The sequence below is a fragment of the Rhizobium sp. BK176 genome (assembly GCF_024808055.1).
Genome location: NZ_JANUBV010000002.1, coordinates 1 through 111,159, shown reverse-complemented (window position 1 = coordinate 111,159; position 111,159 = coordinate 1). Strand labels below are relative to the sequence as shown.

General features: G+C 60.0%; 114 protein-coding genes, 1 tRNA gene and 1 pseudogene (1 of these 116 only partly in view). 48 read left to right on the top strand and 68 right to left on the bottom strand.

Going from position 1 to position 111,159, the window contains the following annotated elements; genetic code table 11:
* From FHT76_RS09835 to FHT76_RS09805, 7 genes are all read right to left on the bottom strand, one after another.
* Positions 1-30 carry the 5' portion of a helix-turn-helix transcriptional regulator gene (locus tag FHT76_RS09835; protein WP_183859488.1) on the bottom strand. 804 nt of this gene lie to the left of the window's left edge, so the window shows 30 of its 834 coding nt (coding positions 1-30); its start codon is at positions 28-30; its stop codon lies beyond the left edge, outside the window.
* A gap of 53 nt (positions 31-83) precedes the next feature.
* A complete protein-coding gene (locus FHT76_RS09830; protein ID WP_183859486.1) occupies positions 84-302 on the bottom strand; it encodes a DUF1127 domain-containing protein in 219 nt (72 codons plus the stop codon).
* Positions 303-392: 90 nt separating this feature from the next.
* Complete coding sequence (gene iolB / locus FHT76_RS09825; protein WP_183859484.1) at positions 393-1,187, bottom strand: 5-deoxy-glucuronate isomerase; 795 nt, start codon at positions 1,185-1,187, stop codon at positions 393-395.
* 76 nt (positions 1,188-1,263) lie between these two features.
* On the bottom strand, positions 1,264-2,181 hold the full coding sequence (gene iolE / locus FHT76_RS09820; protein WP_183859482.1) for a myo-inosose-2 dehydratase: 918 nt from the start codon (positions 2,179-2,181) through the stop codon (positions 1,264-1,266).
* 66 nt (positions 2,182-2,247) lie between these two features.
* Positions 2,248-4,098 (bottom strand): 3D-(3,5/4)-trihydroxycyclohexane-1,2-dione acylhydrolase (decyclizing), encoded by a 1,851-nt coding sequence (gene iolD, locus FHT76_RS09815; RefSeq protein ID WP_183859480.1) that lies wholly within the window; start codon positions 4,096-4,098, stop codon positions 2,248-2,250.
* Between the two features lie 23 nt (positions 4,099-4,121).
* The gene (gene iolC, locus FHT76_RS09810) at positions 4,122-6,056 is read right to left on the bottom strand and encodes a 5-dehydro-2-deoxygluconokinase (RefSeq protein ID WP_183859478.1); all 1,935 of its coding nucleotides are present in this window, start codon (positions 6,054-6,056) and stop codon (positions 4,122-4,124) included.
* Positions 6,057-6,148: 92 nt separating this feature from the next.
* Positions 6,149-7,024, bottom strand: coding sequence for a MurR/RpiR family transcriptional regulator (locus FHT76_RS09805; protein ID WP_183751671.1), 876 nt, complete (start codon positions 7,022-7,024; stop codon positions 6,149-6,151).
* A 205-nt stretch (positions 7,025-7,229) separates the two neighbouring features.
* On the opposite strand from FHT76_RS09805, the gene FHT76_RS09800 reads away from it, so the two are divergent.
* From FHT76_RS09800 to FHT76_RS09785, 4 genes are all read left to right on the top strand, one after another.
* Positions 7,230-8,345, top strand: a complete 1,116-nt coding sequence (locus tag FHT76_RS09800; protein ID WP_183859476.1) for a Gfo/Idh/MocA family protein — start codon at positions 7,230-7,232, stop codon at positions 8,343-8,345.
* Positions 8,346-8,428: 83 nt separating this feature from the next.
* Entirely contained in the window at positions 8,429-9,646 is a 1,218-nt protein-coding gene (locus FHT76_RS09795) for an NAD(P)/FAD-dependent oxidoreductase (RefSeq protein WP_183859474.1), read from the top strand.
* Between the two features lie 81 nt (positions 9,647-9,727).
* Positions 9,728-9,817: transfer RNA gene (locus FHT76_RS09790), tRNA-Ser, on the top strand.
* Positions 9,818-10,378: 561 nt separating this feature from the next.
* A complete protein-coding gene (locus tag FHT76_RS09785) occupies positions 10,379-11,419 on the top strand; it encodes a porin (RefSeq protein ID WP_183859472.1) in 1,041 nt (346 codons plus the stop codon).
* A gap of 91 nt (positions 11,420-11,510) precedes the next feature.
* Here the strand turns inward: FHT76_RS09785 and FHT76_RS09780 are convergent, their stop codons facing one another.
* Positions 11,511-12,401: an alpha/beta fold hydrolase gene (locus FHT76_RS09780; protein ID WP_183859471.1), complete on the bottom strand. Its 891-nt coding sequence runs from the start codon at positions 12,399-12,401 to the stop codon at positions 11,511-11,513.
* A 56-nt stretch (positions 12,402-12,457) separates the two neighbouring features.
* Positions 12,458-14,524, bottom strand: a complete 2,067-nt coding sequence (locus tag FHT76_RS09775; RefSeq protein WP_183859469.1) for a lytic transglycosylase domain-containing protein — start codon at positions 14,522-14,524, stop codon at positions 12,458-12,460.
* Between the two features lie 213 nt (positions 14,525-14,737).
* On the opposite strand from FHT76_RS09775, the gene dapA reads away from it, so the two are divergent.
* The gene (gene dapA / locus FHT76_RS09770) at positions 14,738-15,622 is read left to right on the top strand and encodes a 4-hydroxy-tetrahydrodipicolinate synthase (protein WP_183859467.1); all 885 of its coding nucleotides are present in this window, start codon (positions 14,738-14,740) and stop codon (positions 15,620-15,622) included.
* Between the two features lie 103 nt (positions 15,623-15,725).
* A complete protein-coding gene (gene smpB / locus FHT76_RS09765; protein ID WP_259185574.1) occupies positions 15,726-16,205 on the top strand; it encodes an SsrA-binding protein SmpB in 480 nt (159 codons plus the stop codon).
* Positions 16,206-16,251: 46 nt separating this feature from the next.
* Here smpB and FHT76_RS09760 read toward each other — a convergent pair whose 3' ends face one another.
* The gene (locus FHT76_RS09760; RefSeq protein ID WP_016553375.1) at positions 16,252-16,836 is read right to left on the bottom strand and encodes an NYN domain-containing protein; all 585 of its coding nucleotides are present in this window, start codon (positions 16,834-16,836) and stop codon (positions 16,252-16,254) included.
* Positions 16,837-17,122: 286 nt separating this feature from the next.
* Here FHT76_RS09760 and rpoZ point away from each other — a divergent pair, with 286 nt between their 5' ends.
* From rpoZ to FHT76_RS09700, 12 genes are all read left to right on the top strand, one after another.
* Complete coding sequence (gene rpoZ / locus FHT76_RS09755) at positions 17,123-17,527, top strand: DNA-directed RNA polymerase subunit omega (protein ID WP_016553376.1); 405 nt, start codon at positions 17,123-17,125, stop codon at positions 17,525-17,527.
* A 100-nt stretch (positions 17,528-17,627) separates the two neighbouring features.
* Positions 17,628-19,871, top strand: a complete 2,244-nt coding sequence (locus FHT76_RS09750) for a bifunctional (p)ppGpp synthetase/guanosine-3',5'-bis(diphosphate) 3'-pyrophosphohydrolase (RefSeq protein WP_183859465.1) — start codon at positions 17,628-17,630, stop codon at positions 19,869-19,871.
* A 164-nt stretch (positions 19,872-20,035) separates the two neighbouring features.
* The gene (locus FHT76_RS09745) at positions 20,036-20,185 is read left to right on the top strand and encodes a DUF3563 family protein (RefSeq protein WP_065814341.1); all 150 of its coding nucleotides are present in this window, start codon (positions 20,036-20,038) and stop codon (positions 20,183-20,185) included.
* A 141-nt stretch (positions 20,186-20,326) separates the two neighbouring features.
* Positions 20,327-20,911 (top strand): DUF2062 domain-containing protein, encoded by a 585-nt coding sequence (locus FHT76_RS09740; RefSeq protein ID WP_183751656.1) that lies wholly within the window; start codon positions 20,327-20,329, stop codon positions 20,909-20,911.
* Complete coding sequence (acpS, locus tag FHT76_RS09735; protein ID WP_183859463.1) at positions 20,908-21,312, top strand: holo-ACP synthase; 405 nt, start codon at positions 20,908-20,910, stop codon at positions 21,310-21,312. Before FHT76_RS09740 ends, acpS begins: the two co-directional genes overlap by 4 nt.
* Before the next feature lie 115 nt (positions 21,313-21,427).
* Positions 21,428-22,171, top strand: a complete 744-nt coding sequence (lepB, locus tag FHT76_RS09730; RefSeq protein WP_183751654.1) for a signal peptidase I — start codon at positions 21,428-21,430, stop codon at positions 22,169-22,171.
* Entirely contained in the window at positions 22,168-22,887 is a 720-nt protein-coding gene (rnc, locus tag FHT76_RS09725; RefSeq protein WP_016553382.1) for a ribonuclease III, read from the top strand. Before lepB ends, rnc begins: the two co-directional genes overlap by 4 nt.
* An 8-nt stretch (positions 22,888-22,895) precedes the next feature.
* Positions 22,896-23,834: a GTPase Era gene (gene era, locus FHT76_RS09720; RefSeq protein ID WP_019279736.1), complete on the top strand. Its 939-nt coding sequence runs from the start codon at positions 22,896-22,898 to the stop codon at positions 23,832-23,834.
* A gap of 133 nt (positions 23,835-23,967) precedes the next feature.
* A complete protein-coding gene (locus FHT76_RS09715) occupies positions 23,968-24,720 on the top strand; it encodes a Crp/Fnr family transcriptional regulator (protein WP_183751652.1) in 753 nt (250 codons plus the stop codon).
* 143 nt (positions 24,721-24,863) lie between these two features.
* On the top strand, positions 24,864-25,307 hold the full coding sequence (locus FHT76_RS09710; RefSeq protein WP_405049287.1) for a response regulator: 444 nt from the start codon (positions 24,864-24,866) through the stop codon (positions 25,305-25,307).
* Between the two features lie 68 nt (positions 25,308-25,375).
* Complete coding sequence (gene recO, locus FHT76_RS09705; RefSeq protein WP_183859461.1) at positions 25,376-26,134, top strand: DNA repair protein RecO; 759 nt, start codon at positions 25,376-25,378, stop codon at positions 26,132-26,134.
* A 108-nt stretch (positions 26,135-26,242) separates the two neighbouring features.
* The gene (locus FHT76_RS09700; protein ID WP_183859459.1) at positions 26,243-27,244 is read left to right on the top strand and encodes an aldo/keto reductase; all 1,002 of its coding nucleotides are present in this window, start codon (positions 26,243-26,245) and stop codon (positions 27,242-27,244) included.
* On the opposite strand, the gene FHT76_RS09695 is transcribed toward FHT76_RS09700, so the two are convergent.
* From FHT76_RS09695 to FHT76_RS09685, 3 genes are all read right to left on the bottom strand, one after another.
* Positions 27,241-28,095: an MOSC domain-containing protein gene (locus FHT76_RS09695; protein WP_183859457.1), complete on the bottom strand. Its 855-nt coding sequence runs from the start codon at positions 28,093-28,095 to the stop codon at positions 27,241-27,243. The two genes, FHT76_RS09700 and FHT76_RS09695, sit on opposite strands and share 4 nt — an antisense overlap.
* Before the next feature lie 9 nt (positions 28,096-28,104).
* Entirely contained in the window at positions 28,105-28,749 is a 645-nt protein-coding gene (locus tag FHT76_RS09690; RefSeq protein ID WP_183859456.1) for an HD domain-containing protein, read from the bottom strand.
* A 70-nt stretch (positions 28,750-28,819) separates the two neighbouring features.
* On the bottom strand, positions 28,820-30,697 hold the full coding sequence (locus FHT76_RS09685) for a bifunctional diguanylate cyclase/phosphodiesterase (protein ID WP_183859454.1): 1,878 nt from the start codon (positions 30,695-30,697) through the stop codon (positions 28,820-28,822).
* Between the two features lie 457 nt (positions 30,698-31,154).
* Here FHT76_RS09685 and FHT76_RS09680 point away from each other — a divergent pair, with 457 nt between their 5' ends.
* Together FHT76_RS09680 and FHT76_RS09675 are read left to right on the top strand one after the other, a co-directional pair.
* Complete coding sequence (locus tag FHT76_RS09680; protein WP_183751638.1) at positions 31,155-31,463, top strand: hypothetical protein; 309 nt, start codon at positions 31,155-31,157, stop codon at positions 31,461-31,463.
* Between the two features lie 123 nt (positions 31,464-31,586).
* Positions 31,587-32,102 (top strand): superoxide dismutase family protein, encoded by a 516-nt coding sequence (locus FHT76_RS09675; RefSeq protein ID WP_183859452.1) that lies wholly within the window; start codon positions 31,587-31,589, stop codon positions 32,100-32,102.
* Between the two features lie 11 nt (positions 32,103-32,113).
* On the opposite strand, the gene FHT76_RS09670 is transcribed toward FHT76_RS09675, so the two are convergent.
* The 8 genes from FHT76_RS09670 to FHT76_RS09635 form a co-directional block, all read right to left on the bottom strand.
* On the bottom strand, positions 32,114-32,689 hold the full coding sequence (locus FHT76_RS09670; RefSeq protein WP_183859450.1) for a hypothetical protein: 576 nt from the start codon (positions 32,687-32,689) through the stop codon (positions 32,114-32,116).
* Positions 32,690-32,725: 36 nt separating this feature from the next.
* Positions 32,726-33,262, bottom strand: a complete 537-nt coding sequence (locus FHT76_RS09665; protein ID WP_183859448.1) for a tyrosine phosphatase family protein — start codon at positions 33,260-33,262, stop codon at positions 32,726-32,728.
* Positions 33,259-33,864 (bottom strand): YfbR-like 5'-deoxynucleotidase, encoded by a 606-nt coding sequence (locus tag FHT76_RS09660; RefSeq protein ID WP_183859447.1) that lies wholly within the window; start codon positions 33,862-33,864, stop codon positions 33,259-33,261. Before FHT76_RS09660 ends, FHT76_RS09665 begins: the two co-directional genes overlap by 4 nt.
* On the bottom strand, positions 33,861-34,694 hold the full coding sequence (locus FHT76_RS09655) for a folate-binding protein YgfZ (RefSeq protein ID WP_183859445.1): 834 nt from the start codon (positions 34,692-34,694) through the stop codon (positions 33,861-33,863). The genes FHT76_RS09660 and FHT76_RS09655 overlap by 4 nt, the downstream gene beginning before the upstream one ends.
* Before the next feature lie 62 nt (positions 34,695-34,756).
* Positions 34,757-35,503 carry a hypothetical protein gene (locus FHT76_RS09650; RefSeq protein ID WP_183859443.1) on the bottom strand — a complete coding sequence of 249 codons (747 nt, stop codon included), beginning with the start codon at positions 35,501-35,503 and terminating at the stop codon, positions 34,757-34,759.
* A 17-nt stretch (positions 35,504-35,520) separates the two neighbouring features.
* Positions 35,521-35,778: a hypothetical protein gene (locus FHT76_RS09645; protein ID WP_114712503.1), complete on the bottom strand. Its 258-nt coding sequence runs from the start codon at positions 35,776-35,778 to the stop codon at positions 35,521-35,523.
* Between the two features lie 100 nt (positions 35,779-35,878).
* Entirely contained in the window at positions 35,879-36,310 is a 432-nt protein-coding gene (locus FHT76_RS09640) for a TIGR02301 family protein (RefSeq protein ID WP_183860717.1), read from the bottom strand.
* 60 nt (positions 36,311-36,370) lie between these two features.
* The gene (locus FHT76_RS09635; protein ID WP_183859441.1) at positions 36,371-36,790 is read right to left on the bottom strand and encodes an NUDIX domain-containing protein; all 420 of its coding nucleotides are present in this window, start codon (positions 36,788-36,790) and stop codon (positions 36,371-36,373) included.
* Between the two features lie 88 nt (positions 36,791-36,878).
* On the opposite strand from FHT76_RS09635, the gene FHT76_RS09630 reads away from it, so the two are divergent.
* The 3 genes from FHT76_RS09630 to FHT76_RS09620 are packed head-to-tail and all read left to right on the top strand — an operon-like array spanning position 36,879 to position 38,668.
* A complete protein-coding gene (locus FHT76_RS09630) occupies positions 36,879-37,199 on the top strand; it encodes a YnfA family protein (RefSeq protein ID WP_183859439.1) in 321 nt (106 codons plus the stop codon).
* Positions 37,200-37,241: 42 nt separating this feature from the next.
* The gene (locus FHT76_RS09625; RefSeq protein ID WP_183859437.1) at positions 37,242-38,006 is read left to right on the top strand and encodes an SOS response-associated peptidase; all 765 of its coding nucleotides are present in this window, start codon (positions 37,242-37,244) and stop codon (positions 38,004-38,006) included.
* 38 nt (positions 38,007-38,044) lie between these two features.
* Entirely contained in the window at positions 38,045-38,668 is a 624-nt protein-coding gene (locus FHT76_RS09620; RefSeq protein ID WP_183859435.1) for a LysE/ArgO family amino acid transporter, read from the top strand.
* Positions 38,669-38,799: 131 nt separating this feature from the next.
* Here FHT76_RS09620 and FHT76_RS09615 read toward each other — a convergent pair whose 3' ends face one another.
* The 5 genes from FHT76_RS09615 to FHT76_RS09595 form a co-directional block, all read right to left on the bottom strand.
* Positions 38,800-38,940: a hypothetical protein gene (locus tag FHT76_RS09615; RefSeq protein ID WP_183751616.1), complete on the bottom strand. Its 141-nt coding sequence runs from the start codon at positions 38,938-38,940 to the stop codon at positions 38,800-38,802.
* Positions 38,941-39,099: 159 nt separating this feature from the next.
* A complete protein-coding gene (pssA, locus tag FHT76_RS09610; RefSeq protein WP_114712176.1) occupies positions 39,100-39,948 on the bottom strand; it encodes a CDP-diacylglycerol--serine O-phosphatidyltransferase in 849 nt (282 codons plus the stop codon).
* 17 nt (positions 39,949-39,965) lie between these two features.
* Positions 39,966-40,664 (bottom strand): phosphatidylserine decarboxylase, encoded by a 699-nt coding sequence (locus tag FHT76_RS09605; RefSeq protein WP_016553405.1) that lies wholly within the window; start codon positions 40,662-40,664, stop codon positions 39,966-39,968.
* Between the two features lie 128 nt (positions 40,665-40,792).
* Positions 40,793-42,670, bottom strand: coding sequence for an ABC transporter ATP-binding protein/permease (locus tag FHT76_RS09600; RefSeq protein WP_183859433.1), 1,878 nt, complete (start codon positions 42,668-42,670; stop codon positions 40,793-40,795).
* 203 nt (positions 42,671-42,873) lie between these two features.
* Positions 42,874-44,871 (bottom strand): LysM peptidoglycan-binding domain-containing protein, encoded by a 1,998-nt coding sequence (locus tag FHT76_RS09595; RefSeq protein WP_183859431.1) that lies wholly within the window; start codon positions 44,869-44,871, stop codon positions 42,874-42,876.
* 155 nt (positions 44,872-45,026) lie between these two features.
* Here FHT76_RS09595 and FHT76_RS09590 point away from each other — a divergent pair, with 155 nt between their 5' ends.
* Positions 45,027-45,653 (top strand): TIGR00730 family Rossman fold protein, encoded by a 627-nt coding sequence (locus FHT76_RS09590; RefSeq protein WP_183751610.1) that lies wholly within the window; start codon positions 45,027-45,029, stop codon positions 45,651-45,653.
* Between the two features lie 84 nt (positions 45,654-45,737).
* Here FHT76_RS09590 and rarD read toward each other — a convergent pair whose 3' ends face one another.
* Entirely contained in the window at positions 45,738-46,652 is a 915-nt protein-coding gene (rarD, locus tag FHT76_RS09585) for an EamA family transporter RarD (protein ID WP_259185573.1), read from the bottom strand.
* A 105-nt stretch (positions 46,653-46,757) separates the two neighbouring features.
* On the opposite strand from rarD, the gene FHT76_RS09580 reads away from it, so the two are divergent.
* Complete coding sequence (locus FHT76_RS09580; RefSeq protein ID WP_183859429.1) at positions 46,758-47,624, top strand: protein-L-isoaspartate O-methyltransferase; 867 nt, start codon at positions 46,758-46,760, stop codon at positions 47,622-47,624.
* Between the two features lie 3 nt (positions 47,625-47,627).
* Here FHT76_RS09580 and cimA read toward each other — a convergent pair whose 3' ends face one another.
* From cimA to cysS, 6 genes are read right to left on the bottom strand one after another with little or no spacing between them, the layout of a single operon-like run.
* Positions 47,628-49,244 carry a citramalate synthase gene (gene cimA / locus FHT76_RS09575; RefSeq protein WP_259185572.1) on the bottom strand — a complete coding sequence of 539 codons (1,617 nt, stop codon included), beginning with the start codon at positions 49,242-49,244 and terminating at the stop codon, positions 47,628-47,630.
* Between the two features lie 29 nt (positions 49,245-49,273).
* Positions 49,274-50,233: a prolyl aminopeptidase gene (gene pip / locus FHT76_RS09570; RefSeq protein WP_183751602.1), complete on the bottom strand. Its 960-nt coding sequence runs from the start codon at positions 50,231-50,233 to the stop codon at positions 49,274-49,276.
* A complete protein-coding gene (locus FHT76_RS09565; RefSeq protein WP_183751600.1) occupies positions 50,230-50,706 on the bottom strand; it encodes a GFA family protein in 477 nt (158 codons plus the stop codon). Before FHT76_RS09565 ends, pip begins: the two co-directional genes overlap by 4 nt.
* Positions 50,703-51,191, bottom strand: a complete 489-nt coding sequence (locus tag FHT76_RS09560) for a GFA family protein (RefSeq protein WP_183859425.1) — start codon at positions 51,189-51,191, stop codon at positions 50,703-50,705. The genes FHT76_RS09565 and FHT76_RS09560 overlap by 4 nt, the downstream gene beginning before the upstream one ends.
* Positions 51,188-51,664, bottom strand: a complete 477-nt coding sequence (locus tag FHT76_RS09555; RefSeq protein ID WP_183859423.1) for a GFA family protein — start codon at positions 51,662-51,664, stop codon at positions 51,188-51,190. The genes FHT76_RS09560 and FHT76_RS09555 overlap by 4 nt, the downstream gene beginning before the upstream one ends.
* The gene (gene cysS, locus FHT76_RS09550) at positions 51,661-53,052 is read right to left on the bottom strand and encodes a cysteine--tRNA ligase (protein WP_183859421.1); all 1,392 of its coding nucleotides are present in this window, start codon (positions 53,050-53,052) and stop codon (positions 51,661-51,663) included. The genes FHT76_RS09555 and cysS overlap by 4 nt, the downstream gene beginning before the upstream one ends.
* A gap of 353 nt (positions 53,053-53,405) precedes the next feature.
* Here cysS and FHT76_RS09545 point away from each other — a divergent pair, with 353 nt between their 5' ends.
* Positions 53,406-54,152, top strand: a complete 747-nt coding sequence (locus tag FHT76_RS09545) for a GH25 family lysozyme (RefSeq protein WP_405049285.1) — start codon at positions 53,406-53,408, stop codon at positions 54,150-54,152.
* A 7-nt stretch (positions 54,153-54,159) separates the two neighbouring features.
* Here FHT76_RS09545 and FHT76_RS09540 read toward each other — a convergent pair whose 3' ends face one another.
* From FHT76_RS09540 to radA, 4 genes are all read right to left on the bottom strand, one after another.
* Entirely contained in the window at positions 54,160-54,900 is a 741-nt protein-coding gene (locus FHT76_RS09540) for an SDR family NAD(P)-dependent oxidoreductase (protein WP_183859419.1), read from the bottom strand.
* A 79-nt stretch (positions 54,901-54,979) separates the two neighbouring features.
* The gene (gene purF / locus FHT76_RS09535; RefSeq protein WP_183859417.1) at positions 54,980-56,470 is read right to left on the bottom strand and encodes an amidophosphoribosyltransferase; all 1,491 of its coding nucleotides are present in this window, start codon (positions 56,468-56,470) and stop codon (positions 54,980-54,982) included.
* A gap of 171 nt (positions 56,471-56,641) precedes the next feature.
* Positions 56,642-57,265 carry a CvpA family protein gene (locus FHT76_RS09530; protein WP_183859415.1) on the bottom strand — a complete coding sequence of 208 codons (624 nt, stop codon included), beginning with the start codon at positions 57,263-57,265 and terminating at the stop codon, positions 56,642-56,644.
* Between the two features lie 93 nt (positions 57,266-57,358).
* Positions 57,359-58,762 carry a DNA repair protein RadA gene (gene radA, locus FHT76_RS09525; RefSeq protein ID WP_183859414.1) on the bottom strand — a complete coding sequence of 468 codons (1,404 nt, stop codon included), beginning with the start codon at positions 58,760-58,762 and terminating at the stop codon, positions 57,359-57,361.
* 152 nt (positions 58,763-58,914) lie between these two features.
* Here radA and FHT76_RS09520 point away from each other — a divergent pair, with 152 nt between their 5' ends.
* Entirely contained in the window at positions 58,915-59,550 is a 636-nt protein-coding gene (locus FHT76_RS09520; RefSeq protein ID WP_183751584.1) for a LysE family translocator, read from the top strand.
* A gap of 5 nt (positions 59,551-59,555) precedes the next feature.
* Here FHT76_RS09520 and alr read toward each other — a convergent pair whose 3' ends face one another.
* Positions 59,556-60,722 (bottom strand): alanine racemase, encoded by a 1,167-nt coding sequence (gene alr, locus FHT76_RS09515; RefSeq protein WP_183859412.1) that lies wholly within the window; start codon positions 60,720-60,722, stop codon positions 59,556-59,558.
* A gap of 179 nt (positions 60,723-60,901) precedes the next feature.
* Between alr and FHT76_RS09510 the strand changes: the two genes are divergently transcribed.
* The 3 genes from FHT76_RS09510 to FHT76_RS09500 all read left to right on the top strand — a co-directional run bounded on the left by FHT76_RS09510 (position 60,902) and on the right by FHT76_RS09500 (position 62,798).
* Positions 60,902-61,723, top strand: a complete 822-nt coding sequence (locus FHT76_RS09510) for an AraC family transcriptional regulator (protein WP_183860713.1) — start codon at positions 60,902-60,904, stop codon at positions 61,721-61,723.
* A gap of 71 nt (positions 61,724-61,794) precedes the next feature.
* Complete coding sequence (locus tag FHT76_RS09505; protein WP_183751580.1) at positions 61,795-62,499, top strand: AzlC family ABC transporter permease; 705 nt, start codon at positions 61,795-61,797, stop codon at positions 62,497-62,499.
* A complete protein-coding gene (locus FHT76_RS09500) occupies positions 62,496-62,798 on the top strand; it encodes an AzlD family protein (RefSeq protein ID WP_183751578.1) in 303 nt (100 codons plus the stop codon). Before FHT76_RS09505 ends, FHT76_RS09500 begins: the two co-directional genes overlap by 4 nt.
* A 32-nt stretch (positions 62,799-62,830) precedes the next feature.
* Here the strand turns inward: FHT76_RS09500 and FHT76_RS09495 are convergent, their stop codons facing one another.
* A complete protein-coding gene (locus tag FHT76_RS09495) occupies positions 62,831-64,324 on the bottom strand; it encodes a replicative DNA helicase (protein ID WP_183751576.1) in 1,494 nt (497 codons plus the stop codon).
* Positions 64,325-64,665: 341 nt separating this feature from the next.
* Between FHT76_RS09495 and FHT76_RS09490 the strand changes: the two genes are divergently transcribed.
* Genes FHT76_RS09490 through FHT76_RS09480 form a run of 3 tightly spaced genes read left to right on the top strand, consistent with a single transcriptional unit; the run spans position 64,666 to position 67,873 of the window.
* Positions 64,666-65,109, top strand: a complete 444-nt coding sequence (locus tag FHT76_RS09490; RefSeq protein ID WP_016553428.1) for a MarR family winged helix-turn-helix transcriptional regulator — start codon at positions 64,666-64,668, stop codon at positions 65,107-65,109.
* 10 nt (positions 65,110-65,119) lie between these two features.
* Positions 65,120-66,793 carry an MFS transporter gene (locus FHT76_RS09485; RefSeq protein WP_183859410.1) on the top strand — a complete coding sequence of 558 codons (1,674 nt, stop codon included), beginning with the start codon at positions 65,120-65,122 and terminating at the stop codon, positions 66,791-66,793.
* A gap of 15 nt (positions 66,794-66,808) precedes the next feature.
* Complete coding sequence (locus FHT76_RS09480) at positions 66,809-67,873, top strand: HlyD family secretion protein (RefSeq protein WP_183859408.1); 1,065 nt, start codon at positions 66,809-66,811, stop codon at positions 67,871-67,873.
* Between the two features lie 59 nt (positions 67,874-67,932).
* On the opposite strand, the gene rplI is transcribed toward FHT76_RS09480, so the two are convergent.
* From rplI to FHT76_RS09450, 6 genes are all read right to left on the bottom strand, one after another.
* The gene (gene rplI, locus FHT76_RS09475; RefSeq protein ID WP_016553431.1) at positions 67,933-68,508 is read right to left on the bottom strand and encodes a 50S ribosomal protein L9; all 576 of its coding nucleotides are present in this window, start codon (positions 68,506-68,508) and stop codon (positions 67,933-67,935) included.
* 21 nt (positions 68,509-68,529) lie between these two features.
* A complete protein-coding gene (locus FHT76_RS09470) occupies positions 68,530-69,513 on the bottom strand; it encodes a DUF2232 domain-containing protein (RefSeq protein ID WP_259129222.1) in 984 nt (327 codons plus the stop codon).
* Positions 69,514-69,669: 156 nt separating this feature from the next.
* On the bottom strand, positions 69,670-69,918 hold the full coding sequence (gene rpsR / locus FHT76_RS09465; RefSeq protein WP_007531286.1) for a 30S ribosomal protein S18: 249 nt from the start codon (positions 69,916-69,918) through the stop codon (positions 69,670-69,672).
* Positions 69,919-69,930: 12 nt separating this feature from the next.
* Positions 69,931-70,389, bottom strand: coding sequence for a 30S ribosomal protein S6 (gene rpsF / locus FHT76_RS09460; protein WP_183751568.1), 459 nt, complete (start codon positions 70,387-70,389; stop codon positions 69,931-69,933).
* Positions 70,390-70,640: 251 nt separating this feature from the next.
* Positions 70,641-72,416, bottom strand: coding sequence for an adenylate/guanylate cyclase domain-containing protein (locus FHT76_RS09455; protein ID WP_183751566.1), 1,776 nt, complete (start codon positions 72,414-72,416; stop codon positions 70,641-70,643).
* Between the two features lie 168 nt (positions 72,417-72,584).
* Positions 72,585-73,628, bottom strand: coding sequence for an aldo/keto reductase (locus FHT76_RS09450; protein ID WP_183859404.1), 1,044 nt, complete (start codon positions 73,626-73,628; stop codon positions 72,585-72,587).
* Between the two features lie 206 nt (positions 73,629-73,834).
* On the opposite strand from FHT76_RS09450, the gene fabD reads away from it, so the two are divergent.
* From fabD to gmk, 7 genes are all read left to right on the top strand, one after another.
* Positions 73,835-74,779, top strand: a complete 945-nt coding sequence (fabD, locus tag FHT76_RS09445; RefSeq protein WP_183859402.1) for an ACP S-malonyltransferase — start codon at positions 73,835-73,837, stop codon at positions 74,777-74,779.
* Positions 74,780-74,808: 29 nt separating this feature from the next.
* Positions 74,809-75,546, top strand: coding sequence for a 3-oxoacyl-[acyl-carrier-protein] reductase (fabG, locus tag FHT76_RS09440; protein WP_183751558.1), 738 nt, complete (start codon positions 74,809-74,811; stop codon positions 75,544-75,546).
* Between the two features lie 290 nt (positions 75,547-75,836).
* Positions 75,837-76,073, top strand: a complete 237-nt coding sequence (locus tag FHT76_RS09435; RefSeq protein ID WP_003547058.1) for an acyl carrier protein — start codon at positions 75,837-75,839, stop codon at positions 76,071-76,073.
* A 93-nt stretch (positions 76,074-76,166) separates the two neighbouring features.
* Positions 76,167-77,429, top strand: coding sequence for a beta-ketoacyl-ACP synthase II (gene fabF, locus FHT76_RS09430; RefSeq protein ID WP_183751556.1), 1,263 nt, complete (start codon positions 76,167-76,169; stop codon positions 77,427-77,429).
* Between the two features lie 111 nt (positions 77,430-77,540).
* Positions 77,541-78,782, top strand: a complete 1,242-nt coding sequence (gene mltG, locus FHT76_RS09425) for an endolytic transglycosylase MltG (RefSeq protein ID WP_210296582.1) — start codon at positions 77,541-77,543, stop codon at positions 78,780-78,782.
* 14 nt (positions 78,783-78,796) lie between these two features.
* The gene (locus tag FHT76_RS09420; protein ID WP_183859400.1) at positions 78,797-79,684 is read left to right on the top strand and encodes a YicC/YloC family endoribonuclease; all 888 of its coding nucleotides are present in this window, start codon (positions 78,797-78,799) and stop codon (positions 79,682-79,684) included.
* A 3-nt stretch (positions 79,685-79,687) separates the two neighbouring features.
* Positions 79,688-80,353, top strand: a complete 666-nt coding sequence (gene gmk / locus FHT76_RS09415; RefSeq protein WP_259185571.1) for a guanylate kinase — start codon at positions 79,688-79,690, stop codon at positions 80,351-80,353.
* A 101-nt stretch (positions 80,354-80,454) separates the two neighbouring features.
* Here the strand turns inward: gmk and rsmA are convergent, their stop codons facing one another.
* From rsmA to FHT76_RS09380, 7 genes are all read right to left on the bottom strand, one after another.
* A complete protein-coding gene (rsmA, locus tag FHT76_RS09410) occupies positions 80,455-81,282 on the bottom strand; it encodes a 16S rRNA (adenine(1518)-N(6)/adenine(1519)-N(6))-dimethyltransferase RsmA (protein ID WP_183859398.1) in 828 nt (275 codons plus the stop codon).
* Positions 81,282-82,307, bottom strand: coding sequence for a 4-hydroxythreonine-4-phosphate dehydrogenase PdxA (pdxA, locus tag FHT76_RS09405; protein ID WP_183859396.1), 1,026 nt, complete (start codon positions 82,305-82,307; stop codon positions 81,282-81,284). The genes rsmA and pdxA overlap by 1 nt, the downstream gene beginning before the upstream one ends.
* A 5-nt stretch (positions 82,308-82,312) precedes the next feature.
* Complete coding sequence (locus FHT76_RS09400; protein WP_259129323.1) at positions 82,313-83,263, bottom strand: peptidylprolyl isomerase; 951 nt, start codon at positions 83,261-83,263, stop codon at positions 82,313-82,315.
* A 185-nt stretch (positions 83,264-83,448) separates the two neighbouring features.
* The gene (locus FHT76_RS09395; RefSeq protein WP_183859392.1) at positions 83,449-85,806 is read right to left on the bottom strand and encodes an LPS-assembly protein LptD; all 2,358 of its coding nucleotides are present in this window, start codon (positions 85,804-85,806) and stop codon (positions 83,449-83,451) included.
* Entirely contained in the window at positions 85,806-86,894 is a 1,089-nt protein-coding gene (lptG, locus tag FHT76_RS09390) for an LPS export ABC transporter permease LptG (RefSeq protein WP_016553446.1), read from the bottom strand. The genes FHT76_RS09395 and lptG overlap by 1 nt, the downstream gene beginning before the upstream one ends.
* Positions 86,891-88,060: an LPS export ABC transporter permease LptF gene (gene lptF, locus FHT76_RS09385; RefSeq protein ID WP_183859390.1), complete on the bottom strand. Its 1,170-nt coding sequence runs from the start codon at positions 88,058-88,060 to the stop codon at positions 86,891-86,893. The genes lptG and lptF overlap by 4 nt, the downstream gene beginning before the upstream one ends.
* Positions 88,061-88,161: 101 nt before the next feature.
* Positions 88,162-88,899 (bottom strand): phosphatase PAP2 family protein, encoded by a 738-nt coding sequence (locus FHT76_RS09380; RefSeq protein WP_183860710.1) that lies wholly within the window; start codon positions 88,897-88,899, stop codon positions 88,162-88,164.
* 219 nt (positions 88,900-89,118) lie between these two features.
* Here FHT76_RS09380 and FHT76_RS09375 point away from each other — a divergent pair, with 219 nt between their 5' ends.
* Both FHT76_RS09375 and FHT76_RS09370 read left to right on the top strand, forming a co-directional pair.
* The gene (locus FHT76_RS09375; RefSeq protein ID WP_259129333.1) at positions 89,119-90,612 is read left to right on the top strand and encodes a leucyl aminopeptidase; all 1,494 of its coding nucleotides are present in this window, start codon (positions 89,119-89,121) and stop codon (positions 90,610-90,612) included.
* Positions 90,609-91,058 carry a DNA polymerase III subunit chi gene (locus tag FHT76_RS09370; RefSeq protein WP_183751541.1) on the top strand — a complete coding sequence of 150 codons (450 nt, stop codon included), beginning with the start codon at positions 90,609-90,611 and terminating at the stop codon, positions 91,056-91,058. Before FHT76_RS09375 ends, FHT76_RS09370 begins: the two co-directional genes overlap by 4 nt.
* Before the next feature lies 1 nt (position 91,059).
* Here the strand turns inward: FHT76_RS09370 and FHT76_RS09365 are convergent, their stop codons facing one another.
* From FHT76_RS09365 to FHT76_RS09345, 5 genes are all read right to left on the bottom strand, one after another.
* Positions 91,060-91,605, bottom strand: coding sequence for a GrpB family protein (locus FHT76_RS09365; RefSeq protein WP_183859386.1), 546 nt, complete (start codon positions 91,603-91,605; stop codon positions 91,060-91,062).
* Positions 91,606-91,664: 59 nt separating this feature from the next.
* Positions 91,665-92,591 carry a Gfo/Idh/MocA family protein gene (locus tag FHT76_RS09360; RefSeq protein WP_183859384.1) on the bottom strand — a complete coding sequence of 309 codons (927 nt, stop codon included), beginning with the start codon at positions 92,589-92,591 and terminating at the stop codon, positions 91,665-91,667.
* A gap of 95 nt (positions 92,592-92,686) precedes the next feature.
* Positions 92,687-93,514, bottom strand: coding sequence for a polysaccharide deacetylase family protein (locus FHT76_RS09355; protein ID WP_183859382.1), 828 nt, complete (start codon positions 93,512-93,514; stop codon positions 92,687-92,689).
* A gap of 128 nt (positions 93,515-93,642) precedes the next feature.
* Positions 93,643-95,526 carry an ABC-F family ATP-binding cassette domain-containing protein gene (locus tag FHT76_RS09350; protein ID WP_183859380.1) on the bottom strand — a complete coding sequence of 628 codons (1,884 nt, stop codon included), beginning with the start codon at positions 95,524-95,526 and terminating at the stop codon, positions 93,643-93,645.
* A gap of 47 nt (positions 95,527-95,573) precedes the next feature.
* A complete protein-coding gene (locus tag FHT76_RS09345; RefSeq protein WP_183859378.1) occupies positions 95,574-96,626 on the bottom strand; it encodes a diguanylate cyclase in 1,053 nt (350 codons plus the stop codon).
* Positions 96,627-96,963: 337 nt separating this feature from the next.
* Between FHT76_RS09345 and ndk the strand changes: the two genes are divergently transcribed.
* Positions 96,964-97,386 (top strand): nucleoside-diphosphate kinase, encoded by a 423-nt coding sequence (gene ndk, locus FHT76_RS09340; RefSeq protein ID WP_016553456.1) that lies wholly within the window; start codon positions 96,964-96,966, stop codon positions 97,384-97,386.
* Between the two features lie 70 nt (positions 97,387-97,456).
* Here the strand turns inward: ndk and FHT76_RS09335 are convergent, their stop codons facing one another.
* Together FHT76_RS09335 and FHT76_RS09330 are read right to left on the bottom strand one after the other, a co-directional pair.
* The gene (locus FHT76_RS09335; RefSeq protein WP_183859376.1) at positions 97,457-97,960 is read right to left on the bottom strand and encodes a hypothetical protein; all 504 of its coding nucleotides are present in this window, start codon (positions 97,958-97,960) and stop codon (positions 97,457-97,459) included.
* Positions 97,957-98,508 carry a CGNR zinc finger domain-containing protein gene (locus FHT76_RS09330; protein ID WP_183751530.1) on the bottom strand — a complete coding sequence of 184 codons (552 nt, stop codon included), beginning with the start codon at positions 98,506-98,508 and terminating at the stop codon, positions 97,957-97,959. The genes FHT76_RS09335 and FHT76_RS09330 overlap by 4 nt, the downstream gene beginning before the upstream one ends.
* A 63-nt stretch (positions 98,509-98,571) precedes the next feature.
* Between FHT76_RS09330 and FHT76_RS09325 the strand changes: the two genes are divergently transcribed.
* A complete protein-coding gene (locus FHT76_RS09325; RefSeq protein WP_183859374.1) occupies positions 98,572-99,468 on the top strand; it encodes a branched-chain amino acid ABC transporter permease in 897 nt (298 codons plus the stop codon).
* Here FHT76_RS09325 and FHT76_RS09320 read toward each other — a convergent pair whose 3' ends face one another.
* The 5 genes from FHT76_RS09320 to FHT76_RS09300 all read right to left on the bottom strand — a co-directional run bounded on the left by FHT76_RS09320 (position 99,469) and on the right by FHT76_RS09300 (position 103,690).
* Positions 99,469-99,936 (bottom strand): molybdenum cofactor biosynthesis protein MoaE, encoded by a 468-nt coding sequence (locus tag FHT76_RS09320; RefSeq protein WP_183859372.1) that lies wholly within the window; start codon positions 99,934-99,936, stop codon positions 99,469-99,471. It abuts the gene before it with no gap.
* Between the two features lies 1 nt (position 99,937).
* A complete protein-coding gene (moaD, locus tag FHT76_RS09315; RefSeq protein WP_183751526.1) occupies positions 99,938-100,192 on the bottom strand; it encodes a molybdopterin converting factor subunit 1 in 255 nt (84 codons plus the stop codon).
* The gene (gene pgsA / locus FHT76_RS09310; RefSeq protein ID WP_183751525.1) at positions 100,189-100,779 is read right to left on the bottom strand and encodes a CDP-diacylglycerol--glycerol-3-phosphate 3-phosphatidyltransferase; all 591 of its coding nucleotides are present in this window, start codon (positions 100,777-100,779) and stop codon (positions 100,189-100,191) included. The genes moaD and pgsA overlap by 4 nt, the downstream gene beginning before the upstream one ends.
* 110 nt (positions 100,780-100,889) lie before the next feature.
* Positions 100,890-102,926: an excinuclease ABC subunit UvrC gene (gene uvrC / locus FHT76_RS09305; protein ID WP_183859370.1), complete on the bottom strand. Its 2,037-nt coding sequence runs from the start codon at positions 102,924-102,926 to the stop codon at positions 100,890-100,892.
* Complete coding sequence (locus FHT76_RS09300; protein WP_259185613.1) at positions 102,923-103,690, bottom strand: SDR family oxidoreductase; 768 nt, start codon at positions 103,688-103,690, stop codon at positions 102,923-102,925. The genes uvrC and FHT76_RS09300 overlap by 4 nt, the downstream gene beginning before the upstream one ends.
* 361 nt (positions 103,691-104,051) lie before the next feature.
* On the opposite strand from FHT76_RS09300, the gene FHT76_RS09295 reads away from it, so the two are divergent.
* Positions 104,052-104,684 (top strand): outer membrane protein, encoded by a 633-nt coding sequence (locus tag FHT76_RS09295; protein WP_183751523.1) that lies wholly within the window; start codon positions 104,052-104,054, stop codon positions 104,682-104,684.
* Between the two features lie 64 nt (positions 104,685-104,748).
* Here FHT76_RS09295 and FHT76_RS09290 read toward each other — a convergent pair whose 3' ends face one another.
* A complete protein-coding gene (locus tag FHT76_RS09290) occupies positions 104,749-105,582 on the bottom strand; it encodes an oxidoreductase (RefSeq protein WP_183859368.1) in 834 nt (277 codons plus the stop codon).
* A gap of 113 nt (positions 105,583-105,695) precedes the next feature.
* Between FHT76_RS09290 and FHT76_RS09285 the strand changes: the two genes are divergently transcribed.
* Positions 105,696-106,601, top strand: coding sequence for a LysR family transcriptional regulator (locus tag FHT76_RS09285; protein WP_183751521.1), 906 nt, complete (start codon positions 105,696-105,698; stop codon positions 106,599-106,601).
* On the opposite strand, the gene FHT76_RS09280 is transcribed toward FHT76_RS09285, so the two are convergent.
* Positions 106,592-107,188, bottom strand: coding sequence for a glutathione S-transferase (locus FHT76_RS09280; RefSeq protein ID WP_183859364.1), 597 nt, complete (start codon positions 107,186-107,188; stop codon positions 106,592-106,594). The genes FHT76_RS09285 and FHT76_RS09280 overlap by 10 nt on opposite strands.
* A 58-nt stretch (positions 107,189-107,246) precedes the next feature.
* The gene (locus tag FHT76_RS09275; RefSeq protein WP_259185570.1) at positions 107,247-108,116 is read right to left on the bottom strand and encodes a 23S rRNA (adenine(2030)-N(6))-methyltransferase RlmJ; all 870 of its coding nucleotides are present in this window, start codon (positions 108,114-108,116) and stop codon (positions 107,247-107,249) included.
* A gap of 83 nt (positions 108,117-108,199) precedes the next feature.
* Here FHT76_RS09275 and FHT76_RS09270 point away from each other — a divergent pair, with 83 nt between their 5' ends.
* Entirely contained in the window at positions 108,200-110,338 is a 2,139-nt protein-coding gene (locus FHT76_RS09270) for a molybdopterin-dependent oxidoreductase (protein WP_183859360.1), read from the top strand.
* On the top strand, positions 110,335-110,928 hold the full coding sequence (locus FHT76_RS09265) for an NUDIX domain-containing protein (RefSeq protein ID WP_183859358.1): 594 nt from the start codon (positions 110,335-110,337) through the stop codon (positions 110,926-110,928). Before FHT76_RS09270 ends, FHT76_RS09265 begins: the two co-directional genes overlap by 4 nt.
* A gap of 9 nt (positions 110,929-110,937) precedes the next feature.
* Here the strand turns inward: FHT76_RS09265 and FHT76_RS09260 are convergent.
* Positions 110,938-111,159, bottom strand: a pseudogene (locus FHT76_RS09260) (IS5/IS1182 family transposase); the annotation flags it as partial.

The following is a 111,159-nucleotide window of genomic DNA, read 5'->3' as shown; positions in this document are numbered from 1 at the left end:
CAGCAGCAGCTCGGTCGAGAATTGCGTCATGACGGTTCCGGAAGTTGCATGCATGAAGCCTGCTATCGGCATCCTAGCACAGTTCAGTCCCGGCAATAGACGTGCACATCGCTTTCGGTCTGATAGCGCGACAGGCCGATATCTTTCAGCTGCTCGTCGGAAAGCTCCATGACAGCGTTCAGGTCGCGCCGCTGTCTCAATTTGTGAGCCGTCCAGTGATAAAAGGAGAGAAGCGCGGTTGGGAGCCGCGATGGCTTGGCCGAACGGCTGCCGGCCGCAAGAATGGTGGTTGAGCCGTGCATGGTAGTCCTCCATCGGTTGATTTCGATGGAGGCAGTGAACCATCCGCACGGCTCGCCCGCTGTCAGATTATTTAGCGATTCTACGTCGTCTTATTTCAGCAGCCACTCGTGCTCCGGCGCATTGTGGAACTTCCACACACGCTTCGGCCCGGCCATGACGTTGAGATAGTAGAGGTCGTAGCCGTGAATGGTGGCGCAGGGGTGATAGCCCTTCGGCACCAGCGTCACATCGCCATTTTCCACCGCCATCGCCTCATCGAGCGAGCGATCGTCGGTGTAGATACGCTGGAACGCAAAGCCCTGCGGCGGGTTCATGCGGTGATAATAGGTTTCTTCCAGCAGGCTCTCATTCGGAAGATTGTCCTGATCGTGCTTGTGCGACGGATAGGACGAGGTGTTTCCGCTCGGCGTGATGACCTCGACAACCAGCAGCGAATGGGCGGAATTGTCGTCTTCGGGCATGATGTTGGTCACGAGACGCACATTCGAGCCCTTGCCGCGCTGGAACTGCGGGTGCACGCCGGGCGAAATCAGCTTTGCTTTATAGTCACCACCGCCAGGCGCAGAGCAGACGGCGAGCTCGAGGTCCGTTTCGGCCGTTACCGACCAGCTGGAGCCGGCCGGTACATAGAGCGAGTGTGGCGCACCCTCGAACGGGCTCATACGCCCGCCGACGGAGCCGAAATCCTCGCCTGCGGCATTTGCCTTGCCCTTGCCTGACACCCAGACAAGGCAGACTTCGCGGTCGCTTGCCTCGCCTGAGACGGTTTCATCAGGCTTGAGCCGATGCATATCGAAGCCAACGTAAGTCCAGCCCGCGCTTTCAGGCGTCACATGAGTGACGCGGCCATGCGTGCTGGATGGTTTCACTTTCAGGTTTGGCATCGGTACTCTCCATTGCCTGCAAATTTCCCCATAGGGGGAGAAGTTGGTGCCCCGTCCTCAGACGGAGCACCTCTCGTCACCCCTTCGGGAAACCTTCTGTCTCGACCGTATAGCCAGCCGCCGTCATCACCCGCATCAGCTCGGCATGACCGATCTCAGCCATCTTCTGCGGCGGCGCCTTGCGCGGATCCTGTTCGGCCTCGACGACAAACCAGCCTTCGTATCCGTAACCGGCAAACCGCTTGACGATGGCGCCGAAATCGAGCGAACCGTCGCCCGGTACGGTAAACGCGCCGAGCGCCACCGCGTCGAGGAAGGATTGCTTGCTACGGTCCAATCCATCGACGACCGACTTGCGGATGTCCTTGACGTGAACGTGGTTGATACGGGCGTGGTGATTGTCGACGGCGCGCAAAACGTCGCCGCCGGCAAAAGCCAGGTGCCCAGCGTCGAGCAGGAGCGGAATGCCTTCGCCCGAATTGCGCATGAAGGCGTCGAGTTCCGGCTCGGTCTCGACGACGGCGGCCATATGGTGGTGATAGGAAAGCGGCATGCCCTGCTCGGCGCACCATTCGCCGAACTGCGTGACCTTGCGCGCATAGGCCTTCATCTCGTCATCCGAGAGGCGCGGCTTGGTGGCGAGTGGCATGGAGCGGTCGCCCTGGATGGAGCGGCCAACTTCGCCATAGACGATGCAGGGCGCGTTGACAGCCTTGAACAGCTCGATCATCGGCGCGATGCGATCCTTGTTGGCCGCGAGCTCCTCGTCGACGAGCGTGCCAGAGAACCAGCCGCCGCAAAGCGTCACGTCGGCGGCGCGCAGGATCGGCAACATCTCGGCCGGATTGTTCGGAAAGCGGCGGCCCTGTTCCATGCCGGTAAAGCCGGCGCCGCGCGACTGGCGCAGGCATTCTTCCAGGGATACGTCGTCGCTGAGCTCGGGAAGATCGTCGTTCCACCAGGCGATCGGCGACATGCCAAGTTTGGCCTTCATCAATAGTCTCCTCAAAAGCATTGTCGGAAGAGCGTCGCCGCTCTTCCAGAAGATGAAATCAGTCGATCAGCCGATGCGCTGGGCGGCGCGCGCCTTGACGTAAGCCGCGTGCGCCTTGTTGACCTGCTCGCGCGGGCTGACTTCGGGAACGGCAACGTCCCACCAGTAGCCACCTGCATCCGTGGTGATCAGCGGATCGGTGTCGATCACGAAGACCGAGGTGCGATCGTTCTTCTTCGAGTCGGCAATTGCCTTCTCCAGCTCGGCGATCGACGCAACCTTGACCGCGATGGCGCCCATGCTCTCGGCATGTGCGCGGAAGTCGATCTCGGGCATGACTTCGTAGTGCGCGTCCTTCAGCAGATTGTTGAAGTTCGCACCACCGGTCGCCATCTGCAGCCGGTTGATGCAGCCATAACCACGGTTGTCGAGCAGGACGATGTTGAGCTTCAGCCCGAGCATGACCGACGTCGCGAGCTCGGAATTCAGCATCATGTAGGACCCGTCGCCGACAAGGACGAAGACTTCCTTCTCAGGATGCGCCATCTTGGCGCCAAGGCCGCCGGCAATCTCGTAGCCCATGCAGGAGAAGCCATATTCCATGTGGTAGCTGCCGGGCGCGGTCGCCGGCCAGAGCTTGTGCATCTCGCCCGGCAGACCGCCGGCAGCACATAGGCCGATGGCCTTTTCGAGATCGATCGAACGGGTAACAGCGCCGATCACCTGGGCGTCGGAGGGTAGGGCGGCATTGGTGCTCGCCATCGCCTTGGCGGCGGCGTCCATCCAGACCTTCTTTTCCCGTTCGGCCTTCTCGGTGAGCCCAGCGGGTGCCTTCCAGCCGGCAAGCCCGCTCGAAACGGCCTTCAATCCTTCGCGGGCATCGGCCACCAGCGTCTGGCCGTCATGCTTGGCTGCGTCGTAGGCGGCAATGTTGAGGCCGAGGATCTTGAGCTTGTCGTTCTGGAAAAGCGCCCAAGAGCCCGTCGTGAAGTCCTGGCAACGTGTGCCGACCGCGATGATAAGGTCCGTTTCCGTTGCAATGGCATTGGCGGCCGATGTCCCGGTCACACCGACGGAGCCAAGCGCCAGCGGATGCCGCTCGTCGATCGCCGACTTACCGGCCTGCGTGACGACGACGGGGATCCGGTGTTCCTCGGCAAACGCCGTGAGCTCCTTGGTGGCCTGCGAATAGAGCACGCCGCCGCCGGCAATGATGACCGGCTTTTCTGATTTCTTGATGAGCGCGATGGCGCTTGCCAACTCATCGGCATCCGGGCGAGGGCGGCGCGTGGTCCAGACACGCTCCTCGAAGAAGCTCTCGGGATAATCGAAGGCTTCGGCCTGCACGTCCTGGCACAATGACAGCGTCACCGGGCCGCAATCATAGGGATCGGTCAGCACCTGCATGGCGCGCTTCAGCGCCGAGATGATTTGCTCCGGCCGTGTGATGCGGTCGAAATACCGGGAAACAGAACGGAAAGCATCGTTCGCCGAAACCGTGCCGTCGCCGAAATCCTCGATCTGCTGCAACACCGGATCGGGCGCGCGATTGGCGAAGACGTCGCCGGGCAGGTAGAGAACCGGGATGCGGTTGACGTGGGCAACACCGGCTGCCGTCACCATGTTGAGTGCGCCTGGACCGATCGACGTCGTGCACGCCATGAAACGCTGGCGAAAATTCGCCTTGGCATAGGCAATTGCTGCATGCGCCATGCCTTGCTCGTTATGGGCGCGATAAGTCGGCAGTTCGCCACGCACCTGATAGAGCGCCTCGCCGATGCCGGCGACATTGCCGTGCCCGAAGATTGCCCAGACGCCGCCGAAGATCGGCACCTTCTTGCCGTCGACCACGGTCATCTGCTTCTTGAGGAAATGCGTGACGGCCTGAGCCATCGTCAATCGTACAGTCTTGCCCATGGGGCACCTCCCAAATGCTTTAACTAATTCAGGCCGCGGGTTTTCAACCAGGCGTCGGTCAATTGGCGGAAGCGTCCGGCCATGTCTGATATCGCTTCCTCATCGTTCAGCTTGCCGGAAAGCCAGCCGCGGGCCGCTTCGGTAAAGATCGTGCGACCGACCGCAAAGCCCTTGACGGACGGAGCAGCGAGCGTCGCCTCGAAGCCCTTCACCAGTTCGTCCGCCGGAGCCTCGAGACCGAGGAGCACGATACCGCGGCACCATGGATCGTTCTTGGCAATCACGGCCTCGATCTTTTTCCAGGCGGCCGTCGAAGCCTGAGGTTCGAGCTTCCACCAGTCGGGCTTGATGCCGAGCGCATAGAGTTCTTCCATTGCCGTCGAAATGGTGCCGTCGGTCAGCGGCCCGTTTTTGCTGGCGATGATTTCGATCAGCAGTTCGCGGCCAACCTTGCGTGCGGCTTCGAAGAGCGTACGCAACTTCTCCTGCTGTTCGCTCTTCAGCGCTGCCGGGTCGTCCGGGTGATAGAAGCACAGGCACTTGATGCAATGATCGAGCGGCCACTCGACGAGCTGCGAACCGATGTCCTGGCTGAACTCGAAGCGCAGCGGCTTGGACCCTGGCAGTTCCACCGGGCGGCCGATCCAAGCAAAATTCTTGCTTGCCGCATCGAAGAAGGCGTCGCGTCCGAAGCGCTCGTCGATCAGCATGCCGTAGCCGCTGCGGCCATCGGCAACGCGGGCAGCAGCTTCCACAGCAAGGCGCTTGAAGGCCACAATCTTCTTGTAGTCGACGCCAAGCTCATCGCAGACACTGGTGAGCTGCGAACGGTGGTCGATCGCAAGCGCCATGAGAAGCGGAATATCGCCCTTGCGCGTCGAAGCCCAGTGGATGTGATTGATCGCCTCGTCCTTTCGCAGCGCACGATGCTGGCTTCCGTGCTTCAGGAAGAAATCGAGCTCGGCCCAGGTCGGATACTCAGGCGAGCAGAGGAGGCGGGAGACGGCGAAGGCGCCGCAGGCATTCGCCCAGGTGGCACAGGTCTTCAACGGCTCGTCCTTCAGCCAGCCGCGCAGCAGGCCCGACATGAAGGCATCGCCGGCGCCGAGCACGTTGAACACCTCGATGGGGAAGCCTTCGCCGACAATGCCGTCTTCCAGATTGTCGCTGATCGGACCATCGTAGACGATGCAGCCCATGGCACCACGCTTGAGAACGATGGTCGCCGGCGACAGGCGACGGATTTCCTTGAGAGCACCGAGCACGTCATCGGCACCTGAGGCAATGAGGATTTCTTCTTCGGTTCCGACGATCAGGTCGCAATCGGGAAGCGTCTCCTTCATCTTGGAGGAGACGCGATCGGACTTCACATAGCGCTCGAAACCTTCCGCGTGGCCGGCAAGGCCCCAGAGATTCGGCCGATAGTCGATGTCGAAGATAACCTTGCGGCCGTTGGCCTTGGCGATGCGGATCGCCTTGCGCTGTGCGGCTTCCGTATTCGGCCGGGAGAAATGCGTGCCCGACACCAGCACGGCGCGCGATGATTTTATGAAGCTCTCATCGATGTCGCCCTCGTCGAGCGCCATGTCGGCGCAATCCGAACGATAGAAGATCATCGGCGAGACGCCTTCGGCCTCGACGGCGAGCAGCACCAGTGCCGTAAGACGTTCCTTGTCGGTCTTGATGCCCTTCGTCTCGACGCCTTCACGCGCCGACTGCTCGATGATGAAGCGGCCCATCTGTTCGTCGCCGACCCGGGTGATCAGGCCTGACTTGAGGCCTAGACGCGCCGTTCCGATTGCGATGTTGGCAGGGCAGCCGCCGACGGACTTCGCAAAGGAGCCGATGTCCTCAAGCCGCGAGCCGATCTGCTGGCCGTAGAGATCGACCGAGGATCGGCCGATCGTGATCACGTCAAGCGACGGTTCCGGCTGCGAGCCCGGGTTCGGTTGTGCCATGATGTCCTCCCGCTAGATTTTAGCTACGGCTTGGCGCCTGCTGATTGCGAGTAATGAAACATCGGTTCCGTATTGTTGTCAATTCGGAATGTTTATTCCATTTTTGATTTTGTCGATTTTACCTGGGTTCGCTTCCGCCGCCGCTCGGCGATCGCAACCGGGAGCGCCATCGTCAGGGCCATCGACGCTGAGAGCGAGCGGAAACCGGCAAAGTCCGCCTCCGCCACTTCGAACCAGCAGGTGGCGCGGGCGGCGAGCGGCGAGAAGGCCGAATCGGTAATAGCAACAACGGGCACCCCTCGATCTGCGAGCGCTTCCGCCTGGCTCAGGCTGTCGGCGGCATAAGGCGAGAAGCTCGCCGCGATTGCCGCATCTTTGTGAGTCGCGAATTGCACCATTTCCGGATCGACGCCATTTGGCGACGCGACGATCTGGTGCCGGATGTTCAGCTTCGAGAAGGCATAGGTCATGTGTGCTGTCAGCGGATAGGAGCGGCGCTTGGCGATCAGGTAGATCGTCTCGGCAGCCGCGAGAATATCGACCGCCTTGGTGAAGGTATCGGTCTGCACAGTGGCAGCCAGTCGGTTGACCGACTGGCTTGCAGCCGAAATGAAGCCGGAAAGCAGGTTGGCATCCTCGTCATCGCCGCTGGCCTGCTCCAGCGTGACCAGGCGCTCTTCATAGCTCAGCGTCCGATCGCGCAGGCGCTCGCGAAAGATGCTCTGCAGATCGGAGAACCCCTCGTAGCCTAAATGATGCGCGAGACGCACCAGCGTCGACGGCTGCACGTCAGAGGCCGCAGCGATGCTCGCCGTTGTGCCGAACGCGATCTCGTCGGGGTTGCCGAGGGCGAAAGCGGCGACCTGTGCCAGCCGCTTCGGCATGTTTGCTTTGCGCTCGATAATCGTGCTGCGTAGACTCTCGAAGTCGCGCGGCACGCGTATGGGCGTCTTGGTGTCACTATCCATAGGCACGATCCGGTGAATGAAATAAACATTCCATAATTCGGACCATAAATGATTTCCATCCGCGTGCCTAACTGTTTTTATTTCGCTGGAATTTAAGGGGTTTGGTCAAAAAAACCAAGCGTGCGGCGAAAAGTGGCCATCAACGGCGCTTGTCAAAATGATCTAAATATTCCAAAAAATCGGCGAGGAACGCGGAGGAGACAAGATGAAGCCACTCGGAATTGGCCTGATCGGCACCGGCTATATGGGCAAATGCCACGCATTGGCATGGAACGCAGTGAAGACGGTGTTCGGGGACGTCGAGCGTCCACGCCTGATTCATTTGGCCGAGGCCAATGCAGACCTTGCGGCCAAGCGCGCCTCCGAATTCGGCTTCGAAAAGGCAACCGCCGATTGGCACAAGCTGATCGCTGATCCTGAGGTCGACGTCGTGTCGGTCACCACGCCGAACCAGTTCCACGCGGAGATGGCAATTGCTGCGCTCGAAGCGGGCAAGCATGTCTGGTGTGAGAAGCCGATGGCGCCGGCATATGCCGATGCCGAGCGCATGCTGAAGACAGCAAAGGCTGCGGGCAAGGTCGCAGTTCTCGGCTACAACTACATCCAGAATCCGGTCATGCGCCACATCAAGACGTTGATCGAGGAAGGTGCGATCGGCGCCGTCAACCACATCCGCGTCGAAATGGACGAGGACTTCATGGCCGATCCCGACGCCTTCTTCTATTGGAAGAGCGAGTTTTCCTCCGGCTACGGCGCCCTGGATGATTTCGCCGTGCATCCGCTGTCGCTGCTCTGGTACCTGTTCGGTCACGTCGAGGCGGTCACTACCGATATGGTGAAGCCTTATGCCGATCGTCCGGTGAAGGAAGGCGGGCGTCGCGACGTCGAGAATCACGACGCCGCCAACGTCCTGATGCGACTTGGTGGCGGGATCTCCGCTGTCCTGATGGCGAACCGCGCCGCCTGGGGGCGCAAGGGTCGAATCGCGCTGCAGATCTTTGGCTCGAAGGGTTCGATCGCCTATGATCAGGAACGCATGAACGAGTTCGAGATCTATCAGGCGGCGGGCCGCGGCTCAGAACAGGGCTTCCGCAAGATACTGGCCGGCCCGGCGCATCGCCCATACGACCGCTTCATTCCGGCGCCTGGTCATGGTCTTGGCTTCAACGATCTGAAGATCATCGAATGCCGCGAACTGATCCGTGCAATTTCCGGCGAGCCGTCGTCGATCGTGACATTCGAAGACGGTCTTAGGATAGAGAAGTCTGTTCACGCCATGGCACAGTCATTCCACGAGCGCCGCTGGATCGAGATCGATTGAGGTCGACCCCTTCCGGTTGACGGCGCTGGGGGCAGGGGGTAGGCCTTTGCTGGAACGCGCGGCTGCGGGCTGGGAGTGAGAACGTGACGGACAGACTGGTGATCATCGGCGCGGGGCAGGCCGGCTTTGCATTGGCCGCGAAACTGCGTGCGCTCAAGGATACGCGCCCAATCACCATCATCGGTGCCGAAGATGCGCTGCCTTACCAGCGTCCGCCGCTTACGAAGAAATATCTGCTCGGCGAGATGACGTTCGATCGTCTGCTGTTCCGGCCGGAGCATTGGTACCCTGACAATAATGTCGAAATCCGGCTTTCCACCTGGGCAGAGCAGATTGTGCGCGACAAGAAACAGGTGCTCCTGCAGGACGGTTCGGTGCTCGACTACGGTACACTGGCACTGACGACCGGATCCACGCCGCGAGCGCTGCCGGCTGCGATCGGCGGAGATCTCGAAGGCGTCTACGTGGCCCGCGATAAGCGCGATGCCGATCTGTTGGCCGAGGAGATGCGCCCGGGGCGTCGCGTGCTCATCATTGGCGGGGGGTATATCGGCCTTGAAGCGGCGGCCGTCGCCCGCCATCGCGGTCTCGAAGTCACCGTGATCGAGATGGCCGACCGAATCCTGCAGCGCGTCGCTGCCAAGGAGACCGCCGATATCATGCGCGTGATTCACGAGACGCATGACGTTGTCATCCGGGAAAAGACCGGGCTCAAGCACCTTGTAGGTCACGAGGGCAGGGTCGTCGCGGCGGAGCTCTCCGACGGATCCACGATCGACGTGGATTTCGTCATCGTCGGCATCGGTGTCGTTCCAAACGACCAACTCGCCAAAGAGGCGGGGCTCGAGGTCGCCAATGGAATCATCGTGGACGAATTTGCCCGCACATCCGATCCGTCGATTTTTGCCGCCGGCGATTGTGCGGTTCTCCCGTGGCAGGGTGGGCGGATTCGTCTCGAATCGGTGCAGAACGCCGTTGATCAGGCAGAGGCGGTCGCCGCCATCATCGCGGGCGGTAACGAAGCATATGACCCCAAGCCCTGGTTCTGGTCGGACCAGTATGACGTCAAGTTGCAGATCGCCGGCTTCAATATGGGATACGACGATACGGTCCTGCGCCCGGGCGCCCGCGAGGGCGCGCACTCGATCTGGTATTTCAAGAACGGCTCATTCATTGCCGTCGATGCGATCAATGATGCCAAGGCCTATGTCAGCGGCAAGAAGATGCTGGAATCCGGCATCAATCCCGACAGGGCGATCATCGCCGACGCGTCTGCCGATCTTAAGCAACTGCTGAGCTGAGGCCGACGGCCCCGGCATCAGGTGAAAAAGCCGAAAAAGCGCTTGCGTCACCTGTCGAATGACTCTATCAGGGCTCCCACCGGAGAGGTGGCCGAGTGGTCGAAGGCGCTCCCCTGCTAAGGGAGTATACCCGAGAGGGTATCGTGGGTTCGAATCCCATCTTCTCCGCCATCACAACTTTCCTACCATCTGTTTCGACCATCATCACCCGCAGCGCGCTGTCGTAGTGACCGCTGCCACCTGCGCGCTTAGCCCGCCGAATCTCGCGTCAACAGAATCGAACCGAGAATCATCCTTCGTCAGGGAAACTGATTCTTCGTCAATTGCGCCCATGGCCTGAGGCGGGCGTCGATGCTTGGCCTTCTCCTTCTTCAACAAAAGACGCGAATCCGGCGAGAAACTGGTTCCAATGTGGCACAATCCACAGCCCGGCACCGCGGCACATTGCAGCCAAACTCCCGCAGAATCAGGGGTTTCTTAATAAAGTATAAAGAAACGGCAGGGGCGGATGCCGCATTTGTGACCTTTCCGCAACAGCGCATAGGGAAGGCTGTCGCAAACACCCCAAACGGGCAAGTTGGTGATTGCGTGACAGTCCCGGTCTTGTATTTTCAACCTCGGAAGCGAGGGCGGTTGATCGTCCGACTTCTTGAAACATGGGGATGGGGCAGGGAACGCTGCTCTAACGGCGAAAAACCCAGACCCGATCGAAACTTTGAATTGGAGGTCAATATGAACATCAAGAGCCTTCTTCTCGGCTCCGCTGCTGCTCTCGCAGTAGTTTCCGGTGCTCAGGCTGCTGACGCTATCGTTGCTGCTGAGCCGGAACCGGTTGAATACGTTCGCGTCTGCGACGCTTACGGCACTGGCTACTTCTACATCCCGGGCACGGAAACCTGCCTGAAGATCGAAGGTTACATCCGTTTCCAGGTTGACGTTTCCCGCGATCGTTCCGACGACACCATCCTCGGTGGTACGTCTGACTGGGATGCGTTCACCCGCGGTCAGGTTCAGTTCACGGCCAAGAGCGATACCGAGTATGGTCCGCTCACCGGCGTGATCGTTCTGCAGCACAATGGCGACTCTGCTCGCTTCCAGAACGCGATCCTCGACTCGGCTTACATCGACATCGCTGGCTTCCGCGCTGGTCTGTTCTACAGCTGGTGGGATGACGGCCTCTCGGGCGAAACCGACGTTCTCGCAAGCCACGAAACGCTGCACAACTCCATCCGTTATCAGTATGAGTCTGGCGACTTCTACGCTGGTATCTCGGTTGACGAACTGGAAGACGGCCACTATCCGGACGACGGTTCTGAGCAGCCGAACAACGTTGGTGTTGCTCTCGGCCTCGGCGGCAAGGCTGGCGCCTTCACCTACCAGGTTATCGGTGGCTATGACACCGACAACGAAGAAGGTGCGATCCGTGCAATGGGTACGGTTGCAGTTGGTCCGGGCACGCTCGGCCTCGCAGCTGTCTGGGCATCTGGCCAGAACTCCTACTACGACGCCTCTGAGTGGGCGATCGCAGCTGAGTACGCCATCCAGGCGACTGACAAGCTGAAGATCACTCCCGGTGCTGAATACTTCTTCAACTACAACGAAGACGACGGCGCCTCGAACGACTTCTCCAGCGACGACGCTTGGAAGGTTGGTCTGACGGTTGATTACCAGATCACCGACAACTTCTACGCCAAGGCTTCGGTCCAGTACCTCGACGGCGACAACATCGACGATCAGACGTCTGGTTACTTCCGTCTGCAGCGTGCATTCTAATCTGGTCTGACTTCGGTCAATCAGGAGAGCCCGGCTTTCGAGCCGGGCTTTTTTGTGTTTCTGGATGCCGCTCAAGTGAACTGGCTCAGAACTAAGGCACATCCGAGATGAAAAGCCTTGTCCGCGGAAACACTGATTCAAGATGCAGCAATGGCGCGTGGCCTTGGCCGAGTGCCTCCAGCGTCGAAAGAGACGAACACCGGGCTTTCATCTCATCGACCGTTTTGTCAGCAATGAGATCCGAGTGTTCTCCTTTGACGACGAGTATCGGCACCGCGGCCAGTTCATCGAAATACGGCCAGAGATCCGGCAGTGGCTGAGCGAAATCGATGGCCAGCAACTGTGTGGCGATGGCTGGATCGAAGTCCGCCACCGGCTTCCCGTTGATATCCCGATAGATTGCTGTGGCCATCCCGCGCCAGTCCTCCTCCTGCAGGGTAGGGAAGTATCTGCTATGGCAGGCCTTGAGGAAGGCGACCGCCTCGGCCCAGGAGTGCGGTGGTGTGGCGGAATTGAGATAATCGCGGATGCGCTTGAGGCCGTTGGCTTCAATTTTCGGTCCGATATCGTTGAGGATGACCGCTGCAATGAGCTCTGGCTTCATTTGCGCCAGCAGATGGAGAATCAGCCCGCCGCGCGAGGTCCCGATGAAGATTCCGCGCTCGATCTTGAGATGCTGGCAGGCCGAGATGACATCGCGCGCTTCGACGCCGAGATTATAGTTCGCCTTGTTGGCGTCCCAATCGGAGTGGCCTCGCCCACGATAGTCGATCGCAATGACCCGTCTCGGAGTCTCGGCGTCGGTCGACAGCAACAGCGCTAGGCTGTGAAAATCACGCGAATTCCTTGTCAGTCCGGGCAGGCAGATCACCGGCAGCCGGTCCGCTATCTCTGGGCCACCATAATCTCGGGCGTACAGCGTCAGCCCGTCATCACTCTTGTAGGTTATCGCTCGAAAGCCATCGTTTGCTGCTGGTTCCACGCTCGCTACTCCTGCTGTCTCAGGCTCAGCTTAGCGAGGCCGACGATATCCGCCAATCAGGAGGAACGGCCGTAGGTCAGGTCGCGGACGATGTCGCTCGGCTGACCCAACCGCACCTTGTAAACTTCGTAATTCTCAATCACCCGCTGTACATAGTTGCGGGTTTCGGGGAAGGGGATCCGCTCGATCCAATCGACAATGGTGTCGATCGATTGGCCGCGTGGGTCGCCGTAGCGGCCGATCCATTCAGGCACACGCTTGGGACCGGCGTTATAGGCTATGAACGTCATGATATAGGAACCGCCAAAGGCGTCGATCTGCTCGCCGAGATAATGTGCCCCGAGCGTCGCATTGTAGCCGGCGTCGGCTGTCAGTCGGTCCTTGGAATAGGCGATGCTGTGGCGCTTAGCGACGGCCTTCGCGGTTCCCGGCAATATCTGCAAAAGCCCGCGAGCGTCCGCGGCCGAAACCGCGGCCGGGTCGAAAGCGCTCTCCTGCCGGGCGATCGCGTACGCGAGTGCTTTGCCGGAACCGGAAATGTTGGCGTTCGTCGGAATGACACCGAGAGGGAAGGCAAGCGCTGCGACATCGACGCCGCGCGAATAGGCGATCTTGCCGACCTGCAGCGACAGATGGTGGTCGCCTGAACGTTCCGCCTGCGCACTCAAAACCGAAAGTTCGCCGGGGCTCTGCAGTTGCTCGGCGAGCGCGAGATAAAGGCTCTTCGCCCGCCACCCATGGCCGGCCGCGTCAAGGCGGGCGATGGCCTGTACCGCTTCGCGTTCAAGATAGCGTTGCCGGTCGGCCTGGGTGGGTGATGGGTAGGTCACATTCAGTGTCTTGCGGCCGAGCTTGTCGCTGGCCAGTTGCCCATAAAAGGTCGTCGGATAGCTGGCGGCCTTGGCATAGAATTCGGATGCCTTTCCAGGTCCGCCGGCCTCGGCGGACCGTCCCATCCAGTACCAGGCGCGAGACACCGAAATCGGTCCATTGGAAAAATCGAGGATCTGGCGGAAATGCGCCTGTGCTGCCGCCGCGTCCTGTAGGCCCCGCAGAGCGTACCAGCCCGCATGGAACTCCGCCTCAACGATGTCGGTCGGTGTTGTTGCAGTGTAGTTGGCAACAATCCCGTAAGCGGCCTTGAATTCCCCTTGATCGACGAGGCCGCGGCTGACGATCCGTTGTTCGTTCCACCACTCGCCGGCATTGACCAGTTCGTCCCGATTGCGGGGGGCCTTTTGCAATAGCTTGGCGGCTTCCGCATATTTGTCCTGTTTTCGCAGGTATTCGATGCGTGCGAAAAGGTAGCCGGCGTCGCCTTTCCACTGGCCGTCGACAGCGGTGAGAAGTGCACCGGCGTTGGGCGCCTTGTTCATGACAGCCGCCCAAGCTTTGTAGAGCGACTGAGCCTGCCCCATATCACCAAAGCGCTTGGCCTGCGCCGCGCGATTGCGATACATCAGGTAGTCCATTCGCGCCTTATGATCGGCTGGTGTCAGCAGGCTGGCGAATTCTGCGAGAATCTTGTCTTCAGTCGGCTTGTCGAGTGTCTCGCCGCGCCAGACCTTCCGGATGTACTTTGCTGCCTGGCTCTGCTTGCCGGTGGCGACGAGTGCCCGAGACAGGATCATCGCGCCGGACGTCGTCTCGGGCGCAGTCTGCCCGAAAGCAGCCAAAACGGAGCCAGGGGCAGGGTTTTCGTCGTAGATGGCACGCTCGGAATAGGCCCGTAGCTTCGCAAGCCCCGGCCATCCTTGCAACTCCTGGGCGGCGGCGGCAATTTCCGAGGAGGGAATACCCTTCTGCCCCGAGACCGCGATTGCCCAAGTCAGAATGTGCCGGTCAAGCGTCCCGCTTCCCATGCGGTCACGAATGGAAATCGCCTGCGCGGGATTGTTATCCGAAAGCGCGTCCAGCCCGGATTTCAGGTCGCTGTTGATCGGTGCCTGGCTGCGCGGAATCGAGCCGGTGATGATTGATTCCGGTACCGACGTCTGCGGAACGAAACCTATCGGCTTTACATCGGGAACGGGCACGGCCTCATTCGGAAGCGAAGACGCCAGGCTGCTCCACGCGGCGGCGGTAAAGCCGAGGGCGGACAGGATCAGGACTGCTCTCTTCATGGGACTCTCGCAATGAAAACACGCCCAACCATTTGGCGGGAGCCATCTTAACGAAAGCTTACTGAAGCCAGTAAACTTCGTTCACATTTGCTATCGGAATTTGCCCTAAACCGATCCCTGCGCGCTTGTCGCGACGATTTCACCGCACTATGGTGCCCCACCAATATTCAAGGAATGCGGCCGAAGCGTGAAGTCGGCCATGAGGAGTTCTGCATGTTCCAGGGATCCATTCCCGCTCTCGTCACTCCCTTCACTGATGCTGGCCAGGTGGATGAGGCCTCGTTCGCGAGCCACGTCGACTGGCAGATCAAAGAAGGCAGCAGCGGTCTCGTTCCGGTCGGCACGACCGGCGAATCTCCGACGTTGTCGCATGCCGAGCACAAGCGGGTGGTGGAACTTTGCATCGAGGCTGCGGCCAAGCGCGTGCCTGTGATGGCCGGCGCTGGTTCGAACAATACGCGCGAAGCAATGGAACTTGCCCAGCATGCCGAGAAGGCGGGCGCGGATGCGATCCTCGTGGTTACGCCTTACTACAACAAGCCTACGCAGAAGGGTCTGATCGCACATTTTTCGGCAATCGCCGAGGCGGTGAAGCTGCCGATCTATATCTACAATATCCCCGGCCGTTCCGTGATCGATATGACGCCGGAAACGATGGGCGCACTTGCCAAGGCGCACTCCAATATCGTTGGAGTCAAGGACGCCACCGGCAAGATCGAGCGCGTGTCCGAGCAGCGCCTTAGCTGCGGCAAGGAATTCAGACAATTGTCGGGTGAGGATGCGACGGCGCTTGGCTTCAATGCCCACGGTGGCGTCGGTTGCATCTCGGTGACGGCCAACGTCGCGCCGCGCCTTTGCGCCGAGTTTCAGGCCGCGACGCTTGCCGGCAGCTATGCCAAGGCGTTGGAATACCAGGATCGTCTGATGCCTTTGCACAAGGCGATTTTCCTGGAACCCGGTCTCTGCGGGGCGAAATATGGCCTCGCAAAGTTGGGAAGAATGAGCCGCAACGTGCGTTCGCCGCTGATTTCGACGCTGGAACCCGCCACCGAAGCAGCGATCGATGCCGCCATGCGCCATGCCGGCTTGCTGAACTGAGGCAAGCTGCTCGGCCTGCCTTCACAGGCAGCCGATGTTCCCCTACATAAAGGCAAGAGAGAAGGGCGCGGTCGTCGCGCCCTCGAGCATTTTGGAATGTGTTATGGCGCCCAAAGGCAGCGAGCGCGTGGTCAAGAAGATCGTGGCGGAAAACCGCAAGGCGCGCTTCAACTACGAGATCATCGACACTTACGAAGCCGGCCTCGTGCTCAAGGGCACCGAGGTCAAGTCGTTGCGCGAGGGGAAGGCCAATATCGCCGAATCCTATGCTTCCGACGAAGATGGCGAGATCTGGCTGATCAATTCCTACCTACCTGAATATCTGCAGGCAAACCGCTTCAATCACGAGCCGCGTCGGCGCCGCAAACTGCTGCTCTCCGGCCGCGAGATCAACCGGCTGCGCGCCGGCATCAACCGCGAGGGCATGACCTTGATTCCGTTGAAGATCTATTTCAACGACCGCGGCCGCGCGAAAATGGAAGTGGCGCTCGCCAAGGGCAAGAAGCTCCACGACAAGCGCGAGTCCGAGAAAGAGCGCGATTGGAACAGGCAGAAGAGCCGTCTTCTCAAGGACAACGGCTAATCGGAATCCGAGCATCTGCCTTGAAGACGACACTGAACGCTCGAATTTAGGCGTCCAGGTCGGTTGGTGCCGCAGGTTCGGTCGTAGGCCGCGGTGGCCGCTCCGAAGGATCGCGTCCGATTTCGTTCTTCAACGACAGAAGATCGATGAAGTGATCGGCCTGCCTGCGCAGGTCATCGGCAATCATCGGCGGTTGCGTTGCCATCGTCGAGATGACCGAGACCTTGCGGCCCTTGCGCTGAAGTGCCTCGACAAGCGTCGTGAAGTCGCCGTCGCCGGAGAAGATGACGAGATGATCGACGGTTTCCGATTGCTCCATGGCATCGATCGCCAGCTCGATATCCATGTTGCCCTTGATCTTTCGGCGTCCCATCGAATCCGTGAACTCTTTGGCCGGCTTGGTGACGACCTTATAGCCGTTGTAGTCGAGCCAATCGATCAGCGGGCGAATGGAGGAGTATTCCTGATCTTCGATCAGAGCCGTATAGTAGTAGGCGCGCAGGAGATAGCCGCGTTTCTGAAATGCCTTCAACAGCTTGCGGTAGTCGATATCGAAACCCAGACTTTTGGACGCAGCGTAGAGATTGGCGCCATCGATAAAAAGAGCAATTTTTTCGCGTGGATCAAACATCGCGTACCAATCCAATGTGAGCAATCTTAATGCTTTCGTCAGAAACCCAAAAAAACAACGGGTTATGCGATCGCTTGGAACAATTCTTACTTTATGAACTATTCATATAAGAAAGATTTAGGGCACGATTCGCGATATTCCAAGCAACTTTTGGTGGAAACCCGCTTTGCATCCAAAATTCGTTGGCGTTGTGAGTTGGGGCTTTGCGCAATGAAAACTTGAATTTGCCCGGTTTTAATTGTATCGGGCGTGTTAATCCCGAGATCACGACCGCAAAGGACAGGCAATGGCCCGTGTCACCGTTGAAGATTGCATCGATAAAGTTGAGAACCGCTTCGAGTTGGTTCTGCTTGCCAGCCACCGTGCCCGGCTGATTTCCCAGGGCGCTTCGATCACAATCGATCGTGACAACGACAAGAACCCGGTTGTGGCGCTTCGCGAAATTGCTGACGAGACGCTGTCTCCGGATGATCTGAAGGAAGATCTGATCCATTCGCTGCAGAAGCACGTCGAAATCGACGAGCCAGAGCCCGATCCGGCGAGCCTCATCGCAGCCGGCGGCGTTGCCGCGGCAGACAGCGAAGAGCAGGAAGACCTGCCGGAAACGATTACCTTCGACCAAATGTCGGAAGAAGAGCTTCTGGCTGGTATCGAAGGCCTGGTGCCGCCGGAAAAGAGCGACGATTACTAATCGTCAACCTTGCACCATTATAGCTTCGGCATATTATTGCATATCATGTGCGCCAATCCGTGATTGGCGCGCTTTTCTTTTTTAATGGAGCGGTTTCGGGATGATGCGGCAGTACGAGCTCGTGGAGCGGGTTCAGAAATACAAGCCCGATGCCAACGAAGCACTGCTGAACAAGGCCTACGTCTATGCAATGCAAAAGCATGGACAACAGAAGCGTGCGAGCGGCGATCCCTATATTTCGCATCCGCTGGAAGTTGCCGCCATCCTGACAGACATGCACCTTGACGAGTCGACCATCGCGGTTGCGCTGCTTCACGACACCATTGAGGATACGACGGCAACCCGCGCCGAGATCGATGAGCTCTTCGGGGAGGACATCGGGCGACTGGTCGAGGGACTGACGAAGATCAAGAAGCTCGATCTCGTCACCAAGAAGGCCAAGCAGGCTGAAAACCTGCGCAAGCTGTTGCTGGCCATTTCCGACGATGTGCGTGTGCTTCTCGTTAAGCTCGCCGACCGCCTGCACAATATGCGCACACTGGATCACATGTCGCCGGAAAAGCGCGCCCGCATTTCCGAGGAGACGATGGATATCTATGCGCCGCTGGCCGGACGCATGGGTATGCAGGACATGCGCGAGGAACTGGAAGACCTCTCATTCCGCCATATCAACCCGGAAGCCTACGAGACTGTCACCGGGCGGCTGGAGGAACTCTCGAAGCGCAACGAAGGTCTGGTCAAGAAGATCGAGACCGAACTGGGCGATCTGCTCGTTGCCAACGGGATGACCGGCGCGATCGTCAAGGGGCGTCAGAAGAAGCCGTACTCCGTGTTTCGCAAAATGCAGTCGAAGTCGCTGTCCTTCGAGCAGCTTTCGGATGTCTACGGTTTCCGCATCATCGTTGACGATATTCCTGCCTGCTATCGGGGGCTGGGTATCGTTCACACCCGCTGGCGCGTGGTCCCCGGCCGCTTCAAGGACTACATCTCGACACCGAAGCAGAACGACTACCGTTCGCTGCACACGACGATCGTTGGTCCGTCCAGCCAGCGCATCGAGCTGCAGATCCGCACCAGGCGCATGCATGAGATTGCAGAGTTCGGTATTGCTGCCCACACGCTCTACAAGGACGCCGCCTCGACCTCAGACAACGATATCCTTTCGCGTGAATCCAATGCCTATTCCTGGCTGCGCCATACGATCGAGGCACTCGCAGAAGGGGATAGTCCTGAAGAGTTTCTTGAGCATACCAAGCTTGAGTTGTTCCAGGATCAGGTCTTCTGCTTCACCCCAAAGGGCAAGCTGATCGCGCTTCCGCGTGGCGCGACGCCGATCGACTTCGCCTATGCGGTTCACACCAATATTGGCGACACGACCGTCGGCGCTAAGATCAATGGTCGCATCATGCCGCTCGTGACCCGTTTGGCGAACGGCGACGAGGTCGAGATCATTCGTTCCGGCGTCCAGGTGCCGCCGGCAGCCTGGGAAGAGATCGTCGTAACGGGCAAGGCGAGGGCGGCGATCCGTCGCGCCACGCGATTGGCTATCCGCAAACAGTATGCCGGTCTTGGCCATCGCATTCTGGAGCGGACGTTTGACCGAGCCGGAAAGATCTTTTCGCGCGAAGCGATGAAGCCCGCGCTCCATCGCCTGGGGCAGAAAGACGTCGAAGATGCCATCGCGGCAGTCGGTCGTGGCGAGATGTCGTCACTGGACGTGCTGCGTGCGGTCTATCCTGATCATCTGGAGGAGCGTGTGACGGCCAAGCCGAGCGGCGACGACGGATGGTTCAATGTTCGCAGCGCCTCAGGCATGATCTTCAAGATCCCGGGCAAGCCCAAGTCGGCCATCGACGGCGCAGATGTCAAAGCGGACATCGATATGGATGCGATGCCGATCCGCGGCATCTCCAGCAATGTCGAGGTGCAGTTCGCTCCGACCGGCGCTGTCCCCGGTGACCGTATCGTCGGGATCATGAACGTCACGGAGAAGGGGAACGCCATCACGATCTACCCGATCCAGTCTCCGACGCTGCAGCGTTTTGACGATCAGCCGGACCGTTGGATCGACGTGCGCTGGGATCTCGACGAGGCCAACAAGTCGCGTTTCATGGCGCGCATCATGGTCAATGCGTTGAACGAGCCCGGTACTTTGGCGAAACTCGCCCAGACCGTTGCCGGTGTCGACGTCAATATCCGGGTGTTCAATACCGTCCGCGTCGCAACCGACTTCACCGAAATGACACTCGACGTCGAGGTATGGGATCTACGGCAGCTTAACCAGCTGCTCGCCCAGCTAAAGGAACTGGAGTGCGTCGCAACCGTTCGTCGGCTTTACGAATAAGGCTGTTGCACATTTTGTGATCGTTTCGTGACGGAAATCGCACGGATATAGGGCTAGGTATGCGATAGGCGCATGGCTGCGCCTATGTTAGAGCGTTGGTAATCACGGCCGCGTGCGCCTATCTTCCAGTCATCGGAAAATTGAACAGAAGATGAGGCAAAGAAATGTTTACACCGATCAAGAAGATCGCCCGTGCACTGCGTGCGCCGACTGCTGAAGAACGTGAAATGGCTTACCTGAACGGCTCTTTCGACCGTATCGATCTTGAATATCGTCAGCGTCAGGTTGATCGCGGCCTGTTCCGCATCCGGTAATACCGAGCCTATACTTGAAGAACGGAGGGGGCGTATCGCATATCGCGCCCCTGGTGAATGCTCAGTCTGCGATGATCAAATATTGACTGAGATGGTCTGGCGCTCTTGTCACGCCGGTGCGGCGTGCACTACATACGCGCCATGTTGTTCAGACGTAGAAAACCTGCCGGATTTCGTGAAAAGGTCCGTGAGTTGCTGTGGCCCCGTAAGGGATTCTTGCGGCCGCTCCGCTACCTCACGATGCGTGTTCTCCGCTTGACGGCGTCGCCGCACGCCGTCGCGATGGGTGTCGCCGCAGGAATCTTCGTGTCCTGGACGCCCTTTATTGGCGTCCACTTCGTCATGGCCTTCGTGCTCAGTTACTTCTTCTCCGGCAATATGGTCGCTGCGGCGCTCGGTTGCGCCGCTTTCGGCAATCCGCTGACCTACCCATTCATCTGGGGAGCGACCTGGGAGATAGGTCACCTGCTGCTTGCGCGTCACGACGCAATGCCGGGGCAATCGATCGACCTCGGCGCGCTGTTCCACGAACTGCATTTCAGCGAACTCTGGCGACCCGTTCTCGAGCCGATGCTTGTCGGCTCCATTCCGCCTGCACTTTTGACCTCTGTCATCGTGTATTTCGGAACCTTCTACGCCGTGAAGGGCTTCCAGACGCGCCGCCGCGAACGGCTGATGACGCGTGCCCGCATTCGTTTGTCACATCCAGTGCAGGAAACCGTATGATCATCGGCATCGGCAGCGATCTCATCGATATCAGGCGCGTCGAGAGGTCCCTCGAGCGCTTCGGCGAGCGCTTCACCAATCGCTGCTTTACCGAGATCGAGCGAGCGAAGTCCGATCGGCGTGCCAATCGGGCGGCCTCCTATGCCAAGCGTTTTGCCGCCAAGGAGGCATGCTCCAAGGCCCTTGGAACCGGCATGGCGCAAGGCGTGTTCTGGAGGGATCTCGGTGTCGTGAACCTGCCAAGCGGCAAGCCGACGATGAAGCTCACGGGCGGCGCGGCAGAGATGCTGCAATCGATGCTGCCGGCCGGCCACAGGGCTGCCATTCATTTGACGATAACGGATGATTATCCCTTGGCGCAGGCTTTCGTCATTATCGAAGCGCTGCCGGATAGCGTCTGATCAGCGACGTAGAGTCGCTTTTAATGTTGGCGCCATTGCCGCAATCGGCCGAAGCCGCTAGAGAGAAGCAAACAAGAGTTGCGTCGTTATTGGCGCGTTGAAGGAATAAGACTGCGTGTCCGAAAAAGTCGAAACCAAGCCGAACGCCCTTTGGGAAAACATCAAGGTCATCGCACAGGCGCTGATTTTGGCGATGGTTATCCGAACGGTGTTTTTTCAGCCGTTCACCATTCCGTCCGGCTCCATGATGCCGACCCTGCTTGTCGGCGACTACATTTTCGTCAACAAGTTCGCCTACGGCTATTCGAAGTACTCGCTGCCTTTTTCCCCGAACCTGTTCAGCGGTCGCATCTTCGCGAGTGAACCGAAACGCGGCGACATCGTTGTCTTCCGCTTCCCGCCGAATCCCGAAGTTGATTACATCAAGCGGCTGGTCGGCCTTCCCGGTGATCATATTCAGGTCCGGGAAGGTGTTCTCTACGTGAACGGCACGGCGGTTCCGAAGGTGCCGGACGGCACTTTCAATTCCGACTATGCTCAAGATCCGGGCCAGGATGTGCCCGTCTTCCGCGAGACGCTGGACAATGGCGTTACCTACGACACGCTCGACCAGTCTCCGGTTTCCCGTGGCGACAACACGCGCGAGTTCATCGTTCCGGAAGGTCACTACTTCATGATGGGCGACAATCGCGACAATTCGCTCGACAGCCGCTTCGATGTCGGCTTTGTGCCGGCGGAAAATCTGGTCGGTCGCGCCAGCGTCATCTTCTTCTCGCTCGGCAACGACACATCGTTCCGCGAAATCTGGAAGTGGCCGACGAACATGCGCTGGGATCGTCTCTTCAAGGGCGTTGAATGAGTAAGGCGCAGACGCTCTCGGCGGCGGATCGGACACGGCTTGAAGCCCTGATCGGTCATCAGTTCGCCGAGAAGGAGCGGCTGGATCGGGCTTTGACGCATGCGAGTGCCCGCACGCAAAAAGGCGGGAACTACGAGAGGCTGGAGTTTCTTGGCGACAGGGTGCTTGGCCTCTGCGTCGCCGAATTGCTCTTCCGCACATTCGGCGCGGCAACCGAGGGCGAGCTCTCGGTCCGTCTCAATCAGCTCGTCAGTGCCGATACCTGCGCCGAAGTCGCCGATGAGCTCGGTCTGCACTACTTCATTCGCACCGGCGCTGACGTCAAGAAGCTGACCGGAAAGCGCATGATGAATGTCCGGGCCGACGTGGTCGAGAGTCTCATCGCGGCGATCTACCTCGACGGCGGCCTTGAGGTCGCGCGGCGCTTTATCCTGAAGTTCTGGGAGAAGCGGGCAGCACGCGCCGACGGTGCGCGGCGCGACGCGAAGACCGAACTGCAGGAGTGGTCGCATGCCAAATTCGGCGTCACGCCGATCTACCGGGTTGATGAACGCAGCGGACCGGATCATGATCCACGCTTCACGGTTACTGTGGAGGTCGCCGGTGTTCAGCCCGAAACGGGAATTGAACGCTCAAAGCGGGCCGCGGAGCAGGTCGCAGCCACGCGAATGCTGGAGCGCGAAGGCATTTGGCAGAAATCCTCTGCCGGAAACTGACGGGACAGATGACAGAAGAACACGAAATGGCGGACGGCTCCGCTGAAACTGCGGGTGCGACACGGTCGGGCTTCGTTGCCCTGATCGGTCCGACGAATGCCGGCAAGTCGACACTGGTGAACCGTTTGGTCGGCGCAAAGGTCTCCATCGTCAGCCACAAGGTGCAGACGACGCGTGCGATCGTCCGGGGCATCGCGATCCACGACAATGCCCAGGTCGTGTTCATGGACACGCCAGGTATTTTCAAACCGCGCCGGCGGCTCGATCGCGCGATGGTCACGTCGGCCTGGGGTGGCGCCAAAGATGCCGACCTCATCATGCTGCTGATCGACAGCGAGCGCGGTTTGCGCGGTGACGCGGAAGCCATTCTTGAGGGCCTCAAGGAGGTGCATCAGCCGAAGATCCTCGTCCTGAACAAGATCGACCGGGTCAAGCGCGAAGATCTGTTGGCGCTGGCGGCAGCCGCCAACGAGAAGGTCACCTTCACGCAAACCTTCATGATCTCGGCCGAGAACGGGTCCGGTTGCGAAGACGTCATGGATTATCTGGCAAAGACGCTGCCGGAAGGGCCATGGTATTACCCCGAAGACCAGATTTCCGATCTCCCCATGCGCCAGCTTGCGGCTGAGATCACCCGCGAGAAGCTGTTCCTTCGCCTGCACCAAGAACTTCCCTATTCGTCGCATGTCGAGACGGAGAAGTGGGAAGAACGCAAGGACGGCTCGGTTCGCATCGAGCAGGTCATCTACGTCGAGCGCGACAGTCAGAAGAAGATCGCGCTCGGCAAGGGCGGCGAAACGATCAAGGCCATCTCTTCTGCATCACGCCGAGAGCTTTCCGAAATTCTCGAGCAGCCGGTCCATCTGTTCCTGTTCGTGAAGGTTCGCGAAAACTGGGGCGATGATCCCGAGCGCTTCCGCGAAATGGGGCTGGATTTCCCGAAGTAGCGAAAACAGCTTCTACAGCGTTGTTTCTGCGGCAAAAATTCGGTCGCGTATGGAACAACCCTGGGGTTTGCGTGTTCTTATATGAACGCGCCGCCATTGCCGGCGGCTTTCGTCATCGAGCACAAGGGCCTCTATGGCAACCCCGCGCGCCACTCACTCGTTCAAAACACCGTGCGAGCAGTGTCCGCTGCGTGCCGACCCGACGTTCCGGGAATTCAGTGGCGAAGAGCTGGATTTCGTTTCTAAGTTCAAGCGAGGCGAACTGGCTGCTGACGCCGGCGCGACAATCCTCGTCGAGGGCGCCCATAGCGCTCATCTCTTCACGGTTCTCTCCGGCTGGGGCTTCCGCTATAAAACGCTGGAAGACGGGCGCCGGCAGATCCTGAACTATATAATGCCGGGCGATCTGATCGGTCTGCAGGGGACGATCATGGGTGAAATGCAGCACTCAGTCGAAGCGTTATCGCCTGTGTCCCTGTGCGTCTTCGAACGCGACAAACTAATGGCTCTTTACAACAAGCATCCTTCGCTCGCCTTCGACATTACCTGGATCGCGGCCCAGGAAGAGCGAATGCTTGATGAACATCTCTTGAGCATCGGCCGCCGGACAGCCCTCGAGCGCGCAGCCTACCTCATTGCATTCCTGTTCGAGCGGGCAAGGCGACTAAAGCTTCTCACCAAAAATGCCTCGATCCCGATTACCCAACAGCATGTGGCGGATACGCTCGGCTTATCGATCGTTCACACGAATAAAACATTGAAAAAATTATCAAATCGAAATTTGATCCGCTGGCAGGAGCGTGCCTGCGAGGTGCTTGATGGCGAAGGGCTGCTTGCCGCCGCTGGGTGGGAAGGGCTTGGAGAAAAAGTCCGGCCGTTCATATAATGCATGCGGGCGCTATGTCTTTTTTAAATGCATGCTGCGAGACATGGACCTAAGGTCATCCATGCCATCTTTCTTCCTGCTTGCTTTTTATCGACCCGAAACGAAAAAGCGGCTATGCAAGTTAAGCGGTAGATAGTCGTCGGATATGGGGCGTCAGAGGTGGAAATCCGGAAAATGCAGGGGCCGAGCGTCTTAGGCGACACTCAGCAAGGGGCGTATTGGGTATGAAGGCAAACCGTGTTCTGGTCCTTGAGGACAGTTTGATCATCGCTATGGAGGCGGAGGATATCCTTCGTCAGGTGGGTGTCGAGACGATTAGTATCGTCAGCGGCCTCGAGCAGGCGATGGAGGTGACCAAGACCGAGGCTTTCGATTTCGCACTGCTGGACGTCAACCTTGGTGAGGTCATGAGCTTCGATTTCGCGCGCCATCTGTCGCGCGTGAACATTCCCTTCGGCTTTGTGAGCGGCTATTCAGATACGAAGGACTTTCCCGAAGACCTCCGGAACGTGCCGCTGCTCGTCAAGCCGTTTGGCGAGTCGGCGATGCGCGACTTCCTTCAGAAATTGTTCCCGGCGGACGCCTGAGCGCCTTTTCATGACAGGGCGTCGGTGTTGCGGTAGGATCGAATCGTAGAGTTCAGGGTTCGTTTCCGATGCAGTGGCACGACCGAGCAATCATCTTGGGCGTCAAGCGCCACGGCGAGAACAGCGTTATTGCCGAGGTGATGACGCGCGAGCGCGGACGCCATCTCGGAATGGTCCGCTCCGGCCGGTCGCGGGCCATGCAGCCTGTGCTCCAGGCTGGGAACGAGGTCGAGGTCACGTGGCGAGCCCGTCTCGACGAGCACCTTGGCGAATTTCGAGTCGAACCGTTGACGTTGCGGGCCGCGCGCTTGATGGAAACGGCAACCGCCGTCTATGGCGTGCAGGCGATGGGCGCGTTGCTACGCTTGTTGCCGGAACGCGATCCGCATCCGCACCTGTTCGAAGCTCTCGAGGTCATCCTCGACAATCTCCACAATCCGGCCGACGCAGGCGAACTCTTCGTTCGCTTCGAACTCGCTGTGCTGAACGACCTTGGTTTTGGCCTCGATCTGACCGAATGTGCCGCGACCGGCACGCGTTCCGACCTCGCCTACGTGTCGCCGAAGTCGGGCAGGGCGGTCAGTCGGGCTGCGGGTGCACCGTGGGCTGACAAGATGCTGCTGCTGCCCCCGTTCCTCAATAGCGAGCAGAACCGTGCGGCCGACATCGACAGCCTCAATGCCGCGTTCCGGTTGACGGCATTCTTTCTGCATCGCCATGTCTATGAGCCGCGTGGCGTGGAGGCGGCAGCGGCGCGCGAAGGCTTCGTACAGGCGGCTCTGAAGGCGCTAAAAGCCGCCTCCGCAAAGGACGGCTTGCCGGCCTGATCGACGGTTTTTCATGTTTGAAAAATGTCGTGCAGCGCAGGCGCTTTACGCGCCTCGGACATCTTCCTATGTCGATCGCATACAGCCCAGCGATTGGAGGAGTAGGCCATGCTGACCAAACCCGATACGACGACCACAATAAATCTTTGGAACGGCAATGAAATCCCGCGCCTGGGCATGGGCTGCTGGGCGATCGGAGGGCCGTTCTATGCTGGCGATACGCCGCTTGGCTGGGGCGAGGTCGATGACAAGGAATCCATCGCTGCCATTCATCGTGCAATCGAGCTCGGCATTCGTTTCTTTGATACGGCCTCGAACTACGGCGCTGGGCATTCCGAGGAGGTTCTTGGGGAGGCGATCGGCAACCGCAGCGACGTTGTCGTTGCGACCAAGTTCGGTTTCGCAACCAATCCTGAGACGAAGCAGGCAACTGGGGCCTTTGCCGACGCCGACTTTATCAGGCGGTCGGCGGAAACATCGCTGCGTCGGCTGAAGAGGGATCGTCTCGATCTGCTCCAGTTCCACTTGAACGACTTTCCGCTCGAGCAGTCGGATGACGTCTTCGAAACGCTGGAGAAACTGCGCAGTGAAGGTAAGGTCGACGCCTTTGGCTGGAGTACCGACTATCGCGATCGGGCTGCGCGACATGCAGCGCGTCCTGGCTTCGTTTCTGTCCAGCACACGATGAACGTCTTCGAGCCGGTGCCGGATATGATCTCGGTGATCGAGCGGCATGGACTGATCTCGATCAACCGCGGGCCGCTGGCGATGGGATTGCTCAGCGGAAAATTCAGCGCCGACACGAAGGTCGGTGACAAGGATGTTCGCGGAGCGAGCCTGGATTGGATGATCTATTTCAAGGATGGGCGCATCGCGCCGGAGTTCGCCGCGAGACTTGAGGCGGTGCGCGAGCTGCTGAAGTCGGGCGGTCGAACGCTCACGCAGGGCGCGCTGGCGTGGCTGTGGGCGCGCTCGTCCCGAACTTTGCCGATCCCGGGCTTCCGAACCGTCGCCCAGGTTGAAGAGAATGCCGGCGCGCTGGCCGCAGGCCCGCTACCTGCTGCGGTGATGACGGAAATCGACGAGACTCTTGCTCAGCTTCGGACTTAGGCGCGGTTGCGCACCTTGAAGGTCCAACCCTCGGGTCTTTCTTCGACAACTCTGACTGTATCGCCAACCGTGATCCTGCCGGTTCCGCGCGGGGTGACATTCCAACCAAAGAGCGGGCCGGGTACGCGCCGGTCCGCTGACATCCGAATGCGACCCATGGCCGGCATCGGATTCGGAACGTCGCGCGATCCGGTCGATTGGTCCTGCGTCGTCATGATGCAACGCGCACAGGGTTTGACCAGATCAAAACGAATGCCGCCGATTTCGATCGCCGCCCAACGGTCCTCCTTCCAAGCCTCTTCCGTATCGACCACGATATTGGGCCGGAACCGCTCCATGCCGACGCGGCCTTCGCCGTGTGTCTCCAGGTCGGCATTCAGCGCCCGCAGGGAGCCGGTTGTCGTCACCAGGATCTGGTAGCCATCGGCGAACGTGACCGGCGTGCCTTCGCCGGCCCATTCTGCGCTGGCGGAACGCTTGGCATCCTGATCGAAGAAGACCAGCTTCACATCTCGACCAAGCCATTCCGAGAGTTGGTGATTGCTGGCGTCGTCGGCAACTGCGGCATTGACGATGGACTTCCAGATCGAAACATCCATCCGCTTCGCGGCCATAGGGATCAGCGCAACCATCTGCTTGTCGCCCATGCTGAGATGGAGCTGCGAAGGCCCGGCCTGAACACCGATGCGAGCGAGGTCCGGCAATTCGCGTTGCGTGATGAAGTGTCCGTCCCTGTCGGTGATCATCGCACGCCGGTCGCCCGGAAGCCCAAATGCATCGATCTCTGACGACTCCAGCGCGATGCCTCGGGTGCTCTTGAGCGGATAGATGAAAAGATCGGTAATGCGCATCAAGTGCTCCTAGATTTCGTCCATGAATGCCGCGAGGAAGTCGCGTAGCCGTTGATCGCGCTCTGCCGCAAGCGCGCGTCCGGCCTTAGTTTGAAAGCCATCGGCCAGTTTGAACAGTTTGGTCTGAAAGTGGTCGATGACGAAGCGCTTGTCGTCCAGTTGGCGATTGCTGCCGGAAGGATCGAATGGATCGTAGAGTGCCGATGACATTCGGCCACCGATGTAGAAGCAGCGACCAGCCCCGATCATACCTATTGCATCCAGCCGGTCGGCATCCTGCAGTATTTTCGCCTCCAGTGTTTCTGGCGCAACGTTGGCCGAGAAGCTATGCGTGACAATGGCGTGCGCCACGGCTGCGATGTCGTCGCCGTCCCAGTCAAGCTCAGCGAGAACGGCCGATGCCTTCTCTGCCGCCAGCAGAGAGGCCTTCGATCGCATAGGGGAGTTCTTTTCCACGGCGACGCAGTCATGCAGGAGGACGGCGGCAGCAAGGATTCTCGCATCACCACCCTCGAGAGCCTGGATCCGCATTGCGTTCTTGAAGACCCGCAGCACATGCGCAATGTCATGCGAACCGTCGTCGCCTTCTGACGAGTGGATCACGAGATCGCTGGCAAGCTTTTCAAAAGGAGCGAAGGCCTTGGCCTGGAACATGGGATCACCGTGTTGGAAGAATGGTGTCCTTCCATAAACGCCGGAACCAAGAGTCGCAACGAGCTGCCGTTCAGCTCGCCTTGAACCTTTCGTGTTCCGGCAGCTGTGACAGCAGGTAAGGGACCTCAACGGCAGGCCGTGGCGGGCTGATGTGATAGCCTTGGATTTCATCGCACGCTTCAGACCGAAGTAAGGCCATTTGCTCGGCCGTTTCTACCCCCTCCACCGTTACGCGCATGCCGAGCGCGTCACCGAGAAGAATGATGGCGCGCATGATCGCAAAGGCTTCCTTGTCTTCGACGATGCCGTTGACGAACGACTTGTCGATCTTGATCTTGTCGAACGGAAACCGCCGGAGATAGCTGAGGGACGAATAGCCGGTGCCAAAATCGTCCATGCCGATGCGAATGCCGCTTTGCTTGAGCACGTGCAGGATCGGCAGAGCCTCATCGAGATTTTCCATCAGCACGCTTTCGGTGATCTCGATTTCCAAGCGACCGGCCGCAAGCCCGGCTTCAGCAAGGGCTGCCGCGACGTCGCTTGGGAGGTCACTGTCCGTGAATTGAATGGCCGATACGTTGACCGCGACCTTGATATCCTCAGGCCAGTAAACGGCATCGCGGCACGCGCGGCGCAGCACCCAGCGGCCAATGTCGACCACGAGACCGACCTCTTCGGCGAGGGGGATGAATTCCAGCGGCGGCACCCGACCGCGCGTCGGGTGGTTCCACCGCACGAGCGCCTCGAACCCGCAGATACGTTGCTGGCTGAGGTCGTAGAGCGGCTGATAGTGGAGCTCGAATTCCTCGCGCTCGACGGCCTTTCGCAAATCCGCTTCCAGTGCATGCCGCGCCTCGATTTGCGCTTCCATGTCGGCGGTGAAAAAGCGCTCGCCCTTTCCGCCGCTGCTCTTGGCGTGCGACAGTGCGACCCCGGCATGCTTCAGCAGGATATCGGTCTCCGTTCCATCTTGTGAACTGATGGCGATACCCATCGACACGCTGAGCTCGACGGCCTTCTCGCCCCGGAAGAACGGTTCCGACAGTTCCCGCCGGATTTGATCGGCAAGAGCCGTGACATTCCATGGCTGCTGGCGGCCGGATTGCAAAATCGCGAATTCGTCGGAGCCGAGGCGCGCCAAGACGTTGCCGGCGCCTGCCGACATGCGGATGCGCTCGGCCACCTGCCGCAGGATCTTGTCTCCGGCCGAAACGCCGAGGGTGTTGTTGATCGATTTGAAGCGGTCAAGATTGAGGTGTACGAGTGCGATCTGTTCGTCCGGTTTGCGGCCGAGCAGTGCTGCGTCGATGCGTTCCCTGAGGCTGATGCGGTTTGGAAGCCCAGTCAGCGGATCGTGATGAGCAAGGTAGGCGATCCGTTCGGCCGCCCGGCGCTCCTCGGTGATGTCTGCGTGGATGGAAATGTTGCTGCCATCGGGCAGAACGGTGATAACGCTCCGGATCGTCCGTCCGTCATCCATCATCCATTCGCGGTGACGGATGTGTCCGCCCTGCGGGCTGGCGTCACGCAAACGGGAAACCTTTTGCTCGACTCGCTCGGTGCCGCGAACCTTCCCAATCAGCCATCCCATGGAGGCCCCGGGCGATGCGCCATCAGCGCTGAACCCGAAAAGCTGTCGGAAGCGCGTGTTGCAGACGATCAGGCGTTGTTCTGCGTCAAAGACGCTCAGCCCTTCTGGCAGGTTGTCGAGTACGATCTGAAAGAGGCGTCGCTGTTCCGTGAGTTTTGCCGTCGTTTCGGCAAGCGTGCCTTTCAGTCTGTCGGTGTCGTGGCTCAGCCGCTGAAATCGATGCTCGGTCGCCCGCGCTTTTCCTGCCTGCAGCCGATACGTCTCGACAACGAGATCCACCAGACGCTCAGCGTTTGCAGAGCCGTCCCCGCCGACAGCGCTCGTACATTGCTGCCGGAAGAGGGTCTCAGCATCCATATGCGGCAATCTCGATTTCGGGAGAGAAAAGCCGTTGAGCGGAATCCTGAGAGTCGCCTACTAGCCTGCAATTGCGACGCTGCGCGTCAGACATGAAAGAACCTTTTGAAGCAATCGAAAAACTATTGTCTGGGCAATTTAAAAACTCACGTGGCGCAGCGCACCGTGGAGGAGATAATCCCTCGGTCGCATTAAAATTCTATTGCACCGCAAACGAATATATCGTGGGCACTATATTTGAGTGGATGTTGTCGTATTGCCTTCAGAACCAGGCGAATTGAACGTAGGGCCCGGGCAACCGATGCTGGAAGATCACACTTTGTCAATCATAGTTAATGGCGTGTTAACAGCTTATTGACGCAGTGCGCAAATCAGTTTAACGACCGCTTAGTCTTTCAATTTCCCCATTTCGTATTGCGTACAAACATCACCGAAACGGCGGTGAGTGGAGGTTTGTATGAGCCAAGTTTCATCGGTTAGTGATACGTCCTACGCATACCTTGCGACATTGTCGCGGCTGGACACAAACGGCGATGGCGTGTTGAGCCGTGGCGAGCGGGCGGCTGATGAGAAGCCGGGCATTCTGAAGCAGCTCGGCGAAGAAGGTGGCAGCCAGGAATTCGCGCCCAAGCTGTCGGATAGCGTGCTTGCGTTCATGATGGGCACGCGCGAGAGCGGTAGCGTCAACTTTTATCCGCAGTCCCAGCAGAGCGCTTCATCCGATCTCTATAAGAGCACCTACGGTCAGTATGATCTCGACATCTGATCACGTTGTGCACGCTGAAATTTGCAGAGCCGGCCGCTAAGGCCGGCTTTTTCTTTGTTGCCGTTTCAGGAACAGCTTCGTGCCTCACACGTTGGAAACGACGACGCACGGAAGGAAGCTCCAATGAAAACAACACTCTCGATCGCCGCTCTGGCGTTCATATACGTCTCGTCGGTGGCAATGGCTCAGGAGAAGCAAACTGCCACCGCCGACTTTGTTGACAAGGACGGGAAAGCAAGCGGCCGGGCGACGCTGACGACCGCGGCAAACGGCGGTGTGCTGATCGAAGTAGAGGTGACTGAACTGCCCGCCAACAAATGGGTTGCCTTCCACGTCCACGAGACCGGCAATTGTGATGCTGCCGGCCATCACGAGTCAGCCGGAAAACACTTCAATCCCACCAATGCCGAACACGGCTTGTTATCCGCAAAAGGACCTCATGCCGGAGACATGCCGAACCAGTATGTGGACCAGGACGGTGTTCTGCGGGCGCAAATTTTTGACAGCATGGTCACCCTCGACGGCAAGACCGACGGCATTCGCGGTCGAGCGCTTATCGTTCACTCCAATTCCGATGATTATCGCAGCCAACCTGCGGGGGACGCAGGTGAGCGCCTCGCCTGTGGCGTCATCAAGTAATTCGTACCGACTCAGCGATAGTAATATCGCTCGGCATACCAATCGCTTGATGCCATAGGCTTGTCAGTCGCCATCAATCGCCCGACGCCGCTCCCTTCGAGCAGATCGGCAGTCGCGCGATCTTCGAGCCCCACGAATATGATATTGGTATTCTCACGCAGAAGGGGATCATCGCCCAATCCCGCTCGGCTGTCATCGGTCGCGTGCAGCAAGCTCATCTTCACGTAGAAGAACTCGGCCTGGTAATCTTCAACGCCTTCTTCGCTGAATGCATGCGCAACGTCGATGACTGATCTCTGAGGCCCATCGTAGACCGTGATAGTCTCATTCAAACCGAATGTCGCTCCATAGAGGGCGATCGAACGTGTCGGAACCGAGCAGATGGCGCCGTTTGTCACGTCCATCTGCTGGCCAAAGAAGCTCGTCTTGACACCATCGAGATCCCCGCGGAAAAAATAGGAAAATCGGTCCCGCGTGAGATAGATCGCCTGCCAGCGAAAACGGACATATTCATCCGACGCGCCTGTCAGGCTCTTGAGAGTGGCCAAGCAGCTTATAAACGTATCGCGATAGTTCTGCAGCGGCATCGATCAACCTCTTCTAGAGGGTTAATCGGTATCGACTCAAAACGTTCCGGCGGTTTGGTCGTTCAAAGTGAGTGCGAAAGGCGCGTTTCCATCCGCGTCCGCGCCCCTGCCGATGGAACGAACCGCGGCCACGAGCTGTCCCCGTCGTCCGAGCACGTCGTCACCAATCTGAACCAGCCGTGTATTCGGTGTGGCAAAGGGCGAGGCAGCGCGAAGCCGGCGAACGAGCACCATGTCCTCTTGTTCCGGAAAGACGGCGAGGGCGGCAATCAAGGCTGCCGCGGGTGATCGGGAGACGCCCATCCAGCAATGGATCAGCAGCGGCGCAACCCGATCCCAATCACGGGTGAAATCGATGATCTGCCGCACATGGGTTTCATCCGGCGCGACAAGGTTTCCGGTTCCCTTGAAGGCGATGTCGTTCATGTTGAGGAGCAAGTGCCGGTGCGCCTGGATCACCGCAGGGCGGTGAAAGGCCTGCTCCTTCGCCATCAGGCTGATCATCTCACGCGCGCCGTGCCTGACCGCCATCTCGGCGATCCTGGCGAGAGGGGCGACAACGATCGTGGTCATGCTTTGCTGCCCCGCATGGCCTCGATCGTCTCGAAGCGCTCGCAAAAGAGGCGCTGCGCCTCGACGGCCGGGAGCGGTGTCATTAGAAGCATGTCTTTCGTGATCCCGCGCGGTTGGCCGAAGAACTTCTGCGCCTCAGCCGGTGTGAACCCGGCAAGCTGTGTTGCTTCGAAGTAGGCGGCGATGGTGTCGGCCTTCTTGATCCTCTCCTTGAGTTCGCGTGTCGGGTGGGGTGGCAGGCCAAAGCGAAGGTGTACCGCAGCCTCCAGCCGCTTCTCGACGGCCTTGTATCCGCCGCCGACGACCGATTTGAACGGTGAAATCATATCGCCGATGACATATTCGGGTGCATCGTGGAGCAGCGCCATCAGGCATTGATCGGCTGTCGTGTCGTTCAGCCGACGGAAGATATCCTCCACGACAAGGCAATGCTGGGCGACGGAAAAGGCATGGTCTCCCGACGTCTGTCCATTCCAGCGGGCAACGCGCGCGAGCCCATGCGCGATGTCGCTCACCTCAACGTCGAGTGGTGAAGGGTCGAGCAGATCAAGCCGGCGGCCGGAAAGCATGCGCTGCCACGCGCGCGGCGCCTTTACCGTCACGCGCTGGCCTCGTCCGCCGTTGACGGAAATGTCAGCCCGGTCCAGGCAGGCAGTTCCAGGGTTACGGGGATGTCGCCTGCGAGCAGTGGCGTTTCGGCAGCCATGGCTTCTCCCGCACGGTCGATACGAACGATCGCAAGGCCGCCGTTCCCCACGACCGACCCAAGCGTGCCGACCGGTTTGCCGGCAGCGGTGATCTCCGTGCCGGAAGGTGGCAGGGTCGCCTCGGCCTTCACCGTGACAACGCGACGGCGCGCAGTTCCACGATGCTGCATGCGCGAGACGACCTCCTGGCCGACATAGCAGCCCTTCTTGAAGGACAGGCCACCGTTGAAATCCATCAGCACATCGTGCGGGAATGCGTCCTGAAGTGCATAGTCCTGTCCCGACTCGGCGATTCCGTTTGCAATACGCACGGCGTGGTAGGCGTCGAGGTCATCAATTCCGTGCTGCCCCGGCTGCCGAACGAGCGAAAGACCGACCTTGGCAAAGCGGCTGTCGACAGGCCCCTTGCTTTCGCCCTCCCAGGAAACGGTGACACCTTCGCCGGCGGTCGATAGGTCGACGGCTGCCCTCAGCTTGTACATCGTCAGCCGCTTAAGCAGCGCGTCCCGCTGATGGTCGTCGGTCTCCAGGACGAACCCATCGCCGTCCCGCCAGATCATGAAGTCGAACAGGATCTTGCCCTGAGGGGTCAACAGCGCGCCCGGCCGCGCCTCGTCGGCTGGAAGCGAGGCAATATCCGTGGTTATCAGGTTCTGCAGGAAGGATTGAGCCTCCAAGCCGCCGACGTGAACGAGCGAGCGGTTCTTCAGAAATACGGCTGGCATGGCGGCACCTGTCGCGTTCGTTATCGCTCAGAAGTATGTCTTCGCTGAGGGGATCGCAAGTCTCAGTCGCCGGCGGTGAAATACTTCCACTTACCGTCGGGAGTGATGCCCAGCCGATAGAAATTATAGCCGCCGAATTCCTGCATGTCGGAAAGGTCGCCGGCCGTCACGATTCGCAGCAATTCAACACGCTCGGGAGGCGTGAGAGCTTTCAGATCCTTTTCGGCGAAGTAGGGCCAGACGTACATCTCGTCAGCCGTACCCTGACCCACGTGGACAAAGCCGGTTGAGATGACGTCAAGCATGATCGCCAGGATCTCATCGCCTTCGGGATCACCCGACAGGTCTTTCAGCGCGCTGATCGGGTCGTCCGTCGGCTCGCCGACCGTTACCTGTGTCTGCGTGGCACCAGTGCCGAGCAGGGGACGCAGCCGCTCGAGATCGCCGGAAGCGGCAGCCTCGACGATCTGTTCCCGCATCTTGCGAACGGGCTCAGGAACCTTGCTGATATCGTAGATGACCTCGACAGGCTTCGAGTTGTCCTGCGCGCCGGGCGTCTTGTCGTTGCCTTGGCCGGCCTGCGAGTTGACCAACGGGTCGGGCATCGGCACGCCGGGCGCGGTCGGAGAGGGCGCCTGCTTGTCGCCGCCTTGCCCGGGAGCGCTCTGTTCAGTTTGTCCTTGAGTCTTTTGCAGCTCGGAAAGTGCCAGGGCTGACGTCCCGGTCAGAAAGCTGCTGGCGCTAAGGCCGATTGCAAGCAAAAGCGGCACGATCGCGGGCCGCGAAGCATTGTCCCTAGCGGAATGCATGAAACTCTCTGTGATCGTTATTGCAGGGTGCGGGTCGGAGAAAACTCGCCGGCGAGCATGCGCTCGCGTAAGGATTCCAATAGCGCTTCCGCGCTGTTTTCGCCATGAAGTCGAATGGTTTCACGTAGCGCATGGATGATTGCTGTATCGGCAATGATCTCGGGTTCGATCCCGTCTGCCATGCCGTCGGCCCAGGCTTCGTTATGGTACTCCAAGGCCGCCTGAGTCTTCTCATGAACGATCATGTCGTCGATGTCATTGAGGCTTGGTTCCATTGTCATTTCCTCAAACTGCATGCCTTACTGCGTAGTTAACAACCTTATCAGCCTTTTCCCAAAACGACACGGCCGCCAGTGAAAAGAGGTTAATTAACCGTTAATTTCCGAACCGCGACGTAATTTCTGTGGCAAGTGTTGCACCTTCGTTACGGTATCGCTCTTCTGCCACGATGGCTGCCTGCGTGCAATCCGTATAAACGGACGCAAAAGCACGGTAGCCGCGATTGAACGCGGCAGTGAGTTGTTCCTTGCGTTGCGGCTCGTCCTTGGCCTCTGAATCAAGCAATTGCTGCATTCGCGCGCGCCACTCGCCGCTGTTTTCCGCCTTGCAGAGAGTTCTCAGGTAGTGAACCGACCCCAATACTTCGGCAAGCCGCGAAAGCTTGTCGTCGTAGGGAACGGTGACCGTTTTTGGCGCATTTTCCTCCGGCAACACTGTCGGCGTTAGACCCTGTGCCCGTACGGGAGCGGGTAGGGCGGCGCTTGCGCATAGTGCAAGAGACAAGAACACGCGTCGAACGGGAATCATGCTCATAGTTGATACTCTGACCGTGACGGGAACAAGGCGCGGTCAAGAATTTCCACTGTCTTATTCACCACTGGATGCCAGCCGTTCGGCACATTCCAGCACGCTTTGCGGCACTGGCAGCCGGCGGATTTCCTCAACGGTGAACCAGCCGATAGCAGCCGCATCGTCGGCTGCGGTTGCGATGGCGGCCCCGTCGGCCTCGACGCGAAATACCGACAGAAAGAAGTGGCTGACGACAGCGCCGTCGGCGGCATGTGTCTTCAGATCGTATGTCGCGAAGAGCTCAGGGCTGTGAGCTGTTATGCCGGTTTCCTCCTCGAGTTCGCGCAAGGCAGCTTCCTCGGGCGTCTCGCCGGGCTCAGCCCGTCCGCCGGGGAACGCATACATGTCGGCCGACGGCGGATTGCGCCGGAGCACGAGCAAGAACCGGTCTCCACGCTGGAGGATAGCCGAGGATGCGGCCTTCGGAATTGAACTCATGGGATGCCACGTCGATCTTGTGTTGGCTTGCTTGGCGCCGCCGCCGTTCCACCGGATATATTGAACTCGGCGATTCGAAGGAGCTGTCGTGACCTATATCATCTATGCCGCTGCTGCAGTGTTCGAGATTGCCGGTTGTTTTGCCTTCTGGGCATGGCTGCGGATGGCAAAGCCCGCCTGGTGGCTAGCGCCGGGCATGGTGTCTCTGGCGCTCTTTGCATGGCTCCTTACCTTCGTGCCAACTGAGGCCGCTGGCCGCACCTTCGCCGCTTATGGTGGCATCTATATCGTGGCTTCGCTGATCTGGCTGTGGATTGTGGAAAACCGTGTCCCCGACCGCTGGGACATCGGTGGTGCACTCGTCTGCCTCTGCGGCACCGCCATGATCCTGTTCGCGCCGCGCAGCTGAGCGAACCTTGACCGCAGCGGATCGGAGTGCAAAGACACTCCTATGTGTGGACGCTATGCGCTGACGGTATCCCCTGAAGAATTGAAGGAAATCCTCGGGATCATGGATCTCGAGGACTTTCCCGCGCGCTACAACATCGCCCCGACCCAACCCGTCCTCATTGTCGTCTCGGATGAAACCCGCGAAAAGGGCAGCAACCTTCCGGAACGGCGCGCGGTGCTCGTGCGCTGGGGCTTTACGCCCGGTTGGGTGAAGGATCCGAAGCAGTTTCCGCTGCTGATCAACGCCCGCGCCGAAACTGCGATCGGCAAGGCCTCCTTTCGCGCCGCCATGCGCCACCGGCGCGTCCTCGTCCCTGCCTCCGGCTTTTACGAATGGCATCGCCCGAGCAAGGCGAGCGGCGAGAAGTCCCAGGCCTACTGGATCAGGCCGCGCCGCGGCGGTGTCGTCGCCTTCGCGGGCCTGATGGAGACGTGGTCCTCTGCCGACGGTTCGGAAGTCGATACCGGCGCGATCCTGACGACTGCGGCGAATGCGGCGATCGCTCCGATCCATGACCGCATGCCTGTCGTCATCAAACCCGAAGACTTTTCCCGCTGGTTGGATTGCAAGACGCAAGAACCGCGCGACGTTGCCGACCTGATGAGGCCGGTTGAGGAGGATTTTTTCGAGGCAATCCCCGTTTCCGACAAGGTCAACAAAGTCGCCAATATGGGCGCTGATCTGCAAGATAGGGTGAGCGTGGAAAAGCCGCCGTCGCGGCCCGAAAAGAAAAAGCCGGACGACGGCCAGCTCAGCTTCTTCTAATCCGATAATCCCACCGCATCATTTTTCCGGAACATTCCATGATCTCCATTTCGGCCGCACTTGCCGGCTTCTTCCTTGGCGCCTCGCTCATCATCGCGATCGGAGCGCAGAACGCATTCATCCTGCGCCAGGGTCTGCTCCGGTCGCATGTTTTCATCTTGTGCCTCATCTGCGCACTGTCGGATGCAGCGCTGATTGCGGCCGGCGTTGGCGGGCTAGGCACCCTCGTTGCTCAATCGCCAATTCTGCTCTCAGTCGTGACGATAGGGGGGGCAATCTTCCTCGGTTCATACGCCGTGGTGGCATTTCGCAGGGCCTTTCACCCGGGCGCAATGCAGGCTGATTCTCCGAGACCACTGGGTCTGAAGGCAGCCGTCGCAACCTGCCTGACCTTCACGTTCCTAAACCCGCATGTCTACCTCGATATGGTCGTCCTGATCGGCAGCCTGTCCGCCGCCTACAACGGAGTGGATCGCATCGCCTTTGGCATCGGCGCCGCGACCGCGTCGTTCATCTGGTTTTTCGGTTTGGGCTACGGCGCTCGGCTGTTGCAGCCGATCTTTGCAAGGCCAGCCGCCTGGCGGGTCCTTGACGTCATCATCGGCATTGTCATGGGACTGCTGGCAATCAGTCTGCTCGTCCGCTTCCTCCACCCGGCCTAGGCTTCCGGCCTGTCGGCAAGCAGTAACAATCAGTCGCGCGTCATCAGACGCGCGCTGCAATTTCAATTCGATGACGGAAATAGAAGCCCGCTCTGGGCTGTCGTTGTCTGCCGCTATGGCGGCTTCGATCGCTAGGCGAGCTTCTTGACGAGCGGTGGCTTGCTCTTGAGCATCAGGGCGGCCGCAAGGACGGCCTTCAGGCCGAGCGGGCGGTAGTTAGCGCTGAGGTCCGACTTTGCCGGCTGTTCGACGCTTGTCTTCTTCGGGGTCACAATACTCTCCTCACGTGCTGTCCCTAGACTCTTATATTTATTGCTCTTTTGCCTGCAATAGCGACAAAATCGAGGCGCCGCATATCAGGAATTATGAATCCAATGCATAATTCGCGAGGCTTGAGTCAGGCCTATGTCCGCAAGGAGCGCGGGAAAGTGTCAGATGTGGCGTCCGATATCGTCTTCGCCGACGCCGGGTTCCTCGATCGTCAGCGTGCCGTATTTGCGCTTCCATTTCCGGGCGCCGAACGGCAGCGTGCAAAGGTAAAGCACCGCGGTCACGACCATGACCTCCCAGGTGAAGCTCGACAGCAGGGCGACGTATAGAACGACGCCAAGCATGACCGGCAGCACGAGATCACGCCGCAGCCTGCTGCCTTCGGATTTGCCGGACCAGACCGGCAGGCGGCTGATGAGCAGGAAGGCGATCAGCACGGTATAGGCGGAGGAGAGATAGGCGAAGGTGCGATCCGTCGTGAGGCCGAGGAAGCCGAGGTAGACCGGCAACAGCACGAGCATCGCGCCGGCCGGCGCGGGCACACCGACGAAATACTCCGACTGCCACGATGCCTTATTCTCACGCTCGGCCATGACGTTGAAGCGCGCCAGACGAAGGCCCGCGGCGATGGAATAGATCAGGGCGGCGATCCAGCCGATCGAACGGGCCTGATCGAGCGCAAAGACATAGACAACGAGCGCCGGCGCGACGCCGAAATTCACGATATCAGCCAGCGAGTCCATTTGTGCGCCGAACTTCGACGTTGCCTTCATAAGGCGCGCTACTCGCCCATCGATCCCATCGAGGAACGCGGCAAGAAGCACCATGCCGACCGCCAGCTCGTACCTGTTCTCGAAGGCGAGCCGGATGCCGGTGAGGCCGGCACAGATCGCCAGAATCGTGATGAGATTCGGAATGATAAGGCGAAACGGAATTTCGCGAAGCCGTGGTCCGCGACCCGAATCATCCGGAGGGCCGTTCGGTTCGAAGGGCGGGAAGGGCGTTTCCATGTCGCTCTCCAGTGCTGTTAGCTTCGACGGCTGACGACCGGACCCTTGGCTGAGCCGAATTCGGCCAGCACGGTTTCTCCGGCGATTGCCGTCTGGCCGAGCGTCACCCGGGGCGCCGCGCCTGCCGGCAGGAATACGTCAAGACGCGAACCGAAGCGAATAAGGCCAAAGCGTTCGCCGGCATCCAGCGGGTCGTTCGGGTTTGCCCAGCAAAGGATGCGTCGGGCAACAAGGCCGGCAATCTGCACGACACCGATCTGGCCATGCTTGGTCTCGATGACAAGGCCGTTGCGTTCGTTGTCTTCGCTCGCCTTGTCGAGCTCAGCGTTCACGAAGCTGCCCGACCGGTAGTTCACGCTGACGATCCGGCCACGCACCGGCGAGCGGTTCACGTGGCAGTTGAAGACGTTCATGAACACCGAGATGCGCAGCATCGGCTCGCTGCCGAGATTCAGCTCGACCGGCGGTACGACCATCTGGACGGATGAAACCTTGCCATCAGCCGGGGAGATGACGAGATCGTCGTCCTGAGGCGTCATTCTCTCGGGGTCACGGAAGAAATAGGCACACCAGAGTGTCAGGATCAGACCGATCCAGAACAGTGGCTTGAAGATCCATCCCAAAACCAGCGATGCGACGAAGAACGCGGCGATGAAGGGATAACCTTCCTTGTGCACCGGGACGATGGTGTTGCGTACCGTATTGAACAAGCTCATCTATACCGCGCTCCTAGCGTTCTTTTCTCACCGCTGGTTACAAGGAAACCGCGGCGTCGGCAATGCCGCACCTCCTCGACCCACATCTATGACGTGCTTCTGAACAGTAAAGCAGTCGAATTGCCAGGCTAGTTCGCGGGCGCAAGCCTGTTCACGATACCCAAATCGTCATTTTCGCGGACCTGCTTCAGGTGCTCTTCGGCCTGCGTGGCCTCACGCTGTCGGTTCCACATCGAGGCGTATAGGCCATTCTTTTGAAGGAGTTCTGCGTGGGTGCCGCGTTCAGCAATCTCGCCGCTCTTCAGAACGATGATCTCGTCGGCGCCGATGACTGTCGACAGGCGGTGGGCGATGACCAGCGTCGTGCGGTTCTTCGATACCACATCGAGCGCGGTCTGGATGTCTCGCTCGGTCGTGGTGTCTAGGGCAGAAGTGGCCTCGTCGAGGATGAGAATCGGTGGCGCCTTCAGGACCGTTCGCGCGATTGCGACGCGCTGCTTTTCGCCGCCGGACAGCTTCAGGCCGCGCTCGCCGACCCTGGTGTCAAAGCCTTCCGGCAACAGATCGATGAAGTGAGCGATCTGCGCGATTTCGGCGGCAGTCTTTACCTCTGCGTCGCTGGCGGATGGGCGACCGTAGCGGATGTTGTAGGCAACCGTATCGTTGAAAAGGACGGTATCCTGCGGAACCATGCCGATCGCCGATCGCAAGCTCTTCTGCGTCACCGCCCTGACATCCTGGCCGTCAACGGAGACCGAACCGCTCTGGATATCGTAGAAACGATAGAGCAGACGCGACAATGTCGATTTTCCCGCCCCAGACGGGCCGACAACTGCGACGGTCTTGCCGGCCGGCACCTCGAAGGAAATGCCTTTGAGGATCGGTCGGGCGGGGTCGTAGGAAAAATGCACGTCCTTGAAGGAGATGGCGCCTTGCTTGATATCCAGGGGGGCGGCATCGGGTGCGTCTTTCACCTCGGCCTTGACTTCAAGGAGATCGAACATCTGCTCGATGTCGGTCAGCCCCTGGCGAATTTCGCGATAGACGAAGCCAATGAAGTTCAGCGGGACGGAGAGCTGCAGCAACATTGCGTTAACGAAGACGAAATCGCCGACTGTCTGTTCGCCGCGTTGGACCGCGAGGGCTGACAGGATCAACATGACAGTCGTTCCCAGACCGAAGATTACGCCCTGGCCGAAGTTCAGCCAGCCGAGCGAAGTCCAGACGTCAGTCGCCGCTTTCTCATAGCGCTCCATCGACCTGTCGAAGCGCCGGGCCTCCATCTCCTCGTTGCCGAAGTACTTGACCGTCTCGAAGTTGAGGAGAGAGTCGATCGCCTTGGTGTTGGCGTCGGTGTCGCTGTCGTTCATCGTGCGGCGGATGGCGATGCGCCAGTCGCTGGCCCGGATCGTGAACCAGATGTAGGCCCAGACTGTGAACGCGGTGACGGCGAGGTAGGAAAACCCATAGCCCCACCAGAAGATGATGGCGGTCAGCAGGAATTCGATCAGCGTCGGAACGGAGTTGAGGATCGTGAAGCGGACGATGGTCTCGATCCCTTTCGTGCCCCGCTCGATGACCCGCGACAATCCACCGGTCTTTCGTTCCAGGTGAAAGCGCAGTGACAGTTCGTGCATATGCACGAACGTCTTGTAGGCCAACTGCCGGACGGCGTGTTGTCCGACGCTGGCAAAGAGTGCATCGCGTAACTGGTTCAGACCGAGTTGGAGGAGGCGCGTGACGTTGTAGGCGATCACTAACGCCGTCGCCCCGACGAAAAGGTCCGGCACTTTCCCGGCGAGGTCCATCCTGCCGTTCAGCGCATCCGTAGACCACTTGAAGAAATAGGGAACGAGCAGCAGGACGAACTTGGAGACAAGCAGATAGACCGACGCCCAGACGACGCGCATCTTGAGATCGGTACGACCGGTCGGCCACATGTAGGGCCAGAGATTGAACAGCGTCCGCAGCAGGTTGGAATCAGAGACTGTTTTGCCGTTTGCCATGCGAATCTCCCGCCGAAAGGCGCTGATGGCGCTGCGTTGCCGACAAATTTGGGAGCGGCGGAAATGCCGAAAGGCTTCGCCGGACATGATCGTCGTCACCGCCATATAGGGGTTGGCGGGAGCAATACAACAGATCGACGCCAGAGGAAAAGAGCGGCCGGACGTGATCTCCGTCCGGCCGCTCTTTTTATTGTATCAGCGTACTAGAGATGTTCGCCGGACATCCGCTTCCGGTGAAGCTCTTCTGCGTTAGGCAGGGCATCCTTCGGAAGCCCGAAGATCTGGCCCGGCAGGATACGGTCCGGGTTGGTGATCTTGTCCTCGTTGGCGACGTAGATGGTCGTATAGCGAACGCCGGCGCCGTAGATACGTCGAGAAATCTGCCAGAGCGTATCGCCGCGGCGGATAATGACTGTCTCGTTACTCGGAGCAAGCGGCGCCTGCTCGATCGTCGTCGGCTCGCCCTGACCGCTTGTGACTTCGTTCGTCGCGGGCGCACTTGGCACCAGCGCAGGGCTCGTCAATTGCGCGATATCAGTACCGAGCTGGGCCAACGCAGCGCCAACCGATTTCGCATCCTTCGGCAAGGCCTGTACCGTCTTCAGTGCCCCTGCAGCGGTTTGTGCTGCGGTGGACGCTTGTTGCTTGAACTCAGCAGTCGCATCGGCTGCGGGGCGGAATTCTGTGATGGCGCGCAGGGCGAACTCGTTGGCGGAGCGGGCGGCGGCAAGCTGCTCCGCGCCTGGTATCTTGCCGTCGGCGAACAGTCCGCTCAGCAGAGAGAAGGCCTTGGCGGCGTCGCTTTTCAGCTTTCCAAGTGCGCTTTCATCGAGTGGCACCGTCGCGGGTAAGGCTGCGGGTGTTGAGCCGGCGCCCTGCGCCGCAACCGTCACCTGATTTCCTTCCGGACGGTTGAAATTGACGGAGGCGCGAACAGCGACCTTGCCGGCGTCATCGAGAACGTCCACGCGAATCTTGTGATCGCCGACGGAAAGCGGCATGACGCCATCGACGACGAAATGACCATCTGGACCGGCCTTTGCCTTGCCGATCATCTTGTCGTCCGCGTAGGCAATCACATTTGCCAACGGCTTTGCCATGCCAGCGACAAAGATCTTATCGCCTTCGATCTCGACGGCGTTGACCATGACATCAGCGGCCGCAGCAGGGCCGGGTTGTGCACCGGCAGCTGCTGGCGCATTCGCAACATCTGTCGAACTCGGTGTCTGGGCCGGAGCTGCAGGCTGATCCGACGGCGCAACATTGCCATTGGAGGCAACCTGGGCGTCTGGCTTGGGTGCCGTGATGATGCGGCTCGCAGTTCCTGGTTTGGAGACCATCGCCAGCAGTTCGGAGCTCTTGCCGTCCTTCGGAACGGAAACGGTGGCAACCTCTTCAGATGTCGACGCTTTGCCGTCCTTGCCGGTGGCTCGGAGGACGAGTTGATGATCGCCGGCGGCAAGCGGATTGTCCAGCACCGCAGCAAAATCGCCGGTCGGGCCGACGTTGGTGGTGGTGACGACCGTGTCGCCGTCGACGATTTCAAGCTTGCTGTTCGGCTCGGCCGAGCCGGCTATGACGGTAGAACCGTCCGGCTCGACGCGTAGCACGTCGAACGTCGGAAGGTTGCTCGCATTTTCGGTTGGGGTAGCCGCCGGCGACGGCTGGCTCGCCGCCGTGCCAGTTTCCGTGGAGCCGGTCAGCGTCGCCTCAGCTTTTGCAACCGCCATTGCCGCATCGGCAGTGTTTTCCGGCAAGGCCTTGATGATGGTCAGAGCCTTGGCGGCGCCATCCTTGGCCTTGGTGGCGGCAGCCGCCGTGACCGGATTCGTGCCATCCGGGATCGCGAGATCTGCAAGAGTCTGGAGAGACGTGGTCGCCTTCGATTTAGCTGCTTCGAAAACTTCCTGGGTCGGGCCCTTGCCGTCAGCAAAGAGCGCCTTAAGTTCCGAAATCGACTGGCCCGCTTCCGAAGCAAGGCGCCCGACTGTCTGTGTCGTGGCGGCGTCGTCTGGAGCTGCGGGGCGGGATGTCTTTGCCGATTCGGTGACCGTCTTCTTCACCTCGGAGCCGGCCTGGTTGATTGCGTCACCAACTTTTGCGGCGTCTCCGCCGATGCGGGGCATGACGAAAAATACCATCAAAAGAATTGCGACTACAAGCACTGCAAGAGCCAGCAAGCCGGCACGGTTTCTCATCATCACGTCTCCCCAGGCGGCAATCTTGCCGGACTTCCTAAAATTGCTAGCGATTCCCGCTGCTTTGCACAAGCAGTCAAAGTAGCCGGGCAAATGTAAGAGACAGGTTTTCCGTCATTTTTCTTGACTGGAGCCAGAGAGAATAGTTGTTTGCCCGTATGACAGATCAATCTCATTCCATTCGCTCCATTTGTGTCTATTGCGGCTCGCGACCGGGCAGCGATCCTCGCCACATGGCCGCTGGCCGTACGCTGGGTAAGGAAATCGCCGAGTATGGCCTACGCCTCATCTATGGCGGAGGCACCAAAGGCATCATGGGGGCTGTGGCGAGCGGCGTGCTTTCGAACGGGGGCCAGGTAACCGGGATCATTCCGGAGTTCCTGATCGACATGGAGGCTACGCGCCATTCCCTCGGCCAGCTCAATGAGTTGATTGTAACCCCTGACATGCATACGCGCAAACATGCGATGTTCGAGCGTTCGGACGCATTCGTGGCGCTGCCCGGCGGCATAGGCACGCTGGAGGAGATCGTCGAGATCATGACATGGGCACAGCTCGGCCGTCATGAGAAGCCGATGGTATTCGCCAACATCGGCGGCTTCTGGGATCCGATGATGGAGCTGTTGCGGCATATGACGGACGAAGGCTTCGTTCACACCGCCCATCGCGTCCAGCCGCTTGTCATCGACGACATTTCGGAAATCATCCCCGGCATCATGGCGCAAGCTGCCGAGATCGCCTCTGTCGATCGCGACGGCGAAGATGCGGTGATCTCAAAGATGTAGGGCGCCACCGGGGCGAGGGACCAGCGTCCCGTCGATTCTGACGTTAGAACGGTATTTTGGTTCGCTCGCCCGTTCGGTCGCCCCTTAGCGCTCCCTGCTGCCGCGCAGCATCGCCCAGCTATAGAGAACGAGGCCGGCCCAGATCAGCGGGAAGGCGATCATGCGCGCCGTGCCGAGCGGCTCGTGGAAAATGAAGATCGCGATGAGGAAGATCATCGTCGGCGCGATGTACTGCATGATCCCAATCGTCGATAGACGCAGCAGCTTGGCGCCGTTCGCGTAGATCATGAGCGGCACGGCGGTGACGACACCGCAGCCGAGCAACAGCACCGTATCCGCCAGACCCGTGCGGTAGAGGTGCCCTTCGCCCGTACCAAGCTCGAGATAGAGTATGTAGAAGAATGCCGGAATGCTGAGGATCAGCACTTCAAGAAAGAAGCCCTGGTTCGGACCAAGCGGCAAGGTCTTGCGGAACAGCGCGTATAGACCCCAGGAGATCGTCAGCGTCAGCGACACCCACGGTAGGCCGCCGCTATCGAGTGCCAGTACAACCACCGCAAGACCGGCGAGCACGATGGCCGCGATCTGTAGTGGTTGCAGCCGCTCCTTCAGCACGACGGCGCCGAGGAAGATGCTGAACAGCGGATTGATGAAGTAGCCGAATGCGGCGTCGAGCGAATGGCCGGTGCCGATCGCCCAGACATAGGTTCCCCAGTTCACCGTGATCAGCGATGCGGTCAGAGCCGCCATCGCCAGCATCCGCGGCGACCGCAAGGCCGTGCGGATGTCCTGCGTACGGCCGAGCACGATGAGCACGAGGCCTGCCAGCGGCAGCGACCAGAGAATGCGATGCGCGATGACCTCGGCCGGAGAAATATGGGCCACGGCCTTCATGTAGATCGGCAGGAAACCCCAGAGGAGATAGGCCGTTAGTGCAAAGGCGAAGCCGCGTGGACTGTCTTCATTCTTGGCGACCGGAGCGCTTGCATTGGCGGACATCGAGTGTTTCCATATTTGTTCTTTACGGATCCGCTTAACCTAACGGACGTGAATAGGCCAATTCATTTCGGTGAATGGATGCCGGCCTTCACGCTGGTGAGGACCATGGACGACGAGGCTCTTGCGAACAGCCGCAGGGCATTTGCCACCCAGGTGCTTTCGAAGGAAGGCGTGCTCAGTGACGAGGCGTTGCTGCGAGCCTTTGCGACAGTGCCGCGCGAGCGGTTTCTTGGACCGCCGCCGTGGAAAATGGCGGGGTGGGGCGGTTATGTCGACATTGCCTCGGACGATCCCGCAGCTGTATATCAGGATGCACTGTTTGCGCTTCAGCATCGGCGGCACATCAACAACGGTAGCCCGAGCCTTCACGCCCGGGGGATACACAAGCTGGCGCTCTGCGAGGGGGACACCGTTTGCCACGTAGGCGCCGGCAGCGGTTACTATACCGCGATCCTGTCTCTGCTCGTTGGCAGTAGCGGCCATGTGACCGCCGTGGAGTTTGATGCCGAGCTGGCGACGCGGGCAGAAGAAAATCTCCGCGCCTATCCGAACGTTCGTGTCGTCCACGGCGACGGGCTCGAATGGCCGCGCGAGCCCACAGACGCCGTCTACGTGAATTTCGCCATCCACTTTCTCGTTGACGCCTGGGTGGAGCGGTTGCGTGTCGGTGGCCGGCTCATCCTGCCGCTCGGTGTTCCCGATGTCGACGCGAGAGGGCCGACGGGGCTTGCTTCCTATGCCGGATTCTTCCTGTTCCGGCGCGAGGAACATGGTTACGCAGCCGAGTATCTCTGCCCAGTTGCGTTTGTCTGGGGAGAAGCCGTGAAGCGCGCGCTCGATAGCTACAGGCGACTGGAAGCCGCCTTCTACAAGGGTGGCATGGATCAGGTTCGCGCGCTTCGCTGGAAAGGCCCGCGACAGGGCAAGGAATGGTATTCAGAAGTCGATTGGGGCCTTGTCTTCGGTGCGTGAAACCTACTCGGCGGCAATCTTGCCGGCCAGCTGGCGGTTCTTCATCAGCTTGTAGATCACCGAATCCATCAGCGCCTGGAACGACGCGTCGATGATGTTTTCGGAGACGCCGACCGTCCACCAGCGAACGCCGTCGCTGTCCGTGGATTCGATCAGAACGCGGGTTATGGCTTCGGTACCGCCGTTGAGGATACGCACCTTGAAGTCCGCCAGCACAAGATCGTCGATTTCGTGTTGGTACTTGCCGAAATCCTTGCGCAGCGCAAGGTCAAGCGCGTTGACCGGACCGTCGCCTTCGGCAACCGACATGATCGTTTGCCCGTCAATGACGATCTTCACGACCGCTTCCGAGACGATCTTCACACGGCCGTGGGAATCGAAGCGGCGCTCGACCATGACGCGGAAGCCATCGACCGAGAAAAATTCCGGGATGGTTCCGAGTGTGCGGCGGGCCAGAAGCTCGAAGCTCGCATCGGCGCCTTCGTAGGCATAGCCGGACGCCTCGCGATCCTTGACCAGCGCAATAAGATGGTCGAGCTTCGGGTCGTCCTTGCCGACCTCGATGCCACGCCGCTTCAAGGCGTTGATGAAGTTCGCCTTGCCGCCCTGGTCGGAGACCATGACCTTGCGGAAATTACCGACGCTGTCAGGCGCCACGTGCTCGTAAGTGCGGGGATCTTTCAGCAGAGCGGAAGCATGAATGCCGGCCTTGGTCGCGAAAGCGGAGGCGCCCACATACGGCATCTGGTGATCGGGCGAGCGGTTCAGAAGCTCGTCGAACGCATGCGACAACCGCGTCAGGTTGGTCAGCCGGTCGTTGTCGATCGTAGTCTCGAAGCGTTGCGCGTAGGTTTCCTTGAGCGCCAGCGTCGGGATCAGAGTCACGAGATTGGCATTGCCGCAGCGCTCACCGATCCCGTTCAACGTGCCCTGGATCTGGCGCACACCGGCCTCAACAGCCGCGAGCGAATTGGCCACCGCCTGGCCGGTATCGTTATGGGCATGAATCCCGAGACAGTTTCCCGGAACGCCAGCGGCGACTAGCGCTTCGATGATCGCACGGATCTCCGGCGGCTGAGTGCCGCCATTGGTATCGCAGAGCACGACCCAGCGCGCACCCGCTTCATAAGCCGTCCTTGCACAGTCGATAGCATACGCGGGATTTGCCTTGTAGCCGTCGAAGAAATGCTCGCAATCGACCATGGCTTCCTTGCCGGCGGCGACGCAGGCCTTGACGCTTTCGGCAATGCTTTCGAGGTTTTCCTCGTTGGTACAGCCGAGCGCGACCTTTACGTGGTAATCCCAGCTTTTGGCGACAAAACAGATTGCCTCGCTCTTGGCCTGCAGCAGGCTGGCCAGGCCGGGATCGTTCGAAGCCGAGATGCCCGCGCGCTTCGTCATCCCGAAGGCAACGAAGCGAGCCTGTGTCGTGCGCTTCTCACTGAAAAAAGCGGTATCGGTCGGATTGGCGCCGGGATAGCCACCTTCGACATAATCAAGGCCGAACTCATCCAGCATGCTCGCAATCGCAATCTTGTCCTCGACGGAGAAGTCGATGCCGGGCGTCTGCTGCCCGTCGCGGAGCGTCGTGTCGAAGAGGTAGATCTTTTCGCGAGTCATGATGGTGGTCCTGTCAGCCTTGCGGCCTGTTATTGCTTTCCGGCGAACTTGTCCGTGGCGCGGATGAGCCTGTCGAGGATGCCGGGCTCAGAATAGGCATGGCCGGCGCCCTCGATCAGATGAAACTCGGCCGTTGGCCAGGCCTTGTGCAGCAGCCAGGCATATTTGGCCGGGCAGGGCATGTCGTAGCGGCCATGCACTATGACGCCGGGAATGTCCTTCAGCTTGTAGGCATCGCGCAGCAGCTGGCCTTCGTCCATCCAGCCGGCATTGACGAAGAAATGGTTCTCTATCCGGGAAAAGGCATAGGCGAAGTCGGCGTCCTCGAACTTGCCGCTGGTGGACTTCTCCGGCAGCAGAGTGATCGTCTCGCCTTCCCAAATGCTCCATGCTTGCGCAGCTTCAAGGGCAACTGCCCGGTCAGCGCCGGTCAGCCGGCGATTGTAGGCCAGCATCATCTCATGGCGCTCCTCCGGCGGGATCGGCGCGATGAAGCGCTCCCACTTGTCGGGGAACATCTCGGACACGCCGAACTGATAGTACCAGTCGAGCTCGGCCTTGGTGAGCGTGTAGATGCCGCGCACAACCAGCTCTGACACGCGCTCCGGGTGCGTCTCGGCATATGCAAGCGCCAGCGTCGAACCCCAGGAGCCACCGAACACCTGCCACTTTTCAACACCCGCCATCTCGCGCAGCCGCTCGATGTCGGCGACGAGATGCCAGGTGGTGTTGGCGTTGAGATCGGCGTATGGCATGGACTTGCCGCAGCCGCGCTGGTCGAACAGCAGCACATCGTAGAGAGCGGGATCGAACAGACGGCGGTGGCTCGGCGAGAAACCGCCGCCCGGTCCGCCGTGCAGGAACACCGCCGGCTTTGCACCCGGTGTGCCCGAACGCTCCCAATAGATCTTGTGGCCGTCACCGACATCGAGGTGACCCGAGGCGTAGGGTTCGATTTCAGGATAGAGGGTACGGAGCACTTCAGTCATATTTTGACGCCTTTGGCTGGCCAGATTGCAGTATCGTGATCGGGGTGCTGGAAGGAGATGATCTTCTCCTGCTGCGAGTAATAATCCGGATCTTGGTGGACAGGTTGGTCGAAGATCGTCTCGACCCATGGAATGCGTGCGTCGTAGTTGACCTGGATCTGCGGCGCCAGGTCGGTTCGATCGTCGAACGTACCGATTGCCAGCTCGAGGCCCCCCGGGTGGCGGTAGGTCATCGGCGTGCCGCAGTCCTTGCAGAAGCCACGCTCGATGTTGATGGAAGACTGGAAATAGCTTGGCTCACCTCGCGTCCACTCCATGCCTTCCTCAGGCGTTGTCACTAGCGCGGAAAAGAAGCCGCCGAACTGCTTCTGGCACATGCGGCAATGGCAGATCGAAGGGCGGCCAAGCTTGCCGCTGATACGGAATCTGACTGCGCCACACTGGCAGCCGCCGGTTCGAATAGGTTCGCTCATGCTGAGGCTCCGGTTGGCCAATGGGCTGTGTCGTGGTCGGGGTGCTGGTGATTGCTGGCGGCAATCGCGTTCTCGCGATCGGGCGTTTCCGGTTCCGGTTCGACGGGCAGAGCGTCGAGCTCGTGAAACCAACTCATCCTGCGTCCTGTGTTCGATTGCATCACCGGCTTGACGCTATCAGGATCGTCCAGTGAACCGAGCACGAGGTTGATGAAGTCCGCGTCCGGAACATCATAGAAAAGCGGTGTCCCACAGTCGGCACAAAAGCCGCGGCGAACGATATCGGACGAATGAAACCACTTTGGCTCGCCGCGCGTCAGGGCAAAATCCCGTCGTTTGACGGCGGCCAGCGGCATGAAGTAGTTCCCGGCCGCTTTCTGGCACATGCGGCAGTGGCAAAGGTGCGGATAGTCGAGCTCGCCAACGGCCCGGTAGCGAACCGCGCCGCATTGGCAACCTCCGCTCAGAGCCGCAACCGTTGTCACGAGTCTCTCTCCTCAGGCCAGGTGGTCGTGTCGTGGTCCGGATGCTGGTAGGAGACGATGTCGTGCAGGAAGGGCGCAGTCTCGGCGTCCTCGTCGGTCTCGCGAGCAGGCAAGTCGCGCAGGCGATCGACGAAATCGATCTTGCGCTCGGTGCCGAACTGGATGACAGGCGGAAGCGCGGAAGGGTCGTCGAAGGCACCCGCCGCCACCGCCACTCCATCCGGCGCTTCGTAGGTCAAAGGCGTGCCGCAATCCGCGCAGAAACCGCGCTGGACGAGGTTGGAGGAGCGAAAAAGCTTGCGCTCGCCACGCGTCCACTCGAATTCGGCACCGCGAACGGAAACCAGCGGCGCGTAATAGGCTCCGAAAGCCTTCTGGCACATGCGGCAATGACAGATGGACGAATCCTTGAGCGTCCCGCGAACGCGGAAGCGGATCGCGCCGCACTGGCATCCACCGGTGTAGGTGGTCATCTCTTCACCTCCCACTTGGTCACGCGTTCGCCGCTCGCCGCATCCTTGCCGTCCTTGAGCTGGATGCCCTCTGCAAGCAGCGTGTCGCGGATCTTGTCGGCCTCTGCGAAGTTCTTCGCCTTCAGCAGTTCCAGCCGCGCTTTGACGCGGCGGTCGATCTCGATGGCAACCGCTTCGTCGATCTCCGCCATTTCGGGCAGGACGCCGAGCAGGGCGGCACTGGCTGCGAATGTGGCGTGATTGCCTGATTGGGCAAGCGCGTGCAATGCCTGGATTGCCGCCACCGTGTTGAGGTCGTCGGCCAGGGCATTGACCACGGCGGCGTCCGGCTGCGCGCCTGCCGCATCCGCCGCCGGCCATTTGGCGAGCAGGCGTTCGGCTTCCTCGAGCCGCTTGACCGAGAAATCGATCGGCTCGCGATAATGGGTCATGAGCATCGCAAGACGCAGCACATCGCCCGGCCATTGGCGGCCGCCGAACTTCTGGGTGTGCAGCAGCTCGTAGATGGTGACGAAATTGCCTTCGGACTTCGACATCTTGCGGCCTTCGACCTGCAGGAAGCCGTTGTGCATCCAGACATTCGCCATGACCTTGGTGCCATGCGCGCAACGCGACTGGGCGATCTCGTTCTCGTGGTGCGGAAAGATCAGGTCCAAACCGCCGCCATGAATGTCGAAGACTTCGCCGAGATAGCGTTCGCTCATGGCCGAGCACTCGATGTGCCAGCCTGGACGGCCGCGGCCCCAGGGGCTTTCCCAGCCGGGCTCGTTGTCGCTTGAGAGCTTCCACAACACGAAATCGCCGGGGTTCTTCTTGTGCGCGTCGACGGCGATGCGGGCGCCGGCCTGCTGTTCGTCGAGATTGCGCTTCGACAGCTGGCCGTAATCGACCATCGATTTCGTGTCGAACAGCACTTCGCCCGATGCCTGGTAGGCATGGCCGTTGGCGATCAGCCTTTCGATGATCTCGATCATCTTGGCAATATTGTCGGTCGCGCGCGGCTGGACCGAGGGCTCAAGGCAGCCGAGCGCCTTGGCGTCGTCGAGGAACTGCTTCTCGGTCTTCTGCGTCACCGCGCGGATCGCATCATTGAGCGGCAGCGCGGGATAGTCGCGCAAAGCACGTGCGTTGATCTTGTCGTCGACGTCGGTGATGTTGCGCGCATAGGTGACGTGCTCGCCGCCGTATACATGGTTCAACAACCGGAAGAGCACGTCGAAGACGATGACCGGGCGTGCGTTGCCGATGTGGGCGAAGTCGTAGACAGTCGGACCGCAGACATACATGCGGACGTTCTGCGGATCGATCGGCGCAAAGGCCGTCTTTTCGCGCGTCAGCGTGTTGTAAAGCTTCAGTTCCGGCTTCTTAGTGTCTGGCGCGCCGGCCATGTCTACTCTCCCAAATGCAATGATCCGAAAAAAACTCTACCACCGGCGGGCCGGGGCGTTTCTCATCTTGGACTTTTCAGGAGACGAAAACGGCCAGGCCAGCGAGCGCGCTAGCGAATAATCTTCCGGCAGATAATGCAGATAACCGTTTTCATGGCGGGTTTTATGGCGCGCCAACGGGGTTTGGTCAAGGGGGTGAGGAGCGGTCCGGCGCCAGTCCGAGCAATCGATCCAGTGAATCGATTGCAGCGCCGAACGCCCGAAGCGGAAGTGAAGGGCCGGGCCGGTGCCAATCGCACGAGCCCCACAAAATTCTGCTACAACGCGCTAGGAAACTGAGGAAGCTCCCTGACGTGAAAAACCTCAATCGAATGGTCCTCGCAGCGATGATTCTAGCTGTCGCGGTCGCATCCTATCTGGCATACGATCGCGCCATGGCACCATTCGCTTCCCCGACGCTCGCGGACTATCCCATACAGGGTATCGACATCAGCCATCATCAAGGCGCCATCGACTGGCAAGCCCTGGCGCGTCAGCAGACCGTCCGTTTCGCGATCATGAAGGCGACGGAGGGCGGCGACCACCGCGACAAGCGCTTTGCGGAAAACTGGAAGGCCGCGAAAGACGCAGGCATCGTGCGCGGTGCCTATCACTTCTTCACCTTCTGCCGCCCCGGCCGCGATCAGGCGCGCAATCTGATCGAAACGGTGCCGGTCGAAGCGGATGCGCTGCCGATCGCGATTGATCTCGAATTCACCGGCAATTGCGGCAAGGTGCCGACATCAGACGAACTGAGCCTGGAAATCAGAGCCTTCTTCGACGAACTGAATGGGGCCTATCCAGGCAAGCCGATCTTCTATTTGAACCAGCAATTCTTCGAGCAGTACATCAAGGGAAACGAGACGCGCTTCCCCGATCACTATCTCTGGCTGCGCAGTATCGCGCAGGAGCCCCACCAGAACGATTGCGGTGACTGGTCAATCTGGCAGTTCGCCGACAACGGCAGGCTCGAGGGCATTCAAGGCCCCGTTGACCTCAACGCGTTGTGCCCATCGGAAACAGGTTTCGCGCACCTGTTCCCGGTTTTGACGGCCAACTGACGCAGGCTTATTCCGGCAGGCGGTAGTCGACCAGCTTGTTCTCGCGCACGATGAAGAGCTTGCCGGTCTCGGTCACATCGGGGCCGACCAGCGGCAGGATCGCCTTGGCGACTTCGGAGGGATGCGGCAGCGTTTCGGGATCTTCACCAGGAACGGCCTGGGCCCGCATGGCAGTGCGGGTCGCGCCCGGATCGACGCTGGTGATACGGAGCGGCGTGCGCTGCGTTTCGCCGGCCCAGGTGCGGGCAAGCGCCTCGACGGCAGCCTTGGACGCGGAGTAGGGACCCCAGAACGGACGACACTTGTGCGCAGCGCCGGACGAGAGAATGACGGCGCGGCCGGCATCCGAGCGCGACAGCAGCGGATCGACTGAGCGGATCAGCCGCCACGTCGCGGTCACGTTGATATTCATCACCTTCTCGAAGGTCTTTGCTTCGACATGACCGATCGGCGAGATCACGCCGAGCACACCGGCATTGGCGACGAGAATGTCGAGCTTGCCCCAGCGCTCGAAGATCGAGGCGCCCAGAGCATCGATCGCGTTCATGTCGGCAAGGTCGAAAGGAACGAGGGTTGCCGAGCCGCCGACCGCCTTGATGGCGTCGTCGAGATCCTCAAGGCCGCCTACGGTGCGGGCGCAGGCAATCACATGTGCCCCGGCCTTTGCCAGTTCCAGCGCCGTGAAATAGCCGATGCCGCGGGAGGCGCCGGTGACGAGCGCGATCTTGCCTTCAAGGTTCAGTGTCATGGTCCCCTGGTTCCCCCGTAGCTGAAAAAGCAAGGGGCGCAATAAGCGCCCCTTGGTCAAATGTCAAAGCCAATGGCAATCAGCCGTTGGTCGCCAGCAAGGAAACCTTGCGGCCCATCGTCTCGCCGTCCTTGTCGAGGAGGCGGGTCGGGTAGTCGCCGGTGAAGTAGTGGTCGGTGAACTGCGGACGGGCATCGTTGCGATCCTCGCCGCCGACGGCGCGATAAAGGCCGTTGATCGACAGGAACTCCAGGGAGTCCGCGCCGATGTATTTGCACATGGCTTCGAGGCTGTCGTACTGGTTGGCCAGCAGCTTCTCGCGATCCGGCGTGTCGATACCGTAGAAGTCAGGATAGTAGATCATCGGGCTTGCGACGCGCAGGTGCACTTCCTTGGCGCCGGCATCGCGGATCATCTGCACGATCTTCAATGAGGTTGTGCCGCGCACGACCGAATCATCGACGAGCACGACGCGCTTGCCTTCGATCATTGCCCGGTTGGCGGAGTGCTTGAGCTTGACGCCGAATGCACGGATCTGCTGCGTCGGCTCGATGAAGGTGCGGCCGACATAGTGGTTGCGGATGATGCCGTATTCGAACGGAATGCCGCTTTCCTGCGCATAGCCGAGGGCGGCCGGCGTGCCGCCATCCGGAACAGGAACGACGACGTCGGCGTCGACGGGGGCTTCCTTGGCAAGGTTGATACCCATGTTCTTGCGAGCCACGTAAACGCTGCGGCCGCCGACGACCGAGTCCGGGCGGGCGAAATAGACATATTCGAACAGGCAGAGGCGCTCCGGCTGGCCGTTGCCGGCCTTGCGCGCGTCGATCGTGATCGAACCGTCAGGCTGGATCTCGCAGATGATGACTTCACCGTTCTCGACGTCGCGGATAAACTTCGCGCCGATGATGTCGAGTGCACAGGTTTCCGAAGCGAAGATCGGCTTGCCGTCGAGTTCACCCATGACAAGCGGACGGATGCCGGTGGGGTCGCGTGCGGCGATCAGCTTCGTGCGCGTCATGGCGAGCATCGAATAGCCGCCTTCCATCTGGCGGATCGCGTCGATGAAGCGGTCGGCCGTGGAGGTGTAGCGCGAGCGGGCGATGAGGTGGAGAACGACTTCCGTATCGGAGGTCGACTGACAGATGGCGCCGCCTGCGATCAACTGGCGACGCAGCGTCAGGCCGTTGGTGAAGTTGCCGTTGTGGGCAATAGCGATACCGCCGACTTCAAGTTCCGCAAAGAGCGGCTGCACGTTGCGGAGCGCGACTTCGCCTGTTGTGGAATAGCGATTGTGGCCGATCGAGATATTGCCGGGGAGGCGGGCGAGGGTGGTCGGATTGGTATAGTGATCGCCGACCAGGCCCATATGCCGCTCGGAGTGGAAGCGCAGTCCGTCGAAAGAGACGATACCGGCTGCTTCCTGCCCGCGATGCTGAAGGGCATGCAGGCCGAGCGCCGTCAGGGTCGACGCATCGTCATGGCCAAGGATACCGAAGACGCCGCATTCTTCGTGGAGCGTGTCTCCATCGAATTCGTCATTGAGCGTCAAGGAATGAGACTGGTTCATCGATGCGGGCCTTTGCTCTCACAAGAATGGATCGGCTTTCCATAGCATGACGCCGTGATCATGCGCTTTAAACGGCTGAGGCCCGGCAGAGCGGATGCCCGGCCGGACCTTTATTCACGTTCCGCTCAAATGGCAATTGCCAGGTGGCGGGTCAAGCTGTTGAACACTGCGTCAATTAGACGGCTGCTGTGCACCATTCGCAGGGGCGGGCGTTGCGTCTTCGGCTGGCGCCTGGTCCGATGCGGGCGCGTCGCCGCTCTCAGTATTGCCGCCCTGCGGCTGAATTTTGTCCATAACGTTCGCCCGTACCATCTGCGCGAATTCCGCTGGCAGCACGGACTGCAACTTGACGACCATCGAGTCCAGGAACGGCTTCGACTTGGCGTTGTTAACCCAGGCCGGGCCGTGATCCGCCACGAGCCAGTTCCAGAAGGCGACGGCGACGACGAGAAGAAGTATGCCCCTAGCCGCGCCGAAGAGAAAGCCCAAAGTGCGGTCCAGAGCGCCGATCCGGCTGTCGATGATGAAGTCCGCGATCTTCATGGTGATGAAGGAGATCACGATCAGTGCGATCAGGAACACCACCGCGGCTGAACCGACGATCGCAATGCGGTCGTCATCGGTGTACTTCTTCGCGTAGGGAACCAGATACGGATAGAAATAGTAGGCGGCGGCTGCCGAGCCGCCCCAGCTTGCGATCGAAAGAACTTCGCGGGAGAAGCCGCGGACCATTGCAAGTACGGCGGAGAAAAGAACGACGCCGATGACAATACCGTCGAAAATCGTAATGGGCATATAAATTCAACTCCAGGACCGCCGTTTATCTACGGCTTGGTCGCGCCTCATTGCGTGCTTCCTATAACATCACCGATGCTGGCGATGAAAGGATCAAACCTCTTCTTCCACACGTCGCAGTGCGCCTTTTGACCCGGCAATACGTGCAACCAGGTCCGGAAGGCTCTCGATCTCGTTCCAGCGACCGCCGGAACCCTTTGGCAGGTCGGCTGACGCCGAGGGAAGCAGCGCGGCAGAAAAGCCCAGCTTCTCGGCTTCTTTGAGGCGCTGGGACGTCTGTGAAACCGGCCGGACGGCGCCCGACAGGCTGACTTCGCCGAAATAGACACAATTGGCCGGTAGGGCAATACCAGCCAACGACGAAACCAGGGCCGAGGCGACGGCGAGATCGGCGGCCGGCTCGGAGATACGATAACCGCCTGCGATGTTCAGATAGACGTCGTGCTGCCCGAGCCGAACGCCGCAATGGGCCTCAAGTACTGCGAGGATCATCGACAGACGCGCCGAATCCCAGCCGACGACGGCACGGCGGGGCGTGCCGAGCGATGTCGGCGCGACGAGCGCCTGCACTTCCACCAGGATCGGGCGTGTGCCTTCCATTCCGGCAAAGACGGCAGCTCCCGGCGATTTCTCGTTGCGCTCGCCAAGGAATAGCTCGGATGGATTGGCGACCTCGCGCAGCCCCTTGTCCGACATCTCGAAGACACCGATCTCGTCGGTCGGCCCGAAACGGTTCTTGACCGTACGCAGGATGCGGTAGTGATGGCCGCGATCGCCTTCGAAGTAGAGCACGGCATCGACCATATGCTCGACGACACGCGGACCTGCGATCTGCCCGTCCTTGGTGACGTGGCCGACGAGAACCATGGCAGCCCCTGTCTGCTTGGCGAAACGGATCATCGACTGGACACCGGTGCGGACCTGCGTCACGGTTCCGGGCGCGGATTCAGCCAGTTCGCTCCAGAGCGTCTGGATGGAATCGATGATGACGAGATCCGGCCGCTTGCCTTCGGCCACCGTCGCCAGAATGTCCTCGACGTTGGTTTCCGCGGCGAGCAGCACGTCTGTATCGGCAGCCTGCAGGCGCTGCGCCCGCAACCGCACCTGAGCAACCGCCTCTTCACCCGAGACGTAGATGATCCGATGGCCGCGGCGAGAAAGTGCCGCCGCCCCTTGCATCAGCAGCGTCGATTTGCCGATGCCGGGATCGCCGCCGATCAGCACCGCCGAGCCGCGCACGAAGCCGCCGCCAAGCGCCCGGTCCAGTTCGGAAATGCCGGTGTGGATGCGCGGCGCTTCCTCGATTTCGCCTGACAGCGTCGTCAAGGTGACCGGCCGCCCCTTTTTTGGCGTCTTGGTCGGCCCGCCGCCAATGCCGCCCATCGGGTCTTCTTCGACGATGGTGTTCCACTCGCCGCAATTGTCGCACTTGCCGGCCCAGCGGTTATGGACCGCGCCGCAGCTCTGGCAGATGAAGTGTGTCCTGGCCTTCGCCATCGGGTCATGCTTTCGGTTGGATGGTCGCCAGCGCGCCGCATCGAATCACTTTGATTGCTCAAATAATCATTCGCGGCACTGATCAAAACTAATGATTTCCCTATAAGGGGCGACGGTGGCACTTGTTCTCCACTGTATTGGAGATCCCGACGATGCTGGACTACTCGCTCGCGCACTGGATCGCGTTCTTGACCGCGGCGGTTCTACTGAACCTGTCGCCCGGTCCGGACATGGCTTTCATTCTCGGCCACACCGTCAAAAGCGGGACGAGGACCGGCTTTGCCGCCCTGTTCGGTATCTGGACCGGCGCCAGCCTGCATGTAGCAATGGCAGCATTTGGTCTCTCGGCGATCCTCGCCGCTTCGGCGGTAGCCTTCTCTGCCGTGAAGTGGGTCGGCGCGATCTACCTCGTCTGGCTCGGCATTCAGGCTCTGCGCTCGAAGGGCGATGGCGGCCTGGTCAATGCTGCAAAGGACGTCCTGCCCTGGAGCCGCGTCTACAGGCAGGGCATCCTCGTTTCGCTGCTGAACCCGAAGGTCGCGATCTTCTTCCTAGCCTTCCTGCCGCAATTCGTGGTCGAGGGCGCCGGGCCGACCTGGCTGCAGCTGGCGGTCCACGGCGTCCTGATCATTGTCGTCGCAGCCTTCATCGAGCCGCCGCTCATCCTCGCCGGAGGGCGCCTTGCCGATCTCGTCAAGCGCAAGAGAAGCATCGGCCTGTGGCTCGATCGCGGCCTTGGTGCGCTGCTGGTGGCGCTCGGCGTGCGGCTGGCCCTGACCACCCGCTGAGAGCCTCACTCGTCTTCGAAGAGATACCGGCGCTCGTGGCGAAGGCCAATGCTGGTCAGGATCTCGTAGCCTATCGTCCCCGCCGACCGAGCGACGTCGTCGACAAGCACGTTTTTTCCGAACAGTTCGACGTAATCGCCTGCGCGCACTGCATTTTCCGGAAGATCGCTGACGTCGAAAATCGTCAGGTCCATGGTGATGCGGCCGGCAACGGGCACCTTCTGTCCGGCCACGAAGCCGTGACCTCCCTGCGGCACCGTTTGACGCAGCGGCACACCCCCGCTCGATTGGCTACGCAGGTAGCCATCGGCATAACCGGCCGACACGACGGCGAGCTTGCTGTTGCGGGTCAGTTGCAAGGCGCGGCCGTAGCCGACGGACTCGCCTGCCTTGGCCGAGCGCACCTGAATGACACGTGCCTCGGCGGTCACCACCGGACGCATCGGGTTTGCCATGCCATTGACGGCTTCGCCGCCGTAGAGCGCGATGCCGGGGCGGGTGAGATCGAAGTGATAGTCGCTGCCAAGAAAGATGCCGCCCGATGCCGCAAGGCTTGAATCGATGCCTTCATAGGCGGCGCTAACCTGCCGGAATGATTCAAGCTGTTGCCTGTTCATGTCAGAGGAATGGTCGTCGCTGCAGGCGAGATGGCTCATGACAAGCACCGGCGCAAAACTTGCCGGGCGTGAGACGTCATCGGCGAGCGCCATGGCCTCGTGCATGGAAAGGCCCAGCCTGTTGAAGCCCGTATCGACATTGAGCGCACAGGGGTAATCGCCGTAATCGGCAAGAACCGCCATCCAGAAGGCGAGCTGCTCTTCCGATGAAATCACCGGCACGAGGTCGTTTTCGAACAGGCGCCGCTCGGTGCCGGGCCAGACACCCGAGAGGACGAAAATGCGGGCGTCAGGCGCATAAGGCCGAAGCGTCACGCCTTCATCGACCGTAGCGACGAAGAAATCGCGTGCGCCGGCCATGAAGAGCGCTTCACCGGCGTCTTCGATCCCGGTACCGTAGGCATCTGCCTTCACGACGGCGGCAGCACGGGCCTTGCCGGAGCGTCGCGCCATGTCCTTCCAGTTTTCGGTGAGTGCCTTCAGATCGACGGTCAGGCGCAAACCGGCCGAATCGAATGGGTCTTGATCTTCGAAACTATCAACAAAATCAGTCATCGTGCTTCACAAAAGAGGGGAGAGTGCTTGTCGCACGGCAGTCTAAGGATCAATAAGGCAAAGTGAAAGCAGGCCAAGGAGATATCGGCGCGGCGATCACTTTTGTTCAAGACGCAGGGTAGCGCCGGCGATAGATTGGTTCGATGGAAAATGTATCGCAGAAAGAGGCGGCCGACGCGATGCCGCTTGCAGGCGCCGAGCGGACTCGCTTCTGGCGTGATCGGCGATTTCGCAATATGGAGTGTCTGAGCGCAAGTTTCCTGACGCATGAATATGCGCCTCACGCCCACGACACCTTCAGTATCGGCGCGATCGAGAGCGGCACGCAGATCGCGACGATGAAGGGCGTTCGGGAGGAGACAGGCGCCGGCGATCTCTATCTCATCGATCCCGGCGTCGTGCATGACGGCGTGCCGGGCGGTGAGGGATATCGTTACCGGATGATCTATCCCGACACAAAGCTGTTCGTCGATATCCTCGAAGACGTCACCGGCAAGGCCTTCAACGCCACACCCTCCTTCCCGAAGGAACTCCTCAACGATCCCGAGATGGCCGCCGCCTTCCATGCCGCCCATCGTGTGCTGGAGAGCGGCGCCGGAGCGCTGGAATCAGAGGAAGGGATGTTCCGCGTGCTGGCTGCGATCTTCCAGCGCTATGGCAGCACGATCGTGACACCGGTTGACACCAAGGAGCGCTCCGCAGTCGGTCGCGCCCGTGACTACCTGACCGACAATTTCGACAGCGACATCGGCCTTGACGAACTGGCCGAGGTCGCAGGCTTGAGCCGCGCGCACCTCATCCGGGCCTTCCGCCGGGAATATCACATCACGCCGCATGCCTTTCTGACTGACAAGCGGGTGCGTGAAGCGCGCAAACTGTTGCGTGACGGCAAGGCGCCGGCCGATGTTGCAATCCAGTGCGGCTTTGCTGATCAGGCGCACTTCACCCGTCACTTCAAGGCGCGAACCGGCGTTACGCCGGGACAGTATCGCGCCCGCTGATCACTTTCGTTCAATACGGTCGCGGCTGGGCGGCTTAACACCTCCGAATTCTAGCAGTTGTGGAGGTTCCAATGCTCACTCAAAGGCGACCCATCGGCGATTTCCTTGCCGGCTCGCGGGCAATCCTGCCGCTCGTCGTCGCCGTCATTCCGATCGGTCTCGTCTTCGGTGCGGTTTCGGCAACGAAAGGCCTGTCGGCCCTGGAGGCGACCTTGATGAGCGCGCTCGTCTTCGCTGGCGGCTCACAGTTCATCGCCATGGATATCTGGACGCATCCGGCAAGCTGGGCCGGGGTCGGCTTTGCCGCGCTGCTCGTCAACATTCGCCACGTCCTGATGAGTGCGTCCCTTGGCACGAAGATGCAAGGTTTCTCCGGCCTGCGGAAATATGCCGCCATGCTGTTTCTGGCCGACGAGATATGGGCGATCGCGGAATTCCGTGCGGGCGTGGCGCGCCTGACGCCTTCGTGGTTCGCCGGCATCGCTATGCCTTTCTATTTTGCCTGGGTCGGGTCCACGTTGATCGGCGCCTCTCTTGGCGCGTTCCTCGGCGATCCAGCCGCCATCGGGCTCGACTTCGCTTTTCCCGCCGTCTTTGTTGTGCTGGCAATGGGGTTTTGGAAAGGCCGCGAAACCGGTTCGGTGCTGGCTGCCAGTGCTCTGGCCGCCGTCCTGGTGCACCAGTTCATCCCCGGTGTCTGGTACATTGCTGCCGGAGCCCTTGCCGGGCTTGCGGCAGCGCTTTTGACTGGCAAGACAAAGGCAGTGACCGCATGACTCTGGATATCTACACCCTTGCTGCGATCCTCACCATGGCGGCCGCAACAATACTGACCCGTATGAGCGGTCTGCTCCTCATTCGCCATGTCGAAATGACCGAGCAAACCCGAACGGCCATCGAGGCGATACCGCCTGCGGTACTGATGGCGGTGATCGCGCCAACCGCCTTTGCGACAGGTTGGGCCGAAACGGCAGCCTGCTTTGTCACGGCGCTCGCAGCGCGTCGCCTGCCGATGCTCGCAAGCGTTGCCGTCGGGGTGGCAACCGTTGCGATCTTGCGAGCAGCCGGCCTGTAGTCCGCGATGGAGCCCTGACGGGAAAGACCTCGTCAGTGCTCTTCGTACTGGATGAAGGATGGGTCGGCGAGATCCGCAAAGCGCGTGAATTCCGACTGGAAAGCGAGCTTCACCGTGCCGGTCGGTCCGTGGCGCTGCTTGGCGATAATGACGTCGGCCGTGCCCTTCACCTTGTCGAAGAGGGCTTCCCATTCTGCATACTTCGGATCGTTGGGATCACGAGGCTCGAGGTTCTTGACGTAATATTCTTCACGGAACACGAAGAGCACGACGTCGGCGTCCTGCTCGATCGAGCCCGATTCACGAAGGTCGGAGAGCTGCGGACGCTTGTCGTCGCGGCTTTCCACCTGACGCGAGAGCTGGGAGAGCGCAATGATCGGAACGTTCAGTTCTTTGCCGAGCGCCTTCAGGCCGGTGGTGATCTGGGTGATTTCCTGGACGCGGTTGTCACCCTTGCCGGCGCCGGTCATCAGCTGGATGTAGTCCACGACCAGGCAATCGAGACCGCGCTGGCGCTTCAAGCGGCGGGCGCGGGCAGAAAGCTGGGCGATCGAGATACCACCGGTCTGGTCGATGTAGAGCGGTACCTTCTGCATCATCATCGAGCAGGCGACGAGCTTTTCGAAGTCGGCGTCGTTGATGTCACCGCGGCGGATCTTCGAGGAGGAGACCTCTGTCTGCTCCGAGATAATACGGGTGGCGAGCTGTTCCGACGACATTTCGAGCGAGTAGAAGCCGACGACGCCGCCCTGCTTCGCCTTCATGCTGCCGTCCGCCTGAACTTCGCCTTCATAAGCGGCGGCAATGTTGTAGGCGATGTTCGTGGCAAGCGAGGTCTTGCCCATGCCCGGACGTCCGGCAAGCACGATCAAGTCGGAGCGCTGCAGGCCGCCCATCTTGCCGTCAAGCGAGTGGATGCCGGTCGAGATGCCCGAAAGGCCGCCGTCACGTTCCTTGGCGACGGCCGCCATGTCGATCGCCAGCGCCACGGCGTCGTTGAACGACTGGAAACCGCCATCATAGCGGCCGTTTTCGGCGAGTTCGAACAGGCGACGCTCGGTGTCTTCGATCTGCGTCTGCGGTGGCATGTCGAGCGGCGCGTCGTAAGCGATATTGACGACGTCTTCGCCGATCGTGATCAGCGCACGGCGCAGCGCCAGATCATAGATAGCGCGCCCGTAGTCCTCGGCGTTGATGATCGTCACGGCTTCGCGGGCAAGGCGGGCGAGATACTCGGAGACCGTCATGTCGCCGACCTTTTCCTCGGCCTTGAGGAAGGTCTTGATGGTCACCGGATTGGCGATCTTGCCCATGCGGATGATGTCGCCCGCGACCTCGAAGATCTTGCGGTGCAGCGGCTCGTAGAGGTGGATCGGCTTCAGGAAGTCCGACACCCGGTAATAGGCATCGTTGTTCATCAGGATCGCGCCGAGGAGCGCCTGTTCGGCTTCGATATTGTTGGGCGCTTCCCGGTAGTGCTGCTCCGCTGGAGCAACGGCGGCAATCTTTCGAGCGACGTCGTTCATCTTGATCCGTTCTGTCTTCTTCAGCTTCGGGTTTGGCGTGCGCAACCGAGAAAATCAAGCGCGGATGCAAGAAGGTTTTCCCTGCCGCCATCGATACGGGGATAGTTTGCCCGTTGTTCGACTTCTCCACAGTCACACTTGCAGTCGGTGCAAAAATACCGAAAGTGTCACCTGCAGAGCACGGCCAGAAACGACTCACTTCCATGATGCCTTACATGATAGTGTAAGCCTGTCGGAGGAGACTTGCACCCAAGCATAGGCAGTCGGCTCTTGAAAAAGATCGGGAAATACGATAGTTAGTAAAGATATAATTAGTGCACTAACAAAATAGGGCTGAAAATATGGGGAATCCCGTTCTCGGGCGTGAGCTAATCGAAGATCTTGCAGCATTCAACCGCAAGCTCAGGGCTGTCTTCGACAAGATAGTGCGGGAACGCAATATGACGTTGCCGCGCGCCCGCGTCTTCTTCACGCTCAACAAGAAGGACGGCATCAACCAGCGTGAACTCGCCGAACGGTTGGAGCTCGAGACGCCGACGCTCGTCAGGATACTCGACGCCATGGAAGGCCAAGGGTTCGTCCAACGCCGTGTAGCCGGCTCCGATCGTCGCGCCAAGGAAATCTATATCACCGAGACTGGCAGGGTCGTGGCAGGCGAAATCGATGACATCGCCGTGAGAGTGCGTGCGCAGGTCATCGCCGGTATTCCCGAAGACGATCTGAAAACTACCTTGGAAGTGATACGGGCCATGCAAGCCAACCTGCAGGGTGTCCGCGGAATTTGAGGTCCTGCCGATGAGCCTCGCCCAAAGCGCCAATGACAATATGGCGCCCAGGTCCGCCGAAGAGACGGGAGCGCAAAAGCCGCCCCCGTCGCCTCCGGCTGCTGGAGCGGTGGCGATGCCCGCCTGGAAGGCTCCGCTTTATATGGTGGCGTCGGTCCTGCTCTTTCTGACGCAGGGCCTCGGCATGAATTTGCTCAACGTCAACATCTACCAGCTGCAAGGATCGTTTTCCGCAACAACAACCGAGGTCTCCTGGCTTTCGGCAGCCTATATGGCGCCTTACGCCAGCATGTCGATCGCGCTCTTCAAGATCCGCACGCAATACGGCCTTCGCCGTTTCGCCGAACTTGGCATCATCTGCTTCGTCGTTGCAGCGGTCCTGAATCTTCTCATTACCGACCTGCATTCCGCGATCGTCGTGCGCACCTTAAGCGGGATGGCTGCCGCACCGCTTTCGACGCTCGGCTTTCTCTACATGCTCGAACCCTTTCCGCAGGAGAAGAAGCTGTCGCTCGGGATTAGCCTGGCGCTGATGTGCACGCTGTTTGCATCCCCCGTCGCGCGCATCGTCTCGCCTTCGCTGCTTCAGTTCGGCGGTTACCAGGTGCTCTATACGTTCGAGATGGGGATGGCGCTTATCGTCTTTCCGATCATCTACCTGCTGCCGCTCACGGCGCCGCCTCGGGGTAACGTCATCCAGCCGCACGACATATTGAGCTATCTCCTGCTCGCGGTCGGCTTCGGTTGCCTCGCCGTCGTACTGACGCTCGGCCGCTTCTATTGGTGGTTCGAGGCACCGTGGATCGGCGTGCTGCTGGCGATCTCGGTGGGCTCCATCGCGCTCGTGCTCGCCATGGAGCTGCCTCGCGCCAGTCCGCTGATCGATTTCCGCTGGCTGTTCTCAGGCGCCAACATGCGGATGGCGGGGGTGCTGCTTCTCTTCCGTTTCGTTTCCTCCGAGCAATCCTCCTCCGCTGCCAGTTTCTATCAGCAGCTCGGGCTTCTGAACGATCAGACGGTGACGCTTTACACGATTATCCTTCTCGCCTCTTTGGTTGGCGGGCTCTTCTGTGCCTTTCTGATGACCACACGTTACGTCGAGACCGCCCATGTACTGGCTCTCCTTCTTATCGCCGCCGGCGCCTTTCTGGACAGCCGGTCGACGAGCCTGACAAGACCACCGGAGATGTATCTGAGCCAGGCGATGGTCGCGGCCGGCGCGGCAATGTTCCTACCGCCGGTGATGGCGAGTGGGTTCAAGGCCGCGATGTCGCGCGGCATGCCCTTTATCGTCAACTTCCTGGTAATCTTCGTGTTCACGCAGAGTATTGGCTCCCTGTTCGCGTCGGCGATGCTCGGAACCTTTGTGACCATCCGGGAGAAGTTCCATTCGAACGTGCTCGTCGAGCACATCCTGCTGCAGGAACCGATTGTGGCCCAGCGCGTCTCACAGCTCAGCGCCGCCTACGGCAAGGTGCTTGGCGACAAGATGCTGCTCAATGCCGAAGGCCTGGCGCTGCTCGCCCAGCAGGTTAGCCGCGAGGCATACATTCTCGCTTACAATGACGCTTTCCTCGTCATCGGCTACGCGTCGCTCGTTGGTCTGATCCTCATTCTTCTCCATCAGGCGTGGCGGCGGCTGCCCTGGGCAGCGCGCGCCGACGCAATTCCCGCTCAATCGTGATCTCAGGATCCCATCATGCTGAAATCCCTCCGGTCCCCTTCGACCATCATCGCAGTGCTTGCCGGCATCGCCGGCGTTCTCCTCGTTCTTTACGCCTGGCGTTTGCCACCTTTCGTGACGTCTATCGAGACGACGGATAACGCCTATGTGCGCGGCTACGTCACGATCATGAGCCCACAGGTGAGCGGTTATGTCGTCGAAGTGCCGGTGAAGGATTATCAGCAGGTTAAACAGGGAGACACGCTGGCGCAGATCGATGACCGCATCTACGTCCAGAAACTTGCCCAGGCGCGCGCCGCGCTCGACGGGCAGAAAGCGTCGCTGGAGAATTCTCGCCAGTCTGAGCTTGCGGCAAAAGCAAGCATCGCCTCCAGTCAGGCCCAGATCGACAGCGCAAACGCGTCGCTGACCCGCGCGCAGCAGGCCTGGGATCGCATAAACAATCTCAGCAACCGTGGCATCGCATCGCAGAGCGAGACGGAGGCAGCACAGGCGACGCTGGACCAGGCCAAGGCCGCGGTGAACCAGGCCGAGGCCGCTCTTGAGGTTTCCAAGCAGAACCTTGCGACGATCATCGTCAATCGCTCGCTGCTTGAGGCCAATGTGGCGAGCGCCGAAGCGGTTGTGCGTCTTGCGGAAATCGATCTGCAGAACACCAAGATCGTTGCGCCGCGCGACGGCCATCTCGGCGAAGTTGGCGTGCGCGTCGGGCAGTACGTGACGGCGGGAACGCAGCTCATGGCCGTGGTGCCGGAGGATGTCTGGGTCGTCGCGAATTTCAAGGAGACACAGGTCTACGGGATGCAGGTCGGGCAACCCGTTACCATCACGGTGGATGCACTCGGCAAGCAGCGGCTGAAGGGATACATCGAGCGCTTCTCGCCGGCGGCCGGATCCGAATTCGCGGTCATCAAGGCCGACAATGCGACAGGCAATTTCGTGAAGATTGCGCAGCGAGTCGGCGTTCGCATTGGCTTCGATCCCGATCAGCCGGCGATCAAGGACTTGGGGCCTGGGCTTTCGGTCGTCGTCGATGTCGACAAGAGCGCTGCTCCCCAACAGAACACGGCAGCCAAATAAGCAGAAAGCCCGGCGTGAGCCGGGCTTTCGTCCATTTCCGGAGATTGTATCTCGGAAAATTAAGCTTCGTCGCCTTCGAGGTCGGCTTCCGGATCGAAGAAGTCTTCCGGACGAAGAGCGTCTTCGTCAACGCCGTAGATCGCGTCAACCGAGTTAAGAGTTTCGCCCTTGGCCTGACGCTCAGCTTCGTCAGCCGAACGGGCGACGTTGAGCTCGATGTGGATTTCGACTTCAGCGTGGAGCTGCAGTTCAACCTTGTGCAGGCCGATCGACTTGATCGGCGTGTTCAGGTGAACCTGGTTGCGACCGATGTTGAAGCCTTCGGCAGCGAGGATCTCAACGACGTCGCGAGCAGCGACAGAGCCGTACATCTGGCCGGTTTCGCCAGCCGAGCGAACGACGATGAAGGACTTGCCGTCGAGAACGTCAGCGACCTTCTGTGCTTCCGACTTGCGCTCGAGGTTGCGAGCTTCGAGTGTTGCGCGCTCGGATTCGAAACGCTTCTTGTTGGCTTCGTTGGCGCGGAGAGCCTTGCCGAGCGGCAGCAGGTAGTTACGAGCGAAGCCGTCGCGAACCTTTACGGTTTCGCCCATCTGGCCGAGCTTGGAGATGCGTTCAAGAAGAATGACTTCCATGTTCGTGTTCCTTTCGTGTCTCTAGATTTTTGTATCTGTCTGTTTGGGGGCATCAGCATCCTTGTTCGGGGTCAGCGCGATCGCCTTGCGGGTATCGCTCAAGCCCAACACGAGGATGAAAAAGGCTGGCACCATCACGATCAGCGATGCCAGGTAGCAGAGGATCAGCGCCGGCAGGCGCCAATCCTTGCCGCGCGTGCGGAAGTGCAGCGCGGCGAATCCGGAAAGCAGGAAGCCGGCGCCGAAGGTGCCGACGACAGTTGCTCCGATCATCGCCGCCATGCCGCCGAAGAAGGTGGCGGCAAGGCCGACGAGAAAGACGAAGATCGAATTGCGGTTCATTCGCAGCGCCGAGGGGATATCCTCGCGCGGGCGCAGACCACGGCCGGATGCGCTGACGATCCGGGTTGCGATGTAATAGGCGGCAAACAGCATGACCACCCACATGCCGCCCTGAATAGCGGGCAGCATGAGCAGTACCAGCGCCTTGGTTTGCGCGGTCACGGCCGGATCGGGCGAGAACTCGGGCTGCTGCTGTGCAAGCGAGCCGAACAGCACGTCGACCAGCCGGTCGATCAGTTCAGGACCGTAACCGATCATCACGCCGACGACGATGACGGCGATCGTGACCAGGCCGCAGAGATGCAGCAGGATATCCGAAAGCGGATACCAGGCCATCAGATGCTCAGGGCCGCCAAGTTCGGACGCGGGACGGGCGAGATTTGCAAGGTGGCTGAGCCAGCCAGCCGGCAGCAGCGTGACCAGCGTCATCATCAGCGCGAAGGACGGCGAGATGGCGATCGCACCGACGACAGCGGCGGTGACGACGGCGGAGATCGCCGCCATGTTGCCCCAGCCGAGGCCGACGAGAAGAATGGGAAGGGCAGAGGCCGCATAGAGAACCGCACTGAAAGACGGCTGGAGGCTTGCGCCGAGCACTAGAAGTGCGGCGGTCAATCCGGCGAGTGCGCCGATGCCTAGCGTTTTTGTGTTCAGTTGCTTCACGGTCGCTGTCCTGCTTCATCAAGCAGTTAGAGGGCGTTTCCTGAATCGATTTCAGAAAGGCCTCAACATGGGTTTTAAGAGTTCCGATCCGCGCCCATCGCGAAAGGGAGAAGGGAAGGCATTGCTGCCTTCCCTCGATTTGGTCTCGTCAGCTGATTAAGCGACGACGTACGGCAGCAGGCCGAGGAAACGGGCGCGCTTGATCGCCTGGGCGAGTTCGCGCTGCTTCTTCTGCGAAACAGCCGTGATACGGGAAGGAACGATCTTGCCGCGCTCGGAAATGTAGCGCTGCAGGAGACGAACGTCCTTGTAGTCGATGCGCGGAGCGTTTGCGCCGGAGAACGGGCAAGTCTTGCGACGACGGTGGAACGGGCGACGAACCGGTGCGGAGGAAGATTCAGACATTCTCAGTTCTCCTTATGCACGGTCTTCGCGCGGAGCGCGATCGGGACGCGGGCCACGCTGGAAGTCGCCGTCACGACGCGGTGGACGATCGCCGAATTCGCGGCGCGGGCCACGGTCGCCGCCTTCACGCGGGCCGCGGTCGTCGCGGTCGCGCTTCTGCATCATGGCAGACGGGCCGTCTTCGTGCTTTTCAACAGCGATCGTCATGTAGCGCAGGACGTCTTCGCTGATGCGCATCTGACGTTCCATTTCCTGCACGGCAGCAGCCGGCGCGTCGATGTCGACGAGAACGTAGTGAGCCTTGCGGTTCTTCTTGATGCGGTAGGTGAGGGACTTGAGGCCCCAGTTTTCTACGCGCCCGACCTTGCCGCCGTTAGCTTCGAGGACACCCTTGTACTGTTCTACGAGGGCATCAACCTGCTGAGCGGAAATATCCTGTCGGGCAAGGAATACATGTTCATAAAGAGCCATGACAGCTTTGCCTTTCTTGCGTTTATTCAACCCGATATTCGGCGGCTAAGCCTCAACGACTGCTCCTGATTGGGCGAACCCAGGCAAGAAAAGCGTTCCGAGACGGTCGAGAGCGGAGACACGGGAGGCTGGAACGCTTCCGTTCCGAACGATTTCCCGTGGGAAACCGGCCCTCCGTTCAGCCACCAGCCAGAAGACCGGGTTTGCGAACAGGGCGGCTTATACGGATTTTTGGCGGAAACGCAAGAGCGTCAGCAATGTTCTCGCTGCGAGTTCAGCGAAGGCAGTCCCGCTTTGCGCAGCCCGTCGACGAAATGGTCGTAGTGACTGGGGTCGACGTAGGGCGTCAGGATCTTCCAGTAATGCTCGAGATCGGCAGGAACATTCGCCAGGATCTCGGGTATCAGCCGTCGAGCTTCCTCTTGGCGGTTGAGCTGCCCCAAGCTTGCGAGAAGCACGACGCGGTTGAAATAGGCGCGCCTGAGCGACAACCCACGTTCGGAATAGTGAATCGCTTCCTCGTAGTTGCCGAGGTGATAGTGAGACAGGGCAAGGCGATCGAGGATGAGATAGGCAAGGGGATCATGCGGGCTGAGCCGCAAGGCCATGTGGAGAGGATCGTAAGCTTCCGCGAAATTGCCCGTGAAGATTCTGGCCCATCCAAGACCCATATGCGCCAGGGCGAAATTGGGGTTGAGGTCGATCGCCTGCTGCGCCTCTTCTACTGCGGCAGGCGCATTGTGGGCGACGAAATGGCCAAGACACATTGCGTAGTGTGAATAGGGGTCGCGCGGATCGAGTGCGACCGCGCGCTCCGCTTCTGTCCGAAGTTCCGTGCTGTCCTTGTCGACATCCTCGCTGAAACCGTGGAAGCAGCGTGCGTAGAGGGATCGAGCGAGCATCATGTGGCCACGCGCGAATTCGGGATCGAGCTCGATGGCTCGCCGATGCCAGGCTATGGATTCGATGAAATGCTCGGCGGTATCCTGGGCATTGTGCAGCCAAGTGCCGCGCATATGGCTCTCGTAGGCGTCGAGATTGTCCGTCGTTCTGAGCAATGCCCGGCGGCTCTCGCCGATCAGGATTTCCGGCTCGATGGCGCCGACGACATTTTGAGTGAGTTCGTCCTGAATGGCGAAAATGTCGGCGATTTCGCGGTCGTAGCGCTGCGCCCAGAGGTGAACGCCGGTCTCCGCTTCGATCAGCTGCCCGGTGACGCGAACCCGCGTTCCCGACCGGCGTACGCTACCCTCGACGAGATAGCGGACTCCGAGATCGCGGCCAATCTGCTTCACGTCGACCGCGCGCCCCTTGTAGGCGAAGGACGAATTCTGGGCGATGACGAAAAACCAGCGGTAAAGCGAGAGCGCCGTGATGATGTCTTCGGTGAGGCCATCCGCGAAAAACTCCTGCTCGGGATCGTCCGACATGTTGACGAAGGGCAATACGGCGATCGAGGGCTTGTCAGGCAGCCTGAGTGGCCCGCCGAGCGCTCCCGCTTCCACAGGGTCTTCGCGACTCCAATGTACCCGGTGGACCGGCACCGGGCGCGGGATGTTCTTGAGAGTGCGGTCTCCCATCGGAATGAGTGGGAAGTCGAGTTTTCCCTCGATCTGCTGCCGCAGCGCGCCGGAAATACAGATGCCGGAAGGCAGCGCCACCTCTTGAAGACGCGCCGCGACATTCACGCCGTCGCCGAGCAGATTGTCTCCCGAGACGACGACATCGCCGAGATTGAGCCCAAGGCGAAACTCCATGCGCCGGTCAGGCGGCAGGTCTGCATTGCGGCGATTAAGGGCGCGTTGGATGGCGACGGCCGCGCGTACGCCCTGCACCGCGCTGTGGAATTCCGCCACCACGCTGTCTCCGGCGCTGCCGAAAATCCGTCCGCCGTGCTCCTGCACGAGGTCGCCTATCGTGGCGTTGTAGATGCCGAGTGTCGCAAGCGCATCCTCCTCGTTGGTTGCAACAAGGCGACTGTAGCCGGCGACATCGCCGGCAAGTATGACTGCGAGCTTCCGTTCCACGGAATAAGCCCCCGCGCTCGGCACAGAGCCCTACAAAACTAGCCGAATTGCACAAGTCGGAGAAGCGGAAATTGCCGTATCGGCAAAGTTGTCGAAACTTGTCGTTGTGATGTTTGCGGGAGACGATCTGGCCTTCCTTGGCCAGATCGTGGCTGTTTGTACCGCAGCCTAGATCGGCATCGGGTACTGGCGATGAACCGTCTCGATTTCAGCCAAGACGTCGTGCGACAGTTTGAGATTGACAGAGCTCAGGTCAGTATCGAGCTGGTTCATCGTCGTCGCGCCGATGATCACCGATGCCATGAAGCGGCGGTGTAGGCAGAAGGCGAGCGCCATCGCAGCCGGATCGAGCCCGTGACGTGTGGCGATGTCGAGATAGGCCTTCGTTGGTGCTTCCTGCAGAGGCTGCAGACGGCCGCCAAGATCGCCGTTGATCGAACCGCGCGAGCCTTCCGGCTTCGCGCCGTCGATATACTTGCCGCTGAGGATACCGCCGGCTAGCGGGGAGTAGGCGAGCAGACCGACATCCTCGTGATGAGACAGCTCCGCCAGATCCAGATCGTAATGACGATACAACAGATTATATTCGTTCTGGATTGTGGCAACGCGCGGCAGACCGAGCTGCTCGGCAAGCGTCAGGTACTTCTGGGTGCCCCACGTCGTTTCGTTGGAGAGGCCGAAGGCGCGAACCTTGCCCTCTTTCACAAGGGCGCCCATTGTTTCCAATGTCTCGGTGATATTGGCGATGGCCTTGGCGTGGTCCTGCTTGAAGGGGTCGTAGTGCCAAGCCTGACGGAAATGGAAATGCCCGCGGCTCGGCCAGTGAATCTGGTAGAGGTCGACATAGTCGGTCCTCAGGCGCTTCAGGCTTGCCTCGATCGCGAGGCGAATGTTTTTCGCGTCGGCACCGTCGCCGTTGCGGATATAGGAACGGCCGGGTCCGGCGACCTTCGTGGCGAGCACGATATCCTTGCGCTTGCCCGTCTTCTGGAACCAAGTGCCGATATAGTCTTCAGTCAGGCCCTGGGTCTCCGCGGAAACCGGCGTTGTCGGATAGAGCTCGGCCGTATCGAAGAAGTTGACGCCCTTCTCGACGGAATAGTCCATCTGCTCGTGTGCCTCGATCTCCGTGTTTTGGGTGCCCCATGTCATGGTGCCGAGGCAGATTTCGGACACGGAAATATCGGTGCGGCCAAGTTTCCTGTATTTCATCTGAAAGCCTTGAAAGTGATCTGGAAAAGAAATGGTCTGGAAGGGCGGCGCAAATCTAGACCGGAATTGCGCAAGCGCAAGGGGGATCGCGAAGGTTTCTCGCGCCCGCAAAAGCCTTGGAACGCGGGCCTCCGGCACTTGACTCTGCAGGAAAGAATGTCAATTGGAGGCGAAATAACCAGAGGTCCATTTACGAAGGACGTAGGATGACCATCGCTTTCACATTTCCGGGTCAGGGCAGCCAGACTGTCGGCATGGGCAAAGAACTCGCCGAAACCTTCGCTGAGGCACGCGCCGTCTTCCAAGAAGTCGACGAAGCGCTGGGCGAAAAGTTGTCGGAGACGATGTTCAACGGACCGGAAGACACGCTGACGCTGACGGCGAATGCGCAGCCGGCCCTGATGGCGGTCTCGATGGCGGTTGTCCGTGTCCTCGAAGCCAAGGGCGTCGACCTGAAGGCGAAGGTCTCCTATGTCGCCGGCCATTCGCTCGGCGAATACTCCGCGCTTTGCGCCGCAGGCACTTTCTCGCTTGCCGACACCGCACGCCTGCTTCGCATCCGCGGCAATGCCATGCAGGCCGCCGTTCCGGTTGGCGTTGGCGCCATGGCTGCCATCATCGGCCTTGAGCATGCTGACGTCGTAGCGGTCTGCGAGGAAGCCTCTGCCGTCGGCTCCTGCCAGATCGCCAACGATAATGGCGGCGGCCAGATCGTCATTTCGGGTGAGAAGGCGGCTGTCGAAAAGGGTGCCACGATCGCAACTGAGAAGGGCGCCAAGCGCGCGATCCTGCTCCCGGTCTCCGCTCCCTTCCATTCATCGCTGATGGCGCCTGCCGCCGAAGCGATGCGCGAAGCTCTGGCCGGCGTGAAGAAGTCCAGCCCGGTCGTGCCTCTTGTCGCAAACGTGCGAGCTGCGCCGGTGACCGACGCCGACGAGATTGCCAAGCTGTTGGTGGAGCAGGTGACGGGCCAGGTCCGCTGGCGCGAGACGGTCGAATGGTTTGCGGCCAATGGCGCAACAACACTTTATGAGCTCGGGTCCGGCAAGGTTTTGACCGGCCTTGCGCGCCGCATCGACAAGACGGTGAATGGCATCGCGGTCAACACGCCCGCCGATATCGACGCGGCGGTTGCCGCCCTGATGGCCTGATTGATTTAACGAATACAAGGAACACTTCCATGCTCGATCTTTCCGGCCGCAAGGCTCTGGTCACCGGCGCGTCCGGCGGTATCGGCGAAGAAATCGCCCGCATCCTCCACAAGCAGGGCGCGATTGTCGGCCTGCACGGCACCCGCGTCGAGAAGCTCGAGGCGCTGGCCAACGATCTCGGCGATCGCGTCAAGATCTTCCCGGCGAACCTTGCTGACCGCGATGAGGTCAAGGCGCTCGGCGTCAAGGCCGAAGCCGATCTCGAGGGCGTCGACATCCTCGTCAACAATGCCGGCATCACCAAGGACGGCCTGTTCGTCCGCATGAGCGACGAAGACTGGGATAACGTCATTGAGGTGAACCTCACCGCAATGTTCCGTCTCACGCGCGAGCTGACCCACCCGATGATGCGCCGCCGTTATGGCCGCATCATCAACATCACGTCGGTCGTCGGCGTCACCGGCAATCCCGGCCAGGCGAACTACTGCGCGTCCAAGGCGGGCATGATCGGCTTCACGAAGTCGCTTGCTCAGGAGATTGCAACCCGCAACGTCACGGTCAACTGCGTGGCACCGGGCTTCATCGAATCCGCCATGACCGGCAAGCTGAATGACAAGCAGAAGGAAGCGATCATGGGAGCGATCCCGATGAAGCGCATGGGCACGGGCGCTGAAGTCGCCTCCGCGGTCGCCTATCTCGCTTCGTCGGAAGCCTCTTATATGACAGGCCAGACGCTGCACGTAAACGGCGGCATGGCCATGATCTGAAACGGTAAACTGCCTTTCGAGGCGGTTTTCGCCGCAATAGCGTGTTGACCAACCCGGTGGGGTTGATTTTCTGGCTTTGCGGCAGACTTAAACCGTGTTAAGCGGGCCATGACTGTGAACAGTCTCCCGAGAAAGCAGACGGACCGGCGGGCTTTTGTGCAAGCCTGGGACATTTCTGGTAGCCGGGTTCAAAGAGTTTGCCGAGGGTAGCTTCAAGGGGCGCCGCAGGCTGAAACAGGGTAGGGATGTCACAAGGCATTCTGATCAGACATAAGGTCGAGGAAACCGACATGAGCGATATCGCAGAACGCGTAAAGAAAATTGTTATTGATCATCTTGGCGTGGATGCCGACAAGGTTGTCGAAAGCGCCAGCTTTATCGACGATCTGGGCGCTGACTCGCTCGATACTGTCGAACTGGTCATGGCGTTCGAAGAAGAATTCGGCGTTGAGATTCCGGACGATGCAGCTGACTCGATCCTGACGGTCGGCGATGCCGTGAAGTTTATCGAAAAGGCCCAGGCTTAATCCTGAGCATTTGAGAAAGGGCGGACCCGGAGTCCGCCCTTTTTATTTCTGGCATGGTTCTCCAAGAACAAAAAAGGCGGGGGAATGCAGTCGATGAGACGGGTCGTAATAACAGGTACCGGCATGGTATCGCCTTTGGGATGCGGAACGGAAGTGACGTGGTCCCGCTTGCTTGCGGGTCAGAACGGCGCCCGTCTGGTCACTGAGTTCGAAGTCGACGACCTTCCTGCGAAGATTGCTTGCCGCATTCCGGTTGGCGACGGTAGCGACGGCACTTTCAACGCCGACGACTGGATGGAGCCTAAGGAACAACGCAAGGTCGATCCCTTCATCATCTACGGCATGGCAGCGGCCGACATGGCGCTGAACGATGCGAACTGGCACCCCGAGAGCGATGAGGACCAGGTTGCGACCGGTGTCCTGATCGGCTCCGGCATCGGCGGCATCGAAGGGATTGTCGAAGCTGGCTATACGCTGCGCGACAAGGGCCCGCGCCGAATTTCGCCGTTCTTCATTCCCGGTCGCCTGATCAATCTCGTATCCGGCCAGGTATCGATCCGTCACAAGTTGCGCGGTCCGAACCACTCGGTGGTCACCGCATGTTCGACCGGCGCTCACGCGATCGGCGATGCCGCCCGTCTCATCGCGTTCGGCGATGCCGACGTGATGGTCGCCGGTGGCACGGAATCCCCGGTCAGCCGCATCTCACTGGCTGGTTTTGCCGCCTGCAAGGCGCTCTCGACGCAGCATAACGACGATCCGACCAAGGCGTCGCGTCCCTACGACAAGGATCGCGACGGCTTCGTCATGGGCGAGGGTGCCGGCATTGTCGTTCTCGAAGAATTGGAACACGCCAAGGCGCGCGGCGCCAAGATCTATGCCGAGGTGGTCGGTTACGGTCTCTCGGGTGATGCCTATCACATCACGGCCCCGTCCGAGAACGGCGAAGGTGCGCAACGCTGCATGACGATGGCGTTGAAGCGTGCCGGGTTGACGCCTGCCGATATCGACTACATCAACGCCCATGGCACATCGACGATGGCCGACACGATCGAGCTCGGTGCGGTCGAGCGGCTGGTTAGCAATGCAGCCTCCAAAATCTCGATGTCGTCGACGAAGTCTGCAACAGGTCACCTGCTCGGTGCCGCTGGCGCAATCGAGGCGATCTTCGCAACGCTTGCAATCCGAGACAATATTGCGCCTCCAACGCTCAACCTCGACAATCCGGAGCGCGAGACCGCGATCGACCTCGTCCCGCATACGGCGCGGCAGCGGGAAATCAACGTCGCCCTGTCGAATTCTTTCGGATTCGGCGGCACGAATGCCTCGTTGGTGCTTCGCCGCTACGTCGCCTGATCTCAGGTGTTGACGTCCTGGCAGTGGGGCTGCACCTTGCGCGGCGTGGCCCCACCTGCATTTTGCCGCATTGCTTAGCAAGAAGCGGGACTTGAGGCCAAGTTTAGAGGATTGCCGGTGAACGATACGAACCAGAACAACGGGACGATCGGCGAAGAGAGCCAGCAGACCCAGAGTGGGCCGATTATTCCCAAGTCGCCAAGCGAGGCGCTTCGGCCGGAACGCGTGCCCGAGCCGCCGAAGCGCTCGAAGAAAGCGCGCAGCCAGGTTATCATTTTCCTGAATTTCCTGATGACGCTTGTCGTTCTCGGTTGTGCAGCCGCCGTCTTCCTTTTCTACTACGCGATCTCGACGTACCAGAACCCTGGGCCGCTGGAGACGAACACAAATTTCATTGTGCGAAACGGCGCTGGCGTGGCCGAGATTGCCGCAAGTCTTGAGCGCAACAACATCGTGTCGGACGCCCGTATCTTCCGTTACCTCACTGCAACGCATCTGGATGATGGCGAGAGCCTCAAGGCGGGTGAATACGAGATCAAGGCACATGCTTCCATGAACGACATCATGGAATTGCTGAAATCCGGTAAGTCGATTCTGTACTCTGTCGCGTTCCCTGAGGGCCTTACCGTCCGCCAGATGTTCAATCGTCTGAACGAGGACGCCGTGTTGGAAGGCGACCTGCCGGCCGTGGTCCCTGCAGAGGGAAGCCTGCGTCCCGATACCTACAAGTTCTCCCGTGGAACGAAGCGGGCAGAGATCATCGAGCAGATGGCGGCGGCCCAGCAGAAGCTTGTCGATCAGGTTTGGGACAAGCGCGATCCGTCGCTGCAGCTCAAGTCAAAGGATGAACTGGTCGTCCTTGCTTCGATCGTCGAAAAGGAAACCGGTGTTCCCGACGAGCGCGCCCATGTTGCCTCCGTCTTCCTCAACAGGCTGGGCAAGGGGATGCGGCTGCAGTCCGATCCGACGATCATCTACGGGCTCTTTGGCGGCGATGGAAAGCCGGCGGATCGTCCGATCTATCAATCGGACCTCAAGAAGGAAACGCCCTACAACACCTATGTGATCAAGGGCCTTCCGCCGACGCCAATCGCCAATCCGGGCCGAGACGCGTTGGAGGCTGTCGCCAATCCGTGGAAGACGCAGGATCTCTACTTCGTTGCTGATGGTTCCGGCGGTCATGTTTTCGCGGCCACCCTTGAAGACCATAACGCCAACGTCAAGCGCTGGCGCCAACTGGAAGCTGCGAAGGGAGCAGACCCCAATATTGCGGTCGACGGACAGCCGGAGAGCCAGACGCAGCCGGAAACGCCTGCTGCGCCTGCTGCCCAAAAGAAAAAGAAGACCAACTGATTTTGGAGGCTCGCATGGCTTTGCAGTCCATGACCGGTTTTGCGCGGCGTGAGGGCACCAGCGGCCGCTGGCGTTGGGCCTGGGAACTGCGTTCGGTTAACGGCAAGGGTCTGGATCTGCGATTGCGCCTTCCACCCGGGCTGGAGCGCATGGAGAATGATGTCCGTCGTCTTGCCGCTGAGCACTTCAGCCGGGGCAACATGCAGGCGTCGCTGTCGGTGTCTGCCGGCGAAAGTCGCGTCGAGACGGTGCTGAACCAGGAAGCACTTTCGGCTGTGTTATCCTTGCGCGACCAGCTTGGTGGCATAATCGATCCCACGCCACTGCAGTTGGATACACTGCTGGGCATCAGAGGTATTGTCGAGTTTCGCGAGACCGAAGATGGCGACGAGGCCATCGCAGCCCGCGACAAAGACGTCGTCGAAGGGTTGCTTGCCGCTCTTGCCGAGTTGCGGCACATGCGTGAACTGGAAGGCGCCGCGTTGTCGCGCGTGCTTCTGGATCACGTTTCGACGATGGAAGCACTGACGCTGACGATCGAGCGTGACCCCTCCCGTTCTCCCAAGGAGATTGCCGAGCGGCTGGCGGCTCAGGTGTCTCTGCTCCTGGAGGCGTCGGCAAAGCTCGATCGCGAGAGGCTGCACGCCGAAGCGGCGCTGCTCGCCACGAGAGCCGATCTTCGTGAAGAGATCGATCGTCTGAAGGCACATGTGGTCGCTGCCCGAGACCTCCTCGGCAAAGGCGGCCCGGTCGGGCGTAAGCTCGATTTCCTTGCACAGGAATTTAACCGAGAATCGAATACCATCTGCTCCAAGTCGAATGCCGCGGCTGTCACGGCCGCCGGCATCGAGCTGAAAGTCGTCATCGACCAGTTCCGCGAGCAGGTCCAGAATCTGGAGTGAATTATGAACCCGGCCCAGTCGAGCACACCAACGAAGATCGCCCGGCGCGGGCTGATGCTTGTTCTGTCTTCGCCGTCCGGGGCAGGCAAGTCGACGATTGCCGGCAACCTCCTCCGGGACGACCATAGTCTCGAAATCTCTATCAGCGTTACGACGAGAGCCAAGCGACCGAGCGAAATCGCCGGTAAGCACTACCACTTTATCACTGTGCCCCAGTTCGAGAGGATGCGCGACGCGGGCGATCTGCTCGAGTGGGCGGAGGTGCACGGCAATTTCTACGGCACGCCGCGGGAGCCGGTGGAAGCCGCTATGGCTGAAGGCCGCGACATGCTCTTCGATATCGACTGGCAGGGCGCTTTGCAGCTTCAGGACAAGATGAAGGCCGATATCGTCTCGATCTTCGTGCTGCCTCCGACAATGACCGAACTGCAGTCGCGCCTGCATCGTCGCGCTGAAGATTCGGAAGAGGTTATTCGCACGCGCCTTCTAAATTCTCGCGCAGAGATCGAACGCTGGCGGGAATATGACTATGTCATCGTCAACGACGATCTTGACGAGGCGTTTCGCAACGTCAGCTGCATCGTCAATACCGAACGCGTCCGCCGAGACCGGCGCCACGGTTTGTTCGATTTCGTCAACGGGCTGCTGACCGAAGAGCCGAAGCTCTAAGCCAGCAGGTCGATCCAGTGATGTTATGGGCTCAACGCGAGCCCGGTGTCGGCCGTTCCAATACCTTGCAGGCCTGGCCTACCGCTCCAAGCGGAGGCAGCTTAGAGACAATTCGCCAGTCGAACAAACTCGACGACCGAAAGCGTTTCGGCGCGTCGCTGCGGGTCGATGTCAGCGTTGTTCAACAAGGCCTCGCCTCCGAGAGGCTTCAGGCTTTGCCGCAGCATTTTGCGGCGCTGGCCGAAGGCAGCGTGCGTGATCCTCTCCAAGGCGGTGACAGAGCAAGGGATCGGGCTCTCGTTCGGCGTCAGGTGGACGACCGTCGACGTGACCTTTGGGGGAGGCGTGAAGGCCTGCGGTGGGACGTCAAACGCCATACGCGCATTCGTACGCCATCCGCAGAGTACACCCAGCCGTCCATAGTGGTCGCCGTCTTCCGTTGCCACGATGCGCTCGCCGACCTCCTTCTGGAACATCAGCGTCAGCGATTCCCAGAAGGGGGGCCATTGCTTCGGCAAGATCCAATTGACCAGCAACTGCGTCCCGACGTTATAGGGCAGGTTAGCAATGATCTTCACCGGGCCTTCAGGAGCCAAGGTCTCGAAATCAGTCTTCAAGGCGTCGCCTTCGATGACCTCGAGCCGTCCCGGATAGTGGTCCGCAATCTCGGCAAGAGCAGGCAGACAACGAGAATCGCGTTCGACGGCGATCACCTTCTTCGCGCCAAGTGCCAGTATGGCGCGCGTCAGGCCACCCGGACCGGGGCCAACTTCAAAGACGGTAACGCCTTCGAGCGAGCCAGCCGTTCGCGCGACCTTCTGGGTCAGATTTAGGTCGAGCAAGAAGTTCTGGCCGAGCGCCTTACGTGCATCGAGGCCATGACGTTGAATGACGTCGCGAAGGGGCGGAAGCCCATCCAAGGCAGCCATTAACGGCGCCCTTCTGCGGTGCGCCCAAGGTGGCCGGCCAGCTTCAGGGCCGCGACAAGGCTGCCTTCGCGAGCAAGCCCCTTACCGGCAATGCCGAACGCGGTCCCGTGATCGGGCGAGGTGCGCACAAAGGGCAATCCAAGCGTCACGTTAACGGAATCGTCGAAACCAAGCGCCTTTGCGGGTATCAGGGCCTGGTCGTGATACATGCAGATTGCGACGTCGTACCGCGCCCGAGCTTCGTCGTGGAACATGGTATCGGCGGGCAGGGGGCCGATCGCATTGATGCCTTCAGACCGCAGAAATTGGATGGCGGGCCTGATCACAGCCTCATCTTCCTTGCCGATCGTGCCGTCTTCACCAGCATGCGGATTGAGTCCGGCAATCGCGAGCCGGGGCTGCTCAATGCCGAAACGGTGTCGGAGATCGGCGTCAGCGATCCGGCAGGTCTCGATGATGAGTTCTGCCGTCAGAGACTGAGGCACGTCCTTGAGGGGGATGTGGATTGTCACAGGAATGGCGCGGAGCTTCGGACCGGCGAGCATCATCACCGGCATCACCGCCTGTCCCGTTGCTCGTGCGGAGAGATCCGCCAGAAATTCGGTGTGTCCGGGGAACGGGAAGCCGGACTCGTAGAGCACCGACTTCGCAATCGGATTGGTGACGACGCCAAGCGCCTCGCCCGATATCGTCAGCGCGACGGCAGTCTCGATCGCAGAAATCGTGGCCTTCGCTGTTGCGACGTGGGGCTTGCCTGCCGCGACCTCGACGCCTGCAGCTACGGGCAGCACGGGGAGGGCATCGGCAAAAATGGCATCGGCATTGGCACAATCGGTCTCGCGAATGGCAACCGTCACGCCAAGCAGCTTGGCGCGCAAGGCCAACACATCGGGATCGCCGATAAACACGAATGGAGGGAGCCCAAGCTCCCTGCGTCGCATCCAGGCCAATAATGTGATGTCTGGCCCGACACCGGCCGGGTCACCCTGGCTCAGCGCAAGGGGGCGCGAGAATGAGATCGACATCGTGCTCAGGGACGCATGATCTGCGCTTTTTTGCGCAGCTCGTCCATGTATTTCTTGGCGTTGGGGTTGTCCGGAGGGGCGTTCTTATCTGCCTTCGCCTTGTCGAGATCCTCCTGACGGAACACCATTTCCGCAGCCTGGTCGTCCGACACCTGGCGCTGGCTGCAGATTGCGATGTATTCGACGCCCCTGTCGGTCACGCGCGTCGCCGTCGTGTTGCCCTTGGCCTGTTCCACAAGCGGCTTCCATTCAGCCGGAAGTTCAGGGGCAAGAACGCGACCGAGGTCGCGGACCGATACGTCCCGCATCGTTGCTGCGAAGACCTTTGCCTGATCGCAACCTGGATATTTCGACCGGGATGCTTCGGCTTCGCTCTTGCGCTTGCCGACGATGCCTTTCTTGCTGGCGGGGACGACGAAGATCATCTGTTGCAGAATATACTCGGTGGTTTCCGGCTTCTGCTTATTCTCCATCATGCGGGCAACAAGGTCGGAGTTCGACATACGGTTGCTTGAGCCGTAACGGGCATTGACGAGACGCGGCCAGCTCATCTGTACCGCAATGAAGGCCTTAAAGTGGTCGACACCAACGCCGGCGCGATCGAGAATCTGCGTCATCTGATCAGTCGTCAGCTTATTGCCGGTGGCGAACCGCACGAACGATGCATTGACGTCATCTGTTGAAACCGACATGCGCACGCGCGAGATTTCCTGCTGCTTCAGCGTTTGCTCGATCAGCTGCTCTTCAGCCGCCTTGGCATCCGCCTTCTGATGCTGGAGCCGAAGGAAGGCCTGGCGCTTGGCGACATCACCGCTGGTAATTGCGGTGCCGTTGACAACCACACGGACTTCGCTTGCAGCAAAGGCAGAACCCGTCTGAGGCGTGGCAAAAGCCGCCAGGATCGCGAAAGCCGCGCCGGCAATCATCGTTGTTACGGTTTTTCTTGCGCCAATCATATCGACCCTTCCCATTGACGCCGCGCGTTCACGTTGCGGCGCACATACCTTCCCAAGACCAAACGGGTGGTGCCGCTCTAAACTGAAAATTCAGCATATGCCCTAGATCTCAACTGGCGACAATGTCCTGCATAGTCTTACGGCGAAAGAAAGGCCCTTTCTTTCGCCGTAAGCAGAACTGCCCATCAATTCTGGTAGATGCTCGTGCTGGTATCTACGGGACCGCCAAGGTTGATGTCGCCGAGCGTCCGGAAGGTCAACCTGGCACCGATGCTCCAGTCACTAGCGGTTTCCGCAGTGGTGTCACGCTTCTCGCTATAGGCGATCGTAAAGATCGTGCATTCGTCCTCGTAGGTCAGACCGAATGTCTTCCTAACGAGGCTATTGTCCTGAAGATCCCACGCGATGCCGCCAAATACCGACCAATAGTCCTTGAATTTAACAGAACCCTTCGCCTGGATTTCATCGTTGTCTTCGGCAAAGCCATACTCCGGCTGCGCCGAAACGTGCGTATAGATCAACTGGCTTTGGAAATCGTCGTTCTGGAAACCTGCTGTCAGGTCGCCGCGGCGGAAAGCCAGGCTCTTCTCGTCAAGCCGATAGGAGGCGGCGAGTGCGAGGCCCTGCGGCGTCTCGATGCCGCCAAGCCCGACGAAGTCGGAGACGTCGCTTTCCAGACCGGATTCTGCACCGACATTCACCAGGTCGGCAGTGTCGAAGGAGTTTTGACCGCCGAGTTGATAGGACTGGCCGAAAATCCCGTGAAGTTTGTAGCCGTTGTCAAACGTGCCGGTGTACTGGAAACCGACATTGGCGCGCGTGCCGCCTTCAATGCGGTCGTAACCAGAGAACTTGTCGCGCTCGAAAAGATTGGTCGCATCGAAAACGAAGCTCTGTGCGTCTTCGTTTGGAAGAGCACCGGCAAGCCGTTCGTCAGGTCGAGCATAGATCTGAACGATGGGTTCGAAGAGGTGCGTGCTGTTTGCTGTCGTCCCGAGGATCGGGTAGCGCATCTCCAGCCCGGCGGTAAACATCGAACGCGTCGCAGCGTTGCTGTCATCGTAGTTGCCATCATAGACAAACGTGCCAGAGGTCGGCGGTGCTGTCATGTTCAACGCCAAGGCGTCACCGCGCGCAGCGAGCAATGGGGTGATAAGGAAGCCTTCGGGCGTCACAAAAGTCCGCTTCCATTCGAGTTCCCCCGTCAGGCGCGACGTCTGCCCGTCGAGACCACGGAATCGGTCGAAGCCGGCGACACTGTAGAAGTCGTCGTGGGAACGCGACAGGTTCGTGAAGTTGACATCGGCGGAGAGTTCACCCCCGGCTAGCGGCTGCGGCGCTACGAAGTGATAGTCCATCACCGGATAGACGATCGCCTGCTGCTTCTCGGCGACATCGTTCGGATCGGCGTTCTGCACATCGAAATAGAACGACCGCAGATCGAAATAATTCCGCTTGCCGAGGCCCGTCAGGTAAACCTGGTTTGTCTTCGTCGAGTAATCCAGACCTTTAAGACTATAGGTACGGGCAAAGTTATTGTCGCTCTGCACCATAACGTCCCAACCGAACGCCCAGCGCGGGTTGATTTGGAAATCCCCCTTAGATGCAACTACGCCTCGGAAGTCTTTTTCGGCGTCACTGGTGCCCGGCGTGAAGGTCCCCGGGCTCGCCTGATCTATCCCGGCCATCCGCAAAATATGCGTGCCGTTTTCGTACCGCTGGCGATATTCCGCGTCCAGCAGGAAACCTTGGGTAGTGTAGCCCGTGCCAGTCACCGTAACATCGCTGCTCGGCGAGATGACATAATAATAGGGAACAGAAACGCCAAAGCCGAGATTTTGGGCCGTTACGTAGCTCGGGAAAAGGAAGCCGGATTTCCGCTTCACTGTATTGTCCGGAACTTCGATCCACGGAACGTAGGCCAGCGGTTGTCCGAGGAGCTCAAAGCGCGCCTTTTCGAGGCGAATCGTATGCTTGACGCCGTCCTGGATGACTCGTTCGGCCTTGACCTGCCAGAACGGAGGTTTTTCCGGTCTCTCGGCGCACGGCAAACAGGCTGTATAAACGCCCTTGTTCAGGATCATTTGCGTGCCGCCAACGCGCTCGCCGGTTTCGGCTACCAGGCGCGTATTGTCGGCGGTCTCAATTCTGAGCGCGTTTACGAAGCCGTTTCCGAAGTCGTCGGTGACGTCAAGTTTGTCGGCATACATTCGATTGCCGTCAGGGCCAACAAGTTCAACGTTTCCAAGCGCCATCAGGCGTCTGGTCTGCTGATTGTACTCGACGCGCTGCGACACCATCTTGTAGCCGGCGTAATTTATTTGCACGCCGCCAATGGCCGAAACGATCTGTGAGTCCTTGTTATAGACCAGCTCGTTTGCAGACAGAATCAGCTTCTGGTCGTCCGAAACGTTCGGCTTCATACCTTGCAGGGCATCCTGTGCGAAGGCAGCAGGAAAGCCGTTGGAATAGGTAGACAGAGCTGCGCCTACGAGCAGGGCAACCAACTGTTTACTAAAAGTCTTGCGGTCGCCTGCCGCCACTAGCCATCCTCCTGATGAAGCAGAATTGTTGCACCCAAAGCCAGGGCAACGGTGACCGGAATCCACGTCGCCACGAAAGGCGGGACAACCCCACTGCTTCCGAATGCTTTTACAAGCACGGTGACCACATAAAGCACGAAGCCTGAAAGGATTCCACCCAGAATCACTGACCTCGATTGGTTGAACCGGCTAAATTTTAGGGACACTGTTGCAGCAATGAGAGTCATGGCCACGAGCAACAGCGGTTGGGACAACAACGAATGAAATTGGGTCTCGAGTGCCTTGCTCGGAATCCCGAAGGATTTCGCAGCGTCAATTCGCCTCGAAAGGTCAAAAAATCCAACAGTTTCAGGGGCTGTGAGCCTCTGCTGGACAAAATCTTGTTTCAGATTGGTGCGGACTCGCACCTCATCCTTGCGCACGGCGACTTCGCCCGGGCGACGCTCCACAACATTCTTTAGAAGCCAGTAACCATCTTCCAATTTTGCCGAAGCGGCGTCCTGTCTCAGGATGATGTGATCGGACGAATCGAAATGCACGAATACTGCATCCATTAGCAGCGTGCCGTTCTCGAGAATCGTGTGCGCGCCTATGACGGCATCGTCGCCACCGCTGATCTGGCGAATCCACGGAACTTGCGGGGCGGTGTTCGAAGCCGAGCCTTCTCCGCGCCAGTTGCTTTCGACGATGGCGGCCTGGCGTTGCCCCCACGCAGCCAGCGGATTGAGAACGGTCATAACCAGAACGCCGAGCAAAAAGGCGCCAGCAAGGAAAGGCGACATGAACTGCCAAACCGAGACGCCAGCGGCGCGCGTCACGACCAGTTCGTATTTTCTATTGAGGGCAATCAGAACCGTCATGCCGACGAAGAGGGCAATGAAGGGAACAGTCTGCTGCAAAATGAGCGGCAGGCGCACGGCGGTCATCACCAGGCCACCGGTCACGGTATAGCCGGGAAGACCCGAGAGGCGACCCGCCGTCTCGCTGAAATCGACGAGGTAGACGATGCCGATCACGCCAAGGAAGAACCACATTGTCGTCAGCAGGTAGCGGCGGAAAAAGTAGCGACCGAGCGTTCCGAAGATCATGCGCTGCCTCCCGCTGACGGATCGGCTGAACGCTTGAACAGCTTCTGCCAGAGCGCGGCGATCCGGTCGCTGACCGTAGACACAATCGATAGACGTTTGTGAAGCGACAGAGACGCGATCGCGAGCACGCTGGCGATCACAGGAATCGAATAGAGCACACCGATATACTCAGGATCCGTGTCGATCTGATTGGCGGCATAAAACGAGGCCCAGCGAATTGCGAATGCGAACACGAGTGCAGACACCATCGGATGCAGCCGGGCTTCACGGTGGGAACGCGCATCGCCGGCAATCGCGAGCGAAATCAGTGCAAAGACCATCGGCAGAACCCAATCCGTCAGGCGCCGATGCAATTCGGCTCGGTAACTGCCTGGTTTGGCGATGTAGTCCTTATCGTTCGGATCTGGATTGAACAGGAACGGCAGCTCGCGGTCGGAGGCGCGAAGCGTCGCCTGGCCACGGTTCTGTGTGAGGTCGGAAAGGTCGAAGGAGTAGGAATCGAAACGAATGACGGAGACTTCACCAGTCTGCGTTTTGCGGTGAACCTCGCCGTCATGCATGATGAGCGACGTACCCTTCTCGTCAACGGCGCCCTCGCGTGCATAGTAGATGAGCTCGAAAGCAGGATCGCGTTCATCGACGACGAACAGCCCCTTGAGCACACGTCCGGCCAATCGCTCCGATATCTGCACGTAAAGACCCGTATCGATGCGGCGGAAGTTCTTTTCTTCGATCACCGTGGAAAGCAGATCTGCGTAGGCGGCGGCCACCATCTGGCGAACGCCGGTCTTGGCCTTCGGCTCGACAACGTTGTCTACGAAAAAAGAAAAGGCGCTGATGATCGCTGCAAGAATCAGAATCGGTCGCAGGATGATTCCGCGCTTGGCGCCTGCCGCATCGATAACGGTCAGTTCCGAATCATTGTTCATGGTCGTCAGTGTCTGCGTGACGCCGATGACAATTGCGAAGGGTAGCACGATCGGAATAATCGAAGGGAGGATCAGTGTCGCCAGCTTGGCAAACGATCCCATCGACTGGCCGCTATCAGTCACCAGATTGACGCGCTGCAGGACCTGAGTCGTCCAAATGATCGCGAGCACCGGCAACAGGGCAACGAGAAACATCTGGCCAACGCGCCGGAGTATATATGTTTCAAGCAGTTTCATTCATGCCCTTGAACGCCATTTGCGAACCGATGCCGCTGCGCAGCGAAATCCATCTACGCTCTTTGGTTCGCTTTTGCGACAAGGCAGCGTCGAAAATTCATTCAAATTTCAGATTTTTTTTTGCCCTGTGGCGAATCGGTGAGTGCAAGAAAACCTGCAAATATAACGACGGACGACAGCCATCCGAGGACTACGTCCGAGAGATAATGCGCGCCGAAAGCAACGCGCATCGCAGGCGCCAGGAAAGAGATGGCGGCGAGCGGCAGGGCAAGCGCGGTACGCGCCGGCTGCGGGAGCAGGAAAATGAGACAGAAGACCCAACCCGCGCCAGCGGCTTCGCCTGAGATGAACGAGCAGTTCGCCATGCACTTTCCAGCCATCGAACCCGCCTGTACGAAGTCGAGGTGGCCGCCGAAGTCCACTGTCTGGTAGGGCCGTGGCCGTCCCCAGTATGCCTTGAGGACGAAGTTTACCAAAATCACTGGACCGATGATCAGGGAGGCGAGCGCCACCTTGAAGGCACGGGCGCGTACGGCATTGAAGGTGGCTCCATAGTGCCAATAACACGCCGCAAGCTTCCAAAGCATGATCAAAGCGATGGCATACGGGAGCCGGAGGAAGAGAGTTCGCAGGAGCGCGAGATAGGTCTCTTGCCGGTAGGGGAAATGGCCACAGAATTTCCCGATGGCAGCGTTGGCGCAGCTTTCCTGAACAAAAAAGTGCGCAGCGGCGTAGATATCGATCTCGGGAAAGGCATTGAACAGGGCGAGGAGGCCCCACCAGAGACAGAAGAGGCCGGCAAATGTACGGGAGGGCGCGGCGCGATCCGATGCAGCGATACGCCAAGGGGGGCGTCCCCCAAATAGTCCAAATGCCGTAAGCAATCTTGCGTTTCCTGTAGACTCAATACGACGGGAGGAATATGCGGCGAAGATGACATCCGGTTAACGAGGTCAGGGTTGGTCAACAGCCATGTCGTCGGGCCAAGGCTTGTCTTCGAGGATGAAACTCGAAATGATCGGATGGAGCGGATTTAGGAAAATCCCACTGGAGAAGATATGTCAGCCAAGTTCGATGTTTCATTTGTGACAACCGCCGAGATCGCCGGGGGATATGCGGTGCTGCTGCAGGGAAGCGGTTCGGATCGTGCCGCAGGGGCCAAGATCGCAGATCCCGCCGGTGTGATCGCCAGGGCCGCAAAGATCGCAGCGTTTTCTGCCAAGCCGACGACCGTATTGGATCTCGTTGCACCGGAAGGTTCAGCAGCGGAGCGGCTCTTCGTCGTTGGCCTCGGCAAGCCGGAGGAACTCACTGCTCACGATTGGTTGAAGGCGGGTGGCGTCGCCGCCTCCAAGATCAAGAAGGCCGAAAAGGTGGTTATCTTCGTCGATGCGCCAGGCGTCGGCGTTGGCGCGAAAGAGGCTGCGGACTTTGCGCTTGGCATGCTTTTGCGCGCCTATAGTTTCGATACCTACAAGACGAAGAAGAAGGACGAGGACAGCAACGGCCGCAATGGGCAGGTCGCCGTGACCATTGTTACGGCAAATGCAGCGGATGCAGCAAAGGCATTCAAGGTTTCGGAAGCCGTTGCCGCCGGCGTCAACCTGGCTCGCGATCTGGTGAACGAGCCGCCGAACGTCCTGGGGCCGGTGGAGTTCGCCGCCAAGGCAAGCGAACTGGAAAAGCTCGGCGTCGAGGTCGAAATCCTCACCGAGAAGGAAATGCAGACGCTTGGCATGGGCGCGCTGTTGGGCGTTGCGCAGGGGTCGGTGAGGCCTCCGCGGTTGGCAATCATGCAGTGGAGGGGCGGCAAGAGTGGAGAGAGCCCAATTGCCTTCATCGGCAAGGGCGTGGTTTTCGACACCGGCGGCATCTCGATCAAGCCCGCGGCCGGCATGGAAGAAATGAAGGGCGATATGGGCGGTGCCGCAGCCGTCACCGGTCTGATGCACGTGCTCGCTGCCCGCAAGGCGGCCGTGAACGTGGTGGGAATCATCGGCCTGGTGGAGAACATGCCCGACGGAAACGCACAGCGTCCCGGTGATATCGTTACGTCCATGTCGGGCCAGACGATCGAGGTGATCAATACGGATGCGGAGGGCAGGCTCGTGCTCTGTGATGCCCTCTGGTATTGCAACGACCGATTCAAGCCGAAGTTCGTGATCAACCTGGCGACATTGACGGGCGCCATTCTTGTTGCACTCGGCAATGTCCATGCCGGTCTGTTCTCGAACGACGACGAGCTCTCGGCCCAACTGACAGCCGCTGGCCTGAAAACCAGCGAAAAGCTCTGGCGCATGCCGCTCGGCAAAGAATACGACAAGATGATCGACAGCAAGTTTGCCGACATGAAAAACACAGGCGGTCGACATGCGGGTTCGATCACCGCGGCCCATTTTCTCAAGCGGTTCGTGCAAGACACGCCCTGGGCGCATCTCGACATTGCGGGAACCGCCATGGGTTCGCCGCAGGATGAGATCAATCAGTCCTGGGGATCCGGCTACGGCGTGCGGCTACTCGACGAGCTGGTGCGCACCAACTACGAGTCATGACGGAAGTCCTGTTCTATCACCTTACGGAATCGAAGCTGGAAGATGCCCTCCCGCCGCTGCTCGAAAAAAGCGTCGAGCGCGGCTGGCGGGTCTCCATCCAGTTGAAGGATGCTGCGCGGCGCGATTTCCTCGATCAGCATCTCTGGACATTTCGCGAGGATAGTTTCTTGCCGCATGGCACGGATGAGGGGGACATGGCGGCAAATCAGCCAGTTCTCCTCACGATCTCCGAAGGAAACGCCAATGCTGCGACGGTGCGATTTATCGTCGATGGCGCAGAGCCGCCTGCTGTTGATTCTTACCAGCGGATTGTCTTCATGTTCGATGGTTATGACCAGGAGCAGCTTGAGGCTGCCCGCGCGCAGTGGAAGAAGCTGAAAGGCGAGGGGCACAGCCTGACATACTGGCAGCAGACGCCGGAGCGTCGATGGGAGAAGAAGGCTTGAACTAGCGTAGGCCGGAAGCCATCAGGACGTTGTCAATGAAGTCCCGCTTTGCCTTGGTATATTCCGCGCGCCTCTCCGCATGCTCGCTAGCCAACCCAACCTTGAGCTGCTCGTAGGCGCGTGCGAGCCGGATATCGCTGCGCAGGGCGTCGCGAAAAGCGATCATGCGGTTCCAGTTATCCCCACGATGCTCCACGACATGGACCAGATGGGTGCGGCTCTCATCCGTGACGCCACGACCGAAAATGTGGTCGTTGGGGACAATGTCGTTACCGGCATAGTCATAGCCGATTGCTTTCATGGCGTCGATGCAGCCCAGACCGTCGTCGAGGTGCTTAACACCTACAGCGATGTCGATGATAGGCTTTGCCTTGATGCCGGGAATGGCTGTGCTGCCGACATGTTGAATCTCGATTACCGCGCCGCCGAGTGCTTGGCCGATGGCATGCGCTTCGCTGGCATAGGCTCGCTCCCAAAAGGCATTGGGCTCGGCCAGCGAAACCGTCAAATTCTTCAAGCCAAGGCCGTAAGCCGGATCGTCTCGCATGCCGAACCTCCCTGAAGACCGTGAGACTTCACAATATCACGAGGTTCGGCGTGCTTGAATCAATCGTAGAAAGCCTCGACGAACTTGCGCTTGCCGAGCATGAAGGCATCGGCGACGTGCCGAAGCGGCGCGAGGTCGACATCCGACTTGCCGGCTTTGACGATTTCCGCGAATCGGCGGTAGAGCGCCGGATACTCCTCTTCGGGAGCGGAAAACTTCAGTTCACCGTTGATTGAGAGCTTGGAGCCGCCCTCTGCCAGTTCCATGTGGCCGGCCGCGGTATCCGCAAGGATATCCCAGCTCTGCTTGCCCGTCTGTCGCCAGTCGAATTCGCCATGAACAGGCACGCCATCGGCATTCTTGAAATGCAGATCAGCGGCGATCGGCGCGTCGCGATTTTCCGGGAATTCAAGTGTTGCGCCGGTCAGGAAGATCGCCTTCGGCAGAATGTGAGTGACGATCGACAGGGCGTTGATGCCCGGATCGAAAACGCCGAGACCGCCGGCCTGCCAGATCCATTCCTGGTTCGGATGCCAGTGGCGAACGTCTTCCTTCCAGATGACGTGGACCTTGTTGATGGTCGTCGAAGCCAGGAAGGACTTCGTGGCCTCGACAGCAGCCGCATAGCGCGAATGCCAACTGGCAAACAGCGAAACGCCCTTGCTTGCAGCGAGGCTTTCGAGATCGGCCACTTCGCTCAAGGTGGCGCCCGGGGGCTTCTCGAGGAACACATGCTTGCCGGCCGAAAGTGCCTTATGTGCCGCTTCGTAGCGATACTGCGGCGGCATGCAGAGCGAAACCGCATCGATATCAGGGACGGCGTCGAGCATCGCATCGATCGTCGTGAAACTCTCGATGCCCTCGACGGTGCCGTGACGGCTTGCCGTGGCTACGAGCTTGAAGTCGGAATTCTTGGCGATCGAAGGAAGGTGCTGGTCGCGGACGATCTTGCCGACGCCGACGATGGCGAGGTTGATAGGTGACATGCTGGTGGCTCGCATTCGGTGTTTCGCTCAAAAGTATGACTTATTTTGCGCCTGTTTTAGCAGAAACAAACTGGCGGGCAAGCGTCGATGGTCTATCAAAGAGACGCCATCTCGGCGGGGGCAGTCGGCTTCTTGAATTGCAGCGTTACAACCTTATACCCCTCGACCTCGAGCCTTGAAAGCAGTGTCGGCAGCATGGTCGCCGTGCGATTGTGGATGTCGTGCATGAGAATGATGCCGCGTCCCCGCTTGTGCAGCAGGTCCATCGTCCGCTTGGTCACGGCGGCAGGCGATGTGCTGAAGTAATCCTTGCTGTCCACGTCGACATCCATCACGACCATATCGCGCATTGCAACGGCGGCACGAAGCTGGTGGCTGTCGGCAAGATATGGAAAGCGGAAGAAGTTGACCTCGACTCCCGTCGCCCTGGTGACAGCGGCTTCGCCCCGGGTAATCTCCTTCATCGCCATGTCGAAGGTCAGCGCCGCCAGGTTCTCGTGTCGGTAGGTGTGGCTGCCGATCGCGTTGCCTTCCATAGCGACCCTGCGGGCGAGTTCCGGATGTAACTCCGCCATTTCGCCGACCATCATGAATGCGCCTTTGACGCCGAACTGATCCAGCGTCGCAAGGACACGGTCCGTGCGGCCGGGAATCGGGCCGTCGTCGAAGCTGAGGATGACTTCCTTGTCCTCAAGGCGCAGATCATGGATGGAGGCGACCGTCAGTGTTCGACCAGCAAGGTGATGCTGGAGACTATCGCGAGACATTTGGAGGGGGCTACCTTCGGTTTCCGAGATCTGGCCTTCCGGCGCGACAATTGAGGAGGTTTTGATCGTGGTATCGGGCGCAGTCCGCCTGGCAGATTGGCAGCCGGCGAGGGCCACGCTCAAGATGAGACCGGAAAGGAAGGCGACGCGATGCATGAAAGGGCTCAACAAATCAGTAATGAATGTTGAGACAACCTTTATGATTATGGTTAACGATCGGTTTCGATCGCTTTGCAATGCACTGAATAGTGCGGGGTCCGACGAGCCTTGACAAAGAGCTGTGGCTATCCCGCCATAGCGTCTTCGTATTCTGAAGAGAGCTCGAGCCACTGCTCCTCGGCGGCGGCAAGCTTTGCGGCAGCCTCACCGCGCTGCTTGGCCTTCTCCGCAGCCTTCGCAGGCGCTCTTTCATAGAGCAGGGGATCCGCAAGTTCCGCATCAAGCGCCTGAATCTGTTTCTCCAGCTTGCCGGTTAAGGATTCGATTTCGTTGATCTTTTTCTTGAGCGGCGCGAGCGATGCGCGCTTTTCGGCGTTCAGCTTGCGCTGGTCCGCCTTCGAGGCGGACTCTTCCGCAAGCTGGGGTTTCTCGTCCTTCTTCCTGCCAGATGCGACAACGAGGTCGCGGTATTCATCCATATCGCCTTCGAAGGTCGTGACCGTGCCCTTGTTGACGAGCCACAACCGATCGACAGTCGCCTCGATAAGGTGGCGATCGTGCGAAATCAGAATGACCGCGCCTTCGTAATCGTTCAGCGCCTCGATGAGCGCTCGCCGGCTGTCGATGTCGAGGTGGTTCGTTGGTTCGTCGAGGATCAGGAGATTGGGCGCGTGGAAGGCAGCGAGCCCCATCAGCAGGCGCGCCTTCTCGCCGCCGGAGAGATCCTTTGCCGCAGTCGACATCTTCTCCGTCGCGAGGCCCATCTGGGCGACACGCGCCCGCACCTTTGCTTCGGGCGCGTCCAACATCAGGCGACGTACATGCTCGACCGGCGACTGGTCCGGGATCAGATCGTCGAGCTGGTGTTGCGCGAAGAAGCCGATCTTGAGGTTGGGAGCGAGCTTGACCTCGCCTGCCTCCGCCGCCAAGCGACCGGAAATGAATTTGGCGAAAGTGGACTTGCCGTTGCCGTTGGAGCCGAGCAACGCGATACGATCGTCATTGTCGATCCGCAGATTGAGCCCCTTCAAGATGGGCTTGCCAGGTTCGTAGCCGACAGCGCCGCCGCTGATGGCGACGATGGGGGAGGCAGGTTGCTTTTCCGGCTCGGGGAAGGTGATCGGCTGGACGTGATCCTCGATGACGGCGGCTACCGTTCCCATGCGCTCGAGTGCCTTGACGCGGCTCTGTGCCTGGCGTGCCTTGGAGGCCTTTGCCTTGAAGCGGTCGATGAAGCTCTGCAGGTGTTTGCGGGCTGCCTCGTTCTTCACCCGCGCCTTCGTCTGCAACTCGTCCGCTTCGGCCTTCTGCCTCTCGAACTGGTCGTAGCCGCCGCGATAGAAGGTCAGCTTCTTCTGGTCGAGATGAACGATCGCGTTGACCGCGTTGTTCAGGAGATCGCGGTCGTGGCTGATGACGATGACCGTGTGCGGATAGCGACGTACATAATCCTCAAGCCACAAGGTGCCTTCGAGGTCGAGATAGTTGGTCGGCTCGTCGAGAAGCAGCAGGTCCGGCTCGGAGAACAGAACCGCAGCGAGAGCGACGCGCATTCGCCAACCGCCCGAAAAGGAGGAGGCCGACCGCGACTGCGCTTCCTGATCGAAGCCGAGGCCCGCCAGAATGCTGGCAGCACGGGCCTCCGCGGAATGCGCATCGATATCCACCAGCCGCATCTGGATTTCCGCGATGCGATGGGGATCGGTGGCGCTTTCCGCCTCCGCCAGCAGCGCTGAGCGCTCCTTGTCCGCGGCCAACACGATTTCGATCAGCGCGTCTTCCGTTCCCGGTGCTTCCTGCGCGACCTGTCCGATGCGCGTATTCTTCGGGATCGAGACGGAGCCGCTCTCCGCGGCCAGATCGCCGGTAATCACCCGAAATAGCGTGGATTTACCCGCGCCGTTGCGACCGACAAGACCTGCCTTCGTGCCGGCTGGCAGCGAAACGCTGGCGTGATCGAGAAGCAGTCGGCCGGCAATACGTGCGGAGATGTCGGAAATCGTGATCATGGCCGGCGTTTTGGCCGAAAGCCGTGATCAGCGCAAGAGCCTGTGGCTCACCGACCGAAGGCTTGCACGGGCTGCCGGCGATTTGACTGAGCGGCGTGGAGCGCGACGCGTGCATTTGCCTGCAACTGCGATGCCGTCGTTGCGTCGGCGCTCAAGGCGATCCCGAGCGAAATTGTAAGCCCGGCCGAGGCAGTGTTGTCGGATGCCGCGAACGTCATGTGGTCTTCCACCGAGGCTCGGAGGCGATCGGCAATCGCAAGAGCCTCCTGCATGCCGACATTGGCAAACAGGAAAGCAAATTCGTCGCCATCGATCCGTGCAACAAGATCGTTCTTCTTGATCGACTTTCGGAAGAGATCAGCAAGCTTCTTCAGCACTCGCGTTCCAACCTGTGTACCGTAGCGGCTGTTGAATGCCTTGAAGTCGTCAACGTCGACCATGATGAGGGCGCTGCCGGCGGCGCCTTCTTCCCGGTCGTAGAGATCGGCGATCGCTTTGTTGAGGGCGATGCGGTTGGGGATTCCGGTCAGCTTGTCCGTTGCCGATGCTGAGTGAGCCGCTGCGATACCAAGCTCGATCGCCTCCAGGCGTTCGACGTCGCTTTTCAGCCGGGCCTCGATATCCTTTTCGGAAGCCAGGACGTTGGAGAGAGAGGTCGACAGGTACTCCATCTCGCTCATGATCGCGCCAAGGTTTTGGTCGGCATTCCCCGCTATCGATTGAAGCGTCCTCTCCGCCGCGCGCAGGAAGGCCTGCTTCTGGCGCAAGCTGTCCGAAAGTCTATCCGCCGCATCACGCAGCATCCTGCTTGTTTCGGCATGCGAAATCTCGCTTGCGAGACCGCAATGGCTGACGAGCCGATACTTCAGGCCGATTTCATCGAGCGAGGCCTGCCGCGGGCTCGGTCCGAGCGCGGCGATATCCTGTGCGAGGGCGGCGTTCTGGCCGATGATCGCCTCATGCAGGAGTTCGTAGTTACGTGGCAGGCCGGCGATTGCAAGCCGGGTCATATGCTGGGCGATCCGCTGAAGATCGGTCGGGGCGGCGGCCGGGCGCTGTGCTGCTTCTCGTTGTACCTGTGAGTTTGGCGCAGTTCGCATGACGTTCCCCTCGCTCCGACTTTGGCATCGGCGTTTGGTTTCTCTATGCAACTAGCGCGCTAAAAATAGCTTAAGCTCGGTCGTTTGTAGTTGAATTACGCTGCTGAACAGTGAAACGCGGTTAATGGAGCGTATCCAACAGACATTTACTGTCCTGGCGGACGTTTGATGTTCATCGAAGCGGCAGCGTTATCGCGCGGGCGGAGGAGTGGCTTTCGCTCGACGTGAGGCAATCGTTGCATGACAGCCGCGTGAAATTGCCTGTGCCCACTTGTTTTCGGGCTATCAGGCGGGTAAACACCGCCCACTTTTCCCACGAAATAAAGGAATTCGACCCATGGCGATTGAACGCACTTTCTCGATGATCAAGCCGGACGCAACGAAGCGCAACCTGACGGGCGCTATCACCAAGATGCTCGAGGATGCCGGCCTGCGCGTCGTCGCCTCCAAGCGCGTCTGGATGAGCAAGCGCGAAGCCGAAGGCTTCTACGCCGTTCACAAGGAACGCCCCTTCTTCGGCGAACTGGTTGAAGGCATGACCTCTGGCCCGACCATCGTTCAGGTTCTGGAAGGCGAGGGCGCCATCCTGAAGAACCGCGAAATCATGGGTGCGACCAACCCGGCAAACGCTGACGAAGGCACGATCCGCAAGGTTCACGCCCTGTCGATCGGCGAGAACTCGGTTCACGGCTCGGACGCTCCGGAAACCGCTGCACAGGAAATCAAGTACTGGTTCTCCGACACCGAAATCGTCGGCTGATTCAGGCTCTCAGCGATACCGCTGAAGCCATTGAATTGACTCTGAAAGCCGGGGCTCTGCTCCGGCTTTTTTACGTTGAAGGGCAGGTGGCGGCAGAGTCGTAGTCCACGCTGCCATCCGGTTTGAAGACCTCGGGGTTCTTCGTATAGAGTGGCCCGACAACGAGTGGCTTGCCCGGCATGACCGACTGGTCGAGGCTGGAGATCACCTCGGTCTTCAGGCTCTGCAAGGTCTCTCCCTTGGCATCGACCAAGCGAACGTTCACGGCGTAGGGCTTATCCTTCTTGACGCAATGAAGCGCGGGGCTTTGCAGCGTGATCTTGTCCCAGAACGGATAGACCTTCTCGTTGGTGACCAGCACGTCGCCGCCCGCCGGGTTTTCGAATTCCGCGATGGCGACCGTGCCTTCCGGAATCGGCGCCTTCTTGTTCAAGGTCACGACATAGGTCGCAACCGCGATCCGATAGTTGAAAACGAAGACGCGACCGCTGATCTCGACCAGCTTGTCGGTCTCTCGCTGGCATCCCGTCAGCACGGCGGCTGCAATAAAAACAGCCATCGACAGCGCTTTCATGGCGCTTCCTCCTCTTTCCTCCGGCGATAGTGGCGGCTCGCCTTGGCGCGATTGCCGCACACCGCCATGTCGCACCAGGCGCGGCTCCTGTTCTTGCTGCGGTCGATGAAGAGCCAGCCGCAATTGCGGCAGATCTTCATGCGCTCTGGATCCGGCATGGCGATCAGCCGCAACACCGAATGCGCGGTTGCCGCGTCGAGGCCGTTTGCTTCGTTGGCGCCACGCAAGGTGCGCGCCAGCGCCTCCAGAAGATCGGCAAGCAGTCGGTCATTGCCTTCGCCTGAAACACGGGCCCGGAAGTAGCGGTCCGTCGCCTCGCGCAACGCCAGGAAGTTTCGCCTGTTCTGTGGTGCCGGACCAACCATCTCACCGAAGAGCGCCCGCTCCGCACAGAACTCGGCCGCAGCCTGCGGAAAGGCTTCCAGCTGGGCTGATGCTTCGAAACGGTCGATCCGTCGCGTCTCGTCATGCCGAAGCACAACGCTGTTGGCGACATCCAGCGCCAATGCGCCTCCGGAAAAGCGGTGTGGGGTCCAGGTAAAGCTCATAATGAAAATATAACTGGTAAAATATGTTTTGCTAGTTATTATTTCGACAATCAGGAGTTTTTCATGGCCTATCTGCTTCAGCAATTGGCGAACGCGGTACCGCTGGCTGCGCTCTATGCTGCGCTTGCCTTTGGCTACGCCGTTGCCTTCGGGGTCACCAAGCGTGCCGATATTACCTATGGGGCGATCTTCGCGTTTTCGGGCCAGATTCTGCTGCTTTTCACCGACATCGGCTACAACAGGCTGTTTCTGATCCTCCCGGCTGCACTGGTGCTGGGCGCCTTGTTCTCGACGGTCTATTCTATGCTGGCGGCGGTCTGGATTGGGCGCTCCATCATGCTGCCCCTAGTGCGCCAGTCATCGAACACGGTGATCGTCGCTGCCCTCGGCATTACCATCGTGCTGATGGAAACGGCGAGGTTCGCATCCGACACCAAGAGCATATGGCTTTCGCCGTTCCTGAACAGCGTTGTCGTCTTCTGGAGTGACGGGGCGTTCAAGGTGACGCTGACCGAGATACAGCTGATCAATACCGGATTGATGTGCGCCATGGTCGCGCTCGGCGTTGCCGTCATGAGAGGCACGTCGTGGGGGCGCCTCTGGCGCGCCGTGACCGACGATCCTCTTGCGGCAGAACTGTGCGGGACGAGCGCCGACCGCGTCTTCCTCGTCGCTTATGCGGCGGCAGGCCTGATTGCTACCGTATGCGGCATCCTCGCCACCTTCTACTACGGCACGATGGATTTCGGCGCCGGCCTAATGTTCGGCCTCAAGGTTTTGATGGTCGCCGCGGTTGGAGGTTATTCGGACCCTTTGAAGTCGGCTGGCGGTGCAGCCGGTCTCGGTGTAGCGGAAACGATGTGGAGCGCCTACGGCCCCTATCTCTGGCGTGACCTTGTGGTGTTCTCGCTGCTCGTGCTCCTGTTGGTCCTCAGCAGGAGGGAGAGGGTAATACCCTGACTATTTCCACTTGTCGCGGGCCGCGTCATCCGCGTCCTTGGCCGTGACCCATTCGCCGGTGGAGCCATCCTTGCCGTGTTCCTTCTTCCAGAAGGGAGCGGCCGTCTTCAGATAGTCCATCACGAAGTTCGCGCCGTCGAATGCGGCTTGGCGATGGGGCGCCGCGGCGATGACAAGGACGATATTCTCGCGCGCGGCGATCTTGCCGTAGCGATGGATGGCCGTCAGGCCCATAAGCCCGAAGCGTTCGATCGCAAGGCTGCCAATCCGGCTCATTTCCGCCTCGGCCATACCGGGATAATGCTCGAGTTCGAGCGCCGCGAGCCTGCCGCCTTCGTCACGGCACAAGCCCGAGAATGTGACGATCGCGCCGATGCCGCCGTTTCGCCTGCCAAGCCGATCGACTTCCGCTTGAAGGTCGAAATCCTCGCGCTGGACGCGAATATCCGGCTCGACCTTGCTGGTCACGTCAGCCTCCGGTCATCGGCGGGAAAATGCCGATCTCCCTGGGATTTCCGATCGGCTCGTCGTGCTCGACGTGCTCCTGGTCGATTGCGACCCGGATCACGTCGGGAAACTGAAGCGCGGTCTCATATTCTTCGCCCATCGTCTTCAAATGATTCAGAAGATCGGCAACGGTAACGACGGAAGACGGCAGGACCATTTCCTCTTCGGCCTTGCCGATCCGTTCGCGCACCCAGGCGAAATAGACGAGCTTTGTCATTCTTCGTCATCCACGATGTGCTTCAGACCGGCACGGAAATAGTCATAGCCGGTGTAGATTGTCAGCAGTGCCGCGATCCAGAGAAGTGCGATGCCTGTCTTCGTCGTGTAAGGGAAGATCTCGTCACCTGCAGGGCCGGCAAGCAGGAACGCAATCGCGACGAGTTGTACGGTCGTCTTCCACTTGGCAATGCGGGTGACAGGCACGCTGACCTTCAAGGCGGCCAGATATTCGCGCAAACCGGAGACTAGAATCTCCCGGCAAAGAATGGTGATCGCCGCCCAGATCGACCAGCCGGCAATCGTCTGGTCAGCGGCGACCAGCAGCAGAATGGACGCGACCAGCAGCTTGTCGGCGATCGGGTCAAGCATCCGGCCGATGTTCGACGTCTGGTTCCAGATCCGGGCGAGGTAGCCGTCGAGAAAGTCGGTGAGCGACGCGATGACGAAGATCCACAGCGCCACCCATCGTGCCGTGTTGCTGATCGCCAGCTTTCCTTCGAGGAAAAAGCACAGCACGATCAGCGGCACTGCCAGAATGCGGCCGTATGTCAGCAGGTTCGGAATATTATATGCGCGCGATGCCATGAAACATGTCTCTGAAGTGATGTGCCCGTAGATGACGGCTTTGACCGTAAAGCGTCAACATTCTTTCTATTTTTCCGCTGCCTTTGCGTGGAATTTGCGACTGGCGCCACCTATTTCGCGGCGTCGTCGTGAAAATGATTGTAAACCTGCTTGGCGACAGTCTCCGAAATCCCTTCGACCGCCATCAGGTCGGAGAGCGCGGCACGGGAGACAGCCTTCGCGGTTCCGAAATGCTGCAGCAAGGCGCGCTTGCGGGATGGCCCGATGCCGCCGATCTCGTCGAGTGGGTTCTTGACCATCTCCTTTTTGCGCCGGGCGCGATGCGAGCCGATGGCGAAGCGGTGCGCTTCGTCGCGCATGCGCTGGATAAAGTAGAGGACCGGATCGCGCGGCGGCAGGGTGAAACTCTCGCGTCCTTGCGGGAAGAAACGCTCGCGCCCGGCGTCGCGGTCGACGCCCTTGGCAACCCCAATGGCAATGACGCTATCAGTGATTCCCAATTCCTCGAGGATCCCACGCACGGCTGTCATCTGTCCCTGGCCGCCGTCGATCAGGATCACATCGGGCCAGGCGGGGAAGGGCATGTCGGCCGCATCTGTCGGCGATGCCGGTTGGCTGCGGTCGGGCAGACCTTCTTCCTTGAGTAGGCGGGAGAAGCGGCGGGTCATCACCTCGCGCATCATGCCGAAGTCGTCGCCCGGCGTGATGTCGGTCGATTTGATGTTGAACTTCCGGTACTGGCTCTTCACGAAGCCTTCCGGCCCTGCGACCACCATGCCGCCGACCGCGTTCGTGCCCATGATGTGCGAGTTGTCGTAGATCTCGACGCGTTGCGGCACATAGCCAAGCTTGAAGGTCTCCTTGAAACCTTCGAGCAGCCGCGACTGCGACGCCGTTTCCGCAAGCTTCCGGCCATGCGCTTCGCGCGCATTGGCAATCACATGCTCGACCAGATCCCGCTTCTCGCCGCGCTGCGGCACGAGGATGGAGACCTTATGCCCGGTCTTCTCGCCGAGTGCGGCAGCGAGCAGTTCCAGTTCTTCGACCGTCTCCGACAGCAGGATCTGCTTCGGCACCGGCTTGTCGTCGTAAAACTGCGCGAGGAAGGCGTTCAACACCTCGGCAGCCGAGAGCTGCGGGTCGGCCTTTGGGAAGTAGGCGCGGTTGCCCCAGTTCTGTCCGGTGCGGAAGAAGAACACCTGAATGCAGGAAATGCCGCCTTCGTGGTGGATTGCGAAGACATCAGCCTCCTCCACGCCCGCGGGATTGATGCCCTGGTGACTGGACACATGCGAGAGCGAGGCCAAGCGGTCGCGATAGACGGCAGCACGCTCGAAATCGAGATCTTCGGCCGCGAGGTTCATCGCCTCGGCGATGTGTTCCTTGACCTTCTGGCTCTTGCCGGAAAGGAAGTCCTTCGCCTCCTGGACGAGTTCGGCATAGCCCTCGTCGCTGATCTCGTGCGTGCAGGGGCCGGAACAGCGCTTGATCTGATAGAGCAGACAGGGACGGGTGCGCGTCTCGAACACGCTGTCGGTGCAGGTACGGATGAGGAAGGCGCGCTGCAGCGAGTTGATCGTCCGGCCGACGGCACCGGCTGAGGCGAACGGGCCGAAATAGTCGCCCTTGCGGGCGCGGGCGCCGCGATGTTTGAGGATCGCAGGAGCGCGGTGGTCGCCGCTTATCAGGATATAGGGAAACGACTTGTCGTCGCGCAGCAGCACATTAAAGCGCGGGCGCAAGCGCTTGATGAGATTCGCTTCCAGCAACAGCGCTTCGGTTTCCGTGCGAGTCGTCACGAACTCCATGTTCGCCGTCAGTCGCACCATCTGCGCGATACGGTTGGAGTGCACCCGGCCAACCGCGTAGTTGCCGACGCGCTTCTTCAGGCTGCGTGCCTTGCCGACGTAGAGAACGTCGCCGGCCTCGTTGAACATGCGGTAGACGCCGGGGCTGTTCGGCAGTCGCTTGACGAACTCCGCGATAAGATCCGCGCCAACAAGGCCGGTCTCGTTGGTCCCGCCTTCGTTCCAATCGATTGCAGCCGCCGGCGCCGCCGTGGAGGCGTCGCTCTCCACTTCGATATCGTCGTCTGCATCAGTCTCGTCGTAAAGAACGCCGCCATCCGGCAGCTTTCTTGAATTCATTCCGTAATCTCCGCCACATCGGGCGTCTGCCAAGCGAGGTGCTGGCCGCCGTCGAGGGCAATCATCTGGCCGGTGATCGAGGGCGTTTCGTAGAGGAAGCGAATCGTTTTGCCGAATTCCTCAAGCTGCGGCCCTCGCTTGAGGATAAGCGCTGAAACCTGCGCTTGGAAGTCTTCTTGCGACTGCCGTTCACTCGGCATCGAGGGGCCGGGGCCGACGGCGTTGACGCGGATGCGTGGCGCCAGCGCCTGCGCCATGGTCTGCGTCGCGGTCCACAAGGCGGACTTCGACAGCGTATAGGAATAGAAGCTCGGCCGCAGCGCCCAGACACGCTGGTCGATGATGTTGACGACGAGTCCGTCCGTCCCGTCCGGCAGTTGCGCGGCGAAGCCGGCCGACAGAATCGAGGGCGCGCGGACATGGACGGCGAAATGTTCGTCCCATGCCTCGACATTGATATGGCGGACGGAATCCTCGTGGAAAACCGAGGCGTTGTTGACAAGTAGATCGAGTGGTCCGATCGCGTCCGACGCCTTTTTTACCAGGTCGCTGGTCTCATCGATTTTCTGCAGGTTAGCCCGAACGGCGACTGCCTTGGCGCCTCTTTGCCGCAATTCCGCCGCGAAATTCTCGGCCTCCTCAATCGAACGGCTGGCATGAATCGCGACTGCGAAGCCATCCGCAGCCAAATCCTCGACGATTGCCCTGCCTATTCTTTTGGCCGCCCCGGTCACGAGTGCTGTGCGAAGTCTTTTCCCGTTCAAAATCATGCCTTTTCGCCGCGAAACTCTGTTCGCTGCTTATATAGGCGTGGGAGAAGGTGAGATAAATAGCCGTTTTCATTGCGATGTCGTCGGAACTACTAGGTGTACTATTGAAGAATATAATTCATTAAAATAAGTATTCATGATTTAACCATTCGTTATGGTTAACAAATATTCTGTTGCGGCAAAGCAACATCGAATTTTAGCCACCCGCACGCCGCAATCAAATCACAATTCGGCTCTTTCAAATCCTCAATTGGGCATCAATTTCCCTTCCGAACCGCAAGGGACATTTGTAATAACCCGCGAATGCTTCGCTGTAGGATAGTTGACGAAGGACGCGGGCTGAAAGGAGAAGAGTATGCGTACGTTTATTGCTAGTCTGTTGGTTTCGACCGTTGCCCTTGGTGGGTTTTCCGCCGCATATGCAGCCGATGCCGTTGATCAGATCCCGGAAGCTCCGGTTGCACAGAATGAGCCGGCTCCCGCGGCGAGCTGGCAGGGCTTTTACCTCGGCGGTGCCGGCACCTACAACCTAGGCGGCTTTGGCGACAAGTACAACGCTCGTGCTCTCGGCGGTCAGATTTATTCCGGTTACAACTGGCAGGCTGGCCAGATCGTTTACGGTGCGGAAGCCGACATCGGCTATTCCGGCGCTGACGGCGCTGCTGGCGGCGGCGAAGGCAAGAACGAAGTCAACGGCTCGATCCGCGGTCGCGTCGGTTACGATCTGAACCCGTTCCTGCTGTATGGTACGGCTGGTCTTGCCGCCACCAAGAACAAGTTCAGCAATGCTGCCGGCTCTGACACCGACAGCTCGTTTGGCTACACGGTTGGTGCGGGTGCCGAAACCTTCGTGACCAACAACATCACGGCGCGTGTCGAGTACCGCTACACCAATTACGCCGACAGCGATTTCCATGTCGGCGGCGCAAACATTTCGCGCGGCTACGACGAGCACAGCGTCAAGGTCGGTATCGGCGTCAAGTTCTAAGCCGAACGAATACAGAAAAGCCGGGCTCCAGCCCGGCCTTTTTGTTTGTGCGATTAGCCGCGGCCTATTTGGGGAAGTCGGTCGAGACCGCAAGCTCGCGCCATGCAGCGAGTTCCTTGGCGACGTGGGCATTCTTCGCTTCGATGACCGCCACGGTGTCGCTGCCGAAGGGCATACGCAGTGGAGGATTGTCCGAATGCGCCAGAGTGACCATCGCCTTGGCAAGCCGAGCGGGGTCGCCGGGCTGCTGGTGGTTATGGCCGGCAGCGAATTCGCGCATCGCGCCGACAGGCGTCTCCTGGTAGTCGGCAATCGAGCTCGGGCTGACGGCGAGTGAGCTCTCGTCCAGGAAGTCGGTGCGGAAGAAGCCGGGCTCGACGACCGTCGCCTTGATTCCGAGCGGTGCCACTTCTGCAGCGAGCGCCTCGGTGATGCCTTCGACCGCGAACTTCGTGGAGCAATAGATACCCCAGCCGGCGTGCGACTCGTAGCCGCCGATGGACGAGATGTTGAGAACGTGACCCGAGCGCTGGCGACGCATGTGTGGCAGGACCGCACGGGTGACCTTTAACAAGCCGAAGACGTTTGTGGCGTAGAGCCTCTCGATCTCGTCAGTTGTAGCCTCCTCCACGGCACCCAGCAGGCCGAAACCGGCGTTGTTGAGCAGCACGTCGATCTGGCCGAAGCGCTTGACGGCGGCTTCAGCTGCCTTGTGCGCGGAAGCTTCGTCGGTCACGTCGAGCGACACGGCGAGCAGATTGGGATGATTGCCGAACTTCTCTTCCAGCCCCTTCGGGTTGCGCGCCGTCGCGACGACGGCGTCACCTGCATTGAGAGCTTCCTGGGCGATGAGGGCACCAAAACCACGCGAAGCCCCTGTGATGAACCAAACACGCATGACGATCTCCTTTGTCCTTTGCGCTGCGATTTGCTTACGGAGTGAAGGTAGCGTATTGGCATAGGTGAGAGAATTTACGTTGTTGTTCATAGGTTACTGAGAAAAATTCATCAATGAAACGTGTCCGCTCGACCGATCTGGCGATCTTCCTGGCGATCGCCAACCACCGAAGCTTCCGGAGGGCATCGGTCGAGTTGGGTGTTACGGCCTCCGCCTTAAGCCATGCGCTGCGGGCGATCGAAGAGCGACTTGAGGTGCGTCTGGTCAACCGGACAACGCGTGGCGTGGCGCTGACTGAGGCCGGCGAGCGATTGTTCGACCGGATCCGGCCGGCCTTCCTCGACATTGATGCCGCCCTCGACGACCTCAATAGCTTTCGCGGCCAACCGCACGGGAAGCTCCGCATCAATGCGGCGCGCGTCTCCACGAAACTCGTGCTTCTGCCGATCGTCGCCCGTTTCTTGAAGGCTTATCCCTCCGTCGAGGTCGAGATCGTCATCGATGACGGACTGGTTGATATGGTGTCGTCAGGTTTCGATGCCGGCGTTCGATTCGGCGAAAGCATCGCTGCCGACATGATTGCGGTGCCGATCGGCCCGCGTCATCGCTTCGCGGTCGTCGCCGCGCCGAGTTACTTCGAAGGCAGAACCAGGCCGGTGACACCGCACGATCTGCGCGACCACGAATGCGTGCGCTATCGTTTCTCCGGCGGCGCTCTCTATCGATGGGAGTTCGAGCGTGGCGGCATCGAACTGGAGATCGAGGTCGGTGGTCCGCTGACATTGGGCGACCAGGACATTATCCATGATGCCGTGCTGCGCGGCTGCGGTCTCGGATACCTTTTCGAAGAGCAGGCGCAAGCCGCGATCACAGAAGGCAGGCTGATCCGCGTGCTGGAGGACTGGTGTCCCTTCTATCCGGGCTTCTTCCTCTACTATCCTAGCCGTCGACAACTCCCGACGGCGCTGCGGGCCTTCATCGATTTCGTGAAGACTGACAAGGGAACGCCTCAGGTCTGAGGTTTCAGTTGGCTGTAGGCAGGAAACTTCTTTTCAAACTCCCGGCGCCAGCCGATGAGTTCGGAGTGCTCCGCCTCCCACTGGCCCGGAAAACGGAGGTCCAGGTAGCCCAACGTCGCTGCTAGCGCGAAGTGCCCGCCGTGCAGCCGCTTGCCTATTTTCGGCAGGTGGACGCTGAGATGGTTCAAGCCGGAGACAGCCTTCTTCCACTGTCGATCGATCCAGGGTTGGTGCACCTTTTCCTCGTCGCGGAAGCGCCGCTCGTAGACGATGGCGAGCAGGCAATCGCAGATGCCGTCACACAGGGATTCGAGAATTTCGACCTCCGTCCGCCTACCCCTCTTGGATGGGTAAAGCTTCTTGCCCTTCAATCGGTCGAAATAGTGCATGATAGCGACGCTGTCGAAGATCGACAGCCCGTCGTCGGTCAACAATGTCGGGATTTTGCCGAGTGGATTGTTGTCGACGAGAACGGCAGGCCCGGCGTTCGTATCCACGCGGATCTCGATCGCATCCAGTTCCAAGTAGCGCGCGGCCATGCGTACCTTGCTGGAATAGGGAGACGTCGGTGCGCAAAGGATCTTCATGGTCGCTCTTCCCTATGGTAATGTTGCGGCGCGACTATTTCGCGCCGGCAAGAGTCGGTCAACCGTCCTTTGCCATCTTGCCTTCGCCCCGCAGCCAAAACGCGCGATGCGAAGCGTAGCGACCCTGCGCCAGGAGATCCTTGAGCGCGGGCAGCAAGGCGTGCAACTCGTCCTTCAGCGTGAAGGGCGGGTTGACGATAACAAGCCCTGAGCCGGTCAAGCCGGTGATCCCGCGGTCGCTACGCACGCTGAGTTCCGCGCAGAGCATCTTCGGAATGTCGAGGTCCTGTAGCGCCTCATGGAATTCCTTGATTGGTGCGCCCTTCTTCAGCGGGTACCACAGGCAGTAGGTACCGCCGGGGAAGCGGCGATAGGCTTTCGCCAGGCCATCGACCAGACGCTCGTATTCGCCATCCTCTTCGAACGGCGGATCGACCAGCACGATGCCGCGCTTCTCTTTCGGCGGCAGGTGCGCGCCGAGCGAAAGCCAACCGTTGAGTTCGGTAATCCGGACATGATGGTCACCCTCGAACAGCCGGTGCAGTCGCGCGAAATCCTCCGGGTGCAGTTCCATCGCGGAGAGCCTGTCCTGTGGGCGAAACAGCATGCGCGCGAGCTTAGGGGAGCCGGGATAGAAGCGGATCCCGCCCTCCGGGTTCAGTTCACGCACGGCGGTGAGGTAGGGCTCCAGCAGCTCGGCGACCTGCGGGGCAAGTTCCGCGTCCAGAAGCTTGCCGATGCCGTCGCTCCATTCGCCGGTCTTTTGCGCCTCCTCGGAGGAGAGGTCATAGAGCCCGATGCCGCCATGCGTATCGAGCACGCGAAAGCCAGCATCCTTCTTCTGCATGTAGCGGATCAGCCGCGCCAGAACGGCGTGCTTGAGCACATCGGCAAAATTGCCCGCGTGATAGATGTGGCGGTAGTTCATTTTCGCTGATGCCCGTGATGAATTCGCCTGATCAACGTCATTTCTGACTTTTGGCTGGTTTCCGGTTCGAATATAGAAAAGCCATGAACATTGCGACCCCCATTCACGCCAAATCCGCCAAGTCGAATGTCAGGCTCGGTCACACCGCCTGTCCGCACGACTGTCCCTCCACCTGCGCGCTGGAGGTGGAGATCGGCGACGACGGCCGCATCGGCCGTGTACGGGGCGCAAACGATCACAGCTACACCTCGGGCGTCATCTGCGCGAAGGTCGCGCGCTACGCCGAGCGGCTCTATCATCCGGACCGGCTGATGCATCCGCTGCGCCGAACGGGCGCCAAGGGAGCAGGGCAGTGGCAGCAGATTTCCTGGGACGCAGCTCTCGATGAAATCGCCGAAGCCTTCGTCAAGGCGGAAGCGAGGGACGGCAGCGAAGCGATCTGGCCCTATTTCTACGCCGGTACCATGGGCTGGGTTCAGCGCGACTCGATCGAGCGCCTGCGCCACGCCAAGCGCTATTCCGGGTTCTTCTCGTCGATCTGCACCAATCCGGCCTGGACCGGCTTCACCATGGCCACCGGCACGCTGCGCGGGCCCGACCCGCACGAGATGGGCCGCACCGATTGCGTGGTGATCTGGGGCACCAATGCGGTGTCGACGCAGGTCAACGTGATGACCCATGCCATCAAGTCCCGCAAGGAGCGCGGCGCCAAGATCGTCGTCGTCGACATCTACGACAATCCGACGATGAAGCAGGCCGACATGGCGCTGATCGTCAAGCCGGGCACGGATGCGGCGCTCGCCTGCGCCGTCATGCACATCGCCTTCCGCGATGGCTATGCCGATCGTCAATACATGGCGAAGTACGCCGACGATCCCGCCGGCCTTGAAGGGCATCTCAAGACGAAGACGCCCGAATGGGCGGCCGCCATCACCGGCCTTTCCGTCGACGAGATCGAGGCCTTCGCGCGCCTCGTCGGCACGACGAAGAAGAGCTATTTCCGCCTCGGCTACGGCTTCACCCGCCAGCGCAACGGCGCCGTCGCCATGCATGCGGCAGCTTCGATCGCGACGGTGCTCGGCTCCTGGCAGTACGAAGGCGGCGGTGCCTTCCACTCCAACAGCGATATCTTCCGTATGAACAATGCGGAACTGACCGGCAAGTCGATGAAGGACGCGGATATCCGCATGATCGATCAGTCGCAGATCGGTCGCGCGCTGACCGGCGATGCCGTAGCGCTCCGCCATCGCGGTCCCGTGACGGCCATGCTGATCCAGAACACCAATCCGGTAAACATCGCCCCCGAACAACGGTTGGTGAAGCGCGGCTTTGCCCGCGACGACCTGTTTGTCGCGGTGCACGAGCAGTTCATGACGGATACCGCCGAGATGGCCGATATCGTCATCCCGGCAACGATGTTCGTCGAGCATGACGACATCTATCGCGCCGGAGGCCAGAACCACATCCTGCTCGGCCCCAAGCTTGTCGAACCGCCGGAAACGGTGCGGACGAACCTGTTCGTGATCGAGGAACTGGCCAAGCGCCTCGGTGTTGCAGATCGTCCGGGCTTCGGCTTCACCGCGCGCGAAATGATCGACCGTGTTCTCCAGGACAGCAATTTGCCGGGATACGATCATTTCCTCGAACACAAATGGTTCGACCGTCAGCCGGAGTTCGAGGACGCGCATTTTCTCAAAGGTTTCGCGCATCCTGACGGTAAGTTCCATTTCCGCCCGGACTGGGTCGAAGGCCCTGCGCCGAACAAGCCGCCGGCCGCTGTCGGTGCTCTCGGACCACACGAGCAGCTTCCGGCGTTTCCGGATCAGGTCGATGTCATCGAGCTTGCCGATGCCGAGCATCCGTTCCGCCTCGCAACGTCGCCGGCCCGCAATTTCCTGAATTCGAGCTTCGCTGAAACGAAGACCTCGCGCCAGAAGGAAGGGCGGCCGGAACTGATGATGAACCCGGCCGACGCCCTTGCCGGTGGTATCGACCATGGCGATCTCGTGCGGATCGGAAACGACCGTGGCGACCTCAGGATCCATGTGCGGGTCACCGAAGAGGTCAAGCCCGGCGTGTTGATTGCCGAAGGCCTTTGGTCGAACAAGGCGCATGTCGACGGCGAAGGGATCAACGTCCTGACCGGCGCCGATCCGGTGGCGCCCTATGGCGGCGCGGCGGTTCACGACAACAAGGTCTGGCTGCGCAAGGATGTCGCATGACGAAATTTGACAAGGCGAAAGCCGAGATCGTCGACGAAAAGACGCTCTCGAACGGCTGGACGCGCCTGAGCGGCTTCCAGATCGACTACACGGATTCCGATGGCGAGACACATCGCCTGCAGCGCGAGGTCTACCATCGCACGCCGGCCGCGACGATCCTGCTCTATGATCCGAAGCGCGACACCGTTGTCCTCGTGCGGCAGTTCCGGCTCCCGGTCTTCCTTCACGGCGAGCCGTCCTGGATCATCGAAGCCCCGGCGGGGCTATTGGATGGCGATGCCCCGGAAGCGGCGATCCGCCGCGAGGCCGAGGAGGAAACCGGTTTCCGCGTCCGCGACGTCCGCTTTCTCTTCAAGGCCTACAGTTCGCCGGGCTCGAGCATGGAGTTGCTGCATTTCTTTGCCGCCTCGATCGACACCGCTGACCGCGTCTCCGATGGCGGCGGCCTTGCTCACGAACACGAGGACATCGAGGTTCTGGAGGTGCCGCTCGACAAGGCGATGGCCATGATCGAGCACGGCGCGATCATCGACTTGAAGACGATCACGCTGCTGCAATGGGCGGCAATGAACCGCGGCGCGCTGCGCTAGGCCGTCGACTCATAAACTCTGACACCAGATCCTTGCCGCGACGAGTTTGACAGCTGCGAGATAGTTTTCCGGGCGCTTGTCGTAGCGAGTAGCGATAGATCGAAACTGTTTGATCTTGTTGAAGAAACGCTCGACAAGGTTCCGTTGCCTGTAAACCCAGCGCGAGAACGAGAAGGAGCCCTTGCGAGTTGCCTTCGGCGGGATGTTGGCCCAGGCCTTGCGCTCGGCCGC

What these genes read in the sequence shown, in the direction of transcription:
- FHT76_RS09670 (WP_183859450.1), bottom strand. Translation starts at nt 32,689, where the DNA reads ATGCCGCTGCAGAACTATCGCGATACGTTTATAAGCTGCTTGGCCACT.
- pssA (WP_114712176.1), bottom strand. Translation starts at nt 39,948, where the DNA reads ATGGAAACGCCCTTCCCGCCCTTCGAACCGAACGGCCCTCCGGATGAT.
- FHT76_RS09540 (WP_183859419.1), bottom strand. Translation starts at nt 54,900, where the DNA reads ATGACACTGAACCTTGAAGGCAAGATCGCGCTCGTCACCGGCGCCTCC.
- FHT76_RS09295 (WP_183751523.1), top strand. Translation starts at nt 104,052, where the DNA reads ATGCGTACGTTTATTGCTAGTCTGTTGGTTTCGACCGTTGCCCTTGGT.
- FHT76_RS09775 (WP_183859469.1), bottom strand. Translation starts at nt 14,524, where the DNA reads ATGAAGAGAGCAGTCCTGATCCTGTCCGCCCTCGGCTTTACCGCCGCC.
- FHT76_RS09600 (WP_183859433.1), bottom strand. Translation starts at nt 42,670, where the DNA reads ATGGCAAACGGCAAAACAGTCTCTGATTCCAACCTGCTGCGGACGCTG.
- pdxA (WP_183859396.1), bottom strand. Translation starts at nt 82,307, where the DNA reads ATGTCGATCTCATTCTCGCGCCCCCTTGCGCTGAGCCAGGGTGACCCG.
- era (WP_019279736.1), top strand. Translation starts at nt 22,896, where the DNA reads ATGACAGAAGAACACGAAATGGCGGACGGCTCCGCTGAAACTGCGGGT.
- FHT76_RS09685 (WP_183859454.1), bottom strand. Translation starts at nt 30,697, where the DNA reads ATGGATGCTGAGACCCTCTTCCGGCAGCAATGTACGAGCGCTGTCGGC.
- FHT76_RS09740 (WP_183751656.1), top strand. Translation starts at nt 20,327, where the DNA reads ATGTTGTTCAGACGTAGAAAACCTGCCGGATTTCGTGAAAAGGTCCGT.
- FHT76_RS09555 (WP_183859423.1), bottom strand. Translation starts at nt 51,664, where the DNA reads ATGACCACCTACACCGGTGGATGCCAGTGCGGCGCGATCCGCTTCCGC.
- fabF (WP_183751556.1), top strand. Translation starts at nt 76,167, where the DNA reads ATGAGACGGGTCGTAATAACAGGTACCGGCATGGTATCGCCTTTGGGA.
- FHT76_RS09520 (WP_183751584.1), top strand. Translation starts at nt 58,915, where the DNA reads ATGCTGGACTACTCGCTCGCGCACTGGATCGCGTTCTTGACCGCGGCG.
- lptF (WP_183859390.1), bottom strand. Translation starts at nt 88,060, where the DNA reads ATGAAACTGCTTGAAACATATATACTCCGGCGCGTTGGCCAGATGTTT.
- FHT76_RS09265 (WP_183859358.1), top strand. Translation starts at nt 110,335, where the DNA reads ATGACGAAATTTGACAAGGCGAAAGCCGAGATCGTCGACGAAAAGACG.
- FHT76_RS09500 (WP_183751578.1), top strand. Translation starts at nt 62,496, where the DNA reads ATGACTCTGGATATCTACACCCTTGCTGCGATCCTCACCATGGCGGCC.
- FHT76_RS09270 (WP_183859360.1), top strand. Translation starts at nt 108,200, where the DNA reads ATGAACATTGCGACCCCCATTCACGCCAAATCCGCCAAGTCGAATGTC.
- FHT76_RS09580 (WP_183859429.1), top strand. Translation starts at nt 46,758, where the DNA reads ATGGACGACGAGGCTCTTGCGAACAGCCGCAGGGCATTTGCCACCCAG.
- FHT76_RS09680 (WP_183751638.1), top strand. Translation starts at nt 31,155, where the DNA reads ATGAGCCAAGTTTCATCGGTTAGTGATACGTCCTACGCATACCTTGCG.
- rpsF (WP_183751568.1), bottom strand. Translation starts at nt 70,389, where the DNA reads ATGGCTCTTTATGAACATGTATTCCTTGCCCGACAGGATATTTCCGCT.
- FHT76_RS09530 (WP_183859415.1), bottom strand. Translation starts at nt 57,265, where the DNA reads ATGCCCATTACGATTTTCGACGGTATTGTCATCGGCGTCGTTCTTTTC.
- FHT76_RS09330 (WP_183751530.1), bottom strand. Translation starts at nt 98,508, where the DNA reads ATGAGCTTTACCTGGACCCCACACCGCTTTTCCGGAGGCGCATTGGCG.
- moaD (WP_183751526.1), bottom strand. Translation starts at nt 100,192, where the DNA reads ATGACAAAGCTCGTCTATTTCGCCTGGGTGCGCGAACGGATCGGCAAG.
- rnc (WP_016553382.1), top strand. Translation starts at nt 22,168, where the DNA reads ATGAGTAAGGCGCAGACGCTCTCGGCGGCGGATCGGACACGGCTTGAA.
- FHT76_RS09420 (WP_183859400.1), top strand. Translation starts at nt 78,797, where the DNA reads ATGGCTTTGCAGTCCATGACCGGTTTTGCGCGGCGTGAGGGCACCAGC.
- FHT76_RS09595 (WP_183859431.1), bottom strand. Translation starts at nt 44,871, where the DNA reads ATGATGAGAAACCGTGCCGGCTTGCTGGCTCTTGCAGTGCTTGTAGTC.
- FHT76_RS09635 (WP_183859441.1), bottom strand. Translation starts at nt 36,790, where the DNA reads ATGAGTTCAATTCCGAAGGCCGCATCCTCGGCTATCCTCCAGCGTGGA.
- FHT76_RS09290 (WP_183859368.1), bottom strand. Translation starts at nt 105,582, where the DNA reads ATGCGTGTTTGGTTCATCACAGGGGCTTCGCGTGGTTTTGGTGCCCTC.
- FHT76_RS09665 (WP_183859448.1), bottom strand. Translation starts at nt 33,262, where the DNA reads ATGACCACGATCGTTGTCGCCCCTCTCGCCAGGATCGCCGAGATGGCG.
- pip (WP_183751602.1), bottom strand. Translation starts at nt 50,233, where the DNA reads ATGACTGAAGTGCTCCGTACCCTCTATCCTGAAATCGAACCCTACGCC.
- FHT76_RS09360 (WP_183859384.1), bottom strand. Translation starts at nt 92,591, where the DNA reads ATGTCACCTATCAACCTCGCCATCGTCGGCGTCGGCAAGATCGTCCGC.
- purF (WP_183859417.1), bottom strand. Translation starts at nt 56,470, where the DNA reads ATGAACCAGTCTCATTCCTTGACGCTCAATGACGAATTCGATGGAGAC.
- radA (WP_183859414.1), bottom strand. Translation starts at nt 58,762, where the DNA reads ATGGCGAAGGCCAGGACACACTTCATCTGCCAGAGCTGCGGCGCGGTC.
- FHT76_RS09700 (WP_183859459.1), top strand. Translation starts at nt 26,243, where the DNA reads ATGCTGACCAAACCCGATACGACGACCACAATAAATCTTTGGAACGGC.
- FHT76_RS09590 (WP_183751610.1), top strand. Translation starts at nt 45,027, where the DNA reads ATGACAGATCAATCTCATTCCATTCGCTCCATTTGTGTCTATTGCGGC.
- FHT76_RS09435 (WP_003547058.1), top strand. Translation starts at nt 75,837, where the DNA reads ATGAGCGATATCGCAGAACGCGTAAAGAAAATTGTTATTGATCATCTT.
- cysS (WP_183859421.1), bottom strand. Translation starts at nt 53,052, where the DNA reads ATGGCCGGCGCGCCAGACACTAAGAAGCCGGAACTGAAGCTTTACAAC.
- FHT76_RS09355 (WP_183859382.1), bottom strand. Translation starts at nt 93,514, where the DNA reads ATGCATCGCGTCGCCTTCCTTTCCGGTCTCATCTTGAGCGTGGCCCTC.
- dapA (WP_183859467.1), top strand. Translation starts at nt 14,738, where the DNA reads ATGTTCCAGGGATCCATTCCCGCTCTCGTCACTCCCTTCACTGATGCT.
- FHT76_RS09275 (WP_259185570.1), bottom strand. Translation starts at nt 108,116, where the DNA reads ATGAACTACCGCCACATCTATCACGCGGGCAATTTTGCCGATGTGCTC.
- FHT76_RS09745 (WP_065814341.1), top strand. Translation starts at nt 20,036, where the DNA reads ATGTTTACACCGATCAAGAAGATCGCCCGTGCACTGCGTGCGCCGACT.
- FHT76_RS09650 (WP_183859443.1), bottom strand. Translation starts at nt 35,503, where the DNA reads ATGCATTCCGCTAGGGACAATGCTTCGCGGCCCGCGATCGTGCCGCTT.
- FHT76_RS09715 (WP_183751652.1), top strand. Translation starts at nt 23,968, where the DNA reads ATGGCAACCCCGCGCGCCACTCACTCGTTCAAAACACCGTGCGAGCAG.
- FHT76_RS09805 (WP_183751671.1), bottom strand. Translation starts at nt 7,024, where the DNA reads ATGGATAGTGACACCAAGACGCCCATACGCGTGCCGCGCGACTTCGAG.
- rsmA (WP_183859398.1), bottom strand. Translation starts at nt 81,282, where the DNA reads ATGGCTGCCTTGGATGGGCTTCCGCCCCTTCGCGACGTCATTCAACGT.
- acpS (WP_183859463.1), top strand. Translation starts at nt 20,908, where the DNA reads ATGATCATCGGCATCGGCAGCGATCTCATCGATATCAGGCGCGTCGAG.
- FHT76_RS09400 (WP_259129323.1), bottom strand. Translation starts at nt 83,263, where the DNA reads ATGATTGGCGCAAGAAAAACCGTAACAACGATGATTGCCGGCGCGGCT.
- iolD (WP_183859480.1), bottom strand. Translation starts at nt 4,098, where the DNA reads ATGGGCAAGACTGTACGATTGACGATGGCTCAGGCCGTCACGCATTTC.
- iolB (WP_183859484.1), bottom strand. Translation starts at nt 1,187, where the DNA reads ATGCCAAACCTGAAAGTGAAACCATCCAGCACGCATGGCCGCGTCACT.
- gmk (WP_259185571.1), top strand. Translation starts at nt 79,688, where the DNA reads ATGAACCCGGCCCAGTCGAGCACACCAACGAAGATCGCCCGGCGCGGG.
- FHT76_RS09345 (WP_183859378.1), bottom strand. Translation starts at nt 96,626, where the DNA reads ATGCGAACTGCGCCAAACTCACAGGTACAACGAGAAGCAGCACAGCGC.
- FHT76_RS09655 (WP_183859445.1), bottom strand. Translation starts at nt 34,694, where the DNA reads ATGCCAGCCGTATTTCTGAAGAACCGCTCGCTCGTTCACGTCGGCGGC.
- FHT76_RS09750 (WP_183859465.1), top strand. Translation starts at nt 17,628, where the DNA reads ATGATGCGGCAGTACGAGCTCGTGGAGCGGGTTCAGAAATACAAGCCC.
- FHT76_RS09480 (WP_183859408.1), top strand. Translation starts at nt 66,809, where the DNA reads ATGCTGAAATCCCTCCGGTCCCCTTCGACCATCATCGCAGTGCTTGCC.
- FHT76_RS09695 (WP_183859457.1), bottom strand. Translation starts at nt 28,095, where the DNA reads ATGCGCATTACCGATCTTTTCATCTATCCGCTCAAGAGCACCCGAGGC.
- FHT76_RS09350 (WP_183859380.1), bottom strand. Translation starts at nt 95,526, where the DNA reads ATGATCACGATTTCCGACATCTCCGCACGTATTGCCGGCCGACTGCTT.
- rplI (WP_016553431.1), bottom strand. Translation starts at nt 68,508, where the DNA reads ATGGAAGTCATTCTTCTTGAACGCATCTCCAAGCTCGGCCAGATGGGC.
- FHT76_RS09690 (WP_183859456.1), bottom strand. Translation starts at nt 28,749, where the DNA reads ATGTTCCAGGCCAAGGCCTTCGCTCCTTTTGAAAAGCTTGCCAGCGAT.
- FHT76_RS09565 (WP_183751600.1), bottom strand. Translation starts at nt 50,706, where the DNA reads ATGAGCGAACCTATTCGAACCGGCGGCTGCCAGTGTGGCGCAGTCAGA.
- FHT76_RS09800 (WP_183859476.1), top strand. Translation starts at nt 7,230, where the DNA reads ATGAAGCCACTCGGAATTGGCCTGATCGGCACCGGCTATATGGGCAAA.
- FHT76_RS09365 (WP_183859386.1), bottom strand. Translation starts at nt 91,605, where the DNA reads ATGCGAGACGATCCGGCTTACGGCCTTGGCTTGAAGAATTTGACGGTT.
- iolE (WP_183859482.1), bottom strand. Translation starts at nt 2,181, where the DNA reads ATGAAGGCCAAACTTGGCATGTCGCCGATCGCCTGGTGGAACGACGAT.
- FHT76_RS09675 (WP_183859452.1), top strand. Translation starts at nt 31,587, where the DNA reads ATGAAAACAACACTCTCGATCGCCGCTCTGGCGTTCATATACGTCTCG.
- FHT76_RS09335 (WP_183859376.1), bottom strand. Translation starts at nt 97,960, where the DNA reads ATGAAAGCGCTGTCGATGGCTGTTTTTATTGCAGCCGCCGTGCTGACG.
- FHT76_RS09280 (WP_183859364.1), bottom strand. Translation starts at nt 107,188, where the DNA reads ATGAAGATCCTTTGCGCACCGACGTCTCCCTATTCCAGCAAGGTACGC.
- FHT76_RS09285 (WP_183751521.1), top strand. Translation starts at nt 105,696, where the DNA reads ATGAAACGTGTCCGCTCGACCGATCTGGCGATCTTCCTGGCGATCGCC.
- pgsA (WP_183751525.1), bottom strand. Translation starts at nt 100,779, where the DNA reads ATGGCATCGCGCGCATATAATATTCCGAACCTGCTGACATACGGCCGC.
- FHT76_RS09375 (WP_259129333.1), top strand. Translation starts at nt 89,119, where the DNA reads ATGTCAGCCAAGTTCGATGTTTCATTTGTGACAACCGCCGAGATCGCC.
- FHT76_RS09760 (WP_016553375.1), bottom strand. Translation starts at nt 16,836, where the DNA reads ATGTTTGATCCACGCGAAAAAATTGCTCTTTTTATCGATGGCGCCAAT.
- ndk (WP_016553456.1), top strand. Translation starts at nt 96,964, where the DNA reads ATGGCGATTGAACGCACTTTCTCGATGATCAAGCCGGACGCAACGAAG.
- FHT76_RS09645 (WP_114712503.1), bottom strand. Translation starts at nt 35,778, where the DNA reads ATGGAACCAAGCCTCAATGACATCGACGACATGATCGTTCATGAGAAG.
- FHT76_RS09450 (WP_183859404.1), bottom strand. Translation starts at nt 73,628, where the DNA reads ATGAAATACAGGAAACTTGGCCGCACCGATATTTCCGTGTCCGAAATC.
- FHT76_RS09640 (WP_183860717.1), bottom strand. Translation starts at nt 36,310, where the DNA reads ATGATTCCCGTTCGACGCGTGTTCTTGTCTCTTGCACTATGCGCAAGC.
- FHT76_RS09495 (WP_183751576.1), bottom strand. Translation starts at nt 64,324, where the DNA reads ATGAACGACGTCGCTCGAAAGATTGCCGCCGTTGCTCCAGCGGAGCAG.
- recO (WP_183859461.1), top strand. Translation starts at nt 25,376, where the DNA reads ATGCAGTGGCACGACCGAGCAATCATCTTGGGCGTCAAGCGCCACGGC.
- FHT76_RS09785 (WP_183859472.1), top strand. Translation starts at nt 10,379, where the DNA reads ATGAACATCAAGAGCCTTCTTCTCGGCTCCGCTGCTGCTCTCGCAGTA.
- FHT76_RS09490 (WP_016553428.1), top strand. Translation starts at nt 64,666, where the DNA reads ATGGGGAATCCCGTTCTCGGGCGTGAGCTAATCGAAGATCTTGCAGCA.
- lptG (WP_016553446.1), bottom strand. Translation starts at nt 86,894, where the DNA reads ATGATCTTCGGAACGCTCGGTCGCTACTTTTTCCGCCGCTACCTGCTG.
- FHT76_RS09510 (WP_183860713.1), top strand. Translation starts at nt 60,902, where the DNA reads ATGCCGCTTGCAGGCGCCGAGCGGACTCGCTTCTGGCGTGATCGGCGA.
- smpB (WP_259185574.1), top strand. Translation starts at nt 15,726, where the DNA reads ATGGCGCCCAAAGGCAGCGAGCGCGTGGTCAAGAAGATCGTGGCGGAA.
- iolC (WP_183859478.1), bottom strand. Translation starts at nt 6,056, where the DNA reads ATGGCACAACCGAACCCGGGCTCGCAGCCGGAACCGTCGCTTGACGTG.
- FHT76_RS09625 (WP_183859437.1), top strand. Translation starts at nt 37,242, where the DNA reads ATGTGTGGACGCTATGCGCTGACGGTATCCCCTGAAGAATTGAAGGAA.
- FHT76_RS09325 (WP_183859374.1), top strand. Translation starts at nt 98,572, where the DNA reads ATGGCCTATCTGCTTCAGCAATTGGCGAACGCGGTACCGCTGGCTGCG.
- FHT76_RS09605 (WP_016553405.1), bottom strand. Translation starts at nt 40,664, where the DNA reads ATGAGCTTGTTCAATACGGTACGCAACACCATCGTCCCGGTGCACAAG.
- FHT76_RS09370 (WP_183751541.1), top strand. Translation starts at nt 90,609, where the DNA reads ATGACGGAAGTCCTGTTCTATCACCTTACGGAATCGAAGCTGGAAGAT.
- uvrC (WP_183859370.1), bottom strand. Translation starts at nt 102,926, where the DNA reads ATGAATTCAAGAAAGCTGCCGGATGGCGGCGTTCTTTACGACGAGACT.
- cimA (WP_259185572.1), bottom strand. Translation starts at nt 49,244, where the DNA reads ATGACTCGCGAAAAGATCTACCTCTTCGACACGACGCTCCGCGACGGG.
- FHT76_RS09620 (WP_183859435.1), top strand. Translation starts at nt 38,045, where the DNA reads ATGATCTCCATTTCGGCCGCACTTGCCGGCTTCTTCCTTGGCGCCTCG.
- rpoZ (WP_016553376.1), top strand. Translation starts at nt 17,123, where the DNA reads ATGGCCCGTGTCACCGTTGAAGATTGCATCGATAAAGTTGAGAACCGC.
- FHT76_RS09830 (WP_183859486.1), bottom strand. Translation starts at nt 302, where the DNA reads ATGCACGGCTCAACCACCATTCTTGCGGCCGGCAGCCGTTCGGCCAAG.
- fabD (WP_183859402.1), top strand. Translation starts at nt 73,835, where the DNA reads ATGACCATCGCTTTCACATTTCCGGGTCAGGGCAGCCAGACTGTCGGC.
- rpsR (WP_007531286.1), bottom strand. Translation starts at nt 69,918, where the DNA reads ATGTCTGAATCTTCCTCCGCACCGGTTCGTCGCCCGTTCCACCGTCGT.
- FHT76_RS09505 (WP_183751580.1), top strand. Translation starts at nt 61,795, where the DNA reads ATGCTCACTCAAAGGCGACCCATCGGCGATTTCCTTGCCGGCTCGCGG.
- fabG (WP_183751558.1), top strand. Translation starts at nt 74,809, where the DNA reads ATGCTCGATCTTTCCGGCCGCAAGGCTCTGGTCACCGGCGCGTCCGGC.
- rarD (WP_259185573.1), bottom strand. Translation starts at nt 46,652, where the DNA reads ATGTCCGCCAATGCAAGCGCTCCGGTCGCCAAGAATGAAGACAGTCCA.
- alr (WP_183859412.1), bottom strand. Translation starts at nt 60,722, where the DNA reads ATGACTGATTTTGTTGATAGTTTCGAAGATCAAGACCCATTCGATTCG.
- FHT76_RS09485 (WP_183859410.1), top strand. Translation starts at nt 65,120, where the DNA reads ATGAGCCTCGCCCAAAGCGCCAATGACAATATGGCGCCCAGGTCCGCC.